The sequence below is a fragment of the Burkholderia sp. 22088 genome, assembly GCF_052045915.1.
Taxonomy (GTDB): Bacteria; Pseudomonadota; Gammaproteobacteria; order Burkholderiales; family Burkholderiaceae; genus Burkholderia; species Burkholderia cepacia.
This window is the reverse complement of record NZ_JBQEPY010000004.1, coordinates 55,232-170,574: the sequence shown is the minus strand read 5'-3', so window position 1 is coordinate 170,574 and position 115,343 is coordinate 55,232. Positions and strand designations below refer to the sequence as shown.

At 68.2% G+C, this 115,343-nt stretch carries 98 protein-coding genes and 1 riboswitch (2 of these 99 running past the window's edge); of the genes, 52 read left to right on the top strand and 46 right to left on the bottom strand.

What is annotated here, in order from left to right:
- On the bottom strand, positions 1-200 hold the start of the coding sequence (locus ACTJLD_RS09075; protein ID WP_060086493.1) for an LLM class flavin-dependent oxidoreductase. The gene continues 799 nt to the left of window position 1, outside the view; the window shows 200 of its 999 coding nt (coding positions 1-200); the start codon lies at positions 198-200; its stop codon lies off the left edge, out of view.
- A 641-nt stretch (positions 201-841) separates the two neighbouring features.
- Between ACTJLD_RS09075 and hpnI the strand changes: the two genes are divergently transcribed.
- From hpnI to ACTJLD_RS08995, 16 genes are all read left to right on the top strand, one after another.
- A complete protein-coding gene (hpnI, locus tag ACTJLD_RS09070) occupies positions 842-2,017 on the top strand; it encodes a bacteriohopanetetrol glucosamine biosynthesis glycosyltransferase HpnI (RefSeq protein ID WP_027787977.1) in 1,176 nt (391 codons plus the stop codon).
- A 136-nt stretch (positions 2,018-2,153) separates the two neighbouring features.
- Positions 2,154-3,596, top strand: a complete 1,443-nt coding sequence (hpnJ, locus tag ACTJLD_RS09065; protein WP_311768753.1) for a hopanoid biosynthesis associated radical SAM protein HpnJ — start codon at positions 2,154-2,156, stop codon at positions 3,594-3,596.
- Positions 3,597-3,599: 3 nt separating this feature from the next.
- Positions 3,600-4,484: a hopanoid biosynthesis-associated protein HpnK gene (gene hpnK, locus ACTJLD_RS09060; RefSeq protein ID WP_060173768.1), complete on the top strand. Its 885-nt coding sequence runs from the start codon at positions 3,600-3,602 to the stop codon at positions 4,482-4,484.
- On the top strand, positions 4,481-5,524 hold the full coding sequence (locus ACTJLD_RS09055) for a lysylphosphatidylglycerol synthase domain-containing protein (protein WP_334012006.1): 1,044 nt from the start codon (positions 4,481-4,483) through the stop codon (positions 5,522-5,524). The genes hpnK and ACTJLD_RS09055 overlap by 4 nt, the downstream gene beginning before the upstream one ends.
- 87 nt (positions 5,525-5,611) lie before the next feature.
- Entirely contained in the window at positions 5,612-6,169 is a 558-nt protein-coding gene (locus ACTJLD_RS09050; RefSeq protein WP_021163189.1) for a lipoprotein, read from the top strand.
- Positions 6,170-6,442: 273 nt separating this feature from the next.
- Positions 6,443-7,132 carry an ABC transporter permease gene (locus ACTJLD_RS09045; RefSeq protein ID WP_021163190.1) on the top strand — a complete coding sequence of 230 codons (690 nt, stop codon included), beginning with the start codon at positions 6,443-6,445 and terminating at the stop codon, positions 7,130-7,132.
- The gene (locus ACTJLD_RS09040) at positions 7,129-7,842 is read left to right on the top strand and encodes an ABC transporter permease (RefSeq protein WP_011351456.1); all 714 of its coding nucleotides are present in this window, start codon (positions 7,129-7,131) and stop codon (positions 7,840-7,842) included. Before ACTJLD_RS09045 ends, ACTJLD_RS09040 begins: the two co-directional genes overlap by 4 nt.
- A gap of 20 nt (positions 7,843-7,862) precedes the next feature.
- On the top strand, positions 7,863-8,663 hold the full coding sequence (locus ACTJLD_RS09035; protein ID WP_059681868.1) for an ABC transporter ATP-binding protein: 801 nt from the start codon (positions 7,863-7,865) through the stop codon (positions 8,661-8,663).
- A gap of 22 nt (positions 8,664-8,685) precedes the next feature.
- Complete coding sequence (locus tag ACTJLD_RS09030) at positions 8,686-9,726, top strand: GlxA family transcriptional regulator (protein WP_059695475.1); 1,041 nt, start codon at positions 8,686-8,688, stop codon at positions 9,724-9,726.
- Positions 9,727-10,766: 1,040 nt separating this feature from the next.
- On the top strand, positions 10,767-11,999 hold the full coding sequence (locus ACTJLD_RS09025; protein ID WP_027787970.1) for an aspartate aminotransferase family protein: 1,233 nt from the start codon (positions 10,767-10,769) through the stop codon (positions 11,997-11,999).
- A 30-nt stretch (positions 12,000-12,029) separates the two neighbouring features.
- The gene (aruF, locus tag ACTJLD_RS09020) at positions 12,030-13,082 is read left to right on the top strand and encodes an arginine/ornithine succinyltransferase subunit alpha (protein ID WP_060206320.1); all 1,053 of its coding nucleotides are present in this window, start codon (positions 12,030-12,032) and stop codon (positions 13,080-13,082) included.
- A complete protein-coding gene (gene astA, locus ACTJLD_RS09015) occupies positions 13,079-14,113 on the top strand; it encodes an arginine N-succinyltransferase (RefSeq protein WP_060173770.1) in 1,035 nt (344 codons plus the stop codon). Before aruF ends, astA begins: the two co-directional genes overlap by 4 nt.
- Before the next feature lie 7 nt (positions 14,114-14,120).
- Positions 14,121-15,584, top strand: coding sequence for a succinylglutamate-semialdehyde dehydrogenase (gene astD / locus ACTJLD_RS09010; RefSeq protein ID WP_021163197.1), 1,464 nt, complete (start codon positions 14,121-14,123; stop codon positions 15,582-15,584).
- A 14-nt stretch (positions 15,585-15,598) separates the two neighbouring features.
- Positions 15,599-16,939, top strand: coding sequence for an N-succinylarginine dihydrolase (gene astB / locus ACTJLD_RS09005; protein ID WP_021163198.1), 1,341 nt, complete (start codon positions 15,599-15,601; stop codon positions 16,937-16,939).
- A gap of 7 nt (positions 16,940-16,946) precedes the next feature.
- Positions 16,947-17,990, top strand: coding sequence for a succinylglutamate desuccinylase (gene astE, locus ACTJLD_RS09000; RefSeq protein WP_440658685.1), 1,044 nt, complete (start codon positions 16,947-16,949; stop codon positions 17,988-17,990).
- A 368-nt stretch (positions 17,991-18,358) separates the two neighbouring features.
- Positions 18,359-19,153: an ABC transporter substrate-binding protein gene (locus ACTJLD_RS08995; RefSeq protein ID WP_059695483.1), complete on the top strand. Its 795-nt coding sequence runs from the start codon at positions 18,359-18,361 to the stop codon at positions 19,151-19,153.
- Positions 19,154-19,293: 140 nt separating this feature from the next.
- Here ACTJLD_RS08995 and ACTJLD_RS08990 read toward each other — a convergent pair whose 3' ends face one another.
- Positions 19,294-20,793 (bottom strand): HDOD domain-containing protein, encoded by a 1,500-nt coding sequence (locus ACTJLD_RS08990; protein WP_027787963.1) that lies wholly within the window; start codon positions 20,791-20,793, stop codon positions 19,294-19,296.
- A 25-nt stretch (positions 20,794-20,818) separates the two neighbouring features.
- The gene (gene cdpA, locus ACTJLD_RS08985) at positions 20,819-22,561 is read right to left on the bottom strand and encodes a cyclic di-GMP phosphodiesterase CdpA (RefSeq protein ID WP_194290282.1); all 1,743 of its coding nucleotides are present in this window, start codon (positions 22,559-22,561) and stop codon (positions 20,819-20,821) included.
- Between the two features lie 279 nt (positions 22,562-22,840).
- Between cdpA and ACTJLD_RS08980 the strand changes: the two genes are divergently transcribed.
- Positions 22,841-23,392 carry a peroxiredoxin gene (locus tag ACTJLD_RS08980; RefSeq protein ID WP_021161764.1) on the top strand — a complete coding sequence of 184 codons (552 nt, stop codon included), beginning with the start codon at positions 22,841-22,843 and terminating at the stop codon, positions 23,390-23,392.
- Between the two features lie 102 nt (positions 23,393-23,494).
- On the opposite strand, the gene ACTJLD_RS08975 is transcribed toward ACTJLD_RS08980, so the two are convergent.
- The gene (locus tag ACTJLD_RS08975) at positions 23,495-24,124 is read right to left on the bottom strand and encodes an NAD(P)H-binding protein (RefSeq protein WP_027787962.1); all 630 of its coding nucleotides are present in this window, start codon (positions 24,122-24,124) and stop codon (positions 23,495-23,497) included.
- 239 nt (positions 24,125-24,363) lie between these two features.
- Here ACTJLD_RS08975 and ACTJLD_RS08970 point away from each other — a divergent pair, with 239 nt between their 5' ends.
- Positions 24,364-25,848, top strand: coding sequence for an NYN domain-containing protein (locus tag ACTJLD_RS08970; protein WP_440658584.1), 1,485 nt, complete (start codon positions 24,364-24,366; stop codon positions 25,846-25,848).
- 138 nt (positions 25,849-25,986) lie between these two features.
- On the opposite strand, the gene ACTJLD_RS08965 is transcribed toward ACTJLD_RS08970, so the two are convergent.
- The 8 genes from ACTJLD_RS08965 to ACTJLD_RS08930 all read right to left on the bottom strand — a co-directional run bounded on the left by ACTJLD_RS08965 (position 25,987) and on the right by ACTJLD_RS08930 (position 40,008).
- Positions 25,987-26,379, bottom strand: a complete 393-nt coding sequence (locus tag ACTJLD_RS08965; RefSeq protein ID WP_124815510.1) for a VOC family protein — start codon at positions 26,377-26,379, stop codon at positions 25,987-25,989.
- A gap of 105 nt (positions 26,380-26,484) precedes the next feature.
- On the bottom strand, positions 26,485-29,793 hold the full coding sequence (locus ACTJLD_RS08960) for an efflux RND transporter permease subunit (RefSeq protein WP_059695488.1): 3,309 nt from the start codon (positions 29,791-29,793) through the stop codon (positions 26,485-26,487).
- A gap of 104 nt (positions 29,794-29,897) precedes the next feature.
- Positions 29,898-33,011, bottom strand: a complete 3,114-nt coding sequence (locus tag ACTJLD_RS08955) for an MdtB/MuxB family multidrug efflux RND transporter permease subunit (protein WP_060173773.1) — start codon at positions 33,009-33,011, stop codon at positions 29,898-29,900.
- 15 nt (positions 33,012-33,026) lie between these two features.
- Complete coding sequence (locus ACTJLD_RS08950; protein WP_440658582.1) at positions 33,027-34,394, bottom strand: MdtA/MuxA family multidrug efflux RND transporter periplasmic adaptor subunit; 1,368 nt, start codon at positions 34,392-34,394, stop codon at positions 33,027-33,029.
- A 253-nt stretch (positions 34,395-34,647) separates the two neighbouring features.
- A complete protein-coding gene (locus tag ACTJLD_RS08945) occupies positions 34,648-35,472 on the bottom strand; it encodes an IclR family transcriptional regulator (RefSeq protein ID WP_057056455.1) in 825 nt (274 codons plus the stop codon).
- Positions 35,473-36,080: 608 nt separating this feature from the next.
- Positions 36,081-38,045: a PhoX family protein gene (locus tag ACTJLD_RS08940; RefSeq protein WP_060206332.1), complete on the bottom strand. Its 1,965-nt coding sequence runs from the start codon at positions 38,043-38,045 to the stop codon at positions 36,081-36,083.
- A gap of 159 nt (positions 38,046-38,204) precedes the next feature.
- On the bottom strand, positions 38,205-39,398 hold the full coding sequence (locus ACTJLD_RS08935; protein WP_200058556.1) for an ammonium transporter: 1,194 nt from the start codon (positions 39,396-39,398) through the stop codon (positions 38,205-38,207).
- Positions 39,399-39,672: 274 nt separating this feature from the next.
- Positions 39,673-40,008 carry a hypothetical protein gene (locus ACTJLD_RS08930; protein ID WP_059695496.1) on the bottom strand — a complete coding sequence of 112 codons (336 nt, stop codon included), beginning with the start codon at positions 40,006-40,008 and terminating at the stop codon, positions 39,673-39,675.
- A 193-nt stretch (positions 40,009-40,201) separates the two neighbouring features.
- Here ACTJLD_RS08930 and ACTJLD_RS08925 point away from each other — a divergent pair, with 193 nt between their 5' ends.
- The 4 genes from ACTJLD_RS08925 to ACTJLD_RS08910 all read left to right on the top strand — a co-directional run bounded on the left by ACTJLD_RS08925 (position 40,202) and on the right by ACTJLD_RS08910 (position 42,662).
- Complete coding sequence (locus tag ACTJLD_RS08925; protein ID WP_021159399.1) at positions 40,202-40,630, top strand: hypothetical protein; 429 nt, start codon at positions 40,202-40,204, stop codon at positions 40,628-40,630.
- Positions 40,631-40,720: 90 nt separating this feature from the next.
- On the top strand, positions 40,721-41,176 hold the full coding sequence (locus ACTJLD_RS08920; protein ID WP_027787952.1) for an Rrf2 family transcriptional regulator: 456 nt from the start codon (positions 40,721-40,723) through the stop codon (positions 41,174-41,176).
- Positions 41,177-41,305: 129 nt separating this feature from the next.
- Positions 41,306-41,947 (top strand): NAD(P)-dependent oxidoreductase, encoded by a 642-nt coding sequence (locus tag ACTJLD_RS08915; RefSeq protein ID WP_060196135.1) that lies wholly within the window; start codon positions 41,306-41,308, stop codon positions 41,945-41,947.
- 244 nt (positions 41,948-42,191) lie between these two features.
- Positions 42,192-42,662 carry an Lrp/AsnC family transcriptional regulator gene (locus tag ACTJLD_RS08910; RefSeq protein ID WP_006484401.1) on the top strand — a complete coding sequence of 157 codons (471 nt, stop codon included), beginning with the start codon at positions 42,192-42,194 and terminating at the stop codon, positions 42,660-42,662.
- A 42-nt stretch (positions 42,663-42,704) separates the two neighbouring features.
- Here the strand turns inward: ACTJLD_RS08910 and ACTJLD_RS08905 are convergent, their stop codons facing one another.
- The 3 genes from ACTJLD_RS08905 to ACTJLD_RS08895 are packed head-to-tail and all read right to left on the bottom strand — an operon-like array spanning position 42,705 to position 46,204.
- The gene (locus ACTJLD_RS08905; protein WP_440658580.1) at positions 42,705-43,478 is read right to left on the bottom strand and encodes an ABC transporter ATP-binding protein; all 774 of its coding nucleotides are present in this window, start codon (positions 43,476-43,478) and stop codon (positions 42,705-42,707) included.
- Between the two features lie 4 nt (positions 43,479-43,482).
- Complete coding sequence (locus ACTJLD_RS08900) at positions 43,483-45,171, bottom strand: ABC transporter permease (RefSeq protein WP_440658578.1); 1,689 nt, start codon at positions 45,169-45,171, stop codon at positions 43,483-43,485.
- Positions 45,161-46,204, bottom strand: a complete 1,044-nt coding sequence (locus tag ACTJLD_RS08895; protein WP_060221621.1) for a Fe(3+) ABC transporter substrate-binding protein — start codon at positions 46,202-46,204, stop codon at positions 45,161-45,163. The genes ACTJLD_RS08900 and ACTJLD_RS08895 overlap by 11 nt, the downstream gene beginning before the upstream one ends.
- A 242-nt stretch (positions 46,205-46,446) precedes the next feature.
- On the opposite strand from ACTJLD_RS08895, the gene ACTJLD_RS08890 reads away from it, so the two are divergent.
- Positions 46,447-46,608, top strand: coding sequence for a hypothetical protein (locus ACTJLD_RS08890; RefSeq protein ID WP_006476417.1), 162 nt, complete (start codon positions 46,447-46,449; stop codon positions 46,606-46,608).
- Between the two features lie 148 nt (positions 46,609-46,756).
- Here the strand turns inward: ACTJLD_RS08890 and ACTJLD_RS08885 are convergent, their stop codons facing one another.
- Positions 46,757-48,124 carry an amino acid permease gene (locus ACTJLD_RS08885; RefSeq protein WP_059695504.1) on the bottom strand — a complete coding sequence of 456 codons (1,368 nt, stop codon included), beginning with the start codon at positions 48,122-48,124 and terminating at the stop codon, positions 46,757-46,759.
- A gap of 291 nt (positions 48,125-48,415) precedes the next feature.
- Complete coding sequence (locus ACTJLD_RS08880; RefSeq protein WP_059695506.1) at positions 48,416-50,707, bottom strand: FUSC family protein; 2,292 nt, start codon at positions 50,705-50,707, stop codon at positions 48,416-48,418.
- 181 nt (positions 50,708-50,888) lie between these two features.
- Here ACTJLD_RS08880 and recC point away from each other — a divergent pair, with 181 nt between their 5' ends.
- Genes recC through arfB form a run of 4 tightly spaced genes read left to right on the top strand, consistent with a single transcriptional unit; the run spans position 50,889 to position 60,617 of the window.
- Positions 50,889-54,233, top strand: a complete 3,345-nt coding sequence (gene recC, locus ACTJLD_RS08875) for an exodeoxyribonuclease V subunit gamma (protein WP_440658576.1) — start codon at positions 50,889-50,891, stop codon at positions 54,231-54,233.
- On the top strand, positions 54,230-57,940 hold the full coding sequence (gene recB, locus ACTJLD_RS08870) for an exodeoxyribonuclease V subunit beta (RefSeq protein ID WP_440658575.1): 3,711 nt from the start codon (positions 54,230-54,232) through the stop codon (positions 57,938-57,940). The genes recC and recB overlap by 4 nt, the downstream gene beginning before the upstream one ends.
- Positions 57,937-60,216 carry an AAA family ATPase gene (locus ACTJLD_RS08865; protein WP_440658574.1) on the top strand — a complete coding sequence of 760 codons (2,280 nt, stop codon included), beginning with the start codon at positions 57,937-57,939 and terminating at the stop codon, positions 60,214-60,216. Before recB ends, ACTJLD_RS08865 begins: the two co-directional genes overlap by 4 nt.
- Positions 60,213-60,617 carry an alternative ribosome rescue aminoacyl-tRNA hydrolase ArfB gene (gene arfB, locus ACTJLD_RS08860; RefSeq protein WP_021162067.1) on the top strand — a complete coding sequence of 135 codons (405 nt, stop codon included), beginning with the start codon at positions 60,213-60,215 and terminating at the stop codon, positions 60,615-60,617. The genes ACTJLD_RS08865 and arfB overlap by 4 nt, the downstream gene beginning before the upstream one ends.
- A gap of 58 nt (positions 60,618-60,675) precedes the next feature.
- Here arfB and ACTJLD_RS08855 read toward each other — a convergent pair whose 3' ends face one another.
- The 5 genes from ACTJLD_RS08855 to thiC form a co-directional block, all read right to left on the bottom strand.
- A complete protein-coding gene (locus ACTJLD_RS08855; protein ID WP_027787944.1) occupies positions 60,676-61,956 on the bottom strand; it encodes a sensor domain-containing phosphodiesterase in 1,281 nt (426 codons plus the stop codon).
- Between the two features lie 454 nt (positions 61,957-62,410).
- On the bottom strand, positions 62,411-63,337 hold the full coding sequence (locus ACTJLD_RS08850) for a DMT family transporter (RefSeq protein WP_027787943.1): 927 nt from the start codon (positions 63,335-63,337) through the stop codon (positions 62,411-62,413).
- Between the two features lie 142 nt (positions 63,338-63,479).
- Positions 63,480-63,728 carry a hypothetical protein gene (locus ACTJLD_RS08845; protein WP_027787942.1) on the bottom strand — a complete coding sequence of 83 codons (249 nt, stop codon included), beginning with the start codon at positions 63,726-63,728 and terminating at the stop codon, positions 63,480-63,482.
- Positions 63,729-63,922: 194 nt separating this feature from the next.
- Positions 63,923-64,135, bottom strand: coding sequence for a glycine zipper 2TM domain-containing protein (locus ACTJLD_RS08840; protein WP_021162063.1), 213 nt, complete (start codon positions 64,133-64,135; stop codon positions 63,923-63,925).
- A 249-nt stretch (positions 64,136-64,384) separates the two neighbouring features.
- Positions 64,385-66,316, bottom strand: coding sequence for a phosphomethylpyrimidine synthase ThiC (thiC, locus tag ACTJLD_RS08835; protein ID WP_027787941.1), 1,932 nt, complete (start codon positions 66,314-66,316; stop codon positions 64,385-64,387).
- A gap of 124 nt (positions 66,317-66,440) precedes the next feature.
- Positions 66,441-66,557: riboswitch (TPP riboswitch) on the bottom strand.
- A gap of 268 nt (positions 66,558-66,825) precedes the next feature.
- On the opposite strand from thiC, the gene ACTJLD_RS08830 reads away from it, so the two are divergent.
- The 3 genes from ACTJLD_RS08830 to ACTJLD_RS08820 all read left to right on the top strand — a co-directional run bounded on the left by ACTJLD_RS08830 (position 66,826) and on the right by ACTJLD_RS08820 (position 68,644).
- The gene (locus ACTJLD_RS08830) at positions 66,826-67,101 is read left to right on the top strand and encodes a pentapeptide MXKDX repeat protein (protein WP_027787940.1); all 276 of its coding nucleotides are present in this window, start codon (positions 66,826-66,828) and stop codon (positions 67,099-67,101) included.
- A 92-nt stretch (positions 67,102-67,193) separates the two neighbouring features.
- Positions 67,194-67,826, top strand: coding sequence for a cytochrome b/b6 domain-containing protein (locus ACTJLD_RS08825; RefSeq protein ID WP_027787939.1), 633 nt, complete (start codon positions 67,194-67,196; stop codon positions 67,824-67,826).
- Between the two features lie 29 nt (positions 67,827-67,855).
- Positions 67,856-68,644, top strand: coding sequence for a molybdopterin-dependent oxidoreductase (locus tag ACTJLD_RS08820; protein ID WP_021162060.1), 789 nt, complete (start codon positions 67,856-67,858; stop codon positions 68,642-68,644).
- A 40-nt stretch (positions 68,645-68,684) separates the two neighbouring features.
- Here the strand turns inward: ACTJLD_RS08820 and ACTJLD_RS08815 are convergent, their stop codons facing one another.
- Positions 68,685-68,966 (bottom strand): helix-turn-helix domain-containing protein, encoded by a 282-nt coding sequence (locus ACTJLD_RS08815; protein WP_021162059.1) that lies wholly within the window; start codon positions 68,964-68,966, stop codon positions 68,685-68,687.
- A complete protein-coding gene (locus tag ACTJLD_RS08810) occupies positions 68,963-69,316 on the bottom strand; it encodes a type II toxin-antitoxin system RelE/ParE family toxin (protein ID WP_027787937.1) in 354 nt (117 codons plus the stop codon). The genes ACTJLD_RS08815 and ACTJLD_RS08810 overlap by 4 nt, the downstream gene beginning before the upstream one ends.
- A 505-nt stretch (positions 69,317-69,821) precedes the next feature.
- On the opposite strand from ACTJLD_RS08810, the gene ACTJLD_RS08805 reads away from it, so the two are divergent.
- Positions 69,822-70,994 (top strand): EamA family transporter, encoded by a 1,173-nt coding sequence (locus ACTJLD_RS08805; RefSeq protein ID WP_060312213.1) that lies wholly within the window; start codon positions 69,822-69,824, stop codon positions 70,992-70,994.
- Positions 70,995-71,015: 21 nt separating this feature from the next.
- On the opposite strand, the gene ACTJLD_RS08800 is transcribed toward ACTJLD_RS08805, so the two are convergent.
- The 7 genes from ACTJLD_RS08800 to ACTJLD_RS08770 all read right to left on the bottom strand — a co-directional run bounded on the left by ACTJLD_RS08800 (position 71,016) and on the right by ACTJLD_RS08770 (position 78,263).
- Positions 71,016-72,215 carry an MFS transporter gene (locus ACTJLD_RS08800; RefSeq protein ID WP_059695516.1) on the bottom strand — a complete coding sequence of 400 codons (1,200 nt, stop codon included), beginning with the start codon at positions 72,213-72,215 and terminating at the stop codon, positions 71,016-71,018.
- A gap of 209 nt (positions 72,216-72,424) precedes the next feature.
- On the bottom strand, positions 72,425-73,249 hold the full coding sequence (locus tag ACTJLD_RS08795; RefSeq protein WP_021159580.1) for a phosphodiesterase: 825 nt from the start codon (positions 73,247-73,249) through the stop codon (positions 72,425-72,427).
- Positions 73,250-73,336: 87 nt separating this feature from the next.
- Positions 73,337-74,368 (bottom strand): ABC transporter ATP-binding protein, encoded by a 1,032-nt coding sequence (locus ACTJLD_RS08790; protein WP_440658570.1) that lies wholly within the window; start codon positions 74,366-74,368, stop codon positions 73,337-73,339.
- A 13-nt stretch (positions 74,369-74,381) separates the two neighbouring features.
- Positions 74,382-75,296 carry an ABC transporter permease gene (locus tag ACTJLD_RS08785; RefSeq protein WP_136469960.1) on the bottom strand — a complete coding sequence of 305 codons (915 nt, stop codon included), beginning with the start codon at positions 75,294-75,296 and terminating at the stop codon, positions 74,382-74,384.
- Positions 75,297-75,306: 10 nt separating this feature from the next.
- Positions 75,307-76,131 carry an ABC transporter permease gene (locus ACTJLD_RS08780; protein ID WP_059695522.1) on the bottom strand — a complete coding sequence of 275 codons (825 nt, stop codon included), beginning with the start codon at positions 76,129-76,131 and terminating at the stop codon, positions 75,307-75,309.
- 17 nt (positions 76,132-76,148) lie between these two features.
- Positions 76,149-77,177, bottom strand: a complete 1,029-nt coding sequence (locus tag ACTJLD_RS08775) for an ABC transporter substrate-binding protein (RefSeq protein ID WP_111999633.1) — start codon at positions 77,175-77,177, stop codon at positions 76,149-76,151.
- Positions 77,178-77,237: 60 nt separating this feature from the next.
- Positions 77,238-78,263 (bottom strand): LacI family DNA-binding transcriptional regulator, encoded by a 1,026-nt coding sequence (locus ACTJLD_RS08770; protein WP_440658568.1) that lies wholly within the window; start codon positions 78,261-78,263, stop codon positions 77,238-77,240.
- A gap of 954 nt (positions 78,264-79,217) precedes the next feature.
- Here ACTJLD_RS08770 and ACTJLD_RS08765 point away from each other — a divergent pair.
- The 5 genes from ACTJLD_RS08765 to lpdA all read left to right on the top strand — a co-directional run bounded on the left by ACTJLD_RS08765 (position 79,218) and on the right by lpdA (position 85,262).
- On the top strand, positions 79,218-79,844 hold the full coding sequence (locus tag ACTJLD_RS08765) for a flavin reductase family protein (RefSeq protein WP_440658566.1): 627 nt from the start codon (positions 79,218-79,220) through the stop codon (positions 79,842-79,844).
- A 406-nt stretch (positions 79,845-80,250) separates the two neighbouring features.
- A complete protein-coding gene (locus ACTJLD_RS08760; protein WP_027787930.1) occupies positions 80,251-81,483 on the top strand; it encodes a 3-methyl-2-oxobutanoate dehydrogenase (2-methylpropanoyl-transferring) subunit alpha in 1,233 nt (410 codons plus the stop codon).
- Between the two features lie 2 nt (positions 81,484-81,485).
- Complete coding sequence (locus ACTJLD_RS08755; RefSeq protein WP_034195800.1) at positions 81,486-82,526, top strand: alpha-ketoacid dehydrogenase subunit beta; 1,041 nt, start codon at positions 81,486-81,488, stop codon at positions 82,524-82,526.
- A gap of 1 nt (position 82,527) precedes the next feature.
- The gene (locus ACTJLD_RS08750; RefSeq protein ID WP_226128631.1) at positions 82,528-83,865 is read left to right on the top strand and encodes a dihydrolipoamide acetyltransferase family protein; all 1,338 of its coding nucleotides are present in this window, start codon (positions 82,528-82,530) and stop codon (positions 83,863-83,865) included.
- 5 nt (positions 83,866-83,870) lie between these two features.
- On the top strand, positions 83,871-85,262 hold the full coding sequence (gene lpdA / locus ACTJLD_RS08745) for a dihydrolipoyl dehydrogenase (RefSeq protein ID WP_226150376.1): 1,392 nt from the start codon (positions 83,871-83,873) through the stop codon (positions 85,260-85,262).
- A gap of 95 nt (positions 85,263-85,357) precedes the next feature.
- Here the strand turns inward: lpdA and ACTJLD_RS08740 are convergent, their stop codons facing one another.
- Entirely contained in the window at positions 85,358-85,486 is a 129-nt protein-coding gene (locus tag ACTJLD_RS08740; protein ID WP_269113145.1) for a hypothetical protein, read from the bottom strand.
- 443 nt (positions 85,487-85,929) lie between these two features.
- Between ACTJLD_RS08740 and ACTJLD_RS08735 the strand changes: the two genes are divergently transcribed.
- Complete coding sequence (locus ACTJLD_RS08735; RefSeq protein ID WP_027787926.1) at positions 85,930-86,559, top strand: NAD(P)H-binding protein; 630 nt, start codon at positions 85,930-85,932, stop codon at positions 86,557-86,559.
- Positions 86,560-86,583: 24 nt separating this feature from the next.
- Here the strand turns inward: ACTJLD_RS08735 and ACTJLD_RS08730 are convergent, their stop codons facing one another.
- Complete coding sequence (locus tag ACTJLD_RS08730; protein WP_175897792.1) at positions 86,584-87,501, bottom strand: LysR family transcriptional regulator; 918 nt, start codon at positions 87,499-87,501, stop codon at positions 86,584-86,586.
- A 127-nt stretch (positions 87,502-87,628) separates the two neighbouring features.
- Between ACTJLD_RS08730 and speB the strand changes: the two genes are divergently transcribed.
- From speB to ACTJLD_RS08705, 5 genes are all read left to right on the top strand, one after another.
- Complete coding sequence (gene speB, locus ACTJLD_RS08725) at positions 87,629-88,594, top strand: agmatinase (protein WP_060371688.1); 966 nt, start codon at positions 87,629-87,631, stop codon at positions 88,592-88,594.
- Positions 88,587-89,051, top strand: coding sequence for a GNAT family N-acetyltransferase (locus ACTJLD_RS08720; protein WP_124545084.1), 465 nt, complete (start codon positions 88,587-88,589; stop codon positions 89,049-89,051). The genes speB and ACTJLD_RS08720 overlap by 8 nt, the downstream gene beginning before the upstream one ends.
- Positions 89,052-89,187: 136 nt before the next feature.
- The gene (locus ACTJLD_RS08715) at positions 89,188-89,865 is read left to right on the top strand and encodes an SOS response-associated peptidase family protein (protein ID WP_060173791.1); all 678 of its coding nucleotides are present in this window, start codon (positions 89,188-89,190) and stop codon (positions 89,863-89,865) included.
- A 303-nt stretch (positions 89,866-90,168) separates the two neighbouring features.
- Entirely contained in the window at positions 90,169-91,599 is a 1,431-nt protein-coding gene (locus tag ACTJLD_RS08710) for a purine-cytosine permease family protein (protein WP_059590143.1), read from the top strand.
- 160 nt (positions 91,600-91,759) lie between these two features.
- Positions 91,760-92,830 (top strand): porin, encoded by a 1,071-nt coding sequence (locus tag ACTJLD_RS08705; protein ID WP_440658562.1) that lies wholly within the window; start codon positions 91,760-91,762, stop codon positions 92,828-92,830.
- Positions 92,831-92,888: 58 nt separating this feature from the next.
- Here ACTJLD_RS08705 and ACTJLD_RS08700 read toward each other — a convergent pair whose 3' ends face one another.
- A complete protein-coding gene (locus ACTJLD_RS08700; RefSeq protein ID WP_027787919.1) occupies positions 92,889-93,845 on the bottom strand; it encodes a LysR family transcriptional regulator in 957 nt (318 codons plus the stop codon).
- A gap of 188 nt (positions 93,846-94,033) precedes the next feature.
- Between ACTJLD_RS08700 and ACTJLD_RS08695 the strand changes: the two genes are divergently transcribed.
- The 4 genes from ACTJLD_RS08695 (at position 94,034) to ACTJLD_RS08680 (ending at position 98,115) form a co-directional block, all read left to right on the top strand.
- Entirely contained in the window at positions 94,034-95,344 is a 1,311-nt protein-coding gene (locus ACTJLD_RS08695; protein ID WP_060371685.1) for an MFS transporter, read from the top strand.
- A 31-nt stretch (positions 95,345-95,375) separates the two neighbouring features.
- Positions 95,376-96,647: a Zn-dependent hydrolase gene (locus ACTJLD_RS08690; protein ID WP_440658561.1), complete on the top strand. Its 1,272-nt coding sequence runs from the start codon at positions 95,376-95,378 to the stop codon at positions 96,645-96,647.
- A 49-nt stretch (positions 96,648-96,696) separates the two neighbouring features.
- Complete coding sequence (locus ACTJLD_RS08685) at positions 96,697-97,719, top strand: histone deacetylase family protein (RefSeq protein ID WP_440658560.1); 1,023 nt, start codon at positions 96,697-96,699, stop codon at positions 97,717-97,719.
- A gap of 105 nt (positions 97,720-97,824) precedes the next feature.
- Positions 97,825-98,115 carry a hypothetical protein gene (locus ACTJLD_RS08680; protein WP_234742882.1) on the top strand — a complete coding sequence of 97 codons (291 nt, stop codon included), beginning with the start codon at positions 97,825-97,827 and terminating at the stop codon, positions 98,113-98,115.
- Between the two features lie 32 nt (positions 98,116-98,147).
- Here ACTJLD_RS08680 and ACTJLD_RS08675 read toward each other — a convergent pair whose 3' ends face one another.
- The 6 genes from ACTJLD_RS08675 to ACTJLD_RS08650 all read right to left on the bottom strand — a co-directional run bounded on the left by ACTJLD_RS08675 (position 98,148) and on the right by ACTJLD_RS08650 (position 106,166).
- On the bottom strand, positions 98,148-99,110 hold the full coding sequence (locus ACTJLD_RS08675) for a Csu type fimbrial protein (RefSeq protein ID WP_060312068.1): 963 nt from the start codon (positions 99,108-99,110) through the stop codon (positions 98,148-98,150).
- Positions 99,107-101,404, bottom strand: a complete 2,298-nt coding sequence (locus ACTJLD_RS08670) for a fimbria/pilus outer membrane usher protein (protein ID WP_440658559.1) — start codon at positions 101,402-101,404, stop codon at positions 99,107-99,109. The genes ACTJLD_RS08675 and ACTJLD_RS08670 overlap by 4 nt, the downstream gene beginning before the upstream one ends.
- Positions 101,405-101,498: 94 nt before the next feature.
- Positions 101,499-102,218 (bottom strand): fimbrial biogenesis chaperone, encoded by a 720-nt coding sequence (locus ACTJLD_RS08665; RefSeq protein ID WP_027787912.1) that lies wholly within the window; start codon positions 102,216-102,218, stop codon positions 101,499-101,501.
- A gap of 15 nt (positions 102,219-102,233) precedes the next feature.
- Positions 102,234-102,731 carry a Csu type fimbrial protein gene (locus ACTJLD_RS08660; protein ID WP_059681963.1) on the bottom strand — a complete coding sequence of 166 codons (498 nt, stop codon included), beginning with the start codon at positions 102,729-102,731 and terminating at the stop codon, positions 102,234-102,236.
- 579 nt (positions 102,732-103,310) lie between these two features.
- Positions 103,311-104,516 (bottom strand): MFS transporter, encoded by a 1,206-nt coding sequence (locus ACTJLD_RS08655; RefSeq protein WP_440658558.1) that lies wholly within the window; start codon positions 104,514-104,516, stop codon positions 103,311-103,313.
- Positions 104,517-105,254: 738 nt separating this feature from the next.
- On the bottom strand, positions 105,255-106,166 hold the full coding sequence (locus tag ACTJLD_RS08650) for a LysR family transcriptional regulator (protein WP_440658557.1): 912 nt from the start codon (positions 106,164-106,166) through the stop codon (positions 105,255-105,257).
- A gap of 179 nt (positions 106,167-106,345) precedes the next feature.
- Here ACTJLD_RS08650 and ACTJLD_RS08645 point away from each other — a divergent pair, with 179 nt between their 5' ends.
- The gene (locus tag ACTJLD_RS08645; protein WP_440658556.1) at positions 106,346-107,260 is read left to right on the top strand and encodes a pyridoxal-phosphate dependent enzyme; all 915 of its coding nucleotides are present in this window, start codon (positions 106,346-106,348) and stop codon (positions 107,258-107,260) included.
- 198 nt (positions 107,261-107,458) lie between these two features.
- On the opposite strand, the gene ACTJLD_RS08640 is transcribed toward ACTJLD_RS08645, so the two are convergent.
- Positions 107,459-108,706 carry a DUF2242 domain-containing protein gene (locus tag ACTJLD_RS08640; RefSeq protein ID WP_440658555.1) on the bottom strand — a complete coding sequence of 416 codons (1,248 nt, stop codon included), beginning with the start codon at positions 108,704-108,706 and terminating at the stop codon, positions 107,459-107,461.
- A 115-nt stretch (positions 108,707-108,821) separates the two neighbouring features.
- Positions 108,822-109,715: a LysR family transcriptional regulator gene (locus ACTJLD_RS08635; protein WP_440658553.1), complete on the bottom strand. Its 894-nt coding sequence runs from the start codon at positions 109,713-109,715 to the stop codon at positions 108,822-108,824.
- 108 nt (positions 109,716-109,823) lie between these two features.
- On the opposite strand from ACTJLD_RS08635, the gene ACTJLD_RS08630 reads away from it, so the two are divergent.
- Together ACTJLD_RS08630 and ACTJLD_RS08625 are read left to right on the top strand one after the other, a co-directional pair.
- Positions 109,824-110,579 carry a TerC family protein gene (locus tag ACTJLD_RS08630; RefSeq protein WP_021162687.1) on the top strand — a complete coding sequence of 252 codons (756 nt, stop codon included), beginning with the start codon at positions 109,824-109,826 and terminating at the stop codon, positions 110,577-110,579.
- Between the two features lie 96 nt (positions 110,580-110,675).
- The gene (locus tag ACTJLD_RS08625) at positions 110,676-111,011 is read left to right on the top strand and encodes a zf-TFIIB domain-containing protein (protein WP_027787904.1); all 336 of its coding nucleotides are present in this window, start codon (positions 110,676-110,678) and stop codon (positions 111,009-111,011) included.
- Between the two features lie 94 nt (positions 111,012-111,105).
- On the opposite strand, the gene ACTJLD_RS08620 is transcribed toward ACTJLD_RS08625, so the two are convergent.
- Entirely contained in the window at positions 111,106-111,516 is a 411-nt protein-coding gene (locus ACTJLD_RS08620; RefSeq protein WP_440658551.1) for an Hsp20/alpha crystallin family protein, read from the bottom strand.
- A gap of 16 nt (positions 111,517-111,532) precedes the next feature.
- Positions 111,533-111,973, bottom strand: a complete 441-nt coding sequence (locus ACTJLD_RS08615; RefSeq protein ID WP_027787902.1) for an Hsp20/alpha crystallin family protein — start codon at positions 111,971-111,973, stop codon at positions 111,533-111,535.
- Between the two features lie 247 nt (positions 111,974-112,220).
- Between ACTJLD_RS08615 and ACTJLD_RS08610 the strand changes: the two genes are divergently transcribed.
- On the top strand, positions 112,221-113,138 hold the full coding sequence (locus ACTJLD_RS08610; protein ID WP_134255488.1) for a 3-hydroxyacyl-CoA dehydrogenase NAD-binding domain-containing protein: 918 nt from the start codon (positions 112,221-112,223) through the stop codon (positions 113,136-113,138).
- A gap of 54 nt (positions 113,139-113,192) precedes the next feature.
- Here the strand turns inward: ACTJLD_RS08610 and ACTJLD_RS08605 are convergent, their stop codons facing one another.
- Together ACTJLD_RS08605 and ACTJLD_RS08600 are read right to left on the bottom strand one after the other, a co-directional pair.
- Positions 113,193-113,471 carry a DUF4148 domain-containing protein gene (locus ACTJLD_RS08605; RefSeq protein WP_059695563.1) on the bottom strand — a complete coding sequence of 93 codons (279 nt, stop codon included), beginning with the start codon at positions 113,469-113,471 and terminating at the stop codon, positions 113,193-113,195.
- Between the two features lie 170 nt (positions 113,472-113,641).
- On the bottom strand, positions 113,642-114,490 hold the full coding sequence (locus ACTJLD_RS08600) for a LysR substrate-binding domain-containing protein (protein ID WP_027787899.1): 849 nt from the start codon (positions 114,488-114,490) through the stop codon (positions 113,642-113,644).
- A 328-nt stretch (positions 114,491-114,818) separates the two neighbouring features.
- On the opposite strand from ACTJLD_RS08600, the gene madL reads away from it, so the two are divergent.
- Together madL and madM are read left to right on the top strand one after the other, a co-directional pair.
- Complete coding sequence (gene madL / locus ACTJLD_RS08595; protein WP_021162694.1) at positions 114,819-115,214, top strand: malonate transporter subunit MadL; 396 nt, start codon at positions 114,819-114,821, stop codon at positions 115,212-115,214.
- A gap of 11 nt (positions 115,215-115,225) precedes the next feature.
- Positions 115,226-115,343, top strand: partial view of a malonate transporter subunit MadM gene (gene madM, locus ACTJLD_RS08590; RefSeq protein ID WP_021162695.1) — the 5' portion only. It continues 650 nt past the right edge of the window; 118 of the gene's 768 nt are visible here — the first part of the coding sequence; it begins with the start codon at positions 115,226-115,228; the stop codon falls past the right edge of the window.

Here is a 115,343-nt window from a genome sequence, read left to right as displayed (position 1 = left end):
GTGGCGCCCGCGACATGGCCGATCACGACGGCCGTTGCCGCGCTCGCGATGCCGGGCATGTTGTGATGCTCGGCGAGCCAGTAGCGCAGGTAACCCCAGCGTTCCGCGTGCTGAGCGAGATCGACGGTATTGCGGAAAGCCTGGGAGGCGTCGGCGCCGGCCGGAATGGGGGCGAGATCGAGTACGGAAAACGGAGTCATCGGTTGGCCTTCGAACAGGGGGGGGCGGGGTGATGCGCTTACGCAACAAATGCCAGGGATTTTGCCAAAGGGTTCCGGAACCTGCTGAGGGCGGCGCGATACCCATGCGCCTTTCAGGGGTGCAAGGCTGAATCCGGCGATCGTTGCAAAAATCAATCCAATCGACGATTAATTACCAATCTTTACGGCGATTGGATGTGAATCCGCATCGACGTACAAATTTGCACGAAACGATTGATTTTCAAGACTGCAATACGCCTGCAAACCGCTTACGCTAACGTGAACGCGGGTGCGCTCAAATGGTTCGCCGACTGCGCAGCTTTGCCGGAATTGCACAAGTCCGTTTCTCGGAGCGCCGAGCGCGGGGTGCCGCAGACTGCTAAAATCCGGCGCCTGCCCATGTTGTGCCGAAGGTAGCCATACGAGTCTTCCCGCATCTCGTCCGGGTTTCGCGCGGAGGTGCCCCACGCGAAGCCGGGCATGGCCACACCCGAAGGATGGGTCGAGCCTCCCTCATATACAGACGCTGCTGGAACAAGGAGTCGGGTCGTGCCCGCGTTCGTCGTTGTCGGAATACCGAATCACGCTCAATCGCGCTCAAGCGTTTTCCATGGCGTTCAGGTCGCCGGGAGGCGTCGCGCATGACGGCAACCGCAACGATGCTCGACTGGCTCCTGATCGTCTTTACGCTGGCCGCGGCTGGCTATGCGCTCGTCGCCGCGTTCGCGCCGCGGCCGCGTACGCCGCGCACGGCCGCGCGGGACGGCTTCGAGCCGGTCAGCGTGCTCAAGCCGCTGTGCGGCGCGGAGCCGCACCTGTACGAAAACCTCGCGACGTTCTGCGAGCAGCGTCATCCGCGTTACGAAGTACTGTTTGGCGTCGCGTCGGCGGCCGATCCGGCCGTCGCCGTGGTCGAACGGCTGCGCGCCGATTACCCCGAGTGCGACATCACGCTCGTGATCGATGCGCGCGTGCACGGCAAGAACCTGAAGGTCAGCAACCTGATCAACCTCGCCGAACGCGCGAAATACGGCCGCATCGTGATCGCGGACAGCGACATCGCGGTGACGCGCGATTATCTGGAGCGCGTGACGGCACCGCTCGCCGACGTGTCGGTCGGCGTCGTCACGTGCCTGTATCATGCGCGCAGCGTCGGCGGGTTCTGGACGCGAATCGGCGCGCAGTTCGTCGACGCCTGGTTCGCGCCGTCGGTCCGGATCACGCATCTCGGCCGCTCGAGCCGCTTCGGCTTCGGCGCGACGCTCGCGCTGACGCGCGACACGCTCGACCGGATCGGCGGCTTTCCCGTGCTGAAGGACGAACTGGCCGACGATTTCTGGCTGGCCGAGCTGCCGCGCCGCCTCGGGCGCCGCACCGTGCTGTCGGAAGTCGAGGTCGCGACCGACGTGATCGAACCGTCGTTCGGGCCGCTGTGGCACCGCGAGACGCGCTGGTTGCGCACGATCCGTTCGCTGAACCCGGCCGGTTTCGCGTTCCTGTTCATTACGTTCACCGTGCCGTGGCTCGCGATCGGCGCGGCGCTCGCGCTGCGCCTCGACGGCACCTTCGCCGGCTCGCTGGCGGGCTGGGCGGCCGTGGTGGGCGCGTTCGGGCGGCTCGTGCTGCACGCGCGCGGCGAGGACGGCTGGCGCGCATTCTGGCGCGACTTGCCGCTCGTCGCGGTGCGCGACACGCTGCTCGCGCTCGAGTGGCTCGCGGCCGTGTTCGGCACGCATGTCGTGTGGCGCGGCGCGAGGATGACGGTCGTCGGCGGCGAGCGCGCGACGGCGGCCGTGGAAGCAGTGGACGGCCGCTAGGGCCGTTCCGGTCGAACCCGGCCCGAGGGCCGAGACGCGCTGCGCGGCGAGGCCGCGCGGCGCGACATGACAGAGAGGCGGGCGCCGGCAGGGCGGCCCGCGGTTTTTTGACTGAATCGTTGTAACGAAACGAACTATGCAGGCTACCGGAGCATTCATGAAAACGCTGTTCTTGCAGGCCCCTTCGTATGACGGCTTCGACGGCGGAGCCGGCTCGCGCTATCAGGCGAAGCGCGAAATCCGTTCCTTCTGGTATCCGACGTGGCTCGCGCAGCCGGCCGCGCTCGTGCCGGGCAGCCGCGTCGTCGACGCGCCGGCCGACGGCCTGTCGGTCGAGGAAACGCTGAAGATCGCCAACGACTACGATCTCGTGATCATCCACACGAGCACGCCGTCGTTCCCGACCGACGCGATGTTCGCGCAGGATCTCAAGAAGATGAAGCCGTCGATGCTGGTCGGCATGGTCGGCGCGAAGGTGATGGTCGATCCGCACAACTCGCTCACGGCGAGCGAGGCGATCGACTTCGTGTGCCGCGAGGAATTCGACTACACCTGCAAGGAAATCGCCGAAGGCAAGCCGTTCGCCGAGATCAAGGGCTTGAGCTGGCGCGCGAAGGACGGCTCGATCGAGCACAACGAAGCGCGTCCGATCCTCGAGAACATGGACGAACTGCCGTTCGTCGCGCCCGTCTACAAGCGCGACCTGAAGATCGACAACTACTTCATCGGCTACCTGAACTACCCGTACGTGTCGATCTACACGGGCCGCGGCTGCAAGTCGCGCTGCACGTTCTGCCTGTGGCCGCAGACGGTCAGCGGCCATCGCTACCGCACGCGCTCGGTCGAGAACGTGCTCGCGGAAGCGAAGTGGATCCGCGACAACATGCCGGAAGTGAAGGAACTGATGTTCGACGACGACACCTTCACCGACGACCTGCCGCGCGCCGAAGCGATCGCGATCGGCCTGGGCAAGCTCGGCATGACGTGGTCGTGCAACGCGAAGGCCAACGTGCCGTACAAGTCGCTCAAGATCATGAAGGAAAACGGCCTGCGCCTGCTGCTGGTCGGCTTCGAATCCGGCGACGACCAGATCCTCGTGAACATCAAAAAGGGCGTGCGCACCGATTTCGCGCGCCGCTTCAGCGCGGACTGCAAGAAGCTCGGCATCAAGATCCACGGCACCTTCATCCTCGGCCTGCCGGGCGAGACGCAGGAGACCATCAAGAAGACGATCGAGTACGCGAAGGAAATCAATCCGCACACGATCCAGGTCTCGCTCGCCGCGCCGTATCCGGGCACGACGCTCTACAAGCAGGCCGTGGAAAACGGCTGGATGGAAGAGAACAAGACCATCAACCTGGTGAGCAAGGAAGGTGTGCAGCTCGCGGCGATCGGCTACGCGCACCTGTCGCGCGACGAGATCTATCACCACCTCGAGCAGTTCTATCGCCAGTTCTACTTCCGTCCGTCGAAGATCTGGGAGATCGTGCGCGAGATGCTGACGAGCTGGGACATGATGAAGCGCCGCCTGCGCGAAGGCGTCGAGTTCTTCCGCTTCCTGCGCGCGCACGAGGCGTAATCCGTGGCGACGCAGCGGGCGGCGCGGGCGCTGATCTTCACCGCGGACGACTTCGGGCTGCACCCGCGCGTCAACGCGGCAGTCGAACGCGCGCACCGCGACGGCGTGCTGAACGCCGCGAGCCTGATGGTCGGCGCGAGCGCCGCACCGGATGCGATCGAGCGCGCGCGGCGGCTGCCGTCGCTCGCGGTCGGCCTGCATCTCGTGCTCGCGGACGGGCCGGCCACGCTGCCCGCGCATGAGATTCCCGCGCTCGTCGGCCCCGACGGGCGGTTCGGTGACGCGATGGCGAAGGACGGCTGCCGCTTCTTCTTCCTGCCGCACGTGCGGGCGCAGCTGCGCCGCGAGATTCGCGCGCAGTTCGACGCGTTCGCGGCGAGCGGCCTGCCGCTCGACCACGTGAACGCGCACAAGCATTTCCACCTGCATCCGACCGTGCTGTCGCTGATCATCGAGATCGGCCGCGACTACGGGCTGCGCGCGGTGCGGCTGCCGTACGAGACGAGCGCGCCCGCGCTGCTCAAGCCGTGGATCGCGCTCGTGCGCGCGCGGCTCGACCGGGCGGGGCTCGCGCACAACGACTATGTGGTCGGGATCGAGCATACGGGCGCGATGGACGAGGCCGTGCTGCTCGACGCGCTGGCCAAGCTGCCGCCGGGCGTCGGCGAGATCTACTGCCATCCGGCCGAGGCCGGCGACGGCCCGATCACGCCGACGATGGCCGGCTACCGTCCGGTGGACGAACTCGATGCGCTGCTGTCGCCGCGCGTCGCGGCCGCGCTGAAGGCCGCGGGCGTCGCGACCGGCGGTTTTGCCGACGTGTTCGGCCAGCCTGCGTCGCGGCGCGGCGGGCAGGCGTCGCGCGCACCGGGAGCGCAGCCGTCATGATCAAGTGGATCAAATGGCTCGGCTGGCCGCTCGGCATCGGCATCCTGCTGGCGCTGGGGCTGCACGAAGGCATCGGCGACGTGTCTCAGATGCTCGCGCGCGCCGGTTACGCGCTGCTGTGGCTCGTACCGTTCCACGCGCTGCCGCTGCTGCTCGACGCCTACGCGTGGCACCTGCTGCTCGACAAGCGCTCGTCGCTGCCGTTCCTCTGGTGGATCGCGACCGTGCGCGAAGCCGTGAACCGGCTGCTGCCGGTGGTCGGGATCGGCGGCGAGCTGGTCGGCATCCGGCTCGCGCGCTGGCAGGTGCCCGACGCGAGCCGCGTGACGGCGTCGGTGATCGTCGAGGTGCTCGTGACGATCGTCGTCCAGTATGCGTTTGCCGCGCTCGGCCTCGTGCTGCTGCTCGCGACGACGGACAACATGGGCGGCGGCACGATCGGCCTCGCGCTGCTGCTGACGCTGCCGCTGCCGGTGCTCGGCGTCGTGCTGATGCGCCGCGGCGGGATCTTCCACGCGATCGAGCGTTTCGCGGGCCGCCTGCTCGGCGATTCGCACCGGCTGCTGCAGGGCGTCGACGGCAAGCGCCTCGATGCCGACATCGATGCGCTGATGTCGTGCACGGGCCTGTTGTTCAGCGCGTTCTTCTGGCAGCTGGCCGGCTACGTGCTCGGCGCGCTCGAGATCTACTGGGCGCTCGCGCTGCTCGGCCATCCGGTGTCGATCGGCGGCGCGATCGCGATCGAGGCGATGACGCAGGCCGTGCGCCATGCGGCGTTCATGGTGCCGGGCGGCCTCGGCGTGCAGGAGGCGACCGTCGTGCTGCTCGCGCAGATGTTCGGCGTCGACCGCGAGACGGCGCTGTCGCTCGCGCTGGTCAAGCGTGGCCGCGAGGTGCTGTTCGGCTGCCTCGCGCTCGGTTCGTGGCAGCTTGCCGAACTCGTGCGCACGCGCCGCAGCATCGGTGCGCCGCCGGCCGTGCCGCGCGCGCCGCACGCGACGGGCCGCGTGGCCGAATCCGAAACCGAAACGATGCATTGACCACGAGACGGGCCGCGCGCCCGTCTCGCGCTTTTGGCGTCGCGCGGGTATCCTTGCCGCGTGTTTTCTCGACGCGCATTTCTTCCGATGAATTTCCGTTTCCGGCTGCTCCCCGTGACGATGCTGGCCGCCGCGCTGGCGCTGACCGGCTGCGACGACAAGCAAGGCAACCTCGACGTGCAACGTATCAGGGACTTCTTCAACGCGATCAAGCCCGCGCCGCTGCTGCTGAAGGGGCTGAAGGCCGGCGAATCGACCGAGGCCGACGTGCGCGGCACGATGGGCAAGCCCGAGACCGAGCGCGACTTCACCGACGGCTCGAAGCGTCTCGAATACCCGCGCGGCCCGATGGGCAACCAGACGTGGTTCGTCGACCTCGATGCGAACGGCCGCTACACGGGCGCGACGCAGGTGTTGACCGCCGAGAATTTCGCGAAAGTGCGCCCGGGGATGAACGAGGACGAGGTGCGGCGCCTGCTCGGCAAGCCCGGCGACATCGCGCAGTATCCGCTCAAGCCCGAGACGGTCTGGAGCTGGCGCTGGCTCGAGGACGGCGTCAACACCGACGCGTTCTTCAACGTCCATTTCGGCCCGGACGGGCTCGTCTACACGACTTCGCGCTCCGACATCCTGAAGGGGCGGTAAGCCCGACCGTCTTCTTCGGCGCTATATCGAAAAAGCGACCGGAAAATTGCAAAAAGTCCGCTTCCCTGGCCGTTATCCGGTTGTCAGGGAGCGGCTTTTTTCCTTTTGAAACAGCGGTGTAGGTCGCGGTTGAAAATGACGGGGCGGATTGTTGCGACGCAGCAATCGCGTGCCGGGTGATTTGAGGCAATCAATTTCGCTTGCGACTATCCGCGTCAGCCCGGCGCGGGACAGGCAGACGCGTCGGCATCCATTCCAACTCTGGAGACGCGCGTGTTCCTTTACGGCTTTGGTCCTGTCCTCTGGGCCGGCACCGTGCAGACCATCGAGCTGTCGGTGCTGTCGCTCGCCACTGCGGTGGCGCTGGGGCTGATCGGCGCGGTGGCGAAGCTGTCGCACAACCGGGTGCTGCGAGCGATCGCGACCGGTTATACGACGCTGATCCGCTCGGTGCCCGATCTCGTCCTGATGCTGCTGCTGTTCTACAGCATCCAGATCTGGCTGAACCAGTTCACCGACTTCGTCGGCTGGGACCAGATCGACATCGACCCGTTCGTGGCCGGCGTGCTCACGCTCGGCTTCATCTATGGCGCGTACTTCACCGAGACGTTCCGCGGCGCGTTCCTGTCGGTGCCGCGCGGCCAGCTCGAAGCCGGTGCGGCTTACGGGATGAGCGGGATGCGCGTGTTCGTGCGGATCATGTTTCCGCAGATGATGCGTTTTGCGCTGCCGGGCATCGGCAACAACTGGCAGGTGCTCGTGAAGGCCACCGCGCTGGTGTCGATCATCGGTCTCGCGGACGTCGTGAAGGCCGCGCAGGACGCCGGCAAGAGCACGTTCAACATGTTCTTCTTCATCCTCGTCGCGGCGCTGATCTATCTCGCGATCACGACCGTTTCCAACCTCGTGCTGATCCAGCTCGAGAAGCGTTATTCCATGGGCGTGCGGCACGCAGAACTATGATCGAGATCCTCCAGGAATTCGGCCAGGCGTTCCTTTACTGGGACGGCCAGCGCCTCTCCGGCCTCGCGGTGACGCTGTGGCTGCTCGTCGCGTCGATTTCGCTCGGCTTCGTGTGCGCGGTGCCGCTCGCGGTCGCGCGCGTGTCGAAGAACAAGTGGGTGTCGACGCCGGTGCGGTTCTACACGTACGTGTTCCGCGGCACGCCGCTCTACGTGCAGTTGCTGCTGCTGTACACGGGCATGTACAGCCTCGAGTTCGTGCGGTCGCACTCGCTGCTCGACGCGTTCTTCCGCAGCGGCTTCAACTGCGCGATTCTCGCGTTCGCGCTGAACACCTGCGCGTACACGACCGAGATCTTCGCGGGTGCGATCCGCGCGATTCCGCACGGCGAGGTCGAGGCGGCGCGGGCATACGGGATGTCGCCGTTCACGATGTACCGCCGCGTGATCCTGCCGTCGGCGCTGCGCCGCGCGCTGCCGCTGTACAGCAACGAGGTGATCCTGATGCTGCACGCGACCACCGTCGCGTTCACGGCGACCGTGCCGGACATCCTGAAGGTCGCACGCGATGCGAATTCCGCGACCTACATGGCGTTCCAGTCGTTCGGAATCGCCGCGCTGATCTATCTTGCGGTATCGTTCGCACTCGTCGCGGCGTTTCGCCGCGCGGAGCGCCACTGGCTCGCGTATCTCGCGGCCGCCCGTCATTGATTCACTTCGAGGAGAGCCAGTTGGCCGAGATCACTCAAACGAGCGCGTCCGCTTCCACCAAGCTTGCCGCGGTCGACATTCACAAGCGCTACGGCGACAACGAGGTGCTCAAGGGCGTATCGCTGAACGCGAAGGCCGGCGACGTCATCAGCATCATCGGCGCGAGCGGCTCGGGTAAGAGCACGTTCCTGCGCTGCATCAATTTTCTCGAGCGGCCGAATGCGGGGCAGATCGTCGTCGACGGCGAGACCGTGCGCACGAAGACCGACCGCGCCGGTGCGCTCGAAGTCGCCGATCACAAGCAGCTTCAGCGCATCCGCACGAAGCTCGCGATGGTGTTCCAGCACTTCAACCTCTGGGCGCACATGAACGTGCTCGAGAACGTGATGGAAGCGCCGGTGCACGTGCTCGGCATTTCGAAGAAGGACGCCGAGGAGCGCGCGCGCGAGTACCTGGAGAAGGTCGGCTTGCCGCCGCGCGTCGAGAAGCAGTATCCGTCGCATCTTTCCGGTGGCCAGCAGCAGCGCGTGGCGATTGCGCGCGCGCTGGCGATGCATCCTGACGTGATGCTGTTCGACGAGCCGACGTCGGCGCTCGACCCGGAACTGGTGGGCGAAGTGCTGAAGGTGATGCAGAAGCTGGCCGAGGAAGGCCGCACGATGATCGTCGTCACGCACGAGATGGGTTTCGCGCGCAACGTGTCGAATCATGTGATGTTCCTGCATCAGGGGCGGACCGAGGAAGAGGGTGATCCGAAGGAAGTGCTGGTACGCCCGCAGAGCGAGCGCCTGAAGCAGTTCCTGTCGGGCAGTCTCAAGTAACGCGACAGGGCGGGTTTCATACGTGGTACCGGTGTCTCGTCCCGCAGGCGCCACCCGCACGATGCAGGTGGCGATCGTTGCATTGCCGCCCGTGTCGATGTCGGGCGTGGGTCCGATCGTCGATGCGCTGAACCTCGCGAACGAGATCGACGGGCGGCTGCTGTATCGCTGGCAGGTGTGTTCGTGGGACGGGCGGCCCGTGCCGCTTGCCGGCGGTGCGCAGTGGCATGCCGATGCGGCGTTCAACGATGCGATCGCGTGCGACTGGGTCATCGTCGTGTCGGAGCGGTTTCAGCAGTTTGCCGACTATCGGTTGTTTCTCGCGAGTCTCGCGCGGGTCGGGCAGCGCACGCCGCTCGTAAGCGGAATTCATCATGGCGTGTGGTGGCTGGCGATGGCCGGGCAGCTTTCCGGGTACCGGGTGAGCGTGAACTGGGAGACGTATCAGCAGTTCGCCGAACAGTTCGAGCGGTCGATCGTCACGCAGCAGATCTTCGAGATCGACCGGGACCGCGCGACGTGCGCGGGTGGGCAGGCTACCGTGGATTTCATGCTGGCCATGATTGGCCGGGAACATGGGGCGGACCTCGCGGAGCGGATTGCCGATGCACTCGGGGTCGGGACTTTGCGGAGCGGCGAAGAGCGGCAGCGGATTCCTTTTGTGACTGCGCCGGGCGAGCGGCATCCTCGGTTGAACGATGCGTTGCTGCTCATGGAAGCCAATGTCGAGGATCCGTTGACGACCGACGAGATCGCCGAACTCGTCGGCGTTTCACGCCGGCAGCTCGAGCGGCTCTTTCGACAGTATCTCGGGGCGATGCCCTCGAAGTATTACCTCAACCTCCGGTTGCTCAAGGCCCGGACTCAGTTGCAGCGGACCAGCAAGTCGGTTGTGCAGGTTAGCCTCGCCTGTGGGTTTTCTTCTGCTGCGCATTTTTCCAACGCGTACCGCGAAAGGTTCGGGGTCACGCCTCGGGAGGATCGGCGAGCGTGGCTCGAGAAGCAGACCGGCGGGGGCAGTGAACCGCGGGGTGGGGCGCTCGTTGAGCGTGGGAAGGATTGATTTCAGGTTTTTTTGCAGTGCGCTTGCGTTTGTCGTGAAGCACCTGTGAGCTTGTCGGTCTATTAGCGTCGCCCCTGCGCGGGGCGGCGGTTACTTTTCTTTGTCTTGCCAAAGAAAAGTAACCAAAAGAAAGGCGCTGGGAGAACGCATGACTTCCCGGTGCCATGGTTCCCGGAGTGGACACCGCCTAAGTGTCCGCGCCAGTCAGGAACACGGAGTGGTTCGAGCAATGGTTCTGACACCACTCCCTACCCAACAGAGCGGTATACCGCCCGCTAGCTCCATCCTCGCTTCGCTCGGCTGCAAGGTACCTCCCGTCGCGTTTCATGCCCTTGCTGCTTCTGCCCGCGCTGATCAGCAGATCGGACACTCTCTTTGCTCACACCATTCGTACCTGTCGGACTGCTTGTCATCGGTACGTGTTTGATACCGTCGGTGGCGTGTGTTTTCGTGATGGGTCGCTGCGTCCCTTTTTCCTTGTGAATGAGGGTGTGCCCTTGATTTGCTGAGTTCGGGGTACTTGCGCGTGCGATTGCCGGGAGGATTGACCTTATGCGCTACTGGAGGGGGTGTACCTGTCGGCCGAGCGAAGCGAGGGCGGAGCTTGCGGGTGGTATACCGCTCTGTTGGGTAGGGAGTGGTGTCAGAACCATTGCTCGAACCACTCCGCGTTCCAGACTGGCGCGGACACTTAGGCGGTGTCCACTCCGGGAACCACGGCACCGGGAAGTCATGCGTTTTCCCAGCGCCTTTCTTTTGGTTACTTTTCTTTGGCAAGACAAAGAAAAGTAACCGCCGCCCCGCGCAGGGGCGACGCTAATAGACCGACGAGCTCACAGGTGCTTCACGACAAAGGCAAGCACAGACCCACAAGCCCCAAAACCAGACAAGCTTCCACGCCCCCCGCCCGGAGAGAGAGGGCAAAATAAAGCGCACTATCCGCTTCCGATAGAACCCGTCGCAATTCCGCAAGACGCTTGCGTCACCCTTACCTAAACTTGATCCTGTTGAACCCTCTTACGAAACCGAAAGGAACGACCATGACGACCTCGACCGTGACCCGCCAGACATTCGATGAAGTGATGGTGCCGGTATTTTCTCCCGCGCCGTTCGTGCCGGATCGCGCAGAGGGCTCCCGCGTGTGGGACACGGCCGGCCGCGAGTACATCGATTTCGCGTGCGGCATCGCGGTGACGTCGCTCGGCCACGGCCACCCGGAACTGCTGAAAGTCCTGGACGAACAAAGCCGCAAGCTCTGGCACATCGGCAACGGCTACACGAACGAGCCGGTGCTGCGCCTCGCCAAGCGCCTCGAATCGCTGACCTTCGCCGACCGCGCGTTCTTCGCGAACTCGGGCGCGGAAGCGAACGAAGCCGCCCTGAAACTCGCGCGCCGCGTCGCGTTCGACCGCCACGGCGCCGACAAGGTGGAAATCATCTCGTTCGTGCAGTCGTTCCACGGCCGCACGTTCTTCACGGTCAGCGTCGGCGGCCAGCCGAAGTACTCGGAAGGCTTCGGCCCCGTGCCGGCCGGCATCACGCATCTGCCGTACAACGACATCGAAGCCGCGAAGGCCGCGATCGGCCCGCAAACCTGCGCAGTGATCGTCGAGCCCGTGCAAGGCGAAGGCGGCGTGATCCCGGCCGATCCGGCATTCCTGAAGGCACTGCGCGAAGCCTGTGACGCGAACGACGCGCTGCTGATCTTCGACGAAGTGCAAACGGGCGTCGGCCGCACGGGCCAGTTCTACGCGTACATGGACACGGGCGTCACGCCGGACATCCTCACGACCGCCAAGGCGCTCGGCAACGGCTTCCCGATCGGCGCGATGCTGACGACCAACGAACTGGCCGCGCACTTCAAGGTCGGCGTGCACGGCACGACGTACGGCGGCAACCCGCTCGCATCGGCGATCGCCGACAAGGTCGTCGAACTGATCGGCGACCCGGCACTGCTCGAAGGCGTGCGCGAACGCAGCGTGCGCCTGAAGGGCGCGCTCGAGCGCATCAACGCACGCTTCGGCATCTTCAAGGACGTGCGCGGCAAGGGCCTGCTCGTCGGCGCGGAACTCACTGCCGCATTCGATGGCCGCGCGAAGGACTTCGTCACCGCGGCAGCAGAAAACGGCCTGATCATGCTGATCGCCGGCCCGAACGTGCTGCGCTTCGTCCCGTCGCTGGTGATCCCGTTCGACCTGCTCGACGAAGGCGTCAAGCGCTTCGAGAAGGCCGTCGAACAAGTGCTCGCCGCCCAGGAAGCCACCGCGCGCTGATCGGCGCACCCATCGCAGACAGGAACGACGATGCTATTTGTTCGCCCCGGCAAACTCACGGATCTCGATGCGCTCGCGCACATGGCGCGCACCGCGCAACCGGTCCTGCACTCGCTGCCGCACGACCGCGCGGCGCTCGAAGCGCGCGTGGCGCTCTCGGAGGATTCGTTTCGCGCGGACGTCGACTTCGCCGGCGAGGAGTTCTATCTCTTCGTGCTCGAGGATTCGTCGACGGGCAAGCTGCTCGGCACGGCGAGCATCGTGGCCGCGGCCGGTTACTCGGAGCCGTTCTACGCGTTCCGCAACGACGCCTTGATCCACGCGTCGCGCGAGCTGCACGTGAACCGCAAGATCCACGCGCTCACGATGTCGCACGAGCTGACCGGCAAGAGCAGGCTCGCGGGCTTCTACGTCGATCCGTCGCTGCGCGGCGATGCGGCCGCGCACCTGATCTCGCGCGCCCGGATGATGTACATCGCCGCGAACCGCCGCCGCTTCACGCCGGAAGTGTTCACGCTGCTGCTCGGCGTGAGCGACGACACGGGCGCGTCGCCGTTCTGGGAAGCGGTGGGCCGCAAGTTCTTCGGCCGCAACTTCACCGACGTCGACATCGCGTCGGGCGGCCGCAGCCGCACCTTCATCGCGGAAGTGATGCCGGCGTATCCGCTCTACGTGCCGCTGCTGCCGGAAGCCGCGCAGCGCGTGCTCGGCGAACCGAACGAATCGGCACTGCTCGCCTACGACATCCATCTCGAGGAAGGCTTCGAGCCCGACCGCTTCGTCGACATCTTCGACGCGGGCCCGGTGCTCACCGCGCAGGTCGACCGCACCGCGTGCGTGAAGCACGGCTCGGAGCGCGTCGTGCGCGAGGCCGCGCACCAGCAGGGCGACGTTGCGTACATGGTGTCGACGGGCAGCGGCGAATCGTTCCGCTGCGTGCTGGCCGACCTGCCGGGCGATGCGGCTGACGCACCGCTCGCCGGCGACGTGCGCGCGGCGCTCGATGTGAAGGATGGCGATGTCGTGCGCTGCGTGCCACTGCACCGCCGCGACGATGAAGATTTGAAGGGAGACGCAGCATGATCGTCGTTCGGGTCGTACAAACGGGCGACGTCGACGCGCTCGTGTCGCTCGCGAAGGAAACCGGGCCGGGCCTGACCACGTTCAAGCCCGACCGCGACGCGCTCGCCGCGCGCATCGAGCGCACGCGCCGCACGCTCGAGGGCGAGGCAGCGGCCGGCGAAGCCGGCTACTTCTTCGTGATGGAGGATTCGGCGACGGGCGACATCGCGGGCGTATGCGGGATCGAGTCGCAGGTCGGCCTCGAACAGCCGTTCTACAACTACCGCGTGAGCACGGTCGTGCATGCGAGCCAGGAGCTCGGCGTGTGGACGCGCATGCACGCGCTGAACATCTCGCACGACCTGACCGGCTACGCGGAAGTGTGCTCGCTGTTCCTGAGCCCGCGTTATCGCACGGGCGGCGTGGGCGGCCTGCTGTCGCGCTCGCGCTTCATGTTCATCGCGCAGTTCCGCGAACGCTTCCCGGAACGCATCTGCGCGGAACTGCGCGGCCACTTCGACGACGACGGCACGTCGCCGTTCTGGCGCGCCGTCGGTTCGCACTTCTACCAGATCGATTTCAACGCGGCCGACTATCTCAGCTCGCACGGCCGCAAGTCGTTCCTCGCGGAACTGATGCCGCGCTATCCGGTGTACGTCGACCTGCTGCCGCAGGACGCGCAGGACGCGGTCGGCCTCACGCACCGCGACACGCTGCCGGCCCGCAAGATGCTCGAGGCGGAAGGGCTGCGCTACCAGAACCACGTCGACATCTTCGACGCGGGCCCGGTGCTCGAATGCCACGTGAACGACCTGCGCACGGTGCGCGAGAGCGTCGTCGTGCCGGTAGCGATCGGCGTGCCCGACGCGCAGGGCGACCATCCGCCGACGTCACTCGTGTCGAACACGTCGCTCACCGATTTCCGCGTCGGCGTCGCGCCGGGCGTGGTCGCGAACGGCTCGTTCGTGCTGTCGGCCGACGATGCCGCCGCGCTCGACGTGAAGGCCGGCGATCCGGTCCGCGTGCTGCCGCTCAAAGTCAAACAGGGATAAACGAATCATGACGGAACTCTTCATCGACGGCGCCTGGGTCGCAGGCTCGGGCCCCGTGTTCGCTTCGCGCAACCCGGGCACCGACGAGATCGCATGGCAGGGCGAAAGCGCGTCGGCGGCCGACGTCGACCGTGCGGTCGCGAGCGCGCGTCGCGCATTCGCCGGCTGGTCGGCGCTCGACTTCGAATCGCGCTGCGCGATCGTCAAGCGTTTCGCTGCATTGCTCAATGAACGCAAGGAAGCGATCGCGACCGCGATCGGCCGCGAGACGGGCAAGCCGCTGTGGGAAGCGCGCACCGAAGTCGCGTCGATGGCCGCGAAGGTCGGCATTTCGATCCAGGCCTACCAGGAACGCACCGGCGAGAAGCGCCAGGATATGGCCGACGGCGTCGCGGTGCTGCGCCACCGCCCGCACGGTGTCGTCGCGGTGTTCGGCCCGTACAACTTCCCCGGCCACTTGCCGAACGGCCATATCGTGCCCGCGCTGATCGCCGGCAATGCGGTCGTGTTCAAGCCGTCGGAGCTCGCGCCGGGCGTCGCGCGCGCGACGGTCGAGGTGTGGCAGGAAGCCGGGCTGCCGGCCGGCGTGCTGAACCTCGTGCAGGGCGAGAAGGACACGGGCATCGCGCTCGCGAATCACCGGCAGATCGACGGGCTGTTCTTCACCGGCAGCTCGGATACCGGCACGCTGCTGCACCGCCAGTTCGGCGGCCGTCCGGAAATCGTGCTCGCGCTCGAGATGGGCGGCAACAATCCGCTCGTGATCGGTGAAGTCGAGGACATCGACGCGGCCGTCCATCACACGATCCAGTCGGCGTTCCTGTCGGCCGGCCAGCGCTGCACGTGCGCGCGCCGCATCTTCGTTCCGCAGGGCGCGTTCGGCGACCGCTTCCTCGCACGCTTCGCCGACGTCACGTCGAAGATCACGGCCGACGTGTTCGACGCCGATCCGCAGCCGTTCATGGGCGCGGTGATCTCGGCGCGCGCGGCCGCGAAGCTCGTTGACGCGCAGTCGCGCCTGATCGAGCAGGGCGCGAAGCCGATCATCGCGATGACGCAGCGCGATCCGCGCCTGGGCTTCGTGAACGCGGCGATCGTCGACGTGACGGGCGTGGCGAACCTGCCCGACGAAGAACACTTCGGCCCGCTCGCGCAGATCGTCCGCTACGCGACGTTCGACGAAGCGATCGAGCGCGCGAACGACACGGCGTTCGGCCTGTCCGCCGGCCTGCTGGCCGACGACGCGAACGCATGGGACCACTTCCGCCGCACGATCCGTGCGGGGATCGTCAACTGGAACCGTCCGACCAACGGCGCATCGTCCGCCGCGCCGTTCGGCGGCACCGGCCGCTCGGGCAACCATCGCCCGAGCGCGTACTACGCGGCCGACTATTGCGCGTATCCGATGGCGTCGGTGGAAAGCACGCAACTGACTTTGCCCGCGAGCCTGTCGCCGGGCCTGCACTTCTGATCGAGGGAACGACGATGAACGCACAAGAAGCCAATTTCGACGGGCTCGTCGGCCCGACCCACAACTACGCCGGCCTGTCGTTCGGCAACGTGGCGTCGCTCAACAACGAGAAGTCGGCCGCGAATCCGAAGGCCGCCGCGAAGCAGGGGCTGCGCAAGATGAAGCAGCTCGCGGATCTCGGCTTCGCGCAAGGCGTGCTGCCGCCGCAGGAGCGGCCGTCGCTGCGCCTGTTGCGCGAGCTCGGCTTCTCGGGCAAGGACGCGGACGTGATCGCGAAGGCCGCGAAGCAGGCGCCCGAACTGCTCGCCGCCGCGAGCTCGGCATCGGCGATGTGGACCGCGAACGCGGCCACCGTCAGCCCGTCGGCCGACACGAGCGACGGCCGCGTGCACTTCACGCCGGCGAACCTGTGCAGCAAGCTGCATCGCGCGATCGAACACGAAGCGACGCGCCGCACGCTGTCGACGCTGTTCGCCGATCCCGCGCACTTCGCGGTGCACGAAGCGCTGACCGGCACGCCGGCACTCGGCGACGAAGGCGCGGCGAACCACACGCGCTTCTGTGCCGAATACGGCAAGCCGGGCATCGAGTTCTTCGTGTACGGCCGCGCGGAATATCGCCGCGGCCCCGAGCCGAAGCGCTTCCCGGCACGCCAGACGTTCGAGGCGAGCCGCGCGGTCGCGCATCGCCACGGGCTCGCCGAAGAGGCGACGGTGTATGCGCAGCAGGACCCGGACGTGATCGACGCGGGCGTGTTCCACAACGACGTGATCTCGGTCGGCAACCGCGACACGCTGTTCACGCACGAGCGCGCGTTCGTCAACAAGCAGGCGATCTACGATACGCTGACCGCCGCGCTCGACGCACGCGGCGCGCGCCTGAACGTGATCGAGGTGCCCGAGGCGGCCGTGAGCGTGAACGACGCGGTCACGTCGTATCTGTTCAACAGCCAGCTGCTGTCGCGCGCGGACGGCTCGCAAGTGCTCGTCGTGCCGCAGGAATGCCGCGAGAACGGGAACGTCGCGGCTTATCTCGACGAACTCGCGGCCGGCAACGGCCCGATTCACGACGTGCTCGTGTTCGACCTGCGCGAAAGCATGAAGAACGGCGGCGGCCCCGCCTGCCTGCGCCTGCGTGTCGTGCTGAACGACGCGGAACGCGCGGCCGTCACGTCGAACGTGTGGATCAACGACACGCTGTTCACGTCGCTCGACACGTGGATCGACCGGCACTATCGCGATCGCCTCGCACCGGAAGACCTCGCCGATCCGGCGCTGCTCGACGAATCGCGCACGGCGCTCGACGAGCTCACGCAGATCCTGCGCGTCGGTTCGCTGTATGACTTCCAGCGCTGAGGCACGGATGCCGGCCAACGCGCTGCTCGACGACTTCCTCGCGTTCACGCTGGCCGGTAGCATGCCGTCCGCGACGGAAGGCACCTGCGCGGCCGGCGCCGTGCGCTGGTCATGGCGCGGCGACGGTCTGCTCGCGCTCGAACCGGCCGCGGCCGCCGGCGCGGCGCGCCCGAGCGTGCTCGTGTCGGCCGGTGTGCACGGCGACGAGACGGCGCCGATCGAGCTGCTGTCGATGCTCGTGCGCGATCTCGCATCGGGCGCGCTGCCGCTCGCGTGCCGACTGCTCGTCGTGCTCGGCAACGTGCCGGCGATGCGTGCCGGCGAGCGTTATCTCGACGACGACCTGAACCGCCTGTTCAGCGGCCGTCATGCGCAGGTGCCCGCCAGCCGCGAAGCACCGCGCGCCGCGCAGCTGGAAGCAGCCGCCGCCGCGTTCTTCGCGGACGCGCCGGCCGGCGCCGCGCGCTGGCACATCGACATGCACACGGCGATCCGCGCGTCGGTGTTCGAGCAGTTCGCACTGCTGCCACACACGGGCACGCCGCCGACGCGCACGATGTTCGAATGGCTCGGCGACGCGCGGATCGCGGCCGTGCTGCTGCATACCGCGAAGGGCAATACGTATTCGCATTTCACGGCCGAGCACTGCGGTGCGCTCGCGTGCACGCTGGAACTCGGCAAGGTGCGCCCGTTCGGCCAGAACGACCTGACGCGCTTCGCACCGGCCGATCGCGCGGTGCGCAAGCTCGTGTCGGGCGCGGGAGGAGATGCGGTCGTGCAGGGCGATCATCCGCCGCTGCCGCGCGTGTTCACGGTGATCGACCAGATCACGAAGCAGAGCGATGCGCTGGAGCTGTTCGTCGCGGCCGACGTCGCGAACTTCACCGCGTTTGCACGCGGCACGGTGCTCGCGCAGGACGGCGACTACCGCTACACGGTTACGCACGACGAGGAACGGATCGTCTTTCCGAACCCGACCGTGAAGCCGGGCCTGCGCGCGGGCCTGCTCGTCATCGACACGACGCGCGAGACGATCGCGGCGCTCGTTTGAGCGCATGTCCCGACCGGCTGCTGATTGCGCTGCCGCGACGGCACGCGGCCCGCGCCTGACCCGCAACCTGTCGGTATCCCGTCGTCGTCGCCCGCAAGCCGGGGCCGACGGCACGCGCCCCCGGCTTGCGTATTTGCGACACCGTTTTGCAAGTTCGGCGGATCGCCTGACCGGCGCCGCGCACGCAGCGCAGCATCGCGCGACGTCGCCCGCTTTGCCATATCGGGCCGCGCGGATTGGTACAATCGCGGCCTTGCGGCTGTTGCGCCGCATCACGGCGTGGCATCGCGATTGTCGTGGTCATCCGACCCTGCAATGATGCAAGCGCCCGTAGTTCCGGAACATTCGAGTATCGAGGAGAGCACCTGATGAAGTTGGATTGGCGTAAAGTGGCCGCGCATGCGGTGGTGGCGGCATCGGCGGTGGCGGCAGGCAGCGCGTTTGCCGCGGATCTGAAGGAGATCCGTTTCGGCGTCGAAGCCTCGTACGCGCCGTTCGAATACAAGACGCCCGACGGCAAGCTGACCGGCTTCGATATCGACATCGGCAACGCGGTGTGCGCGAAGCTGAAGACGAAGTGCGTGTGGGTCGAGAACGACTTCGACGGCCTGATCCCGGCGCTGCAGGCGCGCAAGTTCGACGCGATCAACTCGGACATGACGATCACCGACCAGCGCAAGCATGCGATCGCGTTCACCGATCCGATCTACACCATTCCGAACCAGCTGATCGCGAAGCAGGGCAGCGGCCTGCTGCCGACCCCGCAATCGCTGAAGGGCAAGCGCGTCGGCGTGCTGCAGGGCACGATCCAGGAAGCGTACGCGAAGAAGAAGTGGGCGCCGGCAGGCGTCGAGGTCGTGCCGTACCAGACGCAGGACCTGGCCTACGCCGACCTGAAGTCCGGCCGTCTCGACGCCACGTTCCAGGACGCGGAAGCTGGTTCGAAGGGCTTCCTGGCGAAGCCGCAGGGCCAGGGCTTTGCGTTCGCGGGCGGTACCGTGAGCGACGCCGAGATCCTCGGCTCGGGCGTCGGTTTCGGCCTGCGCAAGAACGACGCGGCGCTGAAGACCGCGCTCGATCAGGCGCTGAAGGACCTGAAGGCCGACGGCACGATCGACAACCTCGCGAAGAAGTACTTCAGCGTGCCCGTGACGCTCAAGTAAGCGTTGCGTTCGATCGCACGATGCAAGCAAACCGGCCGCTCATGCGGCCGGTTTGCTTTTGCAGGCGGGGAACGGTGTGAAACAGGATGCGAAACAGGGTGTGAAACCGCCGAAAACGGCGGGGAGCGGCCGGCGCCGCTTCACGCAGGAAAGAACCGGCCCAGTTCGCGCGCGAGCTCGTTGAGCACGCCCATCTCCTGCTGCGTGATCTTGCGCGCGGGCTGCGCGCCGGCCCAGTCGCCGTACAGCAGCGCGACGGTCGTCGTGCCGACGCGCACGGGCAGCAGCACGAACGCGCGCGTGTCGTCGAACGCGTCGAGATACCACGCGGGCAGGCGCTTGAGCATCTTCGGCTCCCGTGCCTGCTCGATGAAGATGCCGACCGAGTTCGAGATCGCGAGATGAAACACGTCCGGCTCGAAGCGCTCGTCGAAGCGCAGCCGGTCGAGCATCGTATCGACGCCGGGGCCGAAGCCGAGGCGCGCGGCGAACATGCCGTCGTCGTGACGCACGAACATCACGGTGCGCGTGAACGCGAGGCCGGCCAGCAGGCTTTCCGACGCGAGCGCGAGTACCGGCGTCAGCACGTGCTCGGACGGCAGCGCGCGCAGGTCCGCGAGGCCGGCTTCGAGGCACGCCTCGGGCTCGGCCTGCGCGCGCGCGATCGCATCGGCGTTCGCGCGCAGCTCGACGATCTCGCGCATCATGGTGTCGCTCGCTTCCTCGCGCGCGAGCCGCTCGGCGATCTCGACGAGCGCGTCGGGTTCCATGCCGAGTTCCGCGCCGTAGTGCTGCGCGAGCGCCGCGATGCGCGCGTCGCGCTGCGGGCTCGCGGGCATCACGAGCGCACCGGCGACGTCGGTCGAGCAGCGGCTGATCTCGCGCAGCCAGCGGACGCGCTCGGTCGGGCCGTCATCGGACACCTCGCCCGCGTCGAGGTCGTCCTCGTCGTTGCCGAACGCGTCGGTGCGGACCACGTGGTCGTGGTCGGCCATCCCCGCGCGGATCACGTCGGGCAGCCGCCAGCGCGCGGCCGCCTCGAGCCCGATCTCGTCGAAGCCGACGCCGAGCACGTCGATGCAGGCGGCCGCTTCGTCGCCGTTCAGTTCGGCCGCGCGGCGGCGGATCCGGTCCCATTCGCTGTCGAGATAGCAGACCACGAGCAGCTTGCCGACCTGGCGCATCAGCGTGCAGACGACGGCTTCCTCGCCCGCGCGCAGCTCGACGCGTTCGGTGAGCTTGCGTGCGACGCAGCCGGACAGCAGCGCGCGGTTCAGTTCGAGCTTCGCGTCGATGCGCCGCGGCGTGCTGTGGTGGAAATGGTCGACGAGCTTGAGCCCGACGACCAGATGGCCGACGGCATCCATGCCGAGCACCATCAGTGCGCGGGTCACGGTCGTGATGTTGCCGCCGAACGCCATGTACATCGCGGAATTCGCGAGGCGCAGCACTTTCTGCGTGAGTGCGAAGTCCGACAGCACGACGCGCACGAGCGCGGTGAAGTCGAGGTCGTCGTTCTTCATCGCGGCCATCGTCGCGCGCAGCGATTCCGACAGCAACGGGAAATCGCCCCGTTCGTTCATCCGGGCCCACAGCTTGTCGAGCAACGCGGTGCGGGGCAGGTGTTCGGTGATTGACATACGGATCTGTCCGGTTCGCCGCGCGTCAGGCGGCGGCGTGCAGGTGCAGCTGATGGGCCTCGAAGCGCCGCGCAAGCTCCTCGGACGGCAGCGCCTGGCAGACGAGCCAGCCCTGGATATGGTTGCAGCCCATTTCCGTCAGCAATTCGCGCTGCGCCTCGGTCTCGACGCCTTCCGCGACGAGCTCGAGATCGAGCGTCTGCGCGAGGCCGACCACGGCCGACACGATCGCGCGGTCGTTGCGCGAGGTCAGCAGGTTCTCGACGAAACTGCGATCGATCTTCAGCTTCGCGAGCGGGAAGCGCTGCAGATACGCGAGGCTCGAATAACCGGTGCCGAAATCGTCGATCGCGAAGCGGATGCCGAGATCGGTCAGCTCCTCGAGCAGCCCCTTCGCCTGCGCGGGATCGTGCATCAGCAGGCTTTCGGTGATCTCGAGCACGATGCGGCGCGGGTCGATGCCCGTCAGCGCGATCGCCTCGCGCACGCTTTGCGTGAAGCGCGGGTCGCGGAACTGCTGCGGCGACACGTTGACCGCCACGTACTGCAGCGCGAGCCCCTGGCGGTCCCAGGCGACGAGCTGCATACACGCGGCCTTGAGCACCCAGTTGCCGAGATAGTTGATCAGGCCGATCGATTCGGCGAGCGGAATGAAGGTCGCCGGCGGCACGAGGCCGTGCACCGGATGGCGCCAGCGGATCAGCGCCTCGACGCCGACCACCGCGCCCGACTGGCTGCGCGTGATCGGCTGGAAATGGAGCGAAAACTCGCCGTTGCGCACGCCGTCGTACAGGTCGGCTTCGAGCTTCAGCCGTTCGGCGTCCGCCGGGTCGTCGACGGGCGCGTGGAACGCGAGCGCGTTGCCGCCCGACGCCTTCGCCTGCGCGAGCGCGTGATCGGCACGGCGCAGCAGCGGGCTGTGGTGCTGCGCGCGATGCGGGGCGGCGCGCTCGTCAGGGTAGAGCGCGATGCCGATGCTCGCGGACAGGTGCACGGTCTGCCCCTGGTACACGTAGGGCTGGCGCACTGCGGCCTGCAGCCGGCGTGCGAGTGCATCGGCGGCATTGCTCGCCTGCGTGCGGTCCGGCGCACTGAGCACGACCGCGAACTTGTCGCTCGCGACGCGCGCGAGTTGTTCGTTCTGCGTGACGAGCGCCTTCAGCCGCTGCGCGGTTTCGCGCAGCAGCGTGTCGCCCGCGTCGTAGCCGAGCGCGCGGTTGATCCGCTGGTAGTCGTCGAGGTCGAGCAGCAGCAGCGCCGCGCAGGTGCCGCCCTCGTCGGCGGCCTGCTGCGCGCGCATCAGCGCGGGCACGAGCGCGGACAGGTTGTCGAGGCCCGTCATCGGGTCGTGGTGCATCTCGTAGGTCAGGCGCGCCTCGAGCGCGCGCCACGACGACACGTCGAACGCCGCGATCGCGAATCCGTCCACCCCGTGGTGGCGGCTCTTGAACGCGCGGATCTCGACGTCGAGCGGGTAGGTCAGCGATTTCACGATGCACATCGTCGCCTTCTCGACCTGGCCGGAACGCGCGGCGCGCGCAAGCAGGCCTTCGAGCGCCGCGGTATCCTGTTCGGCGATCAGGTCGCGCAGCGTCAGCGTGTGCAGGTAGTCGCGGTGGTAGCCGATGAAGCGCAGGCTCGCGTCCGACACGTAAAGAAAACGCAGTTCGCGGTCGACATGGGCGAGGAAATCCACCGTGCCAACCGTCTGTTCCAGCCAGTTGCGTACGGAGTCGTCGCGGCGCGGGGCGCCGGCGCGCGCGGGCATCAGCGCGCCGCCCGACCAGGCGAAGCGGCGCAGCGTATGCAAGGCGCTGCGCCAGGAGCCCTTGCGTGACGTCTGTTTCCTGTTGGCTTCCATGTTTCTCGCTGACGTGAAGGGCTGGAACCGGTTGTCCGGAAGGAATAACGGCAGACTGTGCGGAATCTTTAACGGGCCGGGCGCGGATGGCGCTGCCGCGGGTCCGAATCGGTCACGCAAGTGTTCGACAGGCGAACGCCTGCGTGGCCCACATCGAGGCTGACTTTATAAGAAATGAGGATGCAGATGAAGCGAAAACTGTTGCTGGGCGCCGCCGTGGCGGCGCTGGTGGCCGGTCATGCACTGATGGCGCAGGCGGAACTGAAGCCGGGCGCCGCGGCGCCCGATTTCACGACGCAGGCGTCGCTGGGCGGCAAGACCTACACCTACGCGCTCGCGGACGCGCTGAAGCAGGGGCCGGTCGTGCTCTATTTCTACCCGGCTGCATTCACGAAGGGCTGCACGATCGAGGCGCACGCGTTCGCGGACGCAGTCGACCGTTACAAGGCTTACGGCGCGACGGTGATCGGCGTATCGGCCGACAAGATCGACACGCTGACGAAGTTCTCGGTGAGCGAGTGCCGGAGCAAGTTCCCGGTCGCGGCTGATCCGGACGCGAAGATCATCCGGGAATACGACGCGAAACTGCCGGCGATCGACCGCGCGAACCGCGTGTCCTACGTGATTTCGCCGGAAGGGAAGATCCTCTACGAATACACGAGCATGTCGCCCGACAAGCACGTCGAGAACACGCTCGCCGCCGTGAAGGCGTGGGCCGACGCGCATCCGAAGCAGTAAACGGGCACCGGGGCACCGCGTGCGTCAAGCGTCGAGGCGGCCCGTCGTGCGGGCCGCCGGTACGGATCGGCGCGCCGCCGCGCGGCGGCGCGTGTGAGGGCGCTAGGCGCGCAAGGCCTGCTCGATCGGCACGCTGCCGCCGACGAAGCCGACGATCTTGCGCGAGATGCCGAGCTTGATCGCCTCGATCGCGGCCCAGGCGACATCCTGGCGTGACACGGGCGGGGCGCCGTCGAACCACGCGTCGGTCAGCGCGATCTTGCCGACGCCCGGGTCGTCCGTGAGCGGGCCGGGGCGCAGGATCGCGTAGTCGACACCCGACGCGATCACGCGATCGTCGCCTTCGCGCTTCATCTGCGAATAGTGGCGCAGCGCGTCCGGGCCGAGTTCGGGCCGGTACGCGGACAGCGAGCTGATCACCACGAGCTTCTGCGCGTTGTAGGCCAGCGTGTATTCGGCCGCGCGGGCGACCGCGTCGCGGTCGACCTGCTCCTCTTCGGCCGCGCCTTCCGATTCGGCCGAGCCGGCTGCGTAGATCACGTGCGTGATGCCCTGGAATGCGTGCGAGAAATCGTTCGTCAGATCGGCCTCGACCACCCGCGCGCCCGCCAGCGCATAGCCGTGCCGGCGCACGAGCGCCGTGACCTCGAACTCCGGCTGCTTGAGCAGCAGATCCGCGCAGGCCTGGCCCGTTCGGCCGGTCGCGCCAATCAGCAGTACCTTCGTCGTCATGAAACCGCTCCTTGCTCGATGCGTCGTCTTCCCAGATAGGGACGGACGACCGATAACTCAAGTGTAATGTCGATTTGCCCGTGCGGCGGGTGTGTATTAAGGGGCGTACCGGCGACGGGCCTTCCTGCCGCCATTCGTTCACACGGATGCGGGAATGACGCGCCGACCGGCTATCATGTGCGCGATGCATTTTTCGCCGCTACGTCATACAACGCAGCGGCCCACCGGTTGGAGTACACATGGCATTACCCCTGGACAACGTCAGCATGGCCGTGTTCTGCGACTTCGAGAACGTCGCGCTCGGCGTGCGCGACGCGAAGTACGAGAAGTTCGACATCAAGCCCGTGCTGGAGCGCCTGCTGCTGAAGGGCAGCATCGTCGTGAAGAAGGCCTATTGCGACTGGGATCGCTACAAGGGCTTCAAGGCGTCGATGCACGAGGCGAGCTTCGAGCTGATCGAGATTCCGCACGTGCGCCAGTCGGGCAAGAATTCGGCCGACATCCGGCTTGTCGTGGATGCGCTCGACCTCTGCTACACGAAGTCGCACGTCGATACGTTCGTGATCATCAGCGGCGACTCGGATTTTTCGCCGCTGGTGTCGAAGCTGCGCGAGAACGCGAAGAAGGTGATCGGCGTCGGCGTGAAGAAATCGACGTCGGACCTGCTGGTCGCGAACTGCGACGAATTCATCTTCTACGACGATCTGGTACGTGAGCAGCAGCGCACGCTCGCGAAGCGCGAACAGCAGCAGCGCGCGGGCAACGGCGGCGCGAAGCGGCCGGACGAGCCGGCGGCGTCGCGCAAGCACGACCTGGACGCGCGCAAGGCCGAGGCGATCGCGCTGGCCGTGGAGACGTTCGACGCGCTCGCGTCGGAGCGGGACGACGTCGGCAAGATCTGGGCGTCGGTGCTGAAGAGCGCGATCAAGCGTCGCAAGCCGGATTTCAACGAGTCGTACTACGGATTCCGCGCGTTCGGCAACCTGCTCGACGAGGCGCAGGCGCGCGGCCTGCTCGAAGTGGGGCGTGACGACAAGTCGGGTGCGTTCGTGTCGCGGGCACGCCAGTCGGCGGCTGCGGAGCAGGTTGCGCAGGCCGGCGAAGGCGGGGCTGCACACCACGGCGGCCACCACGGCGCGCGCGCGGCGGAGCCGGCGCGGGCCGGCCGCGAGCCGCGACGTCGCGAGCAGCGGGCGGAAGCCGTCGTGCATGAAACGGTGCAGGTCGACGCGGACGACGCGGCGATGGCCGAATCCGCCGAAGCCACCGAAATCGCGGCAGTCGTGCCGGCAGAAACGACCGAAGCGGTCGAAGCGGTGGAAGCAGCCGAGGCGCACGGCGATGCGAAGGATGGCCGCAAGCGTGCGCGCAAGAGCGCGGCGAAGAAGACCGGCGCGAAGAAGGGCGCCGCCGCGAAGAGCGCAGGCCGTGAGGCGGCCGGGCGGCCGGACGACGCCGGGCATGGCGCGGCGAAGCACGGCGGCGACAAGCACACGCACGGCAAGCATGCGGGCGACCCGCATCGCGACCCGGAGCAGGGCGATATGTGGCCCGCCGCGGTGACGCACACCGAGCCGGCGGCAGGCGATGTCGGCGGCGAGGTGGTTGCCGCGCCGGCCGGGGCGGCTGTCGAGGCGCCCGCCGAAGCCAAGCCGAAGAAACCGGCCCGCAAGGCGGCACCGCGCGCGCGGCGCCCGCGCAAGGCGGCGGCAGCGGCCGAGTAATGGTCGCGTAGGGGCTTGAGGTAACGGCCGAGCCGGGTAGTGGCCCGGTAACGTCCCCCGGCCGAGTGTCGTCCGAAGCAGGTCGGCACCCGGGCCGGTTTCTCGCAGTGCAACAACGGCCGGCGCAATGCCCGCCCGTCAGCCGACCGGACCGTTCAGCGCATAAGGCTGCGTCATCACTTCGAGGAAGTGGCCGTCCGGATCGTCGAAATACACGCCGCGGCCGCCGTTGTGGCGGTAGATGTCATCGGGTTGCCGCTTCGCGGGATCGGCCCAGTGCGGCAGCCCGCGCTCGCGAATGCGTGCCAGCACGCGGTCGAAGCCGGCTTCGTCGAGCAGGAACGCGTAATGCTGCGACCGGATGTCCCCTGCCTGTTCGTAGAAATCGAGCGACACGCCGTTGTCGAGCGGCACGACCAGCATCGCGCCGAACGGCGTAGGCGGCGGCAGTTCCAGAAGCTCGGTGAGGAAGCGGCTCGACGCGCGCTTGTCGCGACACCAGACGATCGTATGGTTGAGCTGGACGTTCATGGCGTGTCCCCGTGAAGGGTCCCGCGGTGGGCATGGACTCACGATAGCCGATCGCTGCCGATGCGCAAGCGCGGCAAGCGGCCGCCCGGCGGGCGGCCGCTTCCATCACTCCCCGGCGACGGCCGGCCCGCCGGAATTCCCGCGGCGGTTGCGCCGCTTCTCGGCCCAGACGCGGAAACGGTCCATGTACAGGTAGACGACCGGCGTCGTATAGAGCGTCAGCACCTGCGACACGATCAGGCCGCCGGCGATCGCGATCCCGAGCGGCGCGCGCAGCTCGGCGCCGTCGCCGCTGCCGAACGCGAGCGGCAGCGCGCCGAACAGCGCGGCCATCGTCGTCATCATGATCGGGCGGAAGCGCAGCAGGCACGCCTCGTGGATCGCGTCGAGCGACGATTTGCCGTAGTGGCGCGTCTGGTCGATCGCGAAGTCGACCATCATGATCGCGTTCTTCTTCACGATACCGATCAGCAGGATCACGCCGATCAGCGCGATGATGCTGAACTCGGTCTTGAACAGCAGCAGCGCGAGCAGCGCACCGACACCGGCCGACGGCAGCGTCGACAGGATCGTGATCGGGTGGATGTAGCTCTCGTACAGGATCCCGAGCACGATATAGACGGCCAGCAGCGCCGCGAGGATCAGGATCGGCTGGTCGTTCAGCGACTGCTGGAACGCCTGCGCGGTGCCCTGGAAGCTGCCGACGATCGTCGGCGGCACGCCGACCTGCGCCATCGTCTGATAGATCACCTGCGTCGCCTGCGACAACGACACCCCGGGCGGCAGGTTGAACGAGATCGTCGTCGCGACGAACAGCCCCTGGTGGTTGACCGACAGCGGTGTCGTGCTCGGCCCGAACGTCGCGATCGCCGACAGCGGGATCATCGTCGACTTCGACGTCGACACCGACGCACCCGACGACGCGCTCGACTTGCCGCTCGCCGCGATCGCGTTGAGCGCCTGGTTGCGCGCGGAGTCCGACGCGATCGCCGCGGCGCTCTGCGCGGCCGTGCCGGCGCTCGACGTGCCGGCCGACGTCGCGACGTAGGTGCCGGCAGCCGCGTTGGTGGTCTGCGAGCCGTTCGCGCTGCCGCCCGACGTGCTGACCCACACCTGGTTCAGCATCTCGGGGCTCTGCCAGTATTTCGGCGCGACTTCCATCACCACGTGGTACTGGTTCAGCGGGTTGTAGATCGTCGAGACCTGGCGCTGGCCGAATGCGTCGTACAGCGTATTGTCGATCTGCGCGGGCTTGATGCCGAACCGCGCGGCCGTCGCGCGGTCGATCGTCACCATCGCCTCGAGGCCGCCTTGCTGCTGGTCCGAGTTCACGTCGGTCAGCTCGGGGCGCTTCTGCAGCGCCTCGGTCAGGATCGGCCCCCACTTGTACAGGTCGGCGCTCGAATCGCCGAGCAGCGTGAACTGGTACTGCGCGTTGCTCTGCCGGCCGCCGACGCGGATGTCCTGTGCCGCCTGCAGGAACGTGCGCGCACCCGCGACGTCCGCCAGCGGCGGGCGCAGTTGCTGGATCACCTGGTCGGCCGTCAGCTTGCGCTCGGTACGATCCTTCAGCGTGACGAACATGAAGCCCGAGTTGGTCTGCGTGCCGCCGGTGAAGCCCGCGACGCTCTTCACGTTCGGGTTGCCCTGCACGATTCGCATCATCTCGGAAAACTTCAGCTTCATCGCCTGGAACGACGTCGACTGGTCGGCCTGGATGCCGCCGATCATCAGCCCGGTGTCCTGCTGCGGGAAGAAGCCCTTCGGCACGACGATGTACAGGTAGACGTTCAGCCCGATCGTTGCGACGAGCGTCAGCAGGATCAGCAGCGGCCGGCGCAGCGCCCACGACAGCGAGCGTTCGTAACCGCGCTGCATGCGGCTGAAACAGCGTTCCAGGAATCGCGCGAAGCGGCCTTCGTTCTGCGGTTCGTGCGACTCGGGGAGCAGGCGCGCGCACATCATCGGTGTCACCGTGAGCGACACCGCGAGCGATACCGCGATCGCAAGCGACAGCGTCAGCGCGAACTCGCGGAACAGGCGCCCGACGATGCCGCCCATCAGCAGGATCGGCAGGAACACCGCGACGAGCGAGATGCTCATCGACAGCACCGTGAAGCCGACCTCGCGCGCGCCGTCGAACGCGGCCTGCATGCGCGACTTGCCGTTCTCGATATGCCGCGAGATGTTCTCGAGCACGACGATCGCATCGTCGACGACGAAGCCGGTCGCGACGATCAGCGCCATCAGCGACAGGTTGTCGATCGAGAAGCCGAGCAGGTACATCGCGCCGAACGTGCCGACGATCGAGATCGGCACCGCGACGCTCGGGATCAGCGTCGCGCGCCAGTTGCGCAGGAACAGGAACACGACCATCACGACGAGGCTGATCGCGATCAGCAGCGTGTGCTCGGTGTCCTTCAGCGACGCGCGAATGGTGGTCGAGCGGTCGAGCACGGGCGTGACCGTGATGTCGGCCGGTAGCGACGCGGTGAGCTGCGGCAGCGCCGCGCGCACGCGGTCGATCGTGTCGATGATGTTCGCGCCGGGCGAGCGGTAGAGGATCACGAGCACCGCGCGCTTGCCGTTCGACAGGCCGAGGTTGCGGAGATCCTCGACCGAATCGACGACGTCGGACAGGTCGGACAGCCGCACGGCCGCGCCGTTGCGATACGCGACGACGAGGTCGCGGTATTGCGACGCCTCGGACGCCTGGTCGTTCGTATAGAGCTGGTAGCGCTGCGGGCCGAACTCGATCGCGCCTTTCGGCGCGTTGGCGTTCGCGGAGGCGAGCGCCGCGCGCACGTCCTCGAGGCCGATCCCGTAGTGGAACAGCGCCTGCGGCTCGAGCTCGACGCGCACGGCCGGGTTCGCGGAGCCGCTCACCGACACCTGGCCGATCCCGTCGATCTGCGACAGCGACTGCTGCAGCACCGTCGACGCGGCGTCGTACAGCTTCGCGGGCGACGAGGTCTCCGACGTCAGCGACACGACCATGATCGGCGAGTCGGCCGGGTTGACCTTGCGGTAGGTCGGGTTGCTCTTCAGCGCGGCGGGCAGGTCGGCGCGCGCCGCGTTGATCGCGGCCTGCACGTCGCGGGCGGCGCCGTCGATGTCGCGGTTCAGGCCGAACTGCAGGATGATCCGCGCGTTGCCGACCGTGCTCGTCGACGTCATTTCGGAGACGTCGGCGATCGAGCCGAGGTGCCGCTCCAGCGGGCTCGTCACGCTGGTCGCGACGGTCTCGGGGCTCGCGCCGGGCAGCGACGCCTGCACCGAGATGGTGGGGAAGTCGACCTGCGGCAGCGGCGACACCGGCAGCTTGACGAACGCGAACAGGCCCGCGAGCGCGACGCCGATCGCGAGCAGCGTCGTCGCGACGGGGCGGGTGATGAAGGGGCGCGACAGGTTCATGTCGGCACTCGCTGGGCCGCCGCGTGTTCCGACGGATGCGTTTTCGGGAGATGGGGGGGCTGCGCCCCCCCACGCGAACGAAGTGAGCGTGGGGGTCGTTTCATTTACGCATCCGTGCGCGTGCCGGCTTGCGGGCCGTGGCGCTCGAACCAGCCGCGCACGCGGCGCGCGAGCGAGTCGAAGCCGAGGTAGATCACGGGTGTCGTGAACAGCGTCAGCACCTGCGACACGATCAGGCCGCCGGCGATCGCAACCCCGAGCGGCTGGCGCAGCTCGGAGCCCGCGCCGGCGCCGACGATCAGCGGCACCGCGCCGAGCAGCGCGGCGAGCGTCGTCATCAGGATCGGCCGGAAGCGCAGCAGGCACGCCTGGTAGATCGCCTCGCGCGGCGGCTTGCCTTCGACGCGTTCGGCCTCGAGCGCGAAGTCGATCATCATGATCGCGTTCTTCTTCACGATACCGATCAGCAGCACGATGCCGATGATCCCGATGATGTCGAGGTCGTGCCCGGTGATCATCAGCGCAAGCAATGCGCCGACGCCGGCCGACGGCAGCGTCGACAGGATCGTGATCGGGTGGATGTAGCTCTCGTACAGCACGCCGAGCACGATGTACATCGTGACGACCGCCGCGAGGATCAGGAACAGCTGGTTCGACAGCGATGCCTGGAACGCGAGCGCCGCGCCCTGGAAGCGCGTCTGGAACGACGCGGGCAGCCCGATGTCCTTCTCGGCGGCCTCGATCGCCTTGACCGCCTCGCCGAGCGACGCGCCCGCCGCGAGGTTGAACGAGACGGTGGTCGACGGGAACTGCGACAGGTGCGCGACCAGGAGCGGCGACGGCCGTTCGTGGAACGACGCGATCGACGACAGCGGCACCTGGCCGCCGCCCGCCGACGGCAGGTAGATGTCGTTCAGCGATTGCGCGTAGTGCTGCTCCTTCGGCTCGGACTCGAGAATCACGCGGTACTGGTTCGACTGCGTGAAGATCGTCGACACGATGCGCTGGCCGAACGCGTCGTACAGCGCGTTGTCGACGGTCGCCGGCGTGATGCCGAAGCGCGCGGCGCTCGCGCGGTCGATCTCGATGTAGACGGACTGGCCGTTGCTCTGCAGGTCGGTCGCGACGTCGGCGAGCGACGGCTCCTGCTGCAGCCGCGCGACGAGCTTCGGCACCCAGGTCGCGAACTCTTCCGAGTTCGGGCTCGTCAGCATGAACTGGTACTGCGTCGGGCTGACGGTCGAGTCGATCGTCAGATCCTGCACCGACTGCATGAAGAGCGAGATCCCGGTGATGTTCGCCACGCGGTGCTGCAGGTCGCGGATGATCTGCGCGGCCGTTTCGGAGCGCTCGTCGCGTGCCTTCAGGTTGATCAGCATCCGGCCGCTGTTCAGCGTGATGTTGCTGCCGTCGACGCCGATGAACGACGTGAGGCTCACGACGTTCGGATCCTTCAGGATCTCGGCCGCGAGCGCCTGCTGGCGCTCGGCCATCGCGCCGTACGAGATCGACTGCGGCGCCTGCGTGATCGCCTGGATCACGCCGGTGTCCTGCGCGGGGAAGAAGCCCTTCGGCACGTAGACGTACAGCAGGCCCGTCAGCGCGAGTGTCAGCAGCGCGACGACGAGCGTCGAGCGCTGGCGGTTCAGCACCCATTCGAGCGCGACCGCGTAGCGCGCGATCACCCAGTCGATCGCGTGGTGCACGCGCGCCTCGAAGCGATGGCTCTCGGGCGGCGGCGAATGGCGCAGCAGCTTCGCGCACATCATCGGCACGAGCGTGAGCGACACGATCGCCGAGATCACGATCGTCACCGCGAGCGTGATCGCGAATTCATGGAAGAGGCGCCCGACCACGTCGCCCATGAACAGCAGCGGGATCAGCACCGCGATCAGCGACACCGTCAGCGAGATGATCGTGAAGCCGATCTGCTTCGAGCCCTTCAGCGCGGCCTCGAGCCCGGATTCGCCTTCCTCGACGTAGCGCGCGATGTTCTCGATCATCACGATCGCGTCGTCGACGACGAAGCCGGTCGCGATGGTGAGCGCCATCAGCGACAGGTTGTTCAGCGAGAAGCCGGCCATGTACATCACCGCGAGCGTGCCGATCAGCGACAGCGGCACCGACAGGCTCGGGATGATCGTCGCGTAGATGTTCGCGAGGAACAGGTACATCACGAGCACGACGAGCCCGACCGCGACCAGCAGTTCGAACTGCACGTCGCGCACGGCGGCGCGGATCATCGTCGTACGGTCGGTGACAATCTGCACGTCGAGCGCGGCCGGCAGCGTTTCCTGCAGCTTCGGCAGCTGCGCCTTGATCGCGTCGACCGTCTGGATCACGTTCGCGCCCGGCTGGCGCTGCACGTTCAGGATGATCGCGGGCTCCGAATTCACCCACGCGCCGAGCTTGGTGTTCTCCGAGCCGGCGACGACCGTCGCGACGTCGGTGAGCATCACCGGGCGGCCGCCCTTGTACGCGACGACTGCGCTGTTGTATTGATCGGCGCTCGTGAGCTGGTCGTTCGCGTTGATCGTGTACGCGCGCGTCGGGCCGTCGAAGTTGCCCTTCGGCGTGTTCACGTTCAGGTTCGAGATCGTCGTGCGCAGGTCGTCGAGGTTCATCCCGTACTGCGCGAGCGCGGTCGGGTTCGCCTGGATCCGCACGGCCGGGCGGTTGCCGCCCGACAGGCTGACGAGGCCGACGCCCGCGATCTGCGAGATCTTCATCGCGAGGCGCGTGTCGGCGAGGTCCTGCACCTGCGTGAGCGGCAGCGTCTTCGACGTGACCGCGAGCGTGATCACCGGCGCGTCGGCCGGGTTGACCTTCGCATAGATCGGCGGGGCGGGGAGGTCGGACGGCAGCAGGTTGCCGGCCGCGTTGATCGCGGCCTGCACTTCCTGTTCGGCGATGTCGAGCGGCAGGTCGAGCGAGAACTGCAGCGTGATCACGGACGAGCCGGCCGAACTCTGCGACGACATCTGGTTCAGCGACGGCATCTGCCCGAACTGCCGTTCGAGCGGCGCGGTGACCGACGAGGTCATCACTTCCGGGCTCGCGCCCGGGTAGAAGGTCTGGACCTGGATCGTCGGATAGTCGACTTCCGGCAGCGCGGCGAGCGGCAGGAAGCGCAGCGCGACGAGACCGGCCAGCATGATCGCCGCCATCAGGAGGGCGGTGCCGACCGGCCGGAGAATGAAAAGGCGGGATGGATTCATCGAGCGGCCCGCGCGTTACTGGGCCGCGGGGGCCGCTGCCTGCGACGCGCCGTGCCGGTGTCCGCCGCGATGGCCGTCGGCGCCCGATGCACCCGACGCCGCACCGGCGCCGCGCGCGCCCGACGCGCCTTTCGGCTTGTCGGCCGGGATCGAGATCTTCGCGCCTTCGCGCAGGCGGTCGGAGCCGTCGGTCACCACGCGCTCGCCGAGCGACACGCCGCTGACGATGCTCGTGCGTTCGCCGTCGACCGGGCCGACCGTGACCTTGCGCACCGTCACCGTGTTGTCGGGTTTCACGACGTAGACGAACTGGCCGATCGAGCCGGTCAGTACGGCGGAGGTCGGCACGATCGTCGCGTTGCGCATCACGTCGACGAGCAGCCGCGTGTTCACGAACTGATTCGGGAACAGCATGCCTTCCTTGTTATCGAAGTTCGCGCGCAGCTTGACCGTGCCCGTGCTCGTGTCGATCTGGTTGTCGAGCGTCGCGAGCGAGCCCGTCTCGAGCGGCACCGTGTTGTTGCGGTTGTACGCGGTGACCGACAGCTTCTGGCCCGCGTTCACCTGCTTGAGGATCTGCGGCAGGTTGTCTTCCGACGTCGTGAAGATCACGCTCATCGGCTGCAACTGCGTGATCACGACGATGCCGTTGGCATCGCCCGGCGTCACGTAGTTGCCGGGGTCGACCTGGCGCAGGCCGACGCGGCCCGACACCGGCGCGGTGATGCGCGCATACGTGAGGTTCAGCTTCGCGGAATCGATCGCGGCCTGGTCGGTCTTCACCGCGCCTTCGTATTGCTTGACGAGTGAAGCCTGCGTATCGACCGTCTGCGACGCGATCGAATCCTGCGACAGCAGCGTCTGGTAGCGCTTCAGGTCGAGGCGGGCCGTCGCGAGCAGCGCCGAGTCGCGCGCGTGCGTGCCTTCGGCGTTCTCGAGCGACACCTGATACGGGCGCGGGTCGATCTGCGCGAGCACGTCGCCTTTCCTGACGATCTGGCCTTCCTGGAACGAGACCGACTGCAGGTAGCCCGACAGCTGCGTCTTGACCGTCACGTTCGCGAGCGGCGTGACGGTGCCGAGCGCGGACAGCACGATCGGCATTTCGCCCTGCGTCGCGGTCGCGACCTGCACGGGCTGCGGAATGTTCGCCATCGCGGCGGGGCCGCCTCGGCCGCGGTGGCCGCCGCCACCGGCGGCGCTTGCACCCGCCCCCGTCGCGGCACTGCCGGCCACCGGCGTGCGGTTCCACGGGTGCCACCACAGCAGGCCGCCGATGACGACGACCGCGAGCGCCCCGGCCATCAGCGTGCGGCGCGGGAGCCGTGCGGCGGGAGACGCGGGGTCGTTCGAAGGAGGCGTGGGCTTTTGTTCGTTATCCATCGTGTTCTGTCAGGAATACGGCGCGGCGTGCCGGAAATCGGACTGCTGGGCTGCGCGTGGGCGGGCGGTGCCGGGACGGGGCGCCCGGCTCGGTCCGGGGCCCCGCCGGCCTGCGCGGGAAAAGAGCGGTGCGCACCGCGAAGGCGGCGCGACGATGGGCATGATCCTACGTCCCGTCCCCGTTACAGTCCAGTGGACTATCTTTCAACGGGTTACGGTCGTTACAGAACGCAATTGGACGATGACGAATCGATTACACGGCGTGCCGCCGGGCCGGTGCGCCGCCGATCTCGCGGGTGATTTTCGCGATGCATTCGTGAAGCGCGGGCACCACGTGTTCGTGCAGCCATTCGGGCGGGCACTGGTGCGACGCGCCGCCGCAATTCACCGAATAGCGCTGCCCCGACGGGCCGACGAAACCGGCCGCCACCGCATTCAGGCCCTCGCGCCATTCGCCGATCGCGATTGCGCACCCGTCGCGCATTGCGTCGTCCAGCGCGGGGGTCAGGCGCGCGGACACGTGCGGCCAGTCGTCGCCGGCCGTGGTGCGCAGCGACTCGAGCAGCAGGCGGCGTTCGTCGTCCTCGAGTGCGGCGAGATACGCACGGCCTACCGCGGTGCGTGCGATGTCCATCCGTGAGCCGATCTCGAGACGCGTGACGAGCACGGCCGAGCGCGGCCGGATCACGTCGATCGCGACCATGTCGAGCCGGTCGCGCACCGCGAGGTGCACGGACAGGGACGTGCGCTCGGCCAGCTCGATCATGAACGGCCGCGAGCGCGCGCGGATGTCGAAGTTGCGCAGGAAGCCGTGGCTCAGTTCGAGCACCGACGCGGTGAGCACGAAGCGCTCGCTGTCGGGCAACTGGAACAGGAAGCCGGCGCTGACGAGCGTCGCGGTGATGCGCGAGACGGTCGGCTTCGGGATGCCGGTCAGTTCGGTCAGCTCGCGGTTGCTGACGGGCGCGTCGGCAGCCGCGATGCGACGCAGGACGGCGAGGCCGCGGGCGAGGGCGGTGATTTCGTCGGGCGAGGATTCACGGTCCCGCGACGCGGGAGGGGTTACAGTGGTCGACACGAGGGATTCTCTCTATTTCCGAAACTCGATTTCAATTTTGTTGGTATTGTAGGACTATTGTCAAAGGATGCATGTTCCGCGGGTGAACCGGTCATTGGATGAGATTTTACGGGTTCACCCTTGGTTTATTAGGAAAACGCTCAAATGAGCGTTGCCAGAAAGTGCATGAACCGGTGCAAATACCGCTTGACTTGTCGGGCGGAAACGGAAAGAATGTCTCACGTTTTCGAAACATCGTTTCAAGAGTTTAACCGGCAACGATGTTTCGCGCAGTCTCTCAGGTTCTAGCACGGCCCTCGGAATGGCTAGAACTTTTTTAGCGCCACGGTCTCCGTGGCGCTTTTTTTTGCCCGTTTTTCTGCTCGCCCGCCCGGACGCGTCAGGCCCGTATTATCCCCCGATCGTCGAAACCCCCCGTTTACACCCGCGCGGCGCCTGCTCGCGCGTGCGCCTGACGCGATTCGCACGCGCAAAAAAAAAGCGCGATGCCAGCACTGGGCATCGCGCATCAAACGGCGTGGAGCGCCGACGAATGATCGGTGATGAAGAAAGGGACGCCCGGTTAGGGACACCCCGGCCGGCGGGCGGCGCCTCCTCGCGCGGCCCGGTCAGGCCTTCGCGAGCTTGATGCTGGTCTGCTCGGCCGTCAGGTAGCCGACGCTCGCGCCGAAGCGGTCCTTGAAGTTCGCGCGCACGAGCGGGTCGAGCGTCGGCTTGACCTTGTCGTGCAGCGGCGATTCCCAGTCGCCCGCGTGCTGGAAGTTGCTCATGATGTACGTCCAGCCGTTGATCTCGTCGACCGCGTGCAGGCCCGTCGATTCCGCGCCGGCCGGGCACGACAGCACGCGCACCAGCGACTTCGTGTCGACGTTGTACGCCCACAGGAAGTTGTTCACGTGCATGCCCGAGTCTTCGCCGATGAAGAGCGTGCGCAGTTTTTCGGAGAACTTCAGGTTGTCCGGGTTCGCGATCTTGTCCGGGTTCGCGAGGTTGCCGAGCCCGTCGGCCGCGGCGAGATCCTCGCCGACGAGCGCGGCCGGCGCGCCCATGTCGACCGGCACCCATTCGCTGTCGATCGCGCTGCCCGTCGTGTCGCGCTGGCTGCCCTTCAGGTTCAGCGCATAGACGGCGCCCGCGGCGATCTTCTTGTCGACCGCGACGTCGCGCGACGCCGCATTGCCCTTGACCATCGACGTCTCGATCCGCGACATCGCCGTGTAGACGATCTTGTCCTTCGCGTTCACGGTCGTGCCTTCGAGCTTCGTGAAGCCCATGCTGCCGCCGAGCAGTGCCGCATAGCGGTGCGTCTCGAGGAACGCGGCCGCCTTTTCCATCCCCGGCTTCACGCGCATCCAGTTGAACTTGCCGCCGAAGTGGATCTTCGTGTAGCTCGCATCGTTCGGGTCGGTGGTCACCAGGTCCATGATGTCCGACGCCTTCAACGTGTTCGCGAGCGCTTCGATTTCGCCGCTCGTCGCGTGGCCGATCCTGATCCACGTGAGCGTCGCGGTGCCGGCGCCGGCCGACGAGGTCTGCGTCCACTTCGCGACATACAGCGTGCCGGCCGACAGGTCGGCGGCCTTGTCGGCGACGAACATGAACAGGCCGCCGTTGGTGGCGTCGTCACCCATCATCACGGTGCGCTGGTCCGGCATCACCTGGATCAGCTCGTGCGAGATGCGGCCGAGGCAATAGTGCTTCTTCACGGTGCCCGTGCCGTCGGGATTCACGGTGATCTCGGGCAGGTGGCCGTAGTGGTAGGGGTTCGCCTTCGTCTCGTCGCCGAACGTGTTCCTGCTGAACGCCTTGAACTGCGCGTCGGTCGCGGCCTTGGTCGCGTCCGGCTCGTACTCCTCGCTCGACAGGTGCGTGCTCCACGGCGACAGGCTCGCGCCGCACGTGATCCACAGGCCGTGCGCCTTCGACGTGTCGACGTTGTGGTACTTGACGACCTTCAGCGCGCCGTTGGCCGGATCCTGGTCGAGCGTCAGCACCGCGATCGGCGACGGCAGCTGGCCGTACTGCGATGCGCTCGCCTGGTCGCGCGTCGTGTATTCGAACTGCACGACGGCGAACACCGTGTTGCCTTTCACGCCGGGCACGTTCGCGTTCTTCAGCGTCAGCAGCGAGCTGCCGTCCGGGCAGTCGGAATAGAACTGGCGCTCCTTGCCGGCAACCGAGCGGTCGATGATCGGCTGGTTGTTGATGTCGTAGTAGCCGCCCGCGAGCGTCGTGCCGCCCTTGCCGTCCGGCACCATGTCGCCCGTCACGAAGAACGGCCGGTACGCGAGCTTGAAGTTGCGCGCCGAGCCGTCCGAGAACGACACCGACAGCGTCGAGCCGACCGTCGTCGTGGCCATCGCGGCCGCGTTGTCGAGCGTCGGGGCGGCCATCGCCGAGAACGTCGCCGACGTGTACGCGGCGGCGACCGGGGCCGGCGTCGACGCCGGATTGTCGTCGCCGCCGCAACCCGTCAGCAGGGCCGGCAGCGCGAGGCCGGAAAGGGGAAGCATCGGCGCGCCGGCGAGGATCTTCAGGGCCTGACGACGGGAAGCATTGGGCAACGCGGGCATGTGGAGTCCAGTTTCAGTTGTTGGAAGAATGGCCTTCGCGAAGCAGGCGCTCGGCAAGCGTCGCGAAGGCAAATTGAAAACTGGACGGAAGTGTAAGGACGCTCGATGAAAGTTTTTTGAATTGAAAACGTAATGGCGGGCCGGGCGTTCGTCAGGGGCTCAATCGCGCTCGGGCGTCGCCGAGATGCGGTGGATCGACAGGTCCGCGCCGTCGAACTCGGCTTCGCGGTCGAGGCGCAGCCCGACGGTCGCCTTCAGCGCACCGTACACGAGCGTGCCGCCCGCGGTCGCGATCGCGATGCCGCCGAGCGTGCCGACGAGCTGCGACATGAGCGACACGCCGCCGAGGCCGCCGAGCGCGGGCAGGCCGAACACGCCGGCCGCGAGGCCGCCAAGCGCGCCGCACATGCCGTGCAGCGGCCACACGCCGAGCACGTCGTCGATGCGCCACTTGTTCTGCACGCAGGTGAACATCGCGACGAACAGTGCGCCGGCAGCCGCGCCCGTGACGAGTGCGCCGATCGGGTGCATCACGTCGGAGCCCGCGCATACCGCGACGAGGCCCGCGAGCGGCCCGTTGTACGTGAAGCCCGGGTCGTTGCGGCCGGCCATCCACGCGGCGAGCGTGCCGCCGACCATCGCCATCAGCGAGTTCACGGCGACGAGGCCGCTGATCTTGTCGAGCGTCTGCGCGCTCATCACGTTGAAGCCGAACCAGCCGACCGCGAGCACCCACGCACCGAGCGCGAGGAACGGGATGTTCGACGGCGGGTGCGCGGCGATCCGGCCGTCCTTCGCGTAACGGCCGTGGCGCGCGCCGAGCAGCAGTACGGCCGGCAGCGCGACCCAGCCGCCGAACGCGTGCACGACGACGGAGCCCGCGAAATCGTGGAACGGCGCGCCGAACGCGTGCGCGAGCCAGGCCTGCACGCCGAAGCGTTCGTTCCACGCGATCCCTTCGAAGAACGGATAGATGAAGCCGACGATGATCAGCGTCGCGACGAGCTGCGGATTGAACTTCGCGCGCTCGGCGATGCCGCCGGACACGATCGCGGGAATCGCCGCCGCGAAGGTCAGCAGGAAGAAGAAGCGCACGAGCGCGTAGCCGTTGTGCTGGGACAGCGTGCCGATGTCGTCGAAGAACTCGACGCCGTACGCGATCGTGTAGCCGATGAAGAAATACGCGAGCGTCGACACCGAGAAGTCGACCAGGATCTTCACGAGCGCGTTGACCTGATTCTTCTTGCGGACCGTGCCGAGTTCGAGAAAAGCAAAGCCCGCGTGCATCGCGAGCACCATGACGGCGCCGATCAACAGGAACAGTGAGTCGACGCCGGATTTCAGACCATCCATGCCGTGGCTTCCTTGCGCAAAAAATGGGCAAGGAATGCAAATATCGAGCCAACTTGGTGATCCGCCGCATGGAGTTGGTGCCCGTGCGCCGCGTGGTGAGGCATTCCGATGGATCGTGCACGGGAAGAGGGCGTGACCGACGCGAGCCGAGCGCGATGCCTGATGCACGCACGTGGTGCGGCGCGTACGGAACTGGTGCGCGTGACGAGCCGGTTGATGCGGCGTGGTGCGCGATGGTGCGCGGCGGCGCACCAACCGGCGCGTTAGTGGCGCATTAGTGGCGCGTGAACAGCTGGGGCGGCCGGCGCAGCCGCAGCGCGCACGCCGACCAGTAGGCGGCGACGGTTGTCAGCCCGAGCGCGGCGAACGCGAGCGCCGCGAAGCCCGCGAGCGACTGGCCGTCGCCGTCGGGGCCGAGGATGCCTTGCGCGACGATCAGCGCGGCGGTCCAGAAGCCGATCACGGCCTGCGCGAGCAGGCGCGCGGTTGCGACGCGGCGCGGGCGCCCGGATTCGGCCAGGCGGTGCGCCGACCGCGGGCGCAGACACAGGAACAGGGTGGCGGCGAGCAATGCGGCCAGGGCGATGAGCCAGTCGACGAGGAAATCCATGAGAAAAAGGGGGCACGTCCGAAGCGGGTTGAAGCGTGCCCACTTTAGAGTCCTCGCGTGTGCGATTGAATCAGACGAGTCCGAAATTGAAAGCCATTTTTAATGGCGGGACGTGATTGGCCCTGTTCAACAGGCGGTATCATCGACGTCGGTCCAACCACGAGGCCGCGCCACGCGCGGCCGGAGATTGCTGATGAAGATGAAGACTTCGCGGGCGCGTCGCGTGCCCGGGTCCGTACTGGCGGCCGTGGCCGCCGGTGCGCTGCTGTTGCTCGCGGGCTGCGAGAAGTCCGGTGCGCCGGTCACGCAACCCGATACGGCCGCGAGCGCGGCCGCCGATGCCGCGAACAATGCGGCCAAGGCGCTCGACCAGGTGGCGAGCACCGTCAACCAGCAGATCAACGCCGCGAAGGCCGGCATCGCGTCCGCGGCGTCGGCCGTGCCGCCGCTGTCCGCGAGCGGCCTCGCCTCCGCCGCGCAGGCGCAGATTGACGCGGCTGCTTCCGCGGTCGTCGCGCATGCGGCTTCCGAAGCCGGCGCGAAGATCGCCGAAGCCGGCAAGAAGCTGCAGCAGTGGAGCCAGCAGAATGCGTCGGGCGCCAAGCCCGCGAGCGGAGAGTGACGCGGGCTTGCATGATCCACGAAATGTAATTATGATAGTTACACATGTCGCCGGCCGCAGGATGGGCCGGCGTCGTCAAGTGAGTGAGGAATGAATACCAGCAGCCGGTTCGCGTTTGCCGTCCACGTGCTTGCCTTGCTGTCGATGCAGGAAGGCGTGCCGCTGTCGTCCGACATCATCGCGGGCAGCGTGAACACGAATCCGGCGCTGATCCGCCGCTTGCTGTCGATGCTGGCGGCCGCCGGGCTGACCACGTCGCAGCTGGGCGCGGGCGGCGGTGCGCTGCTGGCGCGCGAGCCCGGCGCGATCACGCTGCTCGACGTATATCGGGCGGTCGACGATGCGCAACTGTTCGCGCTGCACCGCGAGGCGCCGAATCCCGCGTGTCTCGTCGGGCGGCACATCCAGGGCGCGCTGACCGACTACATCGGCGACGCGCAGCGCGCGATGGAAGCCTCGCTTGCCACGCGCACGCTGGCCGACGTCACGGCCGACGTGCTGGATCTGGAGCAGCGCACGCAACATGAGGCGCGCGCCGGCGGGTAACCGGCGGCAGGGCAGGAAGCCGGACGGCGCGTTTGCGCGGCGACCGGCGCAACGGGGGCTTTGCCCCGTTTTTTTTCGGTCTTATCTGTAATTGACTTTGTTACATATTTTGCTTACTGGAGAATCGACATGACGCAACGTACCCTGAATATCGCGCTGTTCGGCGCCACCGGCACGATCGGCTCGCGCATTGCCGCGGAAGCCGTTCGACGCGGTCATCGCGTGACCGCGCTGTCGCGCCATCCCGGCGCGGCCGGCGACGGCATCACCGCGAAGGCGGCCGATCTGTTCGACGCGGCCAGCATCGCGGCCGCGCTGCCGGGTCATGACGTCGTCGCGAGCGCGTACGGCCCGAAGCAGGACGATGCGACGAAGGTCGTCGCGGCCGCGAAAGCGCTGGTCGCCGGAACCCGCCAGGCGGGCCTGAAGCGGCTCGTGGTGGTGGGCGGCGCGGGTTCGCTCGAAATCGCGCCGGGCAAGCAGCTGGTCGACAGCGAAGGCTTTCCTGAAGCGTACAAGGCGCAGGCGCTCGCGCACCGCGATGCGCTCGGCTACCTGAAGACGGTCGACGACCTCGACTGGACGTTCTTCGCGCCGGCCGCGATGATCGCCCCGGGCGAGCGCACGGGCACGTTCCGCACGGGCGTCGGCAAGCTGATCGTGGATGCGCAGGGCAACAGCAGGATCTCGACGGAAGACTACGCGGTCGCGTTCGTCGATGCGCTCGAGCAAGGCAGCTTCGTGCGCGAGATCGCGACGGTCGCGTATTGAGCGGCGCGCCGGCCGGCGCGTGAGCATCGGGCCGGCCGCGACGTGCAGGAACGCCAGGCGATTCCACCTTGACGGGCGGGATCGCCTGTTTCGTCTGGAGCGGGCCGCGTGCCGGCGGACTCACCCGTCCCGCGCGTGTACCGGATCGGTATTTATACCGGTCGACGCGGCGAGGCGGTTTTCATATTGTTCCCCGTTGTGCAGGATGAATAGAATAAATTTCTATCTACGAGGGACTGGAGAAATGGACGCCATCGATCGCAAGCTGCTGGAGCTGTTGCAGGCGGATGCCACGCTGCCGATCGCGGAACTGGCACAGCGCGTGAACCTGTCGCAGACGCCGTGCTGGAAGCGCGTGCAGCGGCTCAAGGAAACCGGCGCGATTCGCGCGCAGGTCGCGCTGTGCGATCCGCGCAAGCTTGGGGTCGGCACGACCGTGTTCGTCGCGATCCGGACGAACCAGCACACCGAGGAATGGGCGCAGCGGTTCACGCAGGCCGTGCGCGACATGCCGGAAGTGGTCGAGGTGTACCGGATGAGCGGCGAGACCGATTATCTGCTGCGTGTCGTGGTGGCCGGCATCGACGATTACGACCGCGTCTACAAGCAGCTGATTCGTACGGTGCCGCTGTTCGACGTCAGCTCGTCGTTCGCGATGGAGCAGATCAAGTATTCGACCGCGCTGCCCGTGCGCGACCTTGCCGAGCCGGCGTAGCGCGGCAATGAAACGGCGCGGGCGTGCAGCGCGCCCGCGGGTTCAGCGGCCGCGCGCCAGTGCGCGTGCGCGCTCGTCGGCCAGTGCGTCGCGGCGCACGAAATCCGCGACGAACGGGCTGGCCGGATGGTGATGCAGTGCGTACGGCGTATCCCATTGCGCGAGCTGGCCATCCTTCATCACGCCGATCCGGTCGGCGATCGCGAACGCTTCCGCCTGGTTGTGCGTGACGAGGAGCGCGGTGTGGCCCGTGCGTTTCAGGATGTCGCGCAGCTCGAACGCGAGCCGCTCGCGCGTATCGACGTCGAGATTCGAGAACGGCTCGTCGAGCAGCAGCAGTTCCGGTGACGGCGCGAGCGCACGGGCGAGTGCGACGCGTTGCTGCTGGCCGCCCGACAACTCGTGCGGATAGGCGCTGCCGGAATCGGCGAGGCCGACCAGATCGAGCATTTCCGCGACACGCATGCGCCGTTCGGTCTTCGGCATGCGCTGCAAACCGAACGCGACGTTGTCGGCCGCGCTGAGGTGCGGAAACAGCGCGTAATCCTGGAACATCATGCCGATGCGGCGCCGCTCGGGCGGCACGTCGAGCGACGGCGCCGCGACGGGCGCGCCGTCCAGCACGATGCGCCCCATGCGCACCGGTTCGAAGCCGGCGATCGCGCGCAGCACGGTGGTCTTGCCGCAGCCCGACGCACCGAGCAGGCAGCCGATGTCGCCGCGCGGCAGCGCGAGGCTCAGGCCGTCGACCACCGTGCGGCGGCCGTGCGGCGTGTCGTAGGCGAGGCAGAGGTCATCGAGTTCGAGCAGGTTCACGGTGTCAGGCTCCGATCTTGTGGCGGGTGCGGGCGAGCAGGATCACGGGCACGAGCCCGGCCAGCACGATCGCGAGGGCGGCGACCGCGCCTTCCTCGTAGGTGCCGCGCGCCGCTTCCGCATACAGCCAGGTGGCGAGCGTGTCGAAGTTCAGCGGACGCAGCAGCAGCGTCGCCGGCAATTCCTTCATGGCGTCGACGAACACCAGCAGTGCGCTCGTGGTGAGCGCGGGCCGCAGCAGCGGCAGGTGCACGCGGCGCAGCGTGCCGCCGGCCGTTTCGCCGAGCGAGCGCGCCGCCTGTTCCAGCGACGGCGGGATGCGCGCGAGGCCGGCCTCGATGCTGCCGGTCGGGATCGCGAGAAAACGCACCGTGTAGGCGATCACGAGCGCGGCCGCCGAGCCCATCAGCAGCAGCCCGTCGCGGCCGAGTGCCGCGCCGAACAGCCGGTCGGCCGCCGCGAACGGGATCAGCAGGCCGATCGCGAGCACGGTGCCGGGCACCGCATAACCGAGGCTCGCGATTCTCGCGCACACGCGGGCCGGGCCCGCGCCTGCGCTGTCGCGTTGCGCGCGCGCGGCCCATGCGACGACGAGCCCGCACGCGAGTGTCGCGACGGTGGCGGCGGTGGCGATCGTCAGCGTGTTCGCGAGCCCCGTCATCAGTTGCGCGGACACGCCGCCGACGAGATGCAGCCGCTTGGCCGTCTCGACCGCGAGATACGCGGCCGGCGCGCCGAAGCCGAGCAGCACGGGCAGCCAGCCGAGCACGGCGGCGCCCCATGCGGCCGTGCCCGTCAGGCGGCGCGGCGCAATCGGCCGCATGCGCCGGCCGTGCGCATAGCGCTGGCGGCGGCGCCCGTAGCGTTCGAGCACGATCATGCCCACGACGATCGCGAGCATCGCGAGCGCGATCTGTGCTGCGCCGGCAAGATCGGACCGCGTGATCCATGTCGTGTAGACGGATACCGTCAGCGTCTGCACGCCGAGGAATTCCGATGCGCCGATATCGTTCAGCGTTTCGAGCAGCGCGAGGCTCACGCCGACCGCGATCGCGGGCCGCGCGAGCGGCACGACGACGCGCCAGAACGTGGCGATGCGTCCCGCGCCGAGCGTACGCGCGGCTTCGAGCAGGCTCGCGGACTGCGTGACGAACATCGCGCGCGTGCTCAGGTAAACATAGGGATACAGCACGAAACCGAGTACGAAGATCGCGCCGGGCAGCGAGCGCAGGTCGGGCAGGCGGAACTGGCGCGGGCTGTCGAAGCCGAGCAGCCAGCGGATCGCGCCCTGTACGGGGCCGATCGGGTGCAGCAGGTCGAGATACGCGAACGCGACGATGTAGGTGGGAACCGCGAGCGGCAGCAGCAGTGCCCATGTGAGCACGCGGCGGCCGGGAAAGTCGTATGCGGTGACGAGCCACGCGCAGCCGGTTCCGACGATCGACACGATCGTGCCGACGCCCGCGAGCAGCAGCAGCGTATTGACGAGCGCCTGCGGCAGCACGAATTCGGCGAGATGCCGCCAGTGCGCGAGATCGGCGTCGAACGCAGCGGCCACGAGCACCGCGAGCGGCGCCGCGACCGCCGCGGCGATCGCCAGCGCCGCGAGCAGCCACAGGCTGCCCGCGCGCGGCAGCAGGCGCGGCCGGCACGCCACGCGGCGCGCGCCGGCGGTGGTTGCGTCAGTTGTCAAAACCGACCTTGTCGACGAGCTGGCTCGCCTGCTTGCGATGCTTCGCGATGTCCGCCAGCGGCAGCGGGTCGATCTTCAGCGTGCCGAAGCCGGCGATCACCGGATCGAGTTTCACGTTCGCGCGCACCGGGTATTCGTAGTTCGCCTGCGCATACAGCGCCTGCGCTTCCGGCGACACGAGGTATTCGAGCAGCTTCACCGCGTTGGCCTTGTGCGGCGCGTGCTTCGCGACCGTCGCGCCGCTGATGTTGACGTGCGTGCCGCCGCTCTTCGCGTTCGCGAACGTCGGCCGCACGACCTTGATCGCATCGCCCCACTTGCGTGCGTCGCTGCCGGGCTCCGCATTCTTCATGTGGCCGACGTAGTAAGCATTCGCGAGGCCGACGTCGCAGATGCCGCCGAGGATGTCGCGTGCGACGTCGCGGTCGCCGCCCGTCGCCTTGCGCGCGAGGTTCGCCTTCACGCCGCGCAGCCACTTCTCGGTCGCGGCTTCGCCGTCGTGCGCGATCATCGCCGCGACGAGCGCCGTGTTGTACGGATGCTGGCCCGAGCGGATGCAGACCTTGCCCTTCCATTTCGGATCGGCGAGATCCTCGTAGCGGAACGCATCGACCTTCAGGTCCTTCTCGACGTACAGCACGCGATCGCGCAGCGACAGCGCGTACCAGTCGCCGTTCGCGCCGCGCAGGTTCGCGGGAATCGCGTCGTCGAGCGTCTTCGAGCGCACCGGCTGCGTGAGCCCGCCGTCGACGAGATCGAGCAGGTTGCCGACGTCGACCGTCATCAGCACGTCGGCCGGCGACTGCGCGCCTTCCGCCTTCACGCGCTCGAGCAGGCCGTCCTTCACGAACACCGTATTGACCTTGACGCCGCTCTGCTTCGTGAACGCTTCGATGAGCGGCTGGATCAGCTTCGGTTCGCGGGTGGTGTACAGGCTGACTTCCTCGGCCGCGTGGGCCAGCGGCGCGAAGGCAGCGGCGGCAAGAGCGAGGGCGCCGGCGAGCGGCAGCAGGCGGGTGCGCGGATTCGACATGAAGACTCCGGAGGGGCAGGTGGACGAAGGGAGCGTTCCGGGGCGCGCCTGCCGCTCGAGCGACCCGGAATATTACAAAATGAAAGACTCGGGATTCTAGATCGAAATGGGAACCGTTATCAAATGAAAGATAACGACAGGCAGGCGGAGGACGGGAAAGGGGAGCGGAAACGGGGCGTCGCGGGACGGGCGCAAGCGCGTAGAATGCCCGCTTCGATGAATTTGACGGAGTCGCCCCGACCATGAACGATCAGCGCAAGAAGAACCCAGTCCGCAACGTGAGCATCCTGATCGTCGTGGCCGTGCTGCTCGTGATCGGGACGATCCTGTACAACGCGATTTCGCAGAAGCACGCGTACGACGAAGCCCATCCGGCCGAGGCCGCGAGCGCCGCGTCGCACTGACGTGCCGATGCGCGGCCCGGCGGGCCGCGCGCGTGGCGTCGAGGTGAAGGGGACGAGTGCCCGGCTGTTGGCGCGGCAGATGCCGCGCGGAGCCGGGAACGAAGCGGGCGCCGGAACCGGCGCGCCGCGTACGCAGATCAGCCGTGCGTCAACGTGACGCAGGGGCGAATTTCGGGCGGATCCGTGCGTAGAACACGACCGCGAGCAGCGCGAGCCACGCCGCGCCGACATACAGCGCGACACGCGTGTCCTCGAACCAGCCGAGCATCACGATCACGAAGCCCATGAACGCGATCGTCAGCGCCGGCGCGACCGGCCACAACGGCACCTTGAACTTCAGCGCCGCGACTTCGGCGCTCGACAGCCGGCGGCGCATCGCGACCTGCGACAGCAGGATCATCAGCCAGACCCACACGGTCGCGAACGTCGCGATTGCCGCGACCATCAGGAACACGTCCTTCGGCATCAGGTAGTTGAGCAGCACGCCGGCGAGCAGCGCGACCGCCATCACGAGCACCGTGACCCACGGCACGCCGTGCCGCGAGGTCGTCATCAGCACGCGCGGTGCCTGGCCCTGGCGCGCCATCCCGAACATCATCCGGCCCGCGCCGAAGATGTCGCTGTTGATCGCGGAGATCGCCGCGCTGATCACGACCAGGTTGAGGATCGTCGCGGCCGACTTCACGCCGAGCGCGGAGAAGATCTGCACGAACGGGCTGCCGTCGCTGCCGACACCCGTCCACGGGCTGATCGACATCAGCACGACCATCGTCAGCACGTAGAACAGCAGGATGCGCGCGGGCACCGCGTTGATCGCGCGCGGAATCACCCGCTCCGGATCCTTGGCTTCGCCGGCGCTCATCCCGATCACCTCGATCCCGCCGTACGCGAAGATCACGACCGACAGCGACGCGATCAGCCCGCCGACGCCGTTCGGCAGGAAGCCGCCATGGTTCCACAGGTTCGCGAACGTCGGCACGTCGGCCGAATGGCCGAAGTGCATGCCGGTCAGCAGGATCGCCACGCCGCCGCCGATCATTGCGACGATCGCGCCGACCTTGATGATCGACAGCCAGAACTCGAGTTCGCCGAACACCTTCACGTGGCACAGGTTCAGCCCGCAGATGATCGCGACGACGCCGAGCACCCAGATCCATTGCGGGACATCCGGAAACCAGAAGCCCATGTAGATGCCGAACGCGGTGATGTCGGCGATCGCGACGATCACCATTTCGAGCGTGTAGGTCCAGCCGGTGACGAAGCCGGCAAACGGGCCGAGGTTCTCGGTCGCATAGTGGCCGAACGAGCCGGCGACGGGTTCGCGCACGGCCATCTCGCCGAGCGCGCGCATCACCATGTAGACGGCCGCGCCGCCCAGGATGTACGCCAGGATCACGGCCGGGCCCGCGAGCTGGATCGCGGACGCCGAACCGTAGAACAGGCCCGTGCCGATCGCCGAACCCAGCGCGAGAAAGCGGATGTGCCGCGCGCTCAGGTGGCGCTGCAAGTTTTTCATCGTGTCTCCGATATCGTTATGCGACGGACCGGGCGAGCGGGGCCGGTCCGATTGCGTCAAGTTGTCTATACAACTTGATTGTGAACGAATGATAACAAGCCGGGCCGGATGACCGGAATCGGGTATTCCCTGACTGGCGCGACGGGCGCAACAGGGGGCAGGGCGGTCGCGCATGGAAGGCGCGGGCCGCCTGGAACGCTCGGGTCATGCTTCGGGGATCGCTGAATCGGGTAGCGCCGGTGGCCGATCCGCGGCATGCGCGGGCCGGCCACCGGCGGGGTAAAGCCGCGGTCAGGCGGGCAGGCGGATCACGCTCGCATCCTTGCGGATCAGCAGCGACGACGCGAGCATCTGCTTGCACTGATGTGCGAGTACCTTCAGGTCGTGCGTGAGCTCGGCACCCACCGCATCGGATTTCTCCGCGGACACGACCATCGCGTCGAGGTCGCGCGTGATCTGCTTCGACGCGTCGAGCTGATCGGCGGGCGGCGGCTCGCCGGCCTCGGCCTTCTCGAGATTGTCGAGCACGGCGGCGAGGCCGCGGTGCAGCGCATCGTCGTGAAGGATGTTGCCGTCGGCTGCGCAGGCCGTGCGGATCAGCGGCGCGGCCGCCGTGATCTGCGCGCCGAGCACGTGGGTCTGCACGAGCAGGTCGTTCAGTTCCGGCACGAAGCGCTGGTGCGCCTTCGGCTCGATCATCATCCGCTGGAACGCCTGCCCGAGATTCGCAAACGCGATGTGTACGTCCTTGCGCGCGAGGCGGTAGCGGTAGTCGTCGTCGAGGGTCGTGGCCGGCGCCTCGATGGCCGCGGCGACGACCGGCACGACGGCCGCGCCGTCGGCGGCCGGCACGGGCGGCGGCGACACGCCGCGCCCGGCCCGCCACACGGCCTCGAAATACTTGCGGGTCGCGGTGAGCATGTCGGCCACCTGCTTGCCCATCAGCCGGTATTCCCAGTACGGGAACAGCCGGCTCGCGGCGATCGCGATCATGCAGCCGACCACGGTGTCGATCGCGCGCTCGCCGATGATCCGCATGCTGCCCGGCGCGAGCAGGTGGAACATCAGCAGCACGTACGACGACGTGAACACGACGCTCGCCGCGTAGTTGAACAGCAGCAGGCTGTAGCTCATCACCATCGACCCGAACATGATCGCGATCAGCAGGTGCGGCTCCTTCACCGTGTAGATCAGCGCGATGCTCGCCGCGCAGCCGATCAGCGTGCCGATGATCCGCTGCGCGTTGCGCTGCTTGGTGAGCGAGTAGCCGGGTTTCAGGATGATGATGGTCGTCATCACGATCCAGTACGCGTTCGTGAGCGGCAGCAGCCGGCCGAGCCAGAACCCGACCGCCACCGCGATCGTCACGCGCAGCGCGTGGCGGAAGCTCGGGGAACGCATGTTCAGGTTCGAGAAGATCAGGAGCGGCGACATCCGGCGGCGCTGCAGGAAGCGCGTGAGCGCCTTGTCGATCTTCAGTTCGGTTTGCTGCGGATCAGCGTGGCCCGACAGGTTGCGGCGCATCCGGTCGATCAGGCGCGTCGCGCTCCAGATGCGCCGGAACGTGGCGAGCACGGCCGCATACGCCTCCGCGTTGGTGGCCGGGAAGTTCTTCTTGCGCATCAGCTCGATCTCGTACTCGATCGCGCGCAGCTCGGCCTTCACGCTGATCCGCGAATGCGGGGCGCGGTTTTCGAGCACCGCGAGGCCGATCTCCTCGAGATCGGCGGCCGCCTTGCCGATCAGGTCGCGATAGAAGATGATCAGGTCCGAGCCGCCGAACGTGTTGCGCACCAGCGGGTAATCGGTGTGCGCGCCGACGAACAGTTCGTGCAGGTCGACGCTGTTGATGAACAGGTTGTACATCGTCGTGCGGCCGGGATCGAGCTTGCCGCGGCGCAGCTTCGGCAGGTTGCGCAGCACGATGTCGCGCGCGGTTTCCTGGGTTTCGACCGCCGTGATCTGCTTGGCGACGAGATTGCGGTAGCACTCGTCGAGATCGGCATCGAGGTCGTAGAACTGCGCGCGCGCGAGCAGGTAGTCGGCGCAGGCGAACAGGCTCTCGGCCAGCGCCTGCTGCTCGATCCGGCGCGCCTGCCATCGCGACACGAGCGTGGCCCAGTACGTGTACCAGAGGCCGCCCGCGAGAATCCAGCCGGCGTTGATGAACGCCTGCAGCGGCGTGAACTTCTCCTCGAGCGTCATCACCATCATGAACAGCGTCGCGAAGCTGATCTGCGGCCAGCGGTTGCCGTAGACGACGATCAGCGACAGCACGAAGGTGAGCGGCACGATGGTGAGCCACAGCACGAAGATGTTCGGTGTGGCAAGGCCGGTCGCGAGCGCGGCCAGAAAGCCGATCACGCTGCACGCGAGCATTTCGTTGTGCTTGTACTTGAGCGGGCCCGGCATGTCGACGACGCAGGCGCCGAGCGCGCCGGTCGAGATCGTGAAGCCGAGCTCGCGGTTGTGAAACACGATCAGGCACAGCACGGCCGGCAGCGAAACGCCGACCGCGATCCGCAGGCCGCCGAAAAAGTACTGGCTGTAGAAAAACTTTCTGATTTCGACCGAATAGCGCATCGATGGACTGAATGGCAGACGAAGACGCCCGGGGCGGCGTATTGACTGGCGACGAGTCTATCGTATTTCGCGGTCCGCAAAACCTGGCTTTCCGGCCGAGGTTCGCGGAGGCGGTCCATTTGCTATCCTTGGTGATCCTGTTCGCCCGGCCCTGCCCGCGCGAGGTTCCGACGCCTGCTTCATGCTCCATCTCTTCTATTCGAACCGTCACGAAACGCTGGCCGACGCGCTGCTCGAGGATCTGGCCGCGTTCCCGGCCCGCAACGGCCCGTGGGCGCCGCAACAGGTCATCGTGCCGAGCGCGGCGCTGCGCCGTCGCCTCGAGCTCGACATCGCCGCGCGCAACGGCGTATGCGCGAACGTCGAGTTCACGTATCTCGCGCAATGGCTGTGGGCGCAGATCGGCCGCGTGCTGACGGTGCCCGCGCGTTCGCCGTTCGCACCCGACCGCCTCGTGTGGCGCTGCTACCGGCTGTTCGCGCAGGCATCCGACGGTGCGCCGTGGCTCGCGTCGCCGCGGCTGGCCGCGTATCTGTCCGCGTCCGACGATGCGATGCGCTACGAGCTTGCCCACCGCGTCGCGGCCGTGCTCGACCATTACCTGACCTATCGTCCCGAGTGGCTCGCCGCGTGGCAGGCCGGCGAGTCCGTGCTCGCGGGCGACGGCGCGCCGCGCGGGATCAGCGACGCCGCGCGCGACGACGAGCGCTGGCAGGCCGCGCTGTGGCGCGCGCTGCTCGCCGAGCTGAGCGACAGCGGCACGCCGCCGGCGCACCGCTTCCTCGTCGAGGCGCGCCATCTCGATCCCGAAACCGTCGCGCGCGCACGCACGCACTGGCCGGAATCGGTCAGCGTGTTCGCGCTGCCGACGATGCCGCCGCTGCACGTCGCGTTGCTGCGCGAGCTGTCGCGCTGGATCGACGTGCGCGTCTATGCGCTGAACCCGTGCCGCGAATTCTGGTTCGACATCGTGACCGCCGCGCATGCCGAGGCGCTCGACGCGGCCGGGCGCCTCGACTACCAGGAGGTCGGCCATCCGCTGCTCGCCGAATGGGGCAGGCAGACCCAGGCGCAGCTGCACATGCTGCACGAACTGACGGAAAGCGCCGCGTCGGGCGACGCGTCGCGTTTCGTCGAGAATCCCGCGCCGACGTGGCTCGCGCGTGTGCAGAACGCGATCCTCGAACTGCGGCCCGAGGCCGAAGCCGGCGATCCTCCGGCCGAGCGCGGCATCGAGGTGCACGTGTGCCACAGCCTCGCGCGCCAGCTCGAGGTGCTGCACGACCGGCTGCTCGCGTGGTTCGACGCCGACGCGAGCCTGCAGCCGTCCGACGTGCTCGTCGCGGTCGCCGATCTCGCGGCGGCCGGGCCGTTGATCGACGCCGTGTTCGGCACGGCCGGCAGTGGCGGTGCACGCGTGCCTTACCGCATCACCGGCCTGCCGCCTTCGCAGGCGAACCCGGTCGCGCGCGTGCTGCTCGACTGGCTCGCGTTGCCGGAGCGGCAGGTCGGTGCGCCCGAGCTGGTCGAATGGCTGCGTGTCGACGCGGTGTCGGCACGCTACGGCATCGACGCGACGGCGCTCGAGACGGTGCAGACCTGGCTCGCGGCCGCCGGCGCGCGGCGCGGGCTGTCGCCGCTCGCGAGCGACGATGCGGCCGTGCCGTCGCCGCGTCATACGTTCTCCGATGCGCTCGCGCGGCTCTTTCTCGGTTATGCGATGCCGGAAGGCGCGGCACCGGTCGGCGCGTGGCTGCCGATCGAAGCGGCCACCGGCAGCGAGGCCGAACTGCTCGGCCGGCTCGCACGCTTCACCGACGACCTCGACGGCTTCGCGCGGCGGCTGGCCGAATCGCATACGCCGCACGGCTGGAGCGAACTGTTCGCCGACACGCTCGCGCGTTTCTTCGATTCGGGCGCCGCGTATGCGGATGCGCTCGCGGGCGTGCGCGACGCGCTCGACGCGATGCTGGCCGCGATGACGGAGGGGGCGCCCGACGAAGCGCTGCCGGCGGCCGTCGTCCGGGCCGGGCTGGCCGCCGCGCTCGACGATCCGGCGCGCGGCGGGGTGCCGTGGGGCGGCGTCACGTTCTCGTCGCTGACGAGCCTGCGCGGGCTGCCGTATCGCGTCGTCTGCCTGCTCGGGATGGACGATGGCGTGCTGCCGAGCCTCGCGCGCGCGGACGAATTCGACCTGATGGCCGTGTTGCCGAAGCTCGGCGATCGCCAGCGCCGCGACGACGAGCGCAACCTGTTTCTCGACCTGCTGCTCGCCGCACGCGACCGGTTGCTGATTGCGTACACGGGCCGCAGCATTCGCGACAACGCGCCGTTGCCGCCCGCGGCACTCGTCGACGAATTGCTCGACCATCTCGCGCTCGTCACGGCAGGCCCCGACGCCGCGCCGGACGCGGTCGATGCCGCGCGGCGCGCGTTCATCGTCGAGCATCCGCTGCAACCGTTCGCGGCCGCGTATTTCCAGCCCGGCAGCGCGCTCGTGTCCTATGACGCCGAGCGGGCGACGCTCGCGTCGCTGCTCGCCGCCGAAGCGTCGCGCGACGGCCCGCGCGAATTGCCGTTCTTCGCGCAGCCGCTGCCGGCCGAACCGGTCGAGCCCGTCGCATTCAGCGAATTCGAACGCTTCTGGCGCCATCCGGCGCGCGCGTTGCTGCGCGGCCGGCTCGGCATCGTGCTTGCCGACGCGCAGGCCGAACTGCTCGATACGGAACCGTTCGCGCTCGACTTCGCCGGCAGCGATGCGCTCGCCGAGCGCGTGCTGCCGCTGCTGATCGAATCGGACGAGGGCGGCGTGCACGATCATGCGCTGCGCATCGCGGACGCGAGCCCCGAACTGCCGGGCGGCGCGACGGGCGCCGTGTGGCGCGACCAGGCGCTCGGCTCGATGACGCAGCTGGCGTCGAACGTGCGTCGTGCGCTGGCCGACGGGATGGAGCGGCGGTCGTTCTCGCTCGCCGTCGTGCCCGCCTGGCCCGATACCGAGCAGGCGTTGTTCGGCGCGCACGACGCGCTGCTGTCGGGCGACGCGGTGAGCGCGCCGCTTGAACTGCACGGCACGCTGAACCGGCTGACGCAGGCCGGGCAGATCATCTACCGTTATGCGAGGCCGAGTGCGCGCGACTACCTGTCCGCGTGGCTTGCGCATCTCGTCTACTGCGCGATCGAGCCCGGCGGCCCGCGCCGCACGCTGTGGTTCGGCAGCGGCGGCGCGTTCGAGCTGACGCCTGTCGCCGCGCCGCTCGAGCAGCTCGCACCGCTTGCCGCGCTGTTTCGCGCGGGGCGGCGCATGCCGCTGCGGTTTTTCCCGCGCAGCGCATGGGCGCGGGTGTCCGACGGCGAGGCCAAGGCCGCGAGTGTCTGGATCAACGAACGGGTCGTGAGCGAAGCCGACGATCCGGCCATCGCGATCGCATGGCGCGGCGCGCATGCGTCGCTCGACGAGCCGTTCGCCACGCTCGCGCGGCTCGTGTTCGATCCGCTCGTCGAGCATCTGAAGGAGGTCGCATGAGCGCCGTGTCGCAGCCGCAGCAGGCGCTCGAACTCGACGTGTTCGCGTGTCCGCTCGATGGCGTCAACCAGATCGAGGCATCGGCCGGCACCGGCAAGACCTGGAACATCTGCGCGCTCTATGTGCGCCTGCTGCTGGAAAAGGATCTCGGCGCGGACGAAATCCTCGTCGTGACTTTCACGAAAGCCGCGACCGCGGAGCTGCACGAGCGGATTCGCGGCCGGCTCGCGCAGCTTGCGCATGCGCTCGACACGGGTGACGACGGCGGCGATCCGTTCATCGAGCGCCTGCTCGAGACGACGCTCGGCGAAGGTGGCGAGCTCGATCCCGAAACGGCCGCGAAACGGATCCGGCGTGCGTTGCGCGCGTTCGATCAGGCGGCCATCCATACGATCCACGCGTTCTGCCAGCGCGCGCTGCAGGAAGCGCCGTTCGCGGCCGCGATGCCGTTCGCGTTCGACATGGAGGCCGACGATGCGTCGCTGCGCTTCGAACTCGCGGCGGATTTCTGGCGCACGCGCGTCGAACCGGCGGCCGCGCGCTGGCCGGGTTTCGCGACCTGGCTCGTCGAATCGGGCGCCGGGCCGGCCGCGCTCGATGCGCAGCTCGCGCGCCGGCTGAAGAAGCCGCTCGCCGCGCTGCGCTGGGACGGCGTGACCGAGCCCGACGAATCGGCCGAGGCCGCCGCGGCCGAATGTTTCGCTGAGGCCGGGCGGATGTGGACGGCCGAGCGCGAAGCGATCGATGCGTTGCTGCGCGCCGCGCAGCCCGCGCTCAACCAGCGTTCGCACAAACCCGAAGCAGTTGCCGATGCGCTCGCCGCATGGGCCGCGCATTTCGCGCAGGGCGACGCGACGGCTGCGCTGCCGAAGGCCGCGCTGAAGCTCACGCGCACCGCGCTCGTGAAGGCGACGAAAAAAGGCGGCGCGACGCCCGAACACGCGTTCTTCGACGTGGCGGACGCGCTCGAGGCGGCCGTGGCGGCGGCTGAAGCCGCGCAACGCGCGCGCTGGCTCGCGCTGATCGCCGAATGGCTCGACATGGCGCCGGGCGAGCTGGCCGAGCGCAAGCGCACGCGGCGCATCGTGTCGTTCGACGATCTGCTGGCGAACCTGTACCACGCGCTGCATGCGCATCCGTGGCTCGCCGAGACGCTGCGCGCGCGCTATCCGGCCGCGCTGATCGACGAGTTCCAGGATACCGACCCGCTGCAGTTCGCGATCTTCGACCGGATCTTCGCGCCGGGCGGCCCGCTATTCCTCGTCGGCGATCCGAAGCAGGCGATCTACAGCTTCCGCGCGGCCGATCTGCATACCTATCTGGCGGCGCGCGCGCGGGCGAGCGCATGCTACACGCTCGCGGTCAACCAGCGCTCGACGCCCGCGATCGTCGATGCGTGCAACCGCTTCTTCATGTCGAATCCGCGCGCGTTCGTGCTCGACGGGCTCGACTATTACGCGGTGCGTGCCGGCACGCGCGTGCGCGCGCCGTTCGTCGACGACACCGATCCGGGCCCGGCAGGCGACTTCCGGGTGTGGGCGTTGCCTGGCGGTGAAGGCACGTTGCTCAAGCGTGATGCGCAGGCACGGGCCGCGCAGGCCTGTGCCGCCGAGATTGCCCGGCTGATGCGGGGCGCGCGCGAAGGGCGCGTTCGGCTCGGCGAGTCGCCGCTGTCGCCGGGCGATATCGCGGTGCTCGTGCAGACGCACCGGCAGGGCAGTCTCGTGAAGCGCGTGCTGGCCACGTGGGGCATCGGCAGCGTGGAACTGGCGCAGGCCTCGGTGTTCTCGACCGGCGACGCGGAGCAGCTTGAACGCGTGCTGGCGGCGATCGATGCGCCGGGCGACCTGCGTCGGCTGCGCGCGGCGCTCGCAGCCGACTGGTTCGGCCTCGATGCCGGCGCACTGTGGCGGATGGAGCAGGGCGACGGTGATGCGTCACACGAAGCGTCCGCGGCTGACAGCGCCGACGCGATGAGCTGGGTCGAGCGCTTCTCGCGGTACCGGCTGCTGTGGCGCGAACGCGGTTTCGCGGTGATGTGGCGCACGTTCACGCGCGAATTGCGGATCGCCGAGCGGCTGATGGCCGGCGCGGACGGCGAGCGTCGCGTGACCGACATCAACCATCTGGCCGAACTGACGCAGGCACGCGCGTCCGCGCAGCCGGGCATCGCGCCGACGCTGCGCTGGCTTGCCGCGCAACGGCTCGACGGCGGCGGCGAGGAAGCGCAGTTGCGGCTCGAATCCGATCGCAACCTCGTGCAGATCGTTACCGTGCACAAGTCGAAAGGCCTCGAATACGCGATCGTGTTCTGTCCGTTCCTGAACGACGGCGGGTTGCGCGAGCCGCCCGCGTCCGCGTTGCCCGATGCGCGCGAATACCACGACGATGCGGGCGACGCGGTGCTGCATTACGGGTGCGACGACGAGGCGGCCGCGCATGCGGCGCAGCAAGCGCTGCGCGAGCAGGCCGCGGAGCGCGCGCGGCTCGTCTACGTGGCGCTCACGCGTGCGGTCTATCGCTGCTACGTCGTCGCCGGGCCGTACCTGTCGTCGCGCTCGACGCGCGAGGCGCGACGCAGCGTGCTCAACTGGCTCGTCGCCGGCGCCGGCCAGTCGTTCGATGCATGGCTCGACGAGCCGCCCGACGAAGCCGCGCTCGATACGGCGTGGCACGCGCTCGCGGGCGGCCCCGTGAGCGTCGCGCCGCTGCCGGCGCCTGCGCGCCCCGAGCGTCTGGCGGCCGGGCACGACGCGTCGCAGACGCTCGCGGCGCGCCATGCGACGCGCGTGCTGCGCGATGCCTGGCGGATGGCCAGCTTCAGTTCGCTGACCGCGTCGATGGCGCGCGAGGAGGCGGGCGTCGCGGCCGTGCCGGATGACGAACTGCGGCCCGACCACGATGCGCTTGCCGCGGTCGCGCCGGATGCCGAGTGGCTGTTGGCCGATACGGTTGCGCCCGAACCGCCGGACGACGACATCCTCGTGTTCCCGCGCGGCGCGGCGGCCGGCGAGTGCCTGCACCGCCTGTTCGAGCTCAGCCGGTTCACGGAGCCCGAGTCGTGGCCGAAGGCCGCGCTCGGTGCGCTGCACGACCGGCCGGTCGAGGCCGGGCCCGAACTCGCGACACGTCTGCCGGCGATGATGGTGCAACTGGTCGATGACGTCGTGCACACCGAGCTCGTGCCGGGCATGCGGCTCGTCGATCTCGATCCCGAGAAGCGGCTCGACGAAATGGGGTTCCTGTTCCCGGCGCCGTCGCTCGACCTGATGGCGCTACGCCGCCTGCTGGTCGCGCACGGCTACCCGGACGTTGCACTGGAGGCGGGCATGCTCGCCGGTTTCATCAAGGGTTTCATCGACATGATCGTCGAACACGACGGCCGCTTCTGGATCGTCGACTGGAAGTCGAACCATCTCGGCACGACGCCGGACGCCTATGGCCCGCGCGCGCTCGACGTCGCGATGGCCGACCACGCGTATCACCTGCAGGCGCTGCTCTATACGGTCGCGCTGCATCGCTACCTGCGCGGGCGGCTGCCCGATTACGACTACGACACGCATGTCGCGGGCTACCTGTACCTGTTCGTGCGGGGTGTACGGCCCGGCTGGCGCAGCGGCGGCGAGCCGGCCGGCGTGCATGCGCGGCGGCCCGCGCGCGCGCTTGTCGACGCACTCGACCGGATGATGGAAGGGGGCCGAGGATGAACGCGCAGGACGATACGCTCGAATTCACCGGCGGCCTCGTCGCGCGGCTGCCCGAGCCCGCCGATTTCGGCATCGCGCTCGCGGAAGGTTTCGCGAGGCGGATCGGCGATCTCGCTCGCCGCGCCGGCGCGCCGGCCGCGGCCGCGCGCTGGGCAGCGCGCGCCGCGTTCGCGACGAGTCGTGCGACGGCAGGCGGCCACGTGTGCGTCGCGCTCGGCGCGCTCGCGCAGCGCTACGAAACACCGCTCGACGAGGTTCGCGCGGCGCTCGCCGCGAGCGGCGTGGTCGCGTTCGGCACGCTCGCGCGGGGCGACGAGCGGCCGCTGATCGTCGACCGCCACGACCACCTGTACCTGTCGCGCTATTTCGACTACGAACGGCGGCTTGCCGATGCGCTCGTCGCGCAGGCCGGTGCGACCGTGCCGGACGAAGGTCTCGCGCCCGACCGGCTGCGCGACAGTCTCGCGCGTTACTTCGGGCCGTCGAACGGCGAAGTCGACTGGCAGCGCGTCGCGGCGATCGTCGCGCTGACCGGCCGCGTGACGATCGTCAGCGGTGGCCCGGGCACGGGCAAGACGACGACCGTCGTCGGCGTGCTGGCCTGTCTGCTCGATGCGCATCCGGGGCTGCGCGTCGCGCTGGCCGCGCCGACCGGCAAGGCCGCGCAGCGGATGCAGGAGGCATTGCATGCGCGGGCCGGCGACCTGCCGCCCGAACTCGCGGCGCGCCTGCCCGATACGTCGTACACGCTGCACCGGCTGCTGGGCGGCGGCGGGGCGGCCGGTTTCCGGCATCATCGCGACAATCCGCTCCCGTACGACCTGATCGTCGTCGACGAGGCATCGATGATCGACGTCGCGCTCGCCGCGCATCTGCTCGATGCGCTCGCGCCGGGCGCGCGGCTCGTGCTGCTCGGCGACAAGGATCAACTGGCCGCGGTCGAGGCGGGTGCCGTATTCGCGGAGCTGAGCGCGCGACCCGCGTTTACCGCCGCGGCGCGTACGCGCATCGCTCAGGCGCTCGGCATCGACGAGGCGGCATTCGTCGCGGCGTTGCCGGTGCAGGACGAGGCCGTGGTCGCAGCCGTTCCCGCTGCGCATCCGGTTTCCGCCGCGGCCCGCGTCCCGGCGCCGCCATCGGCCACCACACGCAAGCCGGCGTCGCGACGGAAGGCCGATGCGAGACAGGCATCGCTCTTCGACGACGAACCGCAGGATGACGAGGTTTCGTCGTCCAACGTCGCGCCGCCGCCGACCGAAACCGGTGAAGCTGGCGATGCAGGCGAGGCCTCCGCATGGATCGAGGTCGACGAACTGGCGTGGCTCGACGCCGTCGAGCTGCCGCCGTTCGACGCAGGCGACGTGGCGCTTGCGTCGATCACATCGAACCCGCCGGGCGAACCCGCCGCCGCGTCCGCCGCGCCCACGCCCGCACCGGCACCGCTCGCCGACTGCGTGGTCTGGCTCGAACGCAACTACCGCTTCGGTCTCGATTCGCCGATCGGGCGGCTGTCGCTCGCGATCCGCAGCGGCGACGTGCAGGCCGCGCTCGACGCGCTGCCCGCCGACGATTCGGCGGCTGCGTCGTTCCATGACGATGCGGGCGAGTCGCTCGCGACGTCGACGCTCGAGCGGCTCGCGCGGCGGTTCGGTGCTTACCTCGACGCGTTGCGCGACGCGCTGGCCGCGCCGGTGCCCGATCCGCTGCCGCTGTTCGACGCGCTCAACCGGTTCCGGATCCTGTGCGCGACCCGCAGCGGCTTGCGCGGCGCGGAGCACGTCAATGCGCTCGTGGCCGCGCACGTGCGCCACGCGGCGCGCGTGCCGCTGGCGGTCGGCGCGCACTGGTTCACGGGGCGGCCGATCATGGTGACGCGCAACGACTACGCGCTCGGGCTGTTCAACGGCGATATCGGCATTGCGCTGCCCGACGCGCACGGCGTGCTGCGCGTGTGGTTCCGGCGTGCGGACGGCACCGCGCGCGCGGTGTCGCCGGCCGCGCTGCCGCCGCACGAAACCGCGTTCGCGCTGACGGTCCACAAATCGCAGGGCTCGGAATTCGACGAAGCCGCGCTCGTGCTGCCGGCATCGTTCGGTCGTGTGCTCACGCGCGAACTCGTCTATACGGCCGTCACGCGTGCCCGCACGCGCGTGCAGGTGATCGGGCCGCGGCGCGTGCTGGCGCAGGCGGTCGCGACGCGCACGCAGCGCGATTCGGGGCTCGCGGCACGCGTCGACGAGGCGCTGGCACGGCGCCGCATGGAGGCGTCGCGATGATGATCCGCTATACGCTCGATCCGGCCGAGGTCGAATGGACGGCCGTGCGCGCGCAAGGCGCCGGCGGGCAGAACGTGAACAAGGTGTCGAGCGCGATCCACCTGCGCTTCGACATCCGTGCGTCGTCGTTGCCGCCTGTCATCAAGGAGCGGCTTCTCGCGCTGTCCGACCAGCGCATCACGCGCGACGGCATCGTCGTGATCAAGTCGCAGGAATACCGCACCCAGGAGAAAAACCGCGAGGCCGCGCTGGCGCGCCTCGATGCATTGATCGCCGGCGTTGCGTTCACGCCGCGCGCACGGGTCGCCACGCGGCCGACGCGCGCGTCGAAGGAGCGGCGGCTCGAGCACAAGTCGCGCCGCAGCGCGGTGAAGTCGGGAAGAGGGAAGGTGATCGACTGACGAATGGTCGGGCGGACGAGCCGCGGGTGCGGCAGCCGGGCGCTCGCACCCGCGCCGGTTACCGCATCACGGTCCCGGCGCTGTCGAGTACGAAGTCGACGCAGAACACGACGAGCCGGCTCTGCGCGCGGATCGCGACGGCGGCCGTATAGCAGTCGCGGCCTTCCGTCAGCGAGAAATGCGGGCCCATCAGCGCGACGCGTCCCGGCGCGGCGATCGCGCGCTGGAAATACGGGCGCCGCGACCAGTTGCTGTGGGTCTCCGGAAAGAGCGGTGCGAGGCGGGTGACGCCGGCCTGGCCGTCGTCGGCGGGCGCGCCGATCGACGGCAGGAACTGCTCGCCGGTTTCGTCGGTGACGAACACGCGGCGGGCGGCCGGCACCGCGAACACGCGATGCGCGGCGTCCTGCAAGTTGCCGCTCGCGGAAAATGCGGCCGCGCCGGTCAGCACGAGCCGCTCGATCGCGTCGAAGCCCGGCTGCTCGGCGACGACCGGCGTGTGCCGGCGGGCGATGAAGCGCTGCCACGCGGCGTCGAGCATCGCGGGTGCTGCCGCGCTGGCATGGGCGATCGATGCGTCGGGCTGGCCGAACTGGAAACCCTGCACGAAATCGATGTCGGCTTCCATCAGCGCCTGCAGCGAATCGTCATTCTCGACGCCCTCGGCGAGCACCATCGCGCCGGCCTGGTGCAGCATCGACACGAGGTGATGCATGATGCGGCGATCGTCGGCCGAACCGGTCGAACGTTCGACGAGCGAGCGATCGAGCTTGACGATGTCGGGGCGCGCGCGCCACACGCGGTCGAAGTTCGAGAATCCGGTGCCGAAATCGTCGATCGCGATCAGGAAGTCGCGATGCTGGATCATGTCGATCGTGCGGGCGAGCGCGGCTTCGTCGCGCGACGGCTGTTCGACGACCTCGAGCACGATGCGGTTCGGCGGCAGCGCGAAATGCCGGCACAGCGCCTCGACGAATTCGCGCTGCACGAGGCCCGAGTCGAGCACGCGCGGCGTGACGTTCAGGAACAGCCAGCCGTCGCCGATGCCCTGAGCGACGAAGTTGGCCGTATGCAGGCAGCGCGCGAGCCGGTCGAGCAGCAGCGCGTCGGCGTCGGCGCGCGTCTTGTCGAACAGGGCGGCGGGCGAGATCAGTGCGCCGTTCGCGTCGACGACGCGCAGCAGCGCCTCGTAACCGACGACCCGCTTGTGCGTGATCGACAGCACGGGCTGGAACACGCTGCGCAGCGTCGTGGTGCGATAGGTGGCGACCCAGCCGCCGGGCGTCGGCGTGAGACGGTCGAGCAGGGAGTCGAGCGAGAGGTCGCGGGCGGGCTTCATGTCAACGGAGCCCGGGGGCGAGCGGCGGGGCGGTAGCGCGCCGCCGCGCTGAAGCGGTCGCACGCGCCGGCGGACGCGAAAGGACGTGAGACATCGAGGCCGCCTTCTGCGGGTAAGTGTTCGGAGTGTAACGGGAATGGGGCCGCTCGCGTATCAGGGAAACTCCAGACGCACGCGGGTATGCGGCTGCGGCCGGCGCCGCCCGCATGCGTGCCGCGCATGACCGCCGCGGCGCGAAGGGCGCCGCCGCCGCACATGACAACCCGGCGGCATGGTGCGCACGATGAGGCGAGGCGGGCAATCCCGGCGGCCGGCAGGGCCGCGAGCGCATGTCGCCGTCAGACGAATGCCGGCGGCGCTGCGGCACCCTCCACGGCGGCGCGGAGAACAGCCGGCACCCGGTCGGAAGGCATCACGGCCCGACCGATGGCGATACGTGCACCCGAATGAATCGTCAGGTCGCTTCGCCGCTGCGCGGCCGGATCCCGGGAATCCGCTTGATCACGCCGGTCGCGAGCGCGGTGCCGACGAGCACGATCGCGCAGCCTTCGATCATCACGGCCGACACGTGTTCGCCGAGGAACAGCGCGCCCCACAGCAGGCCGAACACCGGAATCACGAACGTCACGGTGATGGCGCGGGCGGGGCCGACATGCGCGATCAGGTAGAAGTAGATGAAATACGCGATGCCCGTGCAGGCGACGCCGAGCGCGAGCACCGAGCCCCACGCGTGCGCGCTGACCGGCGCGGCCGGCCAGGTGGCGATCGCGAACGGCAGCAGCAGGACGGTCGAGCCGATCATGCTGCCGGTCGCGTTGACGAGCGGATCGACGCCGGTCAGCTTGCGCTTCGTGTAATTGGCCGCGATGCCGTACAGCAGCGTCGCGCCGAGTGCCGCGGCGGCGGCGAGCGCGGTCGCGGCGGCGCCCGTTTCGCCATGCGCATTCGCGATCTGGTTCCACACGAGCGTGAGCACGCCGGCGAACCCGATCACGAGGCCGAGCGCACGCGGCAGCGACAGCTTGTCCTTCAGCCACAGGTAGGCCACGAGCGCGCCCCAGAGCGGCGTCGTCGCGTTGATCACCGACGTCACGCCGGCCGACAGCGTCAGCTCGGCGAACGCGAACAGGCAGAACGGGATGCCCGAGTTCAGTGCGCCGACGACGAACAACGGCCACGCGTGACGGCGCAGCCGGGTGCCGAGATCGGCGGGTTTGAAGCGCGTCAGCGCGAAGCCCGCGAGAAACAGCGCGCCGATACCGACCCGCAACGCCATCAGCGGCGCCACGCCGAGATCGACGACGCCGATCCGGATAAACAGGAACGACGCACCCCACAGGGCAGCGAGCACGGTCAGCAGAAGGGCGTTCTTGGGTGACATCGAGTGTGTAGGGCGGGGAAGGGATGCGGGAATCTTACACCCCGTTACCAGGCCGTCGTTTCACGTTTCGATGAAATGGCAAGAAACGGGAATGTCGCCGGTTGCCGGCACGCGATGGCCGCGTGCCGGCGGTCGAGCCCGGTCAGTGATGGCGCCAGCCGCCGTGTCCGCCGCGTCCGCCGAAGCCGAAATTGAGCGATACCGCCGGTCCCCAATAGCCGCCCCATGCGGGCGCGTAGGCAGGTGCCGGATAGTAATAGGCGGGGCCTGGATCGACATAGACGGGGGCCGGTGCAGCCGTATAGTAGCCGCCGGGATAATAGCCGTACGGGTAGTAGCAGCCGGCGAGCGTCACGCAGGCGAGCGCCGCGGCGACGAGGGTCCTGTTCATGATGTCTCTCCGGCGGAGCCGGCAATCGGCAGATGCTTAAGCTTAGGCCGCGCGCCGATGACACGGTGTGCAAAACGGTAACGGATCATTTCCGCACGGGCTGCCGGCCACATTGCGGCGCCGCATGCGAAAACGGCGCTTCCGCACCGCGAAAACGCCGTCTGGCCGACTATCGCGGCGCGTTGCGCCGCCTTTTACTTGCCGACCTGGTTGCCGATGATGCCGCCGGCCGCTGCGCCGCCGAGCGTCGACAGCGCGCTGCCGCCGATCGCCGCGCCGGCGACACCGCCGACACCCGCACCGATTGCCGTATCGCGCTGGCGTCGTGACATCGAATCGCAGGCCGACAGGCTGGCCACCGTCGCGACGAGCAGAGCGCATACCCCAAAACGCCGAATCGAGTTCATGATCGTTGTCCTTGTGGTAGTGAACGGAGGTCGCGCGACCGGCTGGCGACCGCGCATGACCCCAATCTACGCGCCGTCCCATGGGGCTGCTGTAAGGACTTGTTAAGGCTCGGGCGGTTTCGTAATCATTTGTTTCCCTCGCGCCGGCAGGCACGCGGTGTGCACACGCACAAAAAAGCCCGCTCGAAAGCGGGCTTGCGCAGCGCCGAAGCGCGAGACGCGGCGGTCCGGGCGGACCGCCGCGCGTGCTTATTGACGGTGATAGATCTCGGCGCCGGTCTTGACGAACTCGACCGCCTTGACTTCCATCCCCTTCTTCAGCGCTTCGGTCTCCGACACGCCCTGCTGCGCCGCGAACTCGCGCACGTCCTGCGTGATCTTCATCGAGCAGAAGTGCGGGCCGCACATCGAGCAGAAGTGCGCGACCTTCGCGGAATCCTTCGGCAGCGTTTCGTCGTGGAATTCGCGCGCCTTGTCCGGATCGAGACCGATGTTGAACTGGTCTTCCCAGCGGAACTCGAAGCGCGCCTTCGACAGCGCGTTGTCGCGCACCTGCGCACCCGGGTGGCCCTTCGCCAGGTCGGCGGCGTGAGCGGCCAGCTTGTACGTGATGATGCCTTCCTTCACGTCGTCCTTGTTCGGCAGGCCGAGGTGTTCCTTCGGCGTCACGTAGCACAGCATCGCGGTGCCGAACCAGCCGATCATCGCGGCGCCGATGCCGGACGTGATGTGGTCGTAGCCCGGCGCGATGTCGGTGGTCAGCGGCCCGAGCGTGTAGAACGGCGCTTCCTTGCACCAGTCGAGCTGGAGATCCATGTTCTCCTTGATCAGCTGCATCGGCACGTGGCCGGGGCCTTCGATCATCACCTGCACGTCGTGCTTCCACGCGATCTGCGTGAGCTCGCCGAGCGTCTTCAGCTCGCCGAGCTGCGCTTCGTCGTTCGCGTCGTAGATCGAGCCGGGGCGCAGGCCGTCGCCGAGCGAGAAGCTCACGTCGTACGCCTTCATGATCTCGCAGATCTCTTCGAAGTGTTCGTACAGGAAGCTTTCCTTGTGATGCGCGAGGCACCACTTCGCCATGATCGAGCCGCCGCGCGACACGATGCCCGTCATCCGGTTCGCGGTGAGCGGCACGTACTGCAGGCGCACGCCCGCGTGGATCGTGAAGTAATCGACGCCTTGCTCGGCCTGCTCGATCAGCGTGTCGCGGAAGATTTCCCAGGTCAGGTCCTCGGCCTTGCCGTTGACCTTTTCCAGCGCCTGGTAGATCGGCACCGTGCCGATCGGCACCGGGCTGTTGCGGATGATCCACTCGCGCGTTTCATGGATGTGCTTGCCGGTCGACAGGTCCATCACCGTGTCGCCGCCCCAGCGGATCGCCCATGTCATCTTGTCGACTTCCTCGCCGATCGACGACGTGACGGCCGAGTTGCCGATGTTCGCGTTGATCTTCACGAGGAAGTTGCGGCCGATGATCATCGGCTCGGATTCCGGGTGGTTGATGTTCGCGGGGATGATCGCGCGGCCGCATGCCACTTCCGAGCGCACGAATTCCGGCGTGATCTCGGCCGGCGCGTTCGCGCCGAAAGCCGCTGCGCCGAACGCCTGGCCCGGGTGCTGGCGGCCCATCATCGCGGCGAGCTTCGCGCCGTTCGGGCCGCTCGCCTTCAGGCTCTCGAGGTACTCGGCGCGGCGCTGGTTCTCGCGAATCGCGATGTATTCCATTTCCGGCGTGATGATGCCCTGGCGCGCGTAGTGCATCTGCGTGACGTTCTTGCCGGCCTGTGCGCGGCGCGGGTTGCGGTGCAGGCCCGGGAACCGCAGGTCGGCGGTGGCCGGGTCGGCCGCGCGCTCGAGGCCGTACCGGCTCGACAGGCCGCCGAGCACTTCGGTGTCGCCGCGTGCCTCGATCCAGCCCTGGCGCAGCGCGGCCAGGCCCGCGCGGATGTCGATCTTCGCGTCCGGATCGGTATAGGGGCCCGACGTGTCGTACACGTAGATCGGCGGATTCTTTTCGCCGCCGAAGCCGGTCGGCGTATCGGCCTGCGTGATTTCACGCATCGGCACGCGGATGTCGGGCTGCGAGCCGGTTACATAAACCTTGCGCGAATTGGGCAGCGGGGCGACAGCGGCGGCGTCGACGTGTGCGTCGGCGGACAGAAACTTCGGATTGGCGTTCATGCAATCTCCTGTATGAGCGCCGGACAGGCGCTTCGGCGCTTGCCCGGAGCCCTTGACGAATGTGGGGCTCGAGCTAAGCAGGAGACGAGGCTTGGTGAGGCGGCGGATTTCGTCAGAAGGATGGCGGCGAAATCCGTACGCTTCCCTGCGCTGGCATTATCCAGATCAGGTTCAAAGGGTATTTCTCACCCGCAATGCCGGTTGTTTGACCGCGCGCATTGCAGGACCCCCGCGTTAGCAGCGCACACGATACACTGGCTTCGCGGCGGTTTCAACCGGGAGAGAATCGGCTGCCCCGGTGCGGCCGCAGCATGGCGGGCGGTGCGATGGCCCGTCGAAATGGCAGCGCGCGTCGCCGCCGCATGGCCCCACGGCTCGGCCGGCCGGGGCGAAGCGGTGCAACATGGCGCGCTTTCGCGCAACCTCAAAAAAATTTTCGCAGCGGCTGTCATTTCCCGCGACGTCGTCCGTCTATTCGGCTCCTTAAACCCATGTGTTGGAGAGATGTCATGAAAAAAGTACTGATCGCCGCTTGCGTTGCCGCTATCGCCACGATCGCCACGGGCGCGTATGCGCAGAACGACGCGATGTCGCAGCCGGGTTCGTCGATGTCGAAGGACGCGATGGGCCACGACGCGATGGCCAAGGATGCAATGGGCCATGACGCGATGAAGAAGGACGGCATGAAGAAGCATGCGATGAAGAAAGACGCGATGAAGAAGGACGCGATGTCGCACGACGAGATGGGCAAGCCGTCGGGCGACAAGATGGCGCCGTCGAACTGACGGAGGCGGACGCGGCGCGGCCGGCGCGTGCGTCGCACGGCGGCCGCCCGCATCGCATCCTGTCTCGTCGACTCATTCCCGGAGTCTTCATCATGCAAACCGTTCCCGCTACCGGCCGCGCGACCGCCACGCCGCCCGCGCGCCCGATTCATCCGCTGTGGGTGCGCGCGAGCCACTGGCTCAATGCGCTCGCGGCGATCCTGATGGTGCTGTCCGGCTGGCGCATCTACGACGCGTCGCCGATCTATCCGCCGTTCGTGTTTCCGCACGGCATCACGCTGGGCGGCTGGCTCGGCGGCGCGCTGCAATGGCATTTCGCGGCAATGTGGCTGCTGGTCGGCAACGGGCTGTTCTACCTCGCGATGTCGATCGCGACGGGGCGCCTCGCGCGCAAGATGCTGCCGGTCACGCCGGCGTCGATATGGCGCGACGTGCGTGCCGCGCTGGGCGGACGGCTGTCGCACGACGACCTGAGCGTCTACAACGCGGTGCAGCGTGCCGCCTACCTGACCGCGATCGTCGATCTCGTCGTGCTGGTGCTGTCGGGGCTCACGATCTGGAAATCCGTGCAATTCCCGCTGCTGCGCGAATTGTTCGGCGGCTACGACAACGCGCGTGTCGTGCACTTCTGGGCGATGTCGCTGCTCGTCGCATTCGTTGTCGTTCACGTCGCGATGGCGCTGCTGGTGCCGCGCTCGCTGCTCGCGATGCTGCGCGGCCGCTGACCCGCGAGCCGCGGGCGAAGGAAATCATCATGTCGGAATCCGAATACAAGCGCGACGGTTCGCGCTGGACGCTCGATCGGAAGTCGCTCGAGCTGGACGTGCGTCGCGAGCTCGAGATGCCGTCGCGGCGCCTCTTCAACCGGCGCATCCTGACGCTCGGCGGCCTGACGATGCTGACCGGCTGCACGTTGAAGGACGACGCGTCGGTCAACACGTTCCTCGAGACGGTGTCGCGCATGAACGACCGCGTGCAGGCGTGGCTGTTCAGCGGCGAACGGCTCGCACCGACCTACACCGAAGCCGACATCACGCGACCGTTCCCGTTCAACGCGTATTACGGGATCGACGACGTGCCGCACGTCGATGCGTCGACGTACCGGCTCGTGCTGTCCGGCCGCGTGACGGGCAAGCGCGTGTGGACGCTCGACGAACTGTATGCGCTGCCGCACGCGGAGCAGATCACGCGACATATCTGCGTGGAAGGGTGGAGCGCGATCGGCCGCTGGGGCGGCACGCCGTTCGGCGCGTTTCTCGCACGGGCCGGCGCCGATACACGGGCGAAGTACGTGGGCTTCAAGTGCGCGGACGATTACTACGAGAGCATCGACATGCCGACCGCGCTGCATCCGCAGACGCTGCTCGCGTTCGACTACGACGGCCGCCGGCTGCCGCCGGAATTCGGCTTCCCGATGAAGCTGCGGATGCCGACCAAGCTCGGCTACAAGAACCCGAAGCACATCATGGAAATCTTCGTGACCGATACGTATCCGGGCGGCTATTGGGTCGATCAGGGGTACAACTGGTTCGGCGGATCGTGAGCGGTGCGTGGCATGCGGTGGCGGCGCGTGCCGCGATGCATCACGCGGATTCACGCACCTGGAGGTCGACGCGCAGGCCGACAGCCGCCGCCATGTTGACGAGCGCGTCGAGCCCGAACAGGTTGATCTTGCCGCGCAGCAGGTCGGAGACGCGCGGCTGCGTGACCCCCAGCTGTTTCGCGGCCTGGGCCTGGCTGAGCTCGAGCTGCGCGATGCGCTGCTTGAGCGCGATCATCAGTTCGGAGCGCAGCTTCATGTTCTCGGCTTCGGCCGGCTGGCCCTCGATTGCGTCCCAGACGCTCTCGTAACGTTCGTTGGTCATCGTTTCCTCTCCATCATCAGCGCGCAATAGCGCCGGGCGGCCAGTTCGATATCGGCCCTGGTCGTACGCGCCGATTGCTTCCGGAAGCAGTGAAGCACGTAGACGGCGTCGGCGAAGGTCGCGACGTAAATGATCCGGAATGCGCCGCTCGCATCGCGCAGGCGAATTTCCCGCACGCCGACGCCGACGGTGCGCATCGGCTTCCAGTCGTCCGGCGCCAGGCCGCGTTGCACTTGGTCGATCTGGTGGCCGGCTTCGCGTCGCGCGGGCAGCGGAAAGCCGCGAAGATCGGCGAGGGCGCTGCCGACGAAAACAACCGGCTTCGGCGGAAGAATGGTCGAATTATACAAAATTTTGTATGGGTGGTGCGGGTTTTGAAGGAAGGTCGCGCAGGGCGCGCGGCGCGTGAGTCGACCGTCACGATAAGGGGGAAGCAGTGGCCGGCGTGCAGGACTGGCCGTTCGGCCGATGCCTGGTTCGGGCGCGTTGGATCGCCGTTGGCGGTGGGGGCGAGCCGGCACCGGCAGCGCATGCGCGCGGCGTATCCGGCCCCCGATTTCACCCGCCCGGCGGCCGTAAAATGTCGCGCGGAAACATCATTCGCGATCCTTTCAGACAGGTCCGATGATGCTTTCGAATCCTTGATGCCATAATGCCGAGCGTGCGCAGCCGAAACGGTTGCGCGCATTTTTTTTGTCCCTCTGCCGCCGCCTGCCGGTTCTCTTTCGTCGCCGTTCGCACTGCCATGTCGTTCCGCACGTTCGCTCTGCCTTCCCGGTCCCGCCAGGACCGTTTGCCGGCATCGCCGGCGTCTTTCAGCGGAGCACGCGGCGCGACGTGCGGGCAGGCTGCGCGATGACGCCGCTCGACCGTCTCCTCGATTTCCTCGCCCGCTTCTCGTTCCGGATCCGCCTGCCGCAAAGCCGCGGCGGCCGCGTCGCGCTGGCGCTCGTGTTCATCTATTTCGTCTGGGGTTCGACCTACAGCGGCCTGCATTTCGCGCTGCAGTCGTTCCCGCCGCTGCTGCTGTCGGGGCTGCGCAACCTGCTCGGCGGGATCGGCCTGTTCATCTTCGCGCTGCGGCGCAAGCCCGAATGGCCGACGCCGCTCGAAATCCGCAATGCGGGGATCGTCGGCACGATGCTCGTCGCGCTGTCGTCCGGCACGATCGCGCTCGGGATCAGTTCGGTCAGCAGCGGCTCGGCCGCGGTGATGGTGGCCACGGTGCCGCTGTTCGCGACCGTGATCGCGGCGGTCGCCGGGCGGCCGGTCACGAAAGGCGAGTGGGCGGCCGTCGCGCTCGGGATGGTCGGCATCGTCGTGCTGAATTCGGGCGGCGCGGCCGCGCAGAATTCGGCGCTCGGCACGATCTGCGTGCTGGCCGGCGCACTGTTCTGGGCCGGCGGCGCGCATCTCGCGACGCGGCTCAAGCTTCCGTCCGACCTGTTCCTGTCCACGTCGCTGCAGATCGGCCTGGGCGGCATGATCTCGACGCTCGTTGCCTGGCTGATCGGCGAGCGCATCGAGCACGTGATGGTGGGGCCGGTGTTCGCGTTCCTGTACCTGATGGTGTTCTGCACGATGGCCGCGTACGTTGCGTACGGCTACCTGATCCGCCACACGAGCCCGATCATCGCGAGCAGCTGCATGTACGTGAACCCGATCGTCGCGGTCGCGCTCGGTGCGCTGCTGCTGGGCGAGCCGGTGACGATGGCGACCGTGGTCGCGACCGTCGCGATCCTCGGCAGCGTCGGGTTGTCGTTCGTGTTCGATCCGGCGCGCCGGCCCGCGGCGCGCGCGGCAGCCGCCGGTTCGGCGGCCGCGGCGGCCACGTCGGCGGCGGAGGCTTCGTCCGCACCCGAGCAGATCGCGGTGCCGGATGCGGCACCGATCCTGGCGCCTTCCGCCGTTCCACTGGCCGTGCCGACCCCGGCTGCCGTGATGGACCCCGCGGGTGTCGTGGATCCGGCGCCGGCGTTCGCGCCGCCGCCCGCCGCCGAACCGGCAGCGCCCCGCACCGACGCGTGACGCTGCCGTGGCCGGTCGCGTTCAGTCGCGCCGGCCGCCGCGATGGTGGAACCAGCCCGCCAGCGCGGTGAACGCCAGCCCGGTCGCGCACAAGCCGATCCAGCCGAACGCGTGCCATGCGGCCACACCGGCCGACGAGCCGAGCGCGCCGCCGATGAAATAGCACACCATGTACACCGTGTTCACGCGGCTGCGCGCCTCGGGTTTCAGCGCATAGATGCGCGACTGGTTCGAGATCTGCGCGGCCTGTACGCCGACGTCCAGCACGATCACGCCGATCACGAGCCCGACTAGGCTCGAGCCCGACAGCGCGAAGATCACGAACGACAGCGCGAGCAGCGCGATCGCGAGCGAGATGATCGCGCGCGGGCCGCGCTTGTCCGCGAAGCGGCCCGCGTAGGGCGCCGCGAGGGCGCCGGCCGCCCCGACGATCCCGAACAGGCCGGCTGCCTGCGGGCCGAGATGGAACGGCGCGCCGGCGAGCAGCAGCGTGAGCACGGGCCAGAACGCGCTGAATGCCGCGAACAGCGCGGCGCCCGTCAAAGACGCCTCGCGCAGCCCGCGCAGTTCGACTGCCAGATGCCACATCGAGCCGAGCAGCTTGCCGTACGACAGCGTCGACGTCGGCGAGCTGCGCGGCAGCCGCAGCACGATCACGGCGGCGAGCGCGACGAGCGCCGCGACTGACGCGGCGAACACCGCGCGCCAGCCGAAATATTCGGCGACGAAGCCGGCGGCCGTGCGCGCGAGCAGGATGCCGAGCAGCAGGCCGCTCATCACGGTGCCGACCGCGTGCCCGCGTTCGGCCGGCGGCGCGATCTCGGCGGCGAACGGCACGGCCTGCTGCGCGATCGTCGCGAGTACGCCGATCGCGAGGCTCGCGACGGCGAGCACGGCCAGCGACGGCGCGGCGGCCGCGACGATCAGCGCGACCGACAGGCCGGCGATCTGCATCAGGATCAGCCGGCGGCGGTCGAAGCGGTCGCCGAGCGGCGCGAGCAGGAACATGCCGGCCGCATAGCCGAGCTGCGTCGCGGTCGGCACCGCGCCGATCCACGAAGCGCCGTCGGGAAACGCGGAGCGGAAGCTGTCGAGCAGCGGCTGGTTGTAGTAGATGTTCGCGACGGATACGCCCGCGATCGTCGCGAGCAGCAACAGCAGGCTGCGCGAATAGTGGGGCGAGGCGGCGTCGGTCGGATGGTCGGTGGGGGCGGTGGACATGGCTGCGCGGACGGAGTGGGGCGGCGCGGCGCGCGGCGCACGCGTCGGGTGCGCAGGCGCGCGGGGCGCCGGTCAAGGCTGCCGATCATACCGGAGCGGCGTGATTCCTGCCGGGCGCGCGGCGGACCGGCAGAGTCGGCAGAGTCGGCAGAGTCGGCAAACCGGCAAACCGGCCGTCCGCCGCCCGTCATCGCGCGCGCTTCACCCCGTCAATCGACCAGCTCGCCCGTCGGTTCGTAGAACGGATAAGGCCCGGCGCCTTCATCGACGTACACGTGATGCGACGTCATCCCCGTATCGGGCGCATGGCGGTGAACCGCGAACGCCGGCGGCTCGAGCCGGAATGCGGACGGCGCGTCGGTTCGCAGGTCGAAGGCGACCTGATGCGCGGGCGACGGCACCGCGGACGCGAGCGTGCCGCCGAAGCGCGTGAACATCGTGCGATGCACGTGGCCGCACAGCACGCGCTCGACGTTCGGATGAGCGCGCAGCAACGCGTCGAGCTTCGCGGCGGCGGCGGGCGCGAGGCGCAGCTTGTCCATGTGGCCGATTCCCGCCGCGAACGGCGGGTGATGCAGCGCGACGATCACGGGCCGGTCGCGCGCGGCGTCGAGCTGCGCGGCGAGCCACGCGAGCCGTGCGTCGCACAGGTCGCCGTGGCTTGCGCCGGGCACCTGCGAATCGAGCGCGAGCACGCGCACCGCGCCGACGTCTAGCGCGTACTGCACGAATTCGCCATCCTGCAGCTCGGCGCGATCGGCAAACGCGCGGCGCAGCCCGGCGCGGTCGTCGTGATTGCCGATCATCAGGTAGTACGGAATCTCGAGCGCCGCGAGCAGCCCGCGCAGGTTGCCGTACTCTTCATCGTGGCCGAAGTCGGTGAGGTCGCCGGTGACGAGCACGGCATCGGGGCGCGGCACGAGCGCGTTCAGTCTGTCGATGCAGCGCGCGAGCGCGGCCGCCGTGTCGACGCGCCGGTACGCGAGCTGGCCCGGACGCTTGATGTGGAGATCGCTGATTTGAGCAAGCAGCATCGTCGTTCCTCGGAATCGTCTGGTTGTTGTCGCGGCGGCGTCGCGCGCCGCGGTGGGGGGCTGCATGAATGATGTCCGAACGATGGATTACGCACCGAGCGCGATCAGGCCTTCCGGTGCGATCGCGAGGCCGACCGCCGTGCCGCGTGCGAGCGCGATGCGGCCCGGCACGTCGATCACGAGCGCATCGGGGGCCGCGTGCTCGATCGTGAGCCGCGTGCGCTCGCCGAGGAACGCGCACGCGCTGACCGCGCCGCGCAGCGGCGCATGCGCGGGATCGGCGAGTTGCGCATCCTCGGGGCGGAAGAACCATTCGTCGGCCGCGTGCGGCGTGGCGACCGCGCCGCCCGTCGTCACCAGCGTGCCGTCGCGCCACTGCCCGGCGAGCCGGTTCAGCGTGCCGATGAACTGCGCGACCGTGCGGTTCGCCGGGTGGTAGTAGATGTCGCGCGGCGTGCCGATCTGCTCGATGCGGCCCGCGCCCATCACGACGATCCGGTCGCCGAGCTCCATCGCTTCGGCCTGGTCGTGCGTCACGTAGACCGTCGTCACGCCGAGCTCGCGCAGCAGCGCATTCATCTCGCGACGCAGCACGTCGCGCAGCTTCGCGTCGAGCGCGGTCAGCGGCTCGTCGAGCAGCAGCACGCGCGGCCGCACCGCCAGCGCGCGGGCCAGCGCGACGCGCTGGCGCTGGCCGCCCGACAGCTGGTCGACCGGCTTGTCCGCATGCGCGTCGAGCCGCATCATCGCGAGCAGCTCGTCGACGCGCGCGCGCAGCGCGCGCGGCTCGGTCTTGCGGATCTTCAGCCCGTAGCCGACGTTGCCGCGCACCGTCAGGTTCGGAAACAGCGCGTAGTTCTGGAACACCATGCCGACCTGCCGGCGCTCGATCGGCAACGCGGTGACGTCGTCATGGCCGAAGGCGATCGTGCCGCCGGCGTCCGGCGTGTCGAGGCCCGCGATCAGACGCAGCGTGGTCGTCTTGCCGCAGCCCGACGGCCCGAGCAGCACGAGCGTTTCGCCCGCACCGATCGACAGGTCGAGCGGTTCGAGCACGCGCGTGCCGCGGAAGGTCTTCGCGCAGCGGGTCAGGATGATGGGAGTGGAATCGAGTTTCATGTCTGCGAGAAATTCAGCGCGGGCGCTTCTTGAGCGCACGCGTGCCGGATGGATCGACGCCGAGCCACTGCATCGCGACGAGCAGCGGCAGCGTCATCAGCAGGAACAGGATCGTGTACGCGCTGCCGACTTCGAGGCGCAGCGACGCATAGGTATCGGCGAGGCCGACCGGCAGCGTCTTGGTGTCGGGCGTGTGCAGCATCCACGTGAGGTTGAATTCGCCGATCGACAGCGTGAGCACCGCGAGCGCGCCCGCGACGATGCCGGGGCGCAGGTTCGGCAGCACGATCGTGACGAAGCGCGTGACGAACGATGCGCCGAGGCTGGCCGCACCTTCCTCGAGCGTGCGCAGGTCGGCACCGGCCGCGACGGCTGCCACCGCGCGCACCATGAACGGCAGCGTGAACACGACGTGGCCGGCGACGATGAACCACAGGCTCATCCGGAACGCGGTGAAGCCGCCGTAGACGACCAGCAGCGCGAGCGCCGACGCGAGGCCGGGCAGCGCGACGGGCAGCACCAGCGCTTCCTCGATCGCGCGTGCGACGCGGTGCTTGCTGCGCGCGAGCGCATAGCCGGCCGGCACGCCGACGACGAGCACGATCGCGAGCGTCGCGAACGCGACGTAGAGCGACAGCGCGACCGAGCCGTGATACTGCTGCCACACTTGTTCCAGCCAGCGCAGCGTGAGGCCGCTCGACAGGCCGCGAAAGTAGTTGACGGTGAGGCCCGCGAGCACCGACATCACGACGGGCACGATCAGGAACGCGCACAGCAGCAGCGTGACGCCCCATTGCAGCGCGGCGATCATGCGCGCGCCGGTGACGCGCGGCGCGCGGCGGGCGATGCCGTTCGCCTGCGCGGGAGCAGGTGCCGGCGAAGGTGCCGGCGAAGGCGACGGTGCGGAAGAGCCGGAAAGCGATTGCATGCGGAAATCCTCAGGCCGCGGCGGCGGCGGTGTGGCCGGTGAAGCGGCGCGCGAGCGCGAGCACGGCCCAGGTGACGATGCCGAGCACGATCGACAGGCCGGCCGCCGTCGCGATGTTCGCGTTCAGCGTGAACTCGGTGTAGATCGTCATCGGCAGCACGTTCAGGTCGGTGGCGAGCGTGAATGCGGTACCGAACGCGCCCATCGCGGTCGCGAAGCAGATCGCGCCCGCGGCGATCAGGCCCGGCGCGAGCGCCGGCAGCACGATGTCGACGAAGATGCGCCACGGCGACGCGCCGAGCGAACGCGCGGCTTCCTCGAGCGACGCGTCGAGCTTCGACGCGGCCGCGATCACGGTGACGATCACGCGTGGAATCGAGAAATACAGGTAGCCGACGAACAGCCCGGCGACCGAGTACGCGAACACCCACTTGTCGCCCGTGAGCTTCGCGGACAGCATGCCGATCAGCCCCTGCCGGCCGGCGAGCATGATCACCATGAAGCCGACCACGACGCCCGGGAACGCGAGCGGGAACGTGAGCAGCGCGAGCAGCACGCGCTTGCCCGTGAATTCGCGGCGCGCGAGCAGGAGGCCCGAGACGGTCGACAGCGCGAGCGTCGCGAGCGTGACACCCGCGGAGAGCGCGACGGTCTCGCCGAGGCTTTTCATGTAGCGTGCATTGCCGAGCAGGGCCGCGTAGTGCGGGAAGAATGCGCCGTCGGCGGACACCCGGACGAGCGCCGCCATCGGCAGCAGCCAGAACGCGGCGAACACCGCGAGCGCCGGCGCGACGAGCGCGACGCGCCAGCGCAGCGGGAAAGTCAGGTCGAGCATCGGTTGCGTCCTGGCGCTTACTGCATCACTTGCAGGTACTGCTGACCGAATGCCTGCTGGCCGGCCGCCATCTTGCCGAAGTCGACCGATTTCGCGCGGGCGTATTCGCTCGCCGGCAGGAACTTCGACGCGACGTCGGCGCCGAGCGCCTGTGCGCGCACCGGGCGCAGGTACGCGTTGGCCCACAGCTTCTGGCCTTCGTCGGACAACACGAAGTCGAGCACCTTCCTGCCGTTCGCGTCGTGCGGTGCGCCCTTCACGAGACTCATCACGTACGGCACCGCGATCGTGCCTTCCTTCGGAATCACGAACTCGACGTTCGCGCTGTCCTTGTACTTCGCGCGATACGCATCGAAGTCGTAGTCGAGCAGGATCGGGATCTCGCCCGACAGCACGCGCGCATACGCGGTCTGCTTCGGCACGATCGGCGCGTTCGCCTTCAGCTTGCGGAACCAGTCGAGCGCCGGCTTGAAGTTGTCGAGGCTGCCGCCGAGCGCCTGGTTCACGGCGACCGCGCCCGCATAACCGACGAACGCGCTCGACGGGTCGAGATAGCCGACCATGCCCTTGTATTCCGGCTTCAGCAGGTCGGCCCACGAGCGCGGCACCGGCTTGCCGTCGAGCGCGTCCTTGTTCACGAAGAAGCCGAGCGTGCCCGAGTGGATCGCGAACCAGTAGCCTTGCGGGTCCTTCAGGTTCGCGGGGATGTCGTTCCAGTGCGCGGGCTTGTACGGCGCGATCACGCCCTTGTCCTTCGCCTGGAACGCCGACGACACGCCGAGGTAGACGACGTCGGCGACCGGGCTTTTCTGCTCGGCGATCAGCTGCGCGATCGACTGGCCCGAGTTCTTGTTGTCGAACGGCACGCGGATGCCGGTCTTCTGCTTGATCGCGGCGATCTGCGCGGCCCAGTCGGCCCATTCGGGCGGGCAGTTGTAGCAGATCGCCGTTTCGTCGGCGTGGGCGGCGGGCGCGCCGGCGATAAGCGCGGCGCAGGCTATGGGAGCTGCGAGCGCGCGCAGCAGCGAGGTCAGGCGAAAGGACACGGTAGGTCTCCGGGCGAGTGTGAGGCGCTGGGGTGAGGCGGTCAGGGGCGGTGCGCGCGTTCAGGCCTTGCGCAGTTGCAGGTCGGTGGCCGGCGGCGCGACGGTTGCGCCGTCGCGCACCACGTGCGGCAGGATCAGCGACGACCGTTCGATTGCCGCGCCGCCGATGCATTCGACGAGGCGTTGCCACGCGTAGCGGCCGATGTCGCGGTTCGGCGTCGCGATGCTCGCGAGCGGCGGCGCGAGCAATTCGCCGATCGCGATCCCGTCGAAGCCGAGCACGGACAGGTCGTCCGGGATCGAGAAACCCGCGCGGCGCAGGCCGCGCATCACGACCATCGCGAGCAGGTCGTTGCTGCAGAAGAGGGCGGTCGGGCGCGTCGCGTGTGCGGTGAGATGCGCGAGCACCGCGTCGGGCAGCTCGGGCGCGTTGAAGTCGACTTCCACCGGCGGCAGCGTGGCGACGCCGCTTTCCTCGAGTGCCTGCGCATAACCGAGATGACGCTGGCGTGCGCGATCCGACGCGGCGAGCGAGCCGGCCAGCATCAGCACGCGGCGGTGACCGCGCGCGGTCAGCAGGCGCACGCCGTCATAGGCGGCGCTGCGGTTGTCGACCGACACCGACGGGCGGCGCTGCGTGTCGTTGTGCATCAGCACGTAATGCGGGCCTTCGTGGTCGAGCATGTCGAGCAGCGGGTGCGTGTCCGCGTCGGCGACGGTGAGGATCAGCCCTTCGACGCGCTGCTCGCGCAGCGTCTCGATCGCGTGACGCTCGCGCGCCGCGTCGTATTCGGTCGTCATCAGGATCAGCTTGAAGCCGGCCGCGGTCGCGAGCTCGTCGATGCCTTGCAGGCAGTCGGCGAACACGGGGTTCGACAGCGTCGGCACGACGACACCGACGAGCCGCGTGCGCTCGCCGCGCAGTTGCCGGCCGAGCGGGCTCGGACGGAATTGCAGCGTGTCGATCGCGGTGCGGATGGTCTGCAGCGTGGCGGGGCTGACGGTATGCGGTGCGTTGATCGCGCGCGAGACGGTGGCGATCGAGAAACCCGCGAGGGCAGCGACGTCCTTGATGGTCGAGGTCATTAACTAGCGCGATGTAAACGTTTTCGGCAGGGAAATTATCGAAAACGTTTGTGACTTCGCGATGACGCAAGCGATGCCTGTTTCGCAAAAAAGCACGACACAAACATCGGACGGATGGAGGCCGCCGGACGACGCGGGTTCGATTGTATCGGGGATGTTGCGGCGCGGGAGAAAATCGCGGGCGGCGCTGTTACGGCGTCGATTGCACGGGATGAATCGGTGCGGCGCCGGGAGATGTCGCCATGCGGCGGCGCAGAATAAGGGAACGCATGCGCAAGCAATGGTAGAATCGCGTCCGCCCTCTTGCCGGGGTGATGAAATTGGTAAACATAGCGGACTTAAAAGATTGAGTGCCCGGCCGGAAACGGTCGGTGCAGAACCCTTCAAATTCGGCGAAACCCCTGATGCGCGCATCGAGGCAACGCCGAGCCAAGCCTCGCGGCATCCGCGAGGAAGGTGTAGAGACTAGACGGGGGGCGCCTAAGGCGCATGGGCAGCAGGCACGCCCGCGCGCGACGGTGAAGGCATAGTCCAGCGCACGAACGGCATCGCATCCGCGACGCCGGCTTTGAAAGAAGCAGTGTGACGAAAATCCGCCGCCTTAACTGGCTTGCCGGTTCGAGTCCGGTCCCCGGCACCACGATCGCTTTCAGCGCGATTCGATGACGGTACGAAAGCCCGCGAGAAGCCATGCGCTCGCGGGTTTTTTGTTTTTGGTGCGTCCGGACGCGCGTGAGCGTGGAACGTTGCCGTTGTCGCGCTGCCTTTGTCCGGTCGTTCGACCCGCGCGACTTCGCCTTGCGGTTCGTCTGCGTCCATCGGCCCTTCGAGGCAGCGAATGCGACGCCATGTGATACTGGCCGCGCACGTCGTACTGAACGCCGTTACCGTCATCGGCACGTGTGATGCGCCGATGGAATCCAACGCAGTTTGCATCCCGCAAGACCGCCCGTCATGACCGATTCGACCCACCACTATTACGAACCGTCGCAAGGCCACGGCCTTGCACATGATCCCTTGAACGCGATCGTGGGCCCGCGCCCGATCGGCTGGATCTCGTCGCGCGGCAGCGACGGTACGGTCAACCTCGCGCCCTACAGCTTCTTCAACGCATTCAACTACCGTCCGCCGATCATCGGTTTTTCGAGCGTCGCCGCGAAGGACAGCCTGCGCAACGTGCAGGAGACCGGCGAGTTCGTATGGAACCTCGCGACGCGCGAGCTCGCCGAGCGGATGAACCAGACGTGTGCCGCGGTGCCATACGACGTGAACGAGTTCGAGCTGGGCGGCCTGACCGCGGTGCCGTCGCGTCTGGTCGACGTGCCGCGCGTGGCGGAAAGCGGGGTCAACTTCGAATGCAAGGTGACCGACGTGATTCGCCTGCGCGATCACCAGGGCGTGGAAACGCCGGCGTCGCTGGTGCTCGGCGAGGTCGTCGCCGTTCATATCCGGCAGGATCTGCTGAAGGACGGCCTCTTCGACACGTTCGGCGCCGGCATCATTCTGCGCGCGGGCGGCCCGTCGGCCTACGTGCACGTCAAGCCCGACAGCCGGTTCGACCTGTTACGCCCCGACGCATGATCCGTCGCACGCCGCAACGATCGCCAAGGGCGCGCTGACGCGCCCGAACGGATGACAAAAGACCCCGCGGATCTCCAGGATTTCGCGGGGTCTTTTGCTTCGTGTCGTCATGCAGCCCGGGTGCGCCGATCCGGCCGGCGCCGATGCCCCGGCGCTGCGCGCCGGGTACCGCAGCGCCGCAAACGCATCATGGGTTTACCCCGCCTGCCGCGCCGATGGCCCGCCGACGCCCGTCATGGCAAATCTGCTCACCGCGATCGAGCGGCTTGGGCATCGACGTCCGTCGCCGCAGGGCATAAATTTTGAAGGTTGACGTGCTTATCCGCCCGTCAGCCCACGCGCAGGCCGGCAACCGGTCGCGCGTTCCCAAACAGCGTGAGACACAATCGAGCGTGGAGACGACACGATGAGCCTGTCAGAGCCATTGCGTCTGCATGTGCCGGAGCCCACCGGGCGCCCGGGCTGCAAGACGGACTTTTCCTATCTGCATCTATCGCCGGCCGGTGCGGTTCGCCGCCCGCCGATCGACGTTGCCGCGGCGGACACCGCCGATCTCGCCCGCAGCCTCGTGCGCGTGCTCGACGACAGCGGCAAGGCGGTCGGCCCGTGGGCACCGGATCTCGACGACGCGCGGCTGATCGCCGGCCTGCGCGCGATGCTCAAGACCCGCATTTTCGACGCGCGCATGATGATCGCGCAGCGCCAGAAGAAGATCTCCTTTTACATGCTGAGCCTCGGCGAAGAGGCGATCGGCACCGCGCATGCGATGGCGCTGCGCGACGGCGACATGTGCTTCCCGACCTACCGCCAGCAGAGCATCCTGATCGCGCGCGACGTGCCGCTCGAGCGCATGATCTGCCAGCTGATGTCGAACGAGGGCGACCCGCTCAAGGGCCGCCAGCTCCCCGTGATGTACTCGGACCGCGACGCGGGCTTCTTCTCCATTTCCGGCAACCTCGCGACGCAGTTCATCCAGGCGGTCGGCTGGGCGATGGCGTCGGCGATCAAGGGCGACACGAAGATCGCGTCCGCGTGGATCGGCGACGGCGCGACGGCCGAATCCGACTTCCACACCGCGCTCACGTTCGCGCATGTGTACCGCGCGCCGGTCGTGCTGAACGTCGTCAACAACCAGTGGGCGATCTCGACGTTCCAGGCGATCGCGGGCGGCGAGGGCACGACGTTCGCGGGGCGCGGCGTCGGCTGCGGGATCGCGTCGCTGCGCGTCGACGGCAACGACTTCCTCGCGATCTACGCGGCGTCGAGCTGGGCGGCCGAACGTGCGCGCCGCAATCTCGGCCCGACGCTGATCGAGTGGGTGACCTATCGTGCGGGCGCGCATTCGACGTCGGACGATCCGACCAAGTACCGGCCGAGCGACGACTGGTCCCACTTCCCGCTCGGCGATCCCGTCGAACGCTTCAAGCGTCACCTGATCGTCAAGGGCATCTGGTCGGACAGCGCGCACGAGGCATTGACGGCCGAGCTCGAGGCCGAGGTGATCGCCGCGCAGAAGGAAGCGGAGAAATTCGGCACGCTGGCCGACGACCGGATTCCGTCGCCGGCCTCGATGTTCGACGACGTCTACAAGGAGCTGCCCGCGCACCTGCGCCGCCAGCGCCAGGAACTGGGAGCATGATCATGGCGCAACACGAGACAGGCACGGCAACGCAGCCGATGACGATGATCCAGGCGCTGCGCTCGGCGATGGACGTGATGCTCGGGCGCGACAGCGACGTGGTCGTGTTCGGGCAGGACGTCGGCTATTTCGGCGGCGTGTTCCGCTGTACCGAAGGATTGCAGAACAAATACGGGAAGTCGCGCGTGTTCGATGCGCCGATCTCCGAAAGCGGGATCGTCGGCGCGGCGGTGGGGATGGGCGCATACGGGCTGCGCCCGGTGTGCGAGATCCAGTTTGCCGATTATTTCTACCCGGCATCCGACCAGATCGTGTCGGAAGGCGCGCGGCTGCGCTATCGCTCCGCCGGCCAGTTCACCGCACCGATGACGATCCGCATGCCCTGCGGCGGCGGCATCTACGGCGGCCAGACGCACAGCCAGAGCCCGGAGGCGATGTTCACGCAGGTGTGCGGGCTGCGCACGGTGATGCCGTCGAATCCGTACGACGCGAAAGGGCTGCTGATCGCGTCGATCGAGAACGACGATCCGGTGATCTTCCTCGAGCCGAAGCGGCTGTACAACGGGCCGTTCGACGGCCATCACGACCGGCCCGTCACGTCGTGGCTCAAGCATCCGTCGAGCGCGGTGCCCGAGGGCTACTACACGGTGCCGCTCGATACGGCCGCCGTGGTGCGTCCCGGCAACGACGTGACGGTGCTGACCTACGGCACGACGGTGCACGTGTCGCTCGCCGCGGCCGAGGAGACGGGCATCGATGCGGAGGTGATCGACCTGCGCACGCTGTGGCCGCTCGACCTCGACACGGTCGTCGCGTCGGTGCGCAAGACCGGGCGCTGCGTCGTGGTGCACGAGGCGACGCGCACCTGCGGTTACGGGGCGGAACTGGTGTCGCTGGTCCAGGAACATTGCTTCTACCACCTCGAGGCGCCGGTCGAGCGCACGACGGGCTGGGACACGCCGTATCCGCATGCGCAGGAGTGGGCGTACTTTCCGGGCCCGGCCCGGGTCGGTGAAGCGTTGCGACGCGTGATGGAGGCGTGAGATGGGGATTCATGTCATCAAGATGCCGGATATCGGCGAAGGGATTGCCGAGGTCGAACTGGTGGCCTGGCACGTGGAAGTCGGGCAGACGATCAAGGAAGACCAGCCGCTCGCCGATGTGATGACCGACAAGGCGGCGGTCGAGATTCCGTCGCCGGTGACGGGCAAGGTGATCGAACTCGGCGGCCGGATCGGCGAGATGATGGCGGTCGGCAGCGAGCTGATCCGCCTCGAGGTCGAAGGTGCCGGCAACCTGAAGGCCGGCGCACCGGTGCGGGAATCAAAGGTAGAAACCGCACCGGTCGCGGCCGCGCCGTCGACGGCGGTGGCCGACGCGCCGGCAGAGTCGCCCGCCAGGCCGGCGACGAAGCACGCGCCTGCGGAGCCGCGTCACGCGAAGCAGGCCGAACGCAAGGAGCACGTGGAGCCGCCGCGCGCGGCACTCGCGCCGGGTGAACGGCCGCTCGCGTCGCCGGCCGTGCGCCAGCGCGCATGGGACATGGGCATCGAGCTGCGTTATGTGCGCGGCACGGGGGAAGCCGGACGGATCCTGCACGCGGATCTCGATGCGTATGCGGGCAGCGGCGGCGGTGCGGCGCGCGGCGCTCGCGGATCGCGGGCGCACGGCTACGACGAACGCAACGATGAAACCGAGGTGCCGGTCATCGGCTTGCGGCGCGCGATCGCGCGCAAGATGCAGGAAGCGAAGCGCCGCATTCCGCACTTCAGCTACGTCGAGGAGATCGACGTCACCGAGCTCGAATCGTTGCGTACGGATTTGAACCGCCGCTACGGCGACACGCGCGGCAAGCTCACGCCGCTGCCGCTGCTGATCCGCGCGATGGTGATCGCGTTGCGCGACTTTCCGCAGATCAACGCGCGTTTCGACGACGAAGCGGGGGTCGTCACGCGCTATGGCGCGGTGCACATGGGCGTCGCGACGCAGACGGACAGCGGCCTCACGGTGCCGGTGCTGCGTCACGCGGAAGCGAAGGACGTGTGGTCGATTTCCGCCGAGATCGCGCGGCTCGCCGACGCGGTGCGCACGAACCGCGCGCAACGCGACGAACTGAGCGGCTCGACGATCACGATTTCGAGCCTCGGCGCGCTCGGCGGCATCGTGTCGACGCCGGTCATCAATCATCCCGAGGTCGGCATCGTCGGCGTGAACCGGATCGTCGAGCGGCCGATGATCCGCGACGGCGCGGTCGTCGCACGCAAGATGATGAACCTGTCGTCGTCGTTCGACCATCGTGTCGTCGACGGCGCGGACGCGGCGGAATTCATCCAGGCGGTGCGCGCGGTGCTCGAACGCCCGGCACTGCTGTTCGTGGAGTGAGCGCAATGAAGAACGAACACACCACGCTACTGGTGATCGGCGGCGGCCCGGGCGGCTACGTCGCCGCGATTCGCGCCGGCCAGCTCGGCATCCCGACCGTGCTCGTCGAGCGCGACCGCCTCGGCGGCACGTGCCTGAACATCGGCTGCATTCCGTCGAAGGCGCTGATCCACGTGGCCGACGCATTCGAACAGGCGCGCGGCCATGCAGGCGAGGGCGCGCTCGGGATTCGCGTGCGCACGCCCGAGATCGACATCGCGAAAAGCGTCGCATGGAAGGACGGTATCGTCGACCGGCTCACGCGCGGCGTCGGCGCGCTGCTCAAGAAGAACGGCGTGCGCGTGTTGCACGGCGACGCACAGGTGGTCGACGGCAAGACCGTCGACGTCGTCGCCGGCGGCCACACGACGCGGATCAGCTGCGAGCACCTGCTGCTCGCGACCGGTTCCGAACCGGTCGCGCTGCCGTCGATGCCGTTCGGCGGGCATGTCGTGTCGTCCACCGAGGCGCTGTCGCCCACGACCCTGCCGAAGCGGCTGGTCGTGGTCGGGGCCGGGTACATCGGGCTCGAACTCGGGATCGTCTATCGCAAGCTCGGCGTCGACGTGAGTGTCGTCGAAGCGGCGGAGCGCGTGTTGCCCGCGTACGATGCCGAACTCGCGCGGCCGGTTGCCGATTCGCTCGCGCGGCTCGGCGTGCGGCTGCTGCTCGGCCACAAGGTGCTCGGCCTGGCGGAGCACGGCGCGGTGCGCGTGCAGGCCGCCGACGGCGCGGAGCAGGCGCTGCCGGCCGATCGCGTGCTGGTTGCGGTTGGCCGCCGGCCGCGCGTCGACGGCTTCGGGCTCGAGTCGTTGCCGCTCGATCGCAACGGCCGCGCGCTGTGGATCGACGACGAATGCCGGACGTCGATGCGCAACGTCTGGGCGATCGGCGACGTGGCCGGCGAGCCGATGCTCGCGCATCGCGCGATGGCGCAGGGCGAGATGGTGGCCGAGCTGATCGCCGGGAAGCGCCGCAAGTTCATGCCCGCATCGATCCCGGCCGTGTGCTTCACCGATCCGGAGATCGTCACGGCCGGCTGGTCGCCGGACGATGCGCGGGCGGCCGGTGTCGATTGCGTGAGCGCGTCGTTCCCGTTCGCGGCGAACGGGCGCGCGATGACGCTGCAGGCGACCGACGGCTTCGTGCGCGTGGTCGCGCGGCGCGACAACCACCTGATCGTCGGCTGGCAAGCGGTCGGGCGCGGCGTGTCGGAGCTGGCCGCGGCGTTCTCGCAGTCGCTGGAGATGGGTGCGCGGCTGGAGGACATCGGCGGCACGATCCATGCGCATCCGACGCTGGGTGAAGCACTGCAGGAGGCCGCGCTGCGTGCGCTCGGGCATGCGTTGCATGTCTGACGGGCCGGTGTGACAGGGGGCCGCCGGTGCGCAGCGTGCGCACCGGCGGCTTTTCGTTTGAGGCGCCGGCTTCCGCGCTAGCGCTTGCGCCTTCGTCATGACGGCGCGCGCAGGTCGACGTGAGGCGCCGTCACGTCGCGACAGAACGCATCGATCGCATCGACCATCTGCGGCAGCCCGGGCTGCTCGATCGGATAGCGGCCCGTGTTCTCCAGCTTCGTCACCTGGGCGGCTGTCGATCAAGGAAATCGCGCAGGAACCGGGATTCAGCGACATGTCGTCGTTCTCGCAGGCATACGAACGCTGGAGCGTGTCGCGACACGAGACGGCCGGGTCGTAGCGTACGCCGGCATCTTGTTCGAAAGACGGCGAAAAATGAATGTTCTCTTTTTCATTGGCCGCGTCATTTGTCGTATCAATGTCGAATAAATATCAATTTCGAGCGCTTTGATGCGATAAAAATTTCGAATGTACGCGGAACCGAAGCGTCGACGAAGCCTAGCGGGAGTCGTGCCGCGTCAAGTCAGAGACAGGAAATGAGCACGGCCTGTAACTTTTCGAGATGTTGGGCGCTTGTCGGTGCCGAGTCGGCCGACGATCATGTGGGAAGCCGGAAACCGGGGCGTTCCCGCTCCGCCAACGCAGGCTCCACACGGAAGAACCGGACATGAAATTGCTGCTCGTCGGCGCGACCGGACTCGTCGGGCGTCACGTCCTCGAAGTCGCGCTCGCCGATGCGCGGGTCGATCAGGTGATCGTCCTCGCGCGCCGCCCGTTGTCGCCGCACCCGAAGATGCGCGCGCTCGAGGTCGATTTCGATCATCTGCCCGACGCGGCCGACTGGTGGCATGCCGATGCCGTGATCTGCACGCTCGGCACCACGATGCGGGCCGCCGGCTCGAAGGCGGCGTTCCGGCGCGTCGACCACGACTATCCGCTCGCGGTCGCGCGGCTCGCGCACCGCCACGGCACCCCGGCTTACGTCCTGAATTCCGCACTCGGTGCGGACCCGGCATCGAGCATCTTCTACAACCGCGTGAAGGGCGAGGTCGAGCAGGCGCTCGCCGGCGTCGGGTTCGCGTCGCTCACGTATGTGCGGCCCGGGCTGATCGGCGGCAGCCGCGACGAATTCAGGCTCGGCGAGCGGCTGCTGGTGTTCGCGTTGAACGCGGCCCGCCCCGTGTTGCCGGCGAAGTGGCGCGTGAATCCCGCGTCGCGGATTGCCCGCGCGCTGCTCGACGCGGCGATCGACGCGCGGCCGGGCGTGCAGGTCATCGCGTCCGACCGGCTCGCCTGACGCGCAACGGGCGGCGCGCGCCGGTCACGAGCCCGCGAAGCCGTCGAGCTCGCCGAACTGTTCGGCGAGCGCCGCCGTGAACGCTTCCAGCGCTTCGCTGCCGTCGCAGTTGCGCGGTGTCGCGAGCTGGAATTCGACCGTATGGCTCAGCTTGCTCGCGAGCAGCCGGCGCATCTTCCCGGCGGCGACCCACGGCGCCGCGACATGGTCGGGCAGGAAGCCGACGTGCGCGCCGGACAGGATGAAGATCACGTCCGCGTCGACGTTTTCGGAGAACGCGGTCGGCTGCGCGTTGCGCAGCGCCGCACCCGACGTGTTCGTCTTGTAGAGCCGCGCGACGTTGCTCGCGCCCGCGATGTCGTTGACCGACACGGTCTTTTTCGCAAACAGCGGATGCCGGGCGCCGCAGTGCAGCGACTGGTGTTCGACGAACAGCGGCGTGTAGTGCAGGCCGGCCTGGTGGCCGGAAAAATAGCCGATCGCGAGCTGGAGTTCGCTTTTCAGCAGCCGGCGTTCCAGCTCGTCGGGCGGTACCGCGACCATCTCGATCAGCACGTCCGGCGCCCGTTCTCGAAAGCGGCCGACGCCGGCCGCGATCGATTCGACGACGTCCGGCGCCAGTCTCTCGGACAGCCCGATACGCAGCTCGCCGAGCAACGTGCCCGACACGTGCTGCGTATCGCGCGTGAACACGTCCATCGCGTGCAGGAGCCGCCGCGTCGACTGCAGCACGCGTTCGCCCTTCGGCGTCAGCCGGAAGCCGCTCTTGCCGCGATCGCACAGCCGGAACCCGAGACGCGTCTCGAGCTTGGCCATCTGCGTGCTGATGGTCGAGGGCGCCATGCCGAGCGTGCCTTGCGCGGCGCTGAAGCCGCCGCTTTCGACGATCGTCAGAAAGAGCCGCAGCAACTGCACATCCATGTCTCTCAATCGGGTCAGCATGGCGATACATCGCGTTTCGTGAAGTCGGCTTATGTTAGTTCATATTTTTCGTCGGATGCCGGGGCGGCAGAATCGGGCACGAGGTCGCCAGCCGCGCGGCCGTCCCCCTTCAGACAGGAAGCCGACGATGAGCCAGAACGATTTCGCATTCACGCGCGACAGCCTCTACGGCACGCAGGCCGAGCCGACCTTCGCGGGCGCGACGAGCTTCATGCGCCGGCGTTTCAGCCGCGATCTCGACGGCGTCGACCTCGCGATCACGGGCGTGCCGTTCGATTCCGCCGCATCGCACCGGCCCGGCACGCGCTTCGGCCCGCGCGGGTTGCGGATCGCGTCGACGGGCATCGCGTGGGAGCGCCCGTGGCCGTGGTCGTTCGATCCGTTCGACGTGCTGGCCGCGGTCGACTACGGCGATTGCGCGTTCGATCTCGGGCAGCCCGAATCGGTGCCGGGCGCGATCGAGCGGCATGCCGACGGAATCCTCGCGCGCGGCTGCGCGATGCTGACGCTCGGCGGCGATCACTTCATCACGTATCCGCTGCTGAAGGCGCACGCGAAAGTGCACGGGCCGCTGTCGCTCGTGCATTTCGATGCACACACCGACACGTGGCCCGATCGCGACGTCAAGCGCATCGATCACGGGACGATGTTCTATCACGCGGCGCGGGAAGGATGGGTCGTGCCCGGACGGTCGGCCCAGGTCGGCATCCGGACGACCAACGACGCGCCGATGGGCTTCGACATCCAGGATGCGCGTCACGTGCATGCGTCGACGCCCGCCGCGATCGCCGCGCGCATTCGCGACCGGGTCGGCGATCATCCCGTGTACCTGACGTTCGACATCGACTGCCTCGATCCCGCGTTCGCGCCGGGCACGGGGACGCCGGTCTCGGGTGGGCTGTCGAGCCATCAGGCGTTCGAGATCCTGCGTCACCTGGAGGGCATCAACCTGGTCGGCATGGACGTGGTCGAAGTGTCGCCGCCGTATGATCATGCGGAAATCACGTCGCTGGCCGGCGCGACGATCGCGCTGGAGCTGATCTGCCTGTATGCGTCGCGCCGGCGCACCACGGAAAAATCGAACGATGACTGAACTCACCTGGCGCGAGGCCGTTCCCGACGATGCGGCCGCGTGCATCGAACTGCGCGGCAAGACGCGCGAGAACGCATTCACCGACGCGCAGTTGCGCGACCTCGGCATCACCGTCGAAAGCTGGGGCGACGGCATCCGGGACGGCCTGGTCTCGGGCCGGGTCTGCTGCGCGAACGGGCGCATGGTCGGCTACTGCTTCGGCGACACCGGATCGGGCGAGATCGTCGTGCTCGCGATCCTGCCCGAATACGAGGGGGCGGGGATCGGCAAGCGGCTGCTGCAGCAGGTGATCGACGCGTTCGCCGCGAACGGTTTCACGTCGCTGTTTCTCGGGTGCTCGACCGATCCGGCGTCGCGCTCGTACGGCTTCTACCGGCATCTGGGCTGGACGCCGACGGGCAAGCTCGACGAAGCCGGCGACGAAATCCTGACGCTGCGGATCGCGCGGCACGCATGACGGCACACGTCGGAGGCGCCAGGCGCTGCGTCGATCCATCGCTTCGTAAAACTGTTTCGTCATACCAAGCGATCGCGTGACCGCGGCGCCTGCGCTGACCTACGATGGAGACATCGCTTCCACCGTCCACCGAGCCGTGTGCACCCACTACCGCGCTCCCGATGAAGACCCGGGCATCAGCGAACTGAAGATCGGGATCGGCGACCTGTTCCGCCGCGATCCCTGGGCACCAGACGTGTATCCCGACTACGCGGCGCCGGTCGCGCGCGCCGACGGCGACGGCCTCGAGGTCGTCGCGGCCGTGTTCGGTTTCTGGCCGAAATTCATGCAGCCCGAGCGGGTCGACGAGAACGGTCGAAAAAGAAAGAAACTCGATACGGTGAACGCGCGGGCGGAAACGGTCGGCTCGTCGCGGCTCTACGGCACCGCGTGGCGCAACGGCCAGCGCTGCCTGATTCCGGTGCGCTGGATCGTCGAGCCCTGTTACGAAACCGGTCGCAACGTGTGGCACCGGATCGGCGTCGCCGGCTGGCAACCGTGCTGCGTCGCCGGCATCTGGCGGCGCTACGAAGGCGCCGACGGCCGCGAACGCGTGGGCATGGCGATGCTCACGGTCAACGCCGACGCGCACCCGCTGTTCGCGCGGATGCATCGGCCCGGCGAAGAGAAGCGGGGCGTCGTGATCCTGCGCCGCGACGATTACGACGAGTGGCTGCACGTGCGCGACATCGAGGCAGCTCGACGCATGCTGACCGTGCTCCCGGCCGCCGACATGACGGCCGAACCCGATCAGGCGTCGCCCGCGCGCACCTGAGCTTTCATTATTCCGACGTTCTGCTTTCGATAAAACCGGCCGAAGCTGTGCCGATTGTTCGGACGATTTCGAAAATCGGCTGATACCGGGTAATCCCCGATATCTCGCAAGTTGTATATACAAGATCATCCGCTGGCAATGTCGGCACACGTCGTGCCGCTTGCGCGCCAGCGCGCAAACCGTGCGTGCGTGGCGCATGCCGGCGATCCACGGCGCCCCGCACCCGCAGAGCCGAAAGGGCGGCTCGCAGCTTCCCGTCTTGTTCGAACCATTTGTGATCCTGAGTATTTTGGAGATTTGCCCGTGTCAACGAATCCCAGTGGAAAAGCCGGCGGCCTGATCGAAGTCCGTTCGATCGACTTCATTCCCGACGCCGAGCGCCACGGCGGCCTGCTGAGCCAGTTCACCCTGTGGCTGTCGGCCAACCTGCAGATCACGGCCATCGTCACGGGCGCGCTCGCGGTCGTGCTCGGCGGCGACGTGTTCTGGTCGCTGGTCGCGCTGCTGCTCGGCCAGTTCGTCGGCGGCGCGGTGATGGCGCTGCATGGCGCGCAGGGGCCGCAGCTCGGGTTGCCGCAGATGATCTCGAGCCGCGTGCAGTTCGGCGTCTACGGCGCAATGATCCCGATCGTGCTCGTGTGCCTGATGTACATCGGTTTTTCCGCGAGCGGTTCGGTACTGGCCGGGCAGGCTGTCGCGCAGTTGCTGCACGTCGACGACGCGGCCGGCATCCTGCTGTTCGCGGCCGTGATCGTCGTGCTGACCGTGTTCGGCTATCGCGCGATCCATGCCGTCGGCCGGGTCGCGAGCGTGATCGGCATCGCCGCGTTCGTCTACATGTTCACGCAGCTGTTCGCGAACCACGACATCGGCGCGCTGCTCGCGAACCGGCATTTCTCGCTCGCGAGCTTCCTGCTCTCGATGTCGCTGTCCGCGTCGTGGCAGATCGCGTTCGGTCCGTACGTCGCCGACTACTCGCGTTACCTGCCGCGCTCGACGTCGTCGGTCGCGACGTTTCTCGCGGTCGGCCTGGGCTCGGTGATCGGCGCGCAGGCGGCGATGGTGTTCGGCGTGTTCGCGGCCGCACTGGCCGGCAGCCAGTTCGCGCACCATGAGGTGGCGTATATCGTCGGCCTCGGCTCGACCGGCGCCGTGGCCGCACTGCTGTACTTCAGCATCGCGTTCGGCAAGGTGACGGTGACGGCGCTCAACGCATACGGCAGCTTCATGTCGATGGCGACGATCGTCAGCGGCTTCCGCGGCAAGGGCGCCGTGTCGTCGAAGAGCCGCCTCGTCTACATCTTCGGGATGATCTGCGTCTCCACGCTCATCGCGCTCGCGGGCCGCCATTCGTTCCTGAAGGAATTCACCGCGTTCATCCTGTTCCTGCTCGCGTTCTTCACGCCGTGGAGCGCGATCAACCTGGTCGACTACTACTGCTTCACGCGCTCGCGCTACGACGTGCCGGCGCTGTCCGATCCGGACGGCCGCTACGGCCGCTGGAACGTGATGGCGATCACGATCTACGTGGTCGGCATCCTCGTGCAGTTGCCGTTCATGTCGACGCACATCTACACGGGCCCGCTCGTCGACGCGCTCGGCGGCACCGACATCTCGTGGATCCTCGGGCTGATCGTGCCGGCCGTGCTGTATTACATCGGCGCGCGCGCGTCGCGCCGCAGCATTCCCGAACGCCTGATCCTGCCGCTCGAACGCGGCGAAGTTCACCACTGACGACACGTCACGCGCATCGGGCCGGCCGGCTGCCGGCCTGAATGCCGCGCGAGCCGGGCGCTGCCTGCGCCGGGTTCTTCCACACGTTTCCCTTTCGACGATGCCGGTGCGGCGCGGCTGCCGCGCGCGGTGTCGTTTCATTCTCAGGCTATTGAATAGTATGACCAAGAAAACGACAGCCCGCGGCAGCGACTCCCGGGCGCGGATGGTGCACGCCGGTCTTCGCGTGACGGTGGCGGCGGCGTGCGCCGCCGGATCGGGCGCGGCGCTCGCGCAGGACGGCGTCACGCTGTACGGCGTGATCGACGAGTTCGCGCAGTACGTGAACACGGGCAACGGCTATACGGCGGCGATCGGTTCGGGCGGCCAGTGGGGCAGCCGGTTCGGGCTGAAGGGCGGCGAGGATATCGGCGGCGGGCAGAAGATCGAGTTCGCGCTGGAGAACGGCTTCAACCCGAACGACGGCTCGCTGGCAAGTTCGGGCAGCCTGTTCAACCGGCAGGCGTGGGTCGGCATCGCGGGGCAGTGGGGCAAGGTGCGCGCGGGCCGCCAGAATTCGCCGCTGTTCAACGACCAGGGCGGGCAGGATGCGTTCGGCGGTGTCACGCAGGCGTCCGGCATGGACAACCTGACCGTGTTCGCGTTCCGCACCAGCAATACGCTGTCGTACCAGAGCCCGGAGATCGCCGGCTTCCAGGGCGGGCTGTACTTCGGGTTCGGCGATGCGGGCGGCGTGCGCTCGGCGGGCGCCAGCCAGCAGTTCGACCTGACTTACGAACACGGGCCATTCGGCGCGTTCGTCGCCGGCCAGTGGCTGAAGAACGCGACGGCGACCACGACCGATCGTACGATCATGGCCGGTGCGTCGTACGAGATCGGCAAGGCGACCGTATACGGCGGTTTTTCCGCGGTGAAGTGGGCCGATCTCGGCATCGATACGCGCGTGTACGGGCTGTCGGTCAAATACCAGTTCAATCCGGCGAACTACGTGGCGCTCGGCTACGCGTATCTGCACGACCAGTCGTCGCAAGGCAACAATGCGGACCAGCTCGGGCTGATGTACGAGTACGACCTGTCGAAGCGCACGAGCTTCTACGGCGCGCTGTCGTACCTGCGCAACCGCAACCAGGCCGGCTACACGCTCGCCGGTGCGGCGAACCCCGGCCTGCCGCTCGCGTATCCGGGCGCGAATGCGCGCGGCGTGCAGCTCGGCATCGTGCATCGCTTCTGACGTTGCCGACGCGCCGGGCCGTGTGCGCCCGGCGCTTTCCTCCGGCGCGCTCGCGCCGTTACTTCCCGAGCCGCTCCGCAAGCGAATGGCGCTGCATGCAGCGCTCCATCGCGTCGAGAAACGCGTGCTCGGCCGCGTTCATCTTGCGATCGCGATGCCACAGCAGGAACACGTCGACGTCGACGAGCCCTTCGTCGGGCGGCAGCCGCCACAGCCGCTGCTGGGCGATGTCGTCGCGCACGATGTGTTCGGGCAGGCAGCCGATCCCGTAACCCGCGAAGATCAGCCGCCGCACTTCCTCGAGGCTCGGCGACGATGCGACGATGCGTCCCGTGAAGCCCTTCTGGTCGCGAAACACGGTGAGCGGCGACAGGCTGTCGCCGATCTGGTCGCTCGTGAACGACACGAAATTCTCGGCGAGCAGATCGTCCATGCGCAGTTGCGTCTGCCCGAACAGCCGGTGATGGCGGCCGCAGTAGATCGCATAGCGCTGGCGCAGGAAGCAGCGCATCTCCAGCTTGTCGTGCGGCGTGCGGCACAGGCCGAGCCCGGCCGTGGCGGTTTTCTGCAGCAGCGAAGACAGGATGTCCGACGAGCGCATCACCTCGATCTGCAGGTCGATGCGCGGATACGCGCGATGGAATTCCGCGAGGAATTCGTCGTAGACGGGCGACTCGATGCGGCTCACCGTCAGCAGCCGGATCGAGCCGGTCAGGTCGGCCGTGCTGTCGTCGATTTCGGTTTCGAGGCGCGAGATGCCGCCGTAGATGTCGCTTGCGATCCGGTACACGGCTTCGCCCGCCGGCGTCGTCGCGAAGTGCGTGCCGCGCCGCTCGATCAGCTTGCGTTCGAGCGTGTCCTCGAGCCGCCGCAATGCCTGGCTCACGGCCGGCTGCGTCACGTGCAGGCGCGCGGCCGCGCGGCTCACGCTGCGCTCCTGCACGATGACGAGGTAGGTGCGCAACAGGTTCCAGTCGAGACGGTCGTTCAGGAACGGGGCGAGGTCGGGGCGCATCGGGTCTCCGGGCGAGGCGTCGGGTGAATATTAGTTGAATTTATACGGCGAATAATAACTCGAAATTTGACTAATGATTTGCGGTCGCCGATAAAGGAGGGGCGCCGCAGCGTGCGGCGCAAGGCCGCGACAGACGGCCGTCCACGATATTGCGCGTCGCGCCGCAGCGGCGCGCGTCAGGAGCCCGCATGACCCAGTCCCTTCCTTCCGCCCGCCAGCCGGGACGCGCCGCGACGGCCGCGTTCATCGGCACGATGATCGAGTGGTACGACTTCTACATCTACGCGACCGCCGCCGCGCTCGTGTTCGGCGAACTCTATTTCCCGTCGCATGACCGCTTCGTCAGCACGATGGCGTCGTTCGCGACGTTCGCGGTCGGCTTCTTCGCGCGGCCGCTCGGCGGCGTGATCTTCGGGCACCTCGGCGATCGCATCGGCCGCAAGAAGGCGCTGATGACGACGCTGATGATGATGGGCGTCGCGACCGTCTGCGTCGGGTTGCTGCCCGATTATTCGACGGTCGGCCTGCTCGCGCCGGTGCTGCTCGTCGCGCTGCGCGTGGTGCAGGGGATCGCGGTCGGCGGCGAATGGGGCGGCGCGGTGCTGATGGCGGGCGAGCATGCGCCGCAGGGGCGCCGCACGTTCTTCGCGTCGTTCGCGCAGCTCGGCAGCCCGGCCGGGCTGATCCTGTCGCTGATCGCGTTCCGCGCGGTCACGTCGATGGACAAGGCGGACTTCCTCGCGTGGGGCTGGCGCCTGCCGTTTCTCGCGAGTTCGGTGCTGCTCGTGGTCGGCATCCTGATCCGGCTCGGCGTGAACGAGTCGCCGGAATTCGCGCGCGTGAAGGAAACCAACCGCACGGTGAAGCTGCCGGTTGCGGAAGTGTTCCGCTCGGCGTCGGGGCTCGTGTTCCTCTGCATCGGCGCGAACACGATCGGCATCGCGGGCGTCTATTTCACGAACACGTTCATGATCGCGTACACGACGCAGTACGTCGGCGTCTCGCGATCGCTGATTCTCGACAGCCTGTTCGCGGTCGCGATCATCCAGTTCTTCGCGCAGCCGGTCGCCGCGTGGATCGCCGAGCGCATCGGCGGTGCGCGCTTCCTGAAACTCGCGGCGCTGCTCGCGATGCTGTCGCCGTATCCGATGTTCATGCTCGTGCAGGGCGGCACGTCCGCGTCGCTGATTGCCGGCATCGCGCTGGCGGTGGTCTGCATGGCCGGCTTCTATTCGGTGATCGCGGGTTTCGTGAGCGACGTGTTTCCCGCGCACGTGCGCTATTCGGCGATCTCGCTGGCTTACCAGATCTGCGGCGCGATCGCGGGCGGGCTGACGCCGCTCGTCGGCACGTGGCTCGCGCATCGCTTCGCGGGCCAGTGGTGGCCGCTCGCGGTGTTCTACACGTGCCTGGCCGGCATCTCGCTGCTCTCCATCGTCGCGATCGACGCACGCCGCGCAGCGCGGCCGGCCACCGCCGAAGCGCTCGGCTCGCAATGAACCTCAACGAACGAATTCATCCGGAGTGCACATGAAAGACCTGCTGGAAATCGACGGCGCCCGCTTGTGGCAGAGCCTGGCGGACATGGCGCGCGTCGGTGCGACGCCTCGCGGCGGCGTGCGGCGCCTGGCGCTCACCGACGACGATCGTCGCGGGCGCGACCTGTTCGCGCAGTGGTGCCGCGACGCCGGGATGACGGTGAGCGTCGACGCGGTCGGCAACCTGTTCGCGCGGCGCGACGGCGTCGATGCGCAGGCCGCGCCGGTGCTGATCGGCAGTCATCTCGACACGCAGCCCGAAGGCGGCCGGTTCGACGGCGTTTATGGCGTGCTCGCCGCGCTCGAGCTCGTACGCACGCTGAACGACGCAGGCATCGCGACCGGCAAGCCGCTGGAAATCGTGTCGTGGACCAACGAGGAGGGCGCGCGTTTCGCGCCGGCGATGCTCGGCTCGGCCGTGTTCACGGGCGCGTTGCCGCTCGACGATGCGCTCGCGAAGCAGGACGCCGACGGCATCACGCTCGGCGCGGCACTGGACGCCTGCGGTTATCGCGGCGCGCGCGCGACGGGCGGCGCGGTCGATGCGTACTTCGAAGCGCATATCGAACAGGGCCCGGTGCTGGAGGCCAACGGTACGACGATCGGCATCGTCACGGGCGGGCAGGCGATCCGCTGGCTCGACGTGACGGTGACGGGCGTGGCCGCGCATGCGGGCACGACACCGATGCCGTATCGCAAGGACGCGTATTTCGCGAGCGCGCAGATGGCGCTCGAACTCGAACGGATCGTCGCCGGTCATGCACCGCGCGGGCTCGCGACGATCGGGCAGGTCGGCATCCGCAACGCGTCGCGCAACACCATTGCCGGCGACGTGACGTTCACGGTCGACCTCCGTCATCACGACGATGCGCAAGTCGACGCGATGGAGCGCGAACTGCGCGATGCCTGCGCACGTGTCGCCGCGGCGCGCGGCGTGCAGGTCGCGATCGACACCTGCTGGCGCAGCCCGGCGACGCCGTTCGATCGCGACTGTGTCGAGCTGGTCGCGCAGGCGGCTGCGGCGTTCGGCTATACGAACGAGCGGATCGTCAGCGGAGCCGGGCACGACGCGATCCTGCTCGCGCGCCGCGTTCCGACGGCGATGGTGTTCATCCCGTGCGTCGACGGCCTGTCGCACAACGAAGCCGAGGACGCGCTGCCCGCCGACGTGACGCGCGGCACGAACGTGCTCCTTCATGCGGTGCTCGCGCGCGCCGGCGTCGCGGCGAGCGTTGCAGTGGTGGCCGCCACGCAGGATGCGTGACACCGCGAACCGATCGATCGACCGACAGAACAACCGACGAGGGCAAACGATGAACACCTATTTCCATCCCGAGCAGCTGCTGCACCATCCGCGCAGCTACCTGTCGCGCGGCCGGATGCGTGAGCCGCAGGAAGTGCCCGAGCGCGCGGCGCGGCTCGTCGCGGCCGTCCGGTCGCTCGACTTCGACGTGCGCGAGCCGGCCGATCGCGGCATCGCGCCGATCGCGGCCGTGCACGACATGAACTACCTGCGCTTTCTGGAAGAAGCGCACCGCGACTGGAAACGGATGCCCGACGACTGGGGCGACGAAGTGATGTCGAACGTGTTCGTGCGGGACCCGAACCCGCTGCGCGGCGTGCTCGCGAAGGCCGCGCGCTATCTCGCCGACGGCAGTTGCCCGGTCGGCGCGAACACGTGGCGCGCCGCGTACTGGTCCGCGCAGAGTGCGCTTGCGGCTGCGGCCGACGTCAACGACGGCGCACGCGACACGTACGCGCTGTGCCGGCCGCCCGGCCATCACGCGCGCCGCGACGCGGCCGGCGGCTTCTGCTACCTGAACAATGCGGCGATCGCTGCGCAGGCGCTGCTCGGCCGCCATCGCCGGGTCGCGATCCTCGACACCGACATGCATCACGGGCAGGGCGTGCAGGAGATCTTCTACGGCCGCGACGACGTGCTGTACGTGTCGATCCACGGCGACCCGACCAACTTCTACCCGGTCGTCGCGGGTTACGAGGAAGAGACGGGCACAGGCGCCGGCGACGGTTTCAACCTCAACCTGCCGATGCCGCACGGCGCGCCCGAGTCGGCGTTCTTCGAGCGGCTCGACGACGCGCTGCGCGCGCTCGCGCGGTTCCAGCCCGATGCGCTCGTACTCGCACTCGGCTTCGATATCTACAAGGACGATCCGCAATCGCAGGTTGCCGTCACGACCGGCGGTTTCGGGCGGCTCGGCGGGGCCATCGGCGCACTCGGGTTGCCGACGGTGATCGTGCAGGAAGGCGGCTATCACCTCGAAAGCCTCGACGCCAACGCGCGTGCGTTCTTCGGCGGGTTCGCCGCCGCGCGCTGACCGGCGCGGCGGGGTTCGACCGCGTGCGTGCGGATTGAGGTTTTCCGCGCGCGTGCCGATAATTCGCGCATCTGCCTGGATGGATGCACGAAGGAGGGCCGCACGATGACAGCCGGCCAGATCACACGCGGTGCGATCGCGCTCGCCGTACTGGGCGCAGGGTCGCTCGCGAGCGCGGCGGAGCCGTCGATTCCGCTGCGAGTCAGTCTCGTCATTCCGGAAACCTGCACGATCGACGCCGGCGCGCCGCAGGCGGCTGCCGATGCCGGCATGCCGAGCGTCAGTTGCATGCACGGAACGCCGTTCGTGCTCAGCCACGCGGCGCTGCCCGACGCGCGGTCGGCGCCGCGCAGCATCGGCGCGGGCGCGACGCCCGCATGGACCGTCACGTTCTGAGCGGCGCGCCCGCCCGTTCACGCCGTTGAACGCTAGAAACTGATCGTCGCGGTGATCGTGTCGCTGTAGCTGCCGGGCGCGGGCGTGGCCTGCGCCGGCACCGCGCCGTACACGGTCACGACCTGCGACGTGCCCGTGCCGACACCCGTGACCGTCGCGCTGCCGCCCGTGCCGTCGCCCCATCCGATCGAGTGCGCGGCGTCCGTATACAGCCCGTAATCGATCGTCCCGCCACCACCGCTGCGCTTCATCTGGCGCGCCGTCACGTCGCCGCTGCCGCCGCTGCTCAGCGCGATTTTCCACGCGTCGCCGTTGGTGCATTGCGCGGTGATCGTCCCCGTTGCCGCGAGCGTGCCCGACAGGATGCTCGCGGTGCCGAAGTTCACGTTGGTCGCGTTGATGTTGCAGTTGTTGATGACGTCCGCCGTCGCGCCGAACGGGAAGGTGCCGCTCGACGTCGTCAGCGATGCGCAGGTCGGCGCGACGAGCAGGTAGAACCCGGTGTTGATCGACGTCGTGTTGCCGCCGAACTGCTGCGAATAGGTCGTGGTGCTGTTGCCGGTCGTCGGCACGGTCGGCTGGTTTCCGGTGATCTGTCCGTACACGGTGACCGTCGCGGACGCGCTCGTGCCGAGCGCGGGTTTGGCGAGCGTGACGGATGCCGGCGTCGTGCCGGAATACACCGAGCCCCATGCGACCGAATGTCCGCCGTCGAGATAGAGGTCGTACTGCATCGCGTCGGTGCCGTTGACGAGGCTGCGCGGGCTCGTGCCGCCGAGGTTCAGGCACACGAGCACGTTCGGCACCAGCGAGACGGTCGACCATGTGCAGGTGACGCTGACGGTGCCGGTCGCGGTGACCGGTGCGTTGGAGATCGGGCTGACCGATCCGAAACTGACCGTCGACGCCGTGGCCGTGCAGGACTCGGCCCGCGCGTGATGCGGCACGCCGCACCACGCGGCGAACGCGATGACGAGCAGCAGCGCGAGCCTCATGGCGCCGCCCGGCAGGTGAGGGGCCCGATGGTCGGCAGCGTGCCGTTGCCGGGCGCGGTGAACGCGAATTCCGTGATGCAGCGCTGCGTGCCGGAGTCGATCACGAGGTGGTTGTCCTCCTTCAGCCCGTCGATGAACGTGAGCCCGTCGTAGCCGACGATCGTATCCGCGCCGCTTTCGGCGTGATGCACGCGCGCACCGGCCGGCAGCGGGCGGCCCTCGGCGTCGCGCAGGATCACCGACGCCGCGCGATAGCGCGACACGCCGAAATGCGCGACGACACCCGACTGCGCCTGCGGCACGACCGTCATCGACGTGCGGGCGATCCGCGCATCGGCGGGCAGCTTCATCGAGTCGATCGCGATCTGGTTGTTCTGGTACGCGTTCAGGTCGGGGACGAGCAGGTGCCCCGCGCGGTCGGTCGTGCCGATCACGCGGTTCTCGTGCAGCACCGGAATGCCCGCGACGCCGTCGGTCGACACGAGCGCGAAGCCGTCGTCGATGCGGCGCGACACCTGCAGGCTGCTGTCCATGAACACGAGCGCGCCGCTCACGTCGAGCGACGCGCCGGTCTGTCGGTCGATGTGCTGCGCGGCCGCGATGACTTCGCCCGCGTGGCCGAGATACCGCACTTGCGCCTGCCGGTAGGGCACCGCGCCCGTGCCGCCCGTCTGCACGCCCCAGCCCCAGCCGCCGCCGTAGTCGGGCGGGCGGCTCGCGTCGACGGTGTAGTTCGACTGGCCGCGCTGGCGGCCGACGGTCGTGTTGATCGACGTGTTGCGGCCGAGCCCGATGTTCAGCGACACGAACGCGCCGTTCGCACCCTGCTGCGCGAAGTCGCGGTACGCGCTCACGCTCAGCGACGCGAGATCGCCGAAGCCCAGCGTGTACGACACCGTGCCGATCCGCGTGCTCGGGCCTTGCGGCATCCGGAAGCCGATATAGCTGAGCGACAGGGTCTGGCGGTGCATGAACGGCAGCGCGAGCGTCGCCTGGTCGGTCGCCGCCGGCGCCGTCGCGCCGTCGCGCGAGGCCAGGTCGCCGTAGCGGCCGAACGCGCGGATCGTCTGCGCGTTGATCGAGAAGCGCGGCTCGATCAGCTGGTAGCCCACGCTCACCTGCGTGCCCGGAAAGCGGCCGGCGCTGCCCGCGACCGCGCCGCTCACGACGCCCGCGTAGCCGAGCCGCAGCAGCGCGCCGACGCCGGCGTTGAGCACGCTGCCGGTCGCTTCCGCATGCCCCTCGACGGTCAGCGCGTCGGTGACGCCGCGCCGCATCGAGCCGCTGACGGCCGGCCGCGCGTCGTAGTCGAACGACCGCAGCCCGTAGTTGCGGCGCAGGAAGCCTGCTTCGAACGAATAGCTCGACAGCCCGGCGGACAGCATGCGCGTATCGACGTAGAGCGGCACGGAGGTCGCGACGGTGCGGCCGAGCGCGTCGCGCGTGATGACGGTCGCCTGGCCGGCCCCCCTGATGCCCGGCACGTCATGGATGAGGAACGGGCCGCTCGGCACGTTGCCGGTGTACTGGCGCACGTTGTTGATGTACAGGTCGACGGCCGACGGGACGGCGGCGGAGCCCGCGAGCGACGGGATCGGGAACGTGACGAGATCGGGGCGCAGCGCGAAGTTGCTGCGCCACTGGAAGCCGCCGATGCGCACCGAGCGCGTCCACGCGAGCGACCCCGAGATCGTGTCGCCGATCTGCGTCGTGCTCGGCCGCGCCGGGTCCGAGCGGCTCCATGACATATCGAAGCGCGTGTAGCGCCGCTGGCCGTTGTAGAAGGTCGCGGCGCCCGTGGTGTCGAACACGCCGCCCGGATCGAAGTAGCGCACGTCGGTGTAGAGCGAGTACTGCCGGTCGCCGATCGTCTGCGCGTACGCCTCGTAGTTGATCGCGATGCCGCGCGACGCGCTGGCCGCCTGCGTGGGCGGCAACGCACGGCTGTCGACCGCGTACGGCCGGCGCAGCGAGTCGGGCATCTGCAGGTCGACGCTCTGGCGTGCCGCGTCGTAGCGGTAGCGCAGGCCGGGAATCGCGTCGAGGTCGACCGTCGCCGCGTCGGCGAGGCCGAGCCGGTCGGTCGCGACGCCGATCGTGCGCAGGTCGGCGCCGCTCGCCGACAGGTGGCCGTCGCGTTCGCGGAAGTGCGCGAGCAGCGTCGTGTTTTCGCCGTTGACGCTGACTTCGAGGATCACGTCGTGCGTGCCGTCGGTCATCACGAGCACCGGGAGTTCGTCAGCGCGCACCGGGCCGAGCGCGAGCAGGCTGCCGGCCACGATGGCCGCGAGCACGGCGCGCGGCGAGCGGCGCGGCGTTCCGCGTCCATTGGCCGGGGGCGTGCCGGCGCGTGGCGAAGGGGGAGAGGCCGGGCGGCGCACCGGCGATCTAGCCCGGCGGCTCCACCGCGACGACCGCACTGGCCGGCTGCGAATTGACGGCCGCCCGTACCGTGACCTTGCCGCCGAGCGCGACGCCGGCCGGCAGCGGCACGCTCCACTGGCCGGTTCGGCCCGCCAGCGCGTAGCCGAGCAGCCCGCGCGTGAGCGGGTACGCGCGCCCGTCGCCGGTCACGAGTTCGACCGACGCGAGTTGCGCGCGCCGCGTGCCGCCGTTGTGCACGCGCAGCACCCAGCCGCCGTTGCTGCGCAGGAGCGCCCAGTCGAGCTGCGGCGCGCCGTTGGCGGCCGGCTCGACGAATACCGGAATCGAATAGCGCAGCCGGATCGACACGCCGTTGGCCGGTGCCTCGCCGGGCTGCGGCAACTCGTCGATCAGCAGCCGGTAGGTCTGCTCGGTACCGGCTGGCGTACGCGAAGCGCGCACGACGCGGATCAGCTGCTCGGACTGCTTGCCGACTTCGATCAGCGGCGGGCTGGCGAGCAGATCCTGGGTGGGCGTCAACGCATCCTGGCCATTGGCCTGATCCCAGCGAAACACGCGCACCTGCCCGTACACCGGGCGCTCGCCCGGATTGCGGAGCGTGATGCCGGTGGCCGTGTCGTCGGCGCCGAATTCGATCGTGACGGGGGAAATCTGCAGCGACGCGGCGTGCGCGGCGCCGGCCGCGCACAGCAGCGCGGCGAGCGTTCGACGTAATGCGGACATGGGAAGCAGCGCCGGTCAGAAGTAGGCGGTTGCGGTGATGGTCGTCTGATAAGTGTCCGGCTTCGGCGTGGCTTGCGTGGGCACCTGGCCGTAGACGGTGAAGGACTGTGCGGACCCCGTGCCGGTGCCGGCCACGGTGTCCGTGCCTTGCGTGTTGCCCCAGATCGTCGTCCGTCCGGCGTCCTGGTAGAGCTGGAAGCCGACCGTCGTCGACGTGTTGCCGGTTGCCGTTCCGGCCATCAGCCGGCTCGCGACGGTCGACCCCGTGACCAGGCCCGCGTCGAGACCGACGTTGTACGGCGTCGTGTTGGTGCAGGTGACGCTCAAGGTCGTCTGCTGGTTGATCGCGGCGGACAGCACGCCGTTCGTGCCGAAGGCCAGCGGGTTCGCCGTGATCGCGCAGTTCGGTTGCAGCGTGAGCGTGACGTTGAAGGTGGCGGTCGACGTGCCGTTTGAATAGACGGCGGCGTCTGCGGCGGGTGTCGAAAGGCCGACTGACAGCGCGAGCGACAATGTGGTGGATACGATGGCGACTTTCACGCAGATCCCTCATCGATCGAATTTTCGTTGGATTTATGCCGCGCTTCGCAGGCCACGGTCTCGCAAATGCTGATACGAACCCGCAATTCTTTCAATATTAAAATCGGCCCTGTTTCATTTTGTTACATCTGGATTGGGTGTTGAGTAAATAAAGTCGGGAAGCATTGCGATTTGTGATTTCAATATGCGAATTGAGTGAAATATTTTCCTGGGATGTAGCAAGCACTTCATGAATCATGCTGGATTCGGCCGTGATTTTTGCCTGAATCAGCGGAATGAAACGGCCTGTACGGAATGGTTGATTAATGAATTCGGCGGAATTCAGAGGGCGAAAAAATGAATCGCTCAAGGGAATTGAATTGATTCCCGCAATTCGCAAGAGGATTTGATTCTTGTTGAGGCGGGATATACGGATATTCCGGATATCCGGACTGGAAGAACGAATGAAGTGAAATTGACGGTTGAAAACGAACGCGGCCGCATCGAGCGGCCGCGAACGTGTGTCGGCGAGGGGAGATCCGGCATTCGTCGCCGGCGGACGGCGTGTCGCGATTACGAATTCGCGGCGGCCGGTGCGCGGCGCTGTTGCGCGATCTGCAGGAAGACGAGCGCGAGGCCGGCCGCGGCGATCAGCCCGCCGACGAGCGGCACGGCCGCATACCCGAAGCCCGCCGAGATCGCCGCGCCGCCGGCGGCCGCTCCGAGTGCGTTGCCGAGGTTGAACGCGCCGATGTTGACGGCCGACGCAAGGCCCGGCGCCTCGTGGGCCGCCCGCATCACGCGCATCTGCAGCGGCGGCACGACCGCGAACGTCGCGATGCCCCACACGAGCAGCGTGACGGCGGCGCCGGCATGCGTGCTGGCGAGCACCGGGAATGCGACCATCGTTGCGATCAGCAGCAGCAGGAAACCGATCAGCGTGCCGTCGAGCGAGCGGTCGGCCAGTCGCCCGCCCGCGATGTTGCCGATCGAGAAGCCGACACCGATCAGCACCAGCATCGCGGTCACGAAGCCGGGCGTGGCGCCGGTCAGGTGCTCGAGCGTCGGTGCGACATACGTGTAGAGCGTGAACATCGCGCCGGCGCCGAGCACGGTCGTCGCGAGTGCGCCGAGCACGACGGGGCGCGTCAGCACCGAGAGTTCGGCGCGCAGGTCGGGCATCTTGCCGGCTTCGCCCTTCGGCAGCGCGGCGAACAGCCCCGCGATCGCAACCAGGCCGAGGCCCGCGGTCGCGGCGAACGACATGCGCCAGCCGATGATCTGGCCGAGCCAGGTCGCGGCCGGCACGCCGCCGACGTTCGCGATCGTGAGACCCATGAACATCGTCGCGACCGCGCTGGCCTGCTTTTCGCGCGGCACGAGGCTGGCCGCGACCACCGAGCCGAGCCCGAAGAAGGCGCCGTGGTTGAGGCTCGTCACGAGGCGGGCGAGCAGCAGCGTCGTGTAGCCGGGCGCGAGCGCCGACAGCAGGTTGCCGATCGTGAAGATCGACATCAGCGCGATCAGCGCCGAGCGGCGCGACCAGCGCGCGAGCAGCAGCGTCATCAGCGGCGCGCCGACCATCACGCCGATCGCGTAAGCACTGATCAGCATGCCGGCTTGCGGAATCGACACGTGCACGCCTTCGGCGATCACCGGCAGCAGGCCCATCGGCGAGAACTCGGTCGTACCGATGCCGAATGCACCGGCGGCGAGTGCCAGCAGCGGTAGCGCGGCGCCGCCGCCCGGGCGGGAAGGAGAGGAAGTCGTGGGGTTCACGCGATGTGCTCCTGTAATCGAGAAACAACGGCACGAGGCCATTGAGGACAGTGCGAAGTGTGCCTGCTTCACTTTTGCGGAAAAAGCCGTATCCGGACGAAATTATCTTGATTTCATTTCAACAATGCAGCGTGCAGCGAAACCGGCAGGGGGCGCGGGTGAACGAGCGGATGGTATTTCGAAAGCATGTTGTAAAGATTGGCGGACGACGCTCGACCGGGAGACCGCGATCCGTGGGCGGTTCGACGCGGACGGATGCCCGTTTCGCCCTTTTTCGGCAGGTGGCCCGGAAGCCGTCCGCCGCCCGTCCGGCGGCGCGGATCCGGCGGGCCGGCGAGGTGGCGGCCATCGTCCGGCGCGAGCGTCGCGTCACCGCCGGATACCCTTTGCAGACAAGGCGCGCAGGTAAAAAAAGCCCCGGCCACAGGGGGACCGTGACCGGGGCAGAAACGCATCCTCTCTTTGGCACGAGGGTTGGATGCGCGCGAAGTATATTTCGACGCATGACAATTCGAACCGGCGTTAAACGGCTGTTTTGGGTGTCAATTTAAAAACACCGGCGCTGCGGCGCCTTCCGTCGGCGTTTTGAAAGATGTTTAGCGCAAGCGAGGCTGGTGATTAGTACGTCAGGCCAGTCGAACCGGCGTTTTGACGGAGAAGTATCCGGTCGTGGATCGACAGGGCGAATTCGGCCGCCCGATCGTAGGCCGGGCGCGTATTCGGTCGAACTGCGTCCGGTCAGCTCGCTTCGCCGGCCGCATCGCGCACGGCCGCCAGAAACCGCGCGACGACGGGCGACGGCGGCACGGCGTCGCCGTCGAACACGAACTCGATGTCGAAGCGGCTCGCGAGTTCGTCGAGCGCGACGAGCCGGACCGTGTGCGGGCAGGTCGGCGACGCGCTTTCCGGCACGAACGCACAGCCCATTCCGGCCGCGACGAGGCCGATCAGCGTCGGGATGTCGCTGCCGACCTGCGCGATGCGCGGCGTGAAGCCGGCCTGCCGGCACTGCGCCATCAGGAACCGGTGATGCGCGGCGGAGCGCTGCGCGTCGAACCACACGAACGGCTCGTTCGCGACGTCGGCCAGCGTGCGCGGCGCGGTGAAGTGTCCGCCCGGCGGCGCGGGCATCGCCAGCACGAAGCGGTCGCTCAGCAATCGGACGCCGGACAGGTGCGGCGCCTCGTCGCGACGCCACGCCATGATGCCGCCGTCGAGCTGGCCGCGCACCAGCGCGTTCGCCTGTTCGGCCGACAGCATCGGCGCGATCGACAGCTTGACGTCCGGGCAGGCATCGCGAAACGCCCTGAGGACGTTCGCGACGACAGGCAACGGCAGGCAGTTCGGCAACGCGCCGAGCCGGAGTTCGCCCAGCTGGCCGGCCGCGCTGCGCAGCGCGCGCTCACGGCTGTCCTGCAATGTCGCGAGCAGGCCGGTCGCATCCTGCAGGAAGCTCGTGCCGGCCGCCGTGAGCGTGACGCCCGTTGCGCGGCGGACCAGCAGCGGCGTGCCGATCGCGTCCTCGAGTTCGCGGATCTGTCGCGACAGCGCGGGCTGGACGATGCCGGCCGCACGGGCGCCCGCCATCACGCTGCCGGCTTGTGCGACGGCGACGAAGTAGCGCAGGTGACGCAATTCGATCTGGCGCATGCGGTATCCGTTCCGGTTCGTTGATATACCTGCGAAGCATAGCAAGTGCCATGCGATGGTATTGGAAAGCATGGAGAGCCTGCCGTACGATGGCCGTCATCGCCGCTCGCCCTCGCGGGTCGCGTGCGCTTCTTCCGTGCGTTTCTTCCGTTCGCTCCGTTCCCATTGGTTCCGTCCCCATGCCGCTTCATATCCCGACTCCCTATATCCGCTCGCAAATCGCGTCCCGCCGGCTCGGCAGGACCATCCGGCTGAAGCTCGATGCGCTGCAGCCGTCGGGCTCGTTCAAGCTGCGCGGCATCGGTGCCGTCTGCGAAGCGCGGCACGCGGCCGGCGCGCGGCGGTTCGTGTCGTCGTCGGGCGGCAACGCGGGCATCGCGGTCGCCTATTGCGGCCGCGAACTCGGCGTGCCGGTACGCGTCGTCGTGCCGGAAAGCGCGACGGCCCGCGCCCGCGAGCTGATCCGTGTCGAGGGCGCGGAGCTGATCGTGCACGGCCCGAGTTGGGCCGAGGCGAACGCGTTCGCGCAGTCGGCGCTCGGCGAGCACGATGCGTTCGTGCACCCGTTCGACGACCGCGCGCTGTGGCAGGGCCACGCGACGATGATCGACGAGATGGCGGCGGCCGGCCCGAAGCCCGACGCGGTCGTGCTCGCGGTCGGTGGCGGCGGGCTGCTGTGCGGTGTGCTCGAAGGGCTGGCGCGCAACGGCTGGCACGACGTGCCGGTGGTCGCGGCCGAAACGGAAGGCGCCGACTGCTATGCGCGCTCGCTCGCGCAGGGGCGCCCGGTCGAATTGCCGGCGATCACGAGCATCGCGACGTCGCTTGGCGCGAAGCGGCCGTGCGACGCGGCGGTCGAATGGGCGACGCGGCACGAGATTCATCCGGTCGTCGTGTCCGACGCCGACGCGGTGGCCGCGTCGCTGCGCTTCGTCGACGAACACCGGATCGTCGTCGAGCCCGCCTGCGGTGCCGCGCTGGCGGCGCTCGAGCGGCCGGTGCTCGCGTCGGCGACGGATATCGCCGTGATCGTCTGCGGCGGCGTGACGGCGACCGTCGAGCAGTTGCAGACGCTGCGCGCAACGTTGCGGTAGGCGGGGCGGCCGTCGAGCGCGGCGAACGCGGCGAATGCGTGCATGGCCGCGTATTCCCGCTGCGAAGTGTCGGCGCAATGCCGGCTACGCAACGGACAGGCAGCCGGCAGCGTGGAAATTCATGCGAGGAACGACGGGAAGGGTGCGTATCGTCGCGCTGCGCCGGTTACGGCCGGGCGCGGCGATACGGGTGACCGGTCAGTTGGCGGCCGGTGCGCTCGCGCCGGACGGGGCGGACGAGGCGACAGGATTGGCCGCGGCAGGCGCGGGTGCCGAGCTCGAGGGCGCCGATGCCGATACGGGGGCAGATGCGGTGGGCACGTGCGCAGGTGCGGCCGGTGCCGGTGTCGGTGTCGTAGCGGCGGGTGGGGAAGCGGCGGGCGCCGATGCGGCGGCGGCGGGTGTCGATGCCGGACTGGAAGCGGGAACAGGCGCGGAAGCCTGCACGGGCGTTGAGGCCGGTGTGGATGCCGCCCCGGACGCCGTTGCAGGTGCCATCGCCGGTGCGGGCGTCGACGCGGTAGCAGGAGCCGGTGCTGCACCCGAACCCGAACCCGAACCCGAACCCGAACCCGAACCCGAACCCGAACCCGAACCCGAACCCGAACCCGAACCCGAACCCGAACCCGAACCCGAACCCGAACCCGAACCCGAACCCGATGCGGCCACCGGCGCGGCAGCACGCATCGCCGCCGGCGCGACCACGGCCGACGCCGCGGCCGGCACCGCGTGCGCGCCCGATTCGGGCGTGACGGCCGGCAGCGAAAGCGGCACCGGCGCCGCGGGCGGCGTCGGCACGGCCGGGGTCGTCATCTTCATCGGCTCGCCCTGCGGCGTCGGCGCGGGTTCGGGCAGCGGCGTGACGGGTTCCTTCTCGGCGGCCTTGACGGTCGCGCGGTCGCGGCGGGCCGGGTCGATCTTCAGGAAATGCTCGACGAGATTGAAGAAGCGCTCATAGAACACGCCGGCGGGAATCGTCTCGCTGGCGGTCTTGACGAGCGCGTCGTCGCTCGACCCGATCGGCAGCGACAGCGAGCCGAACACGCTGAGCCCGACGCTGGCCGACGTATTCGACTTCTTCAGCGTGTAACGATCCTGCACCGCGTTGACGTACGCGATGCTCGACGAGCCGTCCGCGTTCGCGTCCGCGCACACGACGTGAAACTCGATCACGACGTGCATGTCGTTGTTCGGCTGGAAATTCTTGCTGCCGTCGACCGCATCGTTGCGCGACGACGACACCACATAACCCTGGCTCAGCAGCGCGCGCCGCGCGGCCTCGCAGGCCGCGTCGGATTTCGAATGGAACGTATGCGCATACGGGCTGCTCGTCGCGTCGAACTGTTCCTGCTGGTAGATCGGCTTGGGCGGCGACGAGCACGCCGCCAGCACGGTCGCGGCCGCGAGCGCGCACGAAACGGAAAACAGGCGAAATCGGTTGTGCATGGCGTCTTTCAGAAGGCTTGGCGAGAGGCCGCGCAACGGCGGTGCCTGGATGAAGCGCGCGGCAATCTCGTAAGGCCGGGGCGCCATTATAGTTTCGTTTGATGTCGCACTCGCTTCAGTCGGCCGGTGCGCCGCGCGCCGCGTCCAGCAATTGCGACGTCAGCGGATGGTGTTCGCCGCGCCGCGAGCGGATCGCGTGGATCTCCTCGGTCACGTCGCCCGCGCGCCCGAGCCGCCGCAACCCGCGCAGCAGCGACGCATCGTTCGCGCCGAGTTCGCTCAGCGGAAACACGCCGAGGCCGCGCGCCGCGAACACGGCCATCAGCGCGCTGTCCTCGAATTCCCCGGCCACGCGGGGCACGATCCGCTCACCTTCCAGCCACCGGTCGAGGCGCGCGCGCAGCGCCGAGTGCGCGGTCGGCAGCAGCACGGGCAGCTCGGCGAGGCACTGCGGAAAGTGCTCCCGAGTGGCCGGCGTGACGAGTGCCGCGGGGCCGTACCAGTCGACCGGCGACGCGACGAGCCGCTCGCTCGTCACGCGCAGGTTCGAACCGGACGGCGCGCCCTGGCCGGCCAGCACGAGATCGAGATGATGCAGCGCGAGCTCCGCGAGCAGCGCGTCGTGCTCGCCCTCGTGGCACAGCAGCCGCAGCGTGGGGGTATCCAGAACGGGTGCCAGGATCGCGTGCGCGGCAAGCTTGGAGATGCCGTCCGCGAGGCCGACCGCGAGCCGCACGGTCGGCTGGCTGGCCGCCGCGCGCACTTCGTCGGGGATCAGCCGTCCCATCTCGAAGATCGCCTCCGCGCGCGCAAACGCGGCCTGGCCGGCGTCGGTCATCGCGACGCTGCGCCCGGCCGGGCGCAGCAACTGGTGTCCGAGCGCCTTCTCGAGCTCGCGCACCTGCGCGCTGATGGTCTGCACGGCCATGTCGAGCCGCGCGGCCGCGCGCGCAAAGCCGCCTTCCTTCACGACGACCCAGAAGTAGTACAGATGTCGGAAATTGAGCATCGGAACGTAATTTCGGAAAATCCGAACCAAAAATCAGATTCTCTCTGATTTTTACGAAGTTCTGAGCGGCATATCATCGGGCTTTCCACTTTCGAATCGGCCCATTTCATGGACTACCTGCTGACGCTTGCCGCCGACCCCGCCGTCTGGGCGGCGCTTCTGACGCTCGTCGTGATGGAAGTCGTGCTCGGCATCGACAACCTGATCTTCATCTCGATCCTCAGCAACAAGCTGCCCGAAGCGCAGCGCGCCCGCACGCAGCGCCTCGGCATCGCGCTCGCGCTGGTGATGCGCCTCGCGCTGCTCGGCAGCGTCGCGTGGATCGCGAGCCTCACCGAACCGGTGTTCACGCTGTTCGACCATGCGTTCTCGTGGCGCGACATGATCCTGCTGTCGGGCGGCCTGTTCCTCGTGTGGAAGGCGACCACCGAGATCCATCACCACGTGTCGCACGACGGTGACGGCGCGGGCGGTGCCGGCGGCGCGGCAGGCCTGACGATGTGGGCCGCGATCGGCCAGATCGTGATGCTCGACATCGTGTTCTCGATCGACAGCATCGTGACCGCGATCGGCATGACCGAACACGTGCCGATCATGTTCGTCGCGGTGATCGTCGCCGTCTCCGTGATGCTGTTCGCCGCGCAGCCGCTCGCACGCTTCATCGACCGCAACCCGACCATCGTGATGCTCGCGCTGTCGTTCCTGGTGGTGATCGGCATGACGCTGATCGCCGAAGGTTTCGGCTCGCATGTGCCGAAGGGTTACATCTACGCGGCGATGGCGTTCTCGGCGTTCGTCGAGGGCATGAACATGCTGGCGCGGCGCGCGAAGGCGAAGCGCGCGGCACGGACGGAAGGCCGCTGAGCGGCCGCGCGCGACGCCGGCTGCCGCTCAGGCGGCACCCGGTTCGCGCGTCTCATACGGCATCCAGACGAAATTCGCACGGAAAGGAGAAGCGCGATGAAATGCCCTGTCTGCAAGACGCCCGACCTGCTGATGGCCGAGCGCCAGTCGATCGAAATCGACTACTGTCCGACCTGCCGCGGCGTATGGCTCGATCGCGGCGAACTCGACAAGCTGATCGCGCGCGAGGCCGGCGACGCGCCGGTGCGTCGCGACGAGACGCCCGTGCGGCACGATGCGCAAGCGCCGCGCGGCCATGACGGCGGGTGGGGGCGCGACGGCCGCGCGCACGACGATCGGGACAGACACGATGGCCGCTCGCACGGCGATCGTTACAAACATGACGGCCAGCGTCGCCGGAAATCGGTGTTCGACCTGTTCGACTTCGACTGACTCCGCCGATGTCGTCATGTCGTTGAAAAGCCCCGCCGGGCGCGTACCCGGCGGGGCTTTTTCACGCGTGCGGGACGACGGCACGCACCGGTGCTTACGCGTTGCCGGCCGTCACGTCGATGCGGCGCGGACGCGTTTCCTCGCGGCGCGGAATCGTCAGCGTCAGCACGCCGTCGCGCAGGTTCGCGTCGATCCTCGACGTGTCGAGGTCGGGGCTCAGCACGAAGCTGCGCGCATAGCGCGTCGCGCGGATTTCGGCATGCCGCACGCGGAGGTCGGCCGGCGTATCGAGGTGCGTGTCGGCCTCGATCGTCAGCGTGTTGTCGTGCACCTTCACGTCGAGGTTCTCGCGCGGCACGCCAGGCAGGTCGGCCCGCAGCGTGACGCCGAGGTGATTCTCGACGATGTCGACGGCCGGCGTGATCGCGGGCCGGCGCACCGCTTCGGCGGCAGCGGGGTGGACGGTGCTCGTTTGGCGTTCGGTCAGGGTCGGGTTCGCAGTCATGTCGGTATCCTGAGAATTATTGAACGGTGATCGCGCGCGGCTTCGATGCCTCGCGCCGGCCGACGCGAATCAGCAGGCAGCCGTTTTCATAGCGGGCGCTGACCTGGTCGGGATCCGCGTCACGCGGCAGCTCGACGACGCGGCGGAACGCACCGTGAAAGCGCTCCTGCGCATAGGTGCGCAGGTCGTCGCCTTCACCGCCTGGCGCCGGCTTGCGCTCGCCGCTGATGGTCAGCAGGTCCTTGTCGATCGACACGTCGAAGTCGGCCGCGGCCATGCCGGGCGCGAACGCGACGATCTCGATCGCGCCGTCGGTGGCGCCGACGTTGAGTGCGGGAAAGGCGCCGGGCCGCACCGCGCGAATGCCGGACGGACGATCGCCGAGCAGGCTCGCCACCTGCCGCTGCACGCGGGCGAATTCGTCGAACAGGTCGCTGCCGAAATGGATACCGCTCATGTGAGTCCTCCTGAACAGGGAACGCGGGAGACGCGACGGCGCGACGCCTGCGGCGGGCGCGACGCGGGGGCTCCACTGGGTCGAAACGGGGGCAGTGCGTGGTGTGGTGCGCTGCCCGACGACGCGTAATTAGTGGCCGCCGCAGCGCATTTCAAGAGGGGATCCACAATCTGCATCAATGCAGGCCCGTGCGGTTCGATGCGACAATCGCCGCGATCTATCTGCAGACCAACGACACGGGACAACCATGGACATTCGACGCATCGCGATCGTCGGCGCCGGCGTGATCGGCGCCAGCTGGGCCGCTTTCTATCTGACGCAGGGCTTCGACGTCGTCGCGACCGATCCGGCGCCGCAAGCCGACGCACGGCTGCGCGACGCACTGGCCGCGTTTCTCGGCGAGCGGGCCGTCGAGCTTTCCGCGCGGCTGTCGTTCGATGCCGATCTCGTGCGTGCGCTCGACGGCGTCGACTTCGTGCAGGAGAACGGCCCGGAGCGGCTCGACCTGAAGCGTGCGCTGTACCGGCAGATGGACGACGTGCTGCCCGCGCACGTGCCGATCGCGTCGAGTTCGTCGGGCCTGAAAATGTCGGACATCCAGACCGCGTGCGAAAAGCATCCGGAACGTTGCCTGATTGCGCATCCGTTCAATCCGCCGCACCTGATTCCGCTCGTCGAGCTGGTCGGCGGCGAGGCCACCGGCCAGGACGTGATCGCGCGCGTGAAGGCGTTCTACGATGCGCTCGGCAAGCAGACGATCGTCCTCAACAAGGAGATGACCGGCCACGTCGCGAACCGGCTCGCGGCGGCGCTGTTCCGCGAGGTGTATCACCTCGTCGGCGAAGGCGTCGTGAGCGTTGCCGATGCGGACAAGGCCGTCGCATGGGGGCCCGGCCTGCGCTGGGGGCTGATGGGGCAGTGCCTGACCTATCACCTCGGTGGCGGCGCGGGCGGAATCGCACACTTCCTCGAACACCTGTCGGGGCCGATCACGAGCTGGTGGGACGACCTCGGCACGCCCTCGTTCAACCCGGACGTCGATCGCAAGCTGAACGACGAATTGCGCGCGATCCAGGGCGAGCGCTCGATGCAGGAACTGGCGGCCGAACGCGACCGCCTGCTCGTCGAGCTGATCGACGCGCGGCGCCGCAGCTTCCTGCCGTGATCGCGCCTGGGCGGAGCGTTTCGGTCGGGCCGCGATCGGTCGGGCCGCGCTCCGCTACTGCTGCGCGGCCGTTTGCGGTGCCCGCGGCGTCTGGGCAAGCCACGACGGGCTCGCGGCCTGCACGAGTTCGCGGTTGCGCGCGCGCGTCGCGGCGCTCGGCGGGTAGTTGCCGTCGTTCGTCGGCAGTTCACCGTCGAGATAGGCCTGCTTGAGCTGGGCGATGACTTCCGCGCGTGTCAGGCCCTGTTCGGGCGCGGCGGCATCGGTCTGGGCAAAGGCGGGGGACAGCAGGGCGGCGGCGGCGGTCGCGACGGCGAATCGCAAGACATTCATGGCGTGCTCCGATCAAGGGGACGGGACACCGGATGCGCGCGGCGGCTGCCGTGCGTTCCGATGGGGCCCATTGTCGTGAGCGGGTGCTGCGCGGACGATGACGCGTTCCGGGCAGAACTGTCAGTTGCGGGCGCAGCCGGCCGCGCAGGCGTGCGTCGCGCCCGGTGAGCTTACAACTCCGACGCCGCCGTGATCAGTGTGGCTTCGAGCGCGAGCGTCGATCGCGACGCGGCCGCCGGCCGGTCGATCACGTACTCGAGTTCGCCGAGCTCGGGCAGCCCCGCGTCGAGCCGCGCGAGCCCGGCCGGGATCACGTAGCCCGCGAACGCGCTGACGCCGAGTCCCGCGCTCGCGGCGGCGCGCAACACCGCGACGCTGCTGCTGACTACCGCGATCCGGTATGGCCGCCCGACGGCTTCGAGCGATTCGAGCACGCGGCGGCGCGACACGCTCGGCTCCGGATGCATCGCGAGCGGCAGCACGGCCTCGTGGCCGGTGATCCGCGAATCGGGGCCCGTGCACCAGTACAGCGGCTCGCTGCGGATCACGCGGCCGCGCCGGCTGCCCGCGATGCGCTTCGCGAACACGAGATCGTGCCGCCCTTCGTCGAGCGCGTCGAACAGGTCGCCCGACAGCCCGGTCGAGATCGCGAGTTCGACTTCCGGATTGCGCTGCACGAAGCTTGCGAGCGCGGCCGTCAGGTGCGCCGACGCGAAATCCTCCGACATCGCGAGCCGCACCTTGCCCGACAGCGGCGGCCCGCACACCGACGTGACGGCTTCGTCCATCAGTTCGAGGATGCGCACCGCGTAGCGGAACAGCGCGTCGCCGTGCTGCGACAGGTGCACGTTGCGCGTGTCGCGTTCGAACAGCGGCCGGTCGAGCAGCTCCTCGAGGCGGCGGATATGCTGGCTGACGGTCGATTGCGACAGGCTCACGCGCTCGGACGCGGCGGTGAAGCTGCCGGACTGGGCGACGGCGACGAAGCTGCGCAGCAGCTCGGGCGGTAACGGGCGCATTGCTAAATCCACTGAATCGGTTTCGACAACTTCATAAATGGCCGGATATTGCGGCGCTAGTATCGGATCACGCCTCGGTGCGTGCCCGTCACGGCGCACACCGGATGCGTAGCCCGCGTCGTGCCGGCGGCTGCATCGGTCAGTCTACGGCATCCGGCATCCGGCCCGAAACCGCATCATCCCATCGACCGCCCGAGAACGCGCCCGCATGACGGGCCGCCGGGCCGCGGCGCACCGCCGCAGGAGACGAGTCCGCGCACGGGATCGGCGTGCGGGGCCGGTTCCTGCATGCGTCCGGCGCCCGTCACGAAGAGACTGGAGACGACTCATGATCATCTACGGAACCGCGCTGCTGGCGTTCTGCCACCTGGCCGGCCTGTTCCTCGGCGACCTGCTCGGCAGCGCGATCGGCGTGAAGACCAATGTCGGCGGCGTCGGCATCGCGATGCTGCTGCTGATCTGCCTGCGCCTGTGGCTGCACCGGCGCGGCTGGCTGCCGAAGGAAACCGAGGCCGGCGTCGGGTTCTGGGGCGCGATGTACATCCCCGTCGTCGTCGCGATGGCCGCGAACCAGAACGTCGTCGCCGCGCTCAAGGGCGGCCCCGTCGCGTTGCTGGCCGCCGTCGGCGCGGTCGCGATCTGCGCATGCTGCATCGCGGTACTCGTGCGCACCGGGCGCGACGACACGGCCTTCGCGGCCGTGCCGCAATTCGAAGAACAGTGAAGGAGGCCGCCATGCTGCAGATGCTCGAAAAAGTCGTCGCCCACAACGGGCTCGTCGCGTCGTTCGCGCTGGTCGGCCTGATCATGTGGCTGTCGTCGATCGCGTCGCGCAAGCTCACGTTCGGCCGCG

Coding starts and splice junctions, on each gene's coding strand:
- ACTJLD_RS08845 (WP_027787942.1), bottom strand. CDS start 63,728: ATGAACAGGACCCTCGTCGCCGCGGCGCTCGCCTGCGTGACGCTCGCC.
- ACTJLD_RS08920 (WP_027787952.1), top strand. CDS start 40,721: ATGAATACCAGCAGCCGGTTCGCGTTTGCCGTCCACGTGCTTGCCTTG.
- ACTJLD_RS08665 (WP_027787912.1), bottom strand. CDS start 102,218: ATGTCCGCATTACGTCGAACGCTCGCCGCGCTGCTGTGCGCGGCCGGC.
- ACTJLD_RS08630 (WP_021162687.1), top strand. CDS start 109,824: ATGGACTACCTGCTGACGCTTGCCGCCGACCCCGCCGTCTGGGCGGCG.
- arfB (WP_021162067.1), top strand. CDS start 60,213: ATGATGATCCGCTATACGCTCGATCCGGCCGAGGTCGAATGGACGGCC.
- ACTJLD_RS08830 (WP_027787940.1), top strand. CDS start 66,826: ATGAAAAAAGTACTGATCGCCGCTTGCGTTGCCGCTATCGCCACGATC.
- ACTJLD_RS08925 (WP_021159399.1), top strand. CDS start 40,202: ATGAAGATGAAGACTTCGCGGGCGCGTCGCGTGCCCGGGTCCGTACTG.
- ACTJLD_RS08730 (WP_175897792.1), bottom strand. CDS start 87,501: ATGCTGACCCGATTGAGAGACATGGATGTGCAGTTGCTGCGGCTCTTT.
- madL (WP_021162694.1), top strand. CDS start 114,819: ATGATCATCTACGGAACCGCGCTGCTGGCGTTCTGCCACCTGGCCGGC.
- ACTJLD_RS08795 (WP_021159580.1), bottom strand. CDS start 73,249: ATGCTGCTTGCTCAAATCAGCGATCTCCACATCAAGCGTCCGGGCCAG.
- ACTJLD_RS09025 (WP_027787970.1), top strand. CDS start 10,767: ATGACGACCTCGACCGTGACCCGCCAGACATTCGATGAAGTGATGGTG.
- astA (WP_060173770.1), top strand. CDS start 13,079: ATGATCGTCGTTCGGGTCGTACAAACGGGCGACGTCGACGCGCTCGTG.
- ACTJLD_RS08640 (WP_440658555.1), bottom strand. CDS start 108,706: ATGCACAACCGATTTCGCCTGTTTTCCGTTTCGTGCGCGCTCGCGGCC.
- ACTJLD_RS08695 (WP_060371685.1), top strand. CDS start 94,034: ATGACCCAGTCCCTTCCTTCCGCCCGCCAGCCGGGACGCGCCGCGACG.
- ACTJLD_RS08800 (WP_059695516.1), bottom strand. CDS start 72,215: ATGTCCACCGCCCCCACCGACCATCCGACCGACGCCGCCTCGCCCCAC.
- ACTJLD_RS08790 (WP_440658570.1), bottom strand. CDS start 74,368: ATGAAACTCGATTCCACTCCCATCATCCTGACCCGCTGCGCGAAGACC.
- ACTJLD_RS08850 (WP_027787943.1), bottom strand. CDS start 63,337: ATGTCACCCAAGAACGCCCTTCTGCTGACCGTGCTCGCTGCCCTGTGG.
- ACTJLD_RS08615 (WP_027787902.1), bottom strand. CDS start 111,973: ATGAGCGGTATCCATTTCGGCAGCGACCTGTTCGACGAATTCGCCCGC.
- ACTJLD_RS08880 (WP_059695506.1), bottom strand. CDS start 50,707: ATGCGCTATTCGGTCGAAATCAGAAAGTTTTTCTACAGCCAGTACTTT.
- ACTJLD_RS08840 (WP_021162063.1), bottom strand. CDS start 64,135: ATGAACTCGATTCGGCGTTTTGGGGTATGCGCTCTGCTCGTCGCGACG.
- aruF (WP_060206320.1), top strand. CDS start 12,030: ATGCTATTTGTTCGCCCCGGCAAACTCACGGATCTCGATGCGCTCGCG.
- ACTJLD_RS08890 (WP_006476417.1), top strand. CDS start 46,447: ATGAACGATCAGCGCAAGAAGAACCCAGTCCGCAACGTGAGCATCCTG.
- lpdA (WP_226150376.1), top strand. CDS start 83,871: ATGAAGAACGAACACACCACGCTACTGGTGATCGGCGGCGGCCCGGGC.
- ACTJLD_RS08780 (WP_059695522.1), bottom strand. CDS start 76,131: ATGCTCGACCTGACTTTCCCGCTGCGCTGGCGCGTCGCGCTCGTCGCG.
- ACTJLD_RS08690 (WP_440658561.1), top strand. CDS start 95,376: ATGAAAGACCTGCTGGAAATCGACGGCGCCCGCTTGTGGCAGAGCCTG.
- ACTJLD_RS08770 (WP_440658568.1), bottom strand. CDS start 78,263: ATGACCTCGACCATCAAGGACGTCGCTGCCCTCGCGGGTTTCTCGATC.
- ACTJLD_RS08705 (WP_440658562.1), top strand. CDS start 91,760: ATGACCAAGAAAACGACAGCCCGCGGCAGCGACTCCCGGGCGCGGATG.
- astB (WP_021163198.1), top strand. CDS start 15,599: ATGAACGCACAAGAAGCCAATTTCGACGGGCTCGTCGGCCCGACCCAC.
- ACTJLD_RS08825 (WP_027787939.1), top strand. CDS start 67,194: ATGCAAACCGTTCCCGCTACCGGCCGCGCGACCGCCACGCCGCCCGCG.
- ACTJLD_RS08620 (WP_440658551.1), bottom strand. CDS start 111,516: ATGACTGCGAACCCGACCCTGACCGAACGCCAAACGAGCACCGTCCAC.
- ACTJLD_RS08680 (WP_234742882.1), top strand. CDS start 97,825: ATGACAGCCGGCCAGATCACACGCGGTGCGATCGCGCTCGCCGTACTG.
- ACTJLD_RS08645 (WP_440658556.1), top strand. CDS start 106,346: ATGCCGCTTCATATCCCGACTCCCTATATCCGCTCGCAAATCGCGTCC.
- ACTJLD_RS09040 (WP_011351456.1), top strand. CDS start 7,129: ATGATCGAGATCCTCCAGGAATTCGGCCAGGCGTTCCTTTACTGGGAC.
- ACTJLD_RS09055 (WP_334012006.1), top strand. CDS start 4,481: ATGATCAAGTGGATCAAATGGCTCGGCTGGCCGCTCGGCATCGGCATC.
- ACTJLD_RS08930 (WP_059695496.1), bottom strand. CDS start 40,008: ATGGATTTCCTCGTCGACTGGCTCATCGCCCTGGCCGCATTGCTCGCC.
- ACTJLD_RS08990 (WP_027787963.1), bottom strand. CDS start 20,793: ATGTCAATCACCGAACACCTGCCCCGCACCGCGTTGCTCGACAAGCTG.
- ACTJLD_RS08980 (WP_021161764.1), top strand. CDS start 22,841: ATGAAGCGAAAACTGTTGCTGGGCGCCGCCGTGGCGGCGCTGGTGGCC.
- ACTJLD_RS08995 (WP_059695483.1), top strand. CDS start 18,359: ATGAAGTTGGATTGGCGTAAAGTGGCCGCGCATGCGGTGGTGGCGGCA.
- ACTJLD_RS08685 (WP_440658560.1), top strand. CDS start 96,697: ATGAACACCTATTTCCATCCCGAGCAGCTGCTGCACCATCCGCGCAGC.
- ACTJLD_RS08760 (WP_027787930.1), top strand. CDS start 80,251: ATGAGCCTGTCAGAGCCATTGCGTCTGCATGTGCCGGAGCCCACCGGG.
- cdpA (WP_194290282.1), bottom strand. CDS start 22,561: ATGCCCGCGCGCGCCGGCGCCCCGCGCCGCGACGACTCCGTACGCAAC.
- ACTJLD_RS08750 (WP_226128631.1), top strand. CDS start 82,528: ATGGGGATTCATGTCATCAAGATGCCGGATATCGGCGAAGGGATTGCC.
- ACTJLD_RS08960 (WP_059695488.1), bottom strand. CDS start 29,793: ATGAACCTGTCGCGCCCCTTCATCACCCGCCCCGTCGCGACGACGCTG.
- ACTJLD_RS08755 (WP_034195800.1), top strand. CDS start 81,486: ATGGCGCAACACGAGACAGGCACGGCAACGCAGCCGATGACGATGATC.
- ACTJLD_RS08975 (WP_027787962.1), bottom strand. CDS start 24,124: ATGACGACGAAGGTACTGCTGATTGGCGCGACCGGCCGAACGGGCCAG.
- ACTJLD_RS08970 (WP_440658584.1), top strand. CDS start 24,364: ATGGCATTACCCCTGGACAACGTCAGCATGGCCGTGTTCTGCGACTTC.
- thiC (WP_027787941.1), bottom strand. CDS start 66,316: ATGAACGCCAATCCGAAGTTTCTGTCCGCCGACGCACACGTCGACGCC.
- ACTJLD_RS08940 (WP_060206332.1), bottom strand. CDS start 38,045: ATGCCCGCGTTGCCCAATGCTTCCCGTCGTCAGGCCCTGAAGATCCTC.
- ACTJLD_RS08605 (WP_059695563.1), bottom strand. CDS start 113,471: ATGAATGTCTTGCGATTCGCCGTCGCGACCGCCGCCGCCGCCCTGCTG.
- ACTJLD_RS08700 (WP_027787919.1), bottom strand. CDS start 93,845: ATGCGCCCCGACCTCGCCCCGTTCCTGAACGACCGTCTCGACTGGAAC.
- ACTJLD_RS08895 (WP_060221621.1), bottom strand. CDS start 46,204: ATGTCGAATCCGCGCACCCGCCTGCTGCCGCTCGCCGGCGCCCTCGCT.
- speB (WP_060371688.1), top strand. CDS start 87,629: ATGAGCCAGAACGATTTCGCATTCACGCGCGACAGCCTCTACGGCACG.
- ACTJLD_RS08610 (WP_134255488.1), top strand. CDS start 112,221: ATGGACATTCGACGCATCGCGATCGTCGGCGCCGGCGTGATCGGCGCC.
- ACTJLD_RS08950 (WP_440658582.1), bottom strand. CDS start 34,394: ATGGATAACGAACAAAAGCCCACGCCTCCTTCGAACGACCCCGCGTCT.
- ACTJLD_RS08805 (WP_060312213.1), top strand. CDS start 69,822: ATGACGCCGCTCGACCGTCTCCTCGATTTCCTCGCCCGCTTCTCGTTC.
- ACTJLD_RS08720 (WP_124545084.1), top strand. CDS start 88,587: ATGACTGAACTCACCTGGCGCGAGGCCGTTCCCGACGATGCGGCCGCG.
- hpnI (WP_027787977.1), top strand. CDS start 842: ATGACGGCAACCGCAACGATGCTCGACTGGCTCCTGATCGTCTTTACG.
- ACTJLD_RS08820 (WP_021162060.1), top strand. CDS start 67,856: ATGTCGGAATCCGAATACAAGCGCGACGGTTCGCGCTGGACGCTCGAT.
- astD (WP_021163197.1), top strand. CDS start 14,121: ATGACGGAACTCTTCATCGACGGCGCCTGGGTCGCAGGCTCGGGCCCC.
- ACTJLD_RS08935 (WP_200058556.1), bottom strand. CDS start 39,398: ATGGATGGTCTGAAATCCGGCGTCGACTCACTGTTCCTGTTGATCGGC.
- ACTJLD_RS08855 (WP_027787944.1), bottom strand. CDS start 61,956: ATGAAGCCCGCCCGCGACCTCTCGCTCGACTCCCTGCTCGACCGTCTC.
- ACTJLD_RS08910 (WP_006484401.1), top strand. CDS start 42,192: ATGGACGCCATCGATCGCAAGCTGCTGGAGCTGTTGCAGGCGGATGCC.
- ACTJLD_RS08885 (WP_059695504.1), bottom strand. CDS start 48,124: ATGAAAAACTTGCAGCGCCACCTGAGCGCGCGGCACATCCGCTTTCTC.
- ACTJLD_RS08600 (WP_027787899.1), bottom strand. CDS start 114,490: ATGCGCCCGTTACCGCCCGAGCTGCTGCGCAGCTTCGTCGCCGTCGCC.
- ACTJLD_RS08675 (WP_060312068.1), bottom strand. CDS start 99,110: ATGAGGCTCGCGCTGCTGCTCGTCATCGCGTTCGCCGCGTGGTGCGGC.
- ACTJLD_RS08625 (WP_027787904.1), top strand. CDS start 110,676: ATGAAATGCCCTGTCTGCAAGACGCCCGACCTGCTGATGGCCGAGCGC.
- recB (WP_440658575.1), top strand. CDS start 54,230: ATGAGCGCCGTGTCGCAGCCGCAGCAGGCGCTCGAACTCGACGTGTTC.
- ACTJLD_RS08635 (WP_440658553.1), bottom strand. CDS start 109,715: ATGCTCAATTTCCGACATCTGTACTACTTCTGGGTCGTCGTGAAGGAA.
- ACTJLD_RS08915 (WP_060196135.1), top strand. CDS start 41,306: ATGACGCAACGTACCCTGAATATCGCGCTGTTCGGCGCCACCGGCACG.
- recC (WP_440658576.1), top strand. CDS start 50,889: ATGCTCCATCTCTTCTATTCGAACCGTCACGAAACGCTGGCCGACGCG.
- hpnJ (WP_311768753.1), top strand. CDS start 2,154: ATGCAGGCTACCGGAGCATTCATGAAAACGCTGTTCTTGCAGGCCCCT.
- ACTJLD_RS08955 (WP_060173773.1), bottom strand. CDS start 33,011: ATGAATCCATCCCGCCTTTTCATTCTCCGGCCGGTCGGCACCGCCCTC.
- ACTJLD_RS09050 (WP_021163189.1), top strand. CDS start 5,612: ATGAATTTCCGTTTCCGGCTGCTCCCCGTGACGATGCTGGCCGCCGCG.
- ACTJLD_RS08865 (WP_440658574.1), top strand. CDS start 57,937: ATGAACGCGCAGGACGATACGCTCGAATTCACCGGCGGCCTCGTCGCG.
- astE (WP_440658685.1), top strand. CDS start 16,947: ATGCCGGCCAACGCGCTGCTCGACGACTTCCTCGCGTTCACGCTGGCC.
- ACTJLD_RS08765 (WP_440658566.1), top strand. CDS start 79,218: ATGACCGATTCGACCCACCACTATTACGAACCGTCGCAAGGCCACGGC.
- ACTJLD_RS08735 (WP_027787926.1), top strand. CDS start 85,930: ATGAAATTGCTGCTCGTCGGCGCGACCGGACTCGTCGGGCGTCACGTC.
- ACTJLD_RS08785 (WP_136469960.1), bottom strand. CDS start 75,296: ATGCAATCGCTTTCCGGCTCTTCCGCACCGTCGCCTTCGCCGGCACCT.
- ACTJLD_RS08650 (WP_440658557.1), bottom strand. CDS start 106,166: ATGCGCCAGATCGAATTGCGTCACCTGCGCTACTTCGTCGCCGTCGCA.
- ACTJLD_RS08965 (WP_124815510.1), bottom strand. CDS start 26,379: ATGAACGTCCAGCTCAACCATACGATCGTCTGGTGTCGCGACAAGCGC.
- ACTJLD_RS08815 (WP_021162059.1), bottom strand. CDS start 68,966: ATGACCAACGAACGTTACGAGAGCGTCTGGGACGCAATCGAGGGCCAG.